The 115,343-nt window shown below is 62.0% G+C and carries 104 protein-coding genes, 1 tRNA gene, 1 other RNA gene and 2 pseudogenes (2 of these 108 running past the window's edge); 64 read left to right on the top strand and 44 right to left on the bottom strand.

Translation table 11 applies throughout. From position 1 onward, the window contains the following. Both BKX98_RS12120 and BKX98_RS12115 read right to left on the bottom strand, forming a co-directional pair. Positions 1–206: the beginning of an amidohydrolase family protein gene (locus tag BKX98_RS12120; protein WP_168201925.1), read on the bottom strand. 685 nt of this gene lie to the left of the window's left edge; 206 of the gene's 891 nt are visible here — the first part of the coding sequence; its start codon is at positions 204–206; its stop codon lies off the left edge, out of view. Between the two features lie 17 nt (positions 207–223). After that, positions 224–1,147 carry an SDR family NAD(P)-dependent oxidoreductase gene (locus tag BKX98_RS12115; RefSeq protein ID WP_073707417.1) on the bottom strand — a complete coding sequence of 308 codons (924 nt, stop codon included), beginning with the start codon at positions 1,145–1,147 and terminating at the stop codon, positions 224–226. A 133-nt stretch (positions 1,148–1,280) separates the two neighbouring features. On the opposite strand from BKX98_RS12115, the gene BKX98_RS12110 reads away from it, so the two are divergent. The 7 genes from BKX98_RS12110 (at position 1,281) to pcaC (ending at position 7,341) form a co-directional block, all read left to right on the top strand. Further along, positions 1,281–1,754: a MarR family winged helix-turn-helix transcriptional regulator gene (locus tag BKX98_RS12110; RefSeq protein ID WP_223308868.1), complete on the top strand. Its 474-nt coding sequence runs from the start codon at positions 1,281–1,283 to the stop codon at positions 1,752–1,754. A 165-nt stretch (positions 1,755–1,919) separates the two neighbouring features. Beyond that, a complete protein-coding gene (locus BKX98_RS12105; protein ID WP_073707416.1) occupies positions 1,920–3,116 on the top strand; it encodes a 4-hydroxybenzoate 3-monooxygenase in 1,197 nt (398 codons plus the stop codon). 40 nt (positions 3,117–3,156) lie between these two features. Next, on the top strand, positions 3,157–4,005 hold the full coding sequence (gene pcaH, locus BKX98_RS12100; RefSeq protein ID WP_038992451.1) for a protocatechuate 3,4-dioxygenase subunit beta: 849 nt from the start codon (positions 3,157–3,159) through the stop codon (positions 4,003–4,005). Next, complete coding sequence (gene pcaG / locus BKX98_RS12095; protein WP_038992453.1) at positions 4,006–4,584, top strand: protocatechuate 3,4-dioxygenase subunit alpha; 579 nt, start codon at positions 4,006–4,008, stop codon at positions 4,582–4,584. Positions 4,585–4,728: 144 nt separating this feature from the next. Continuing rightward, positions 4,729–6,135, top strand: coding sequence for a lyase family protein (locus BKX98_RS12090; protein WP_073707415.1), 1,407 nt, complete (start codon positions 4,729–4,731; stop codon positions 6,133–6,135). Next, on the top strand, positions 6,117–6,914 hold the full coding sequence (locus tag BKX98_RS12085; protein ID WP_073707414.1) for an alpha/beta fold hydrolase: 798 nt from the start codon (positions 6,117–6,119) through the stop codon (positions 6,912–6,914). The genes BKX98_RS12090 and BKX98_RS12085 overlap by 19 nt, the downstream gene beginning before the upstream one ends. A gap of 19 nt (positions 6,915–6,933) precedes the next feature. Next, positions 6,934–7,341 (top strand): 4-carboxymuconolactone decarboxylase, encoded by a 408-nt coding sequence (pcaC, locus tag BKX98_RS12080; protein ID WP_038992456.1) that lies wholly within the window; start codon positions 6,934–6,936, stop codon positions 7,339–7,341. Positions 7,342–7,344: 3 nt separating this feature from the next. On the opposite strand, the gene BKX98_RS12075 is transcribed toward pcaC, so the two are convergent. Both BKX98_RS12075 and BKX98_RS12070 read right to left on the bottom strand, forming a co-directional pair. Continuing rightward, positions 7,345–8,136: an aspartate dehydrogenase domain-containing protein gene (locus BKX98_RS12075; RefSeq protein ID WP_073707413.1), complete on the bottom strand. Its 792-nt coding sequence runs from the start codon at positions 8,134–8,136 to the stop codon at positions 7,345–7,347. A 104-nt stretch (positions 8,137–8,240) separates the two neighbouring features. Beyond that, on the bottom strand, positions 8,241–9,533 hold the full coding sequence (locus tag BKX98_RS12070; protein ID WP_198934376.1) for a benzoate/H(+) symporter BenE family transporter: 1,293 nt from the start codon (positions 9,531–9,533) through the stop codon (positions 8,241–8,243). A gap of 191 nt (positions 9,534–9,724) precedes the next feature. On the opposite strand from BKX98_RS12070, the gene BKX98_RS12065 reads away from it, so the two are divergent. Further along, complete coding sequence (locus tag BKX98_RS12065) at positions 9,725–10,576, top strand: helix-turn-helix transcriptional regulator (protein WP_073707412.1); 852 nt, start codon at positions 9,725–9,727, stop codon at positions 10,574–10,576. Here BKX98_RS12065 and BKX98_RS12060 read toward each other — a convergent pair. Then, positions 10,573–11,004 (bottom strand): thioesterase family protein, encoded by a 432-nt coding sequence (locus BKX98_RS12060; protein WP_052253900.1) that lies wholly within the window; start codon positions 11,002–11,004, stop codon positions 10,573–10,575. The genes BKX98_RS12065 and BKX98_RS12060 overlap by 4 nt on opposite strands. Before the next feature lie 49 nt (positions 11,005–11,053). Then, the gene (locus tag BKX98_RS12055) at positions 11,054–12,187 is read right to left on the bottom strand and encodes a hypothetical protein (protein WP_143181110.1); all 1,134 of its coding nucleotides are present in this window, start codon (positions 12,185–12,187) and stop codon (positions 11,054–11,056) included. A 173-nt stretch (positions 12,188–12,360) separates the two neighbouring features. Between BKX98_RS12055 and BKX98_RS12050 the strand changes: the two genes are divergently transcribed. Further along, on the top strand, positions 12,361–14,208 hold the full coding sequence (locus BKX98_RS12050; RefSeq protein WP_073707410.1) for a calcineurin-like phosphoesterase family protein: 1,848 nt from the start codon (positions 12,361–12,363) through the stop codon (positions 14,206–14,208). Between the two features lie 98 nt (positions 14,209–14,306). Continuing rightward, positions 14,307–15,278 (top strand): D-2-hydroxyacid dehydrogenase family protein, encoded by a 972-nt coding sequence (locus tag BKX98_RS12045; protein ID WP_073707409.1) that lies wholly within the window; start codon positions 14,307–14,309, stop codon positions 15,276–15,278. Here BKX98_RS12045 and BKX98_RS12040 read toward each other — a convergent pair. Beyond that, on the bottom strand, positions 15,247–15,960 hold the full coding sequence (locus BKX98_RS12040) for a phosphatase PAP2 family protein (RefSeq protein WP_073707408.1): 714 nt from the start codon (positions 15,958–15,960) through the stop codon (positions 15,247–15,249). The two genes, BKX98_RS12045 and BKX98_RS12040, sit on opposite strands and share 32 nt — an antisense overlap. Positions 15,961–16,023: 63 nt before the next feature. Between BKX98_RS12040 and BKX98_RS12035 the strand changes: the two genes are divergently transcribed. The 4 genes from BKX98_RS12035 to BKX98_RS12020 all read left to right on the top strand — a co-directional run bounded on the left by BKX98_RS12035 (position 16,024) and on the right by BKX98_RS12020 (position 22,193). Beyond that, positions 16,024–16,482, top strand: coding sequence for a 23S rRNA (pseudouridine(1915)-N(3))-methyltransferase RlmH (locus BKX98_RS12035; protein ID WP_198934375.1), 459 nt, complete (start codon positions 16,024–16,026; stop codon positions 16,480–16,482). Positions 16,483–16,545: 63 nt separating this feature from the next. Further along, complete coding sequence (locus BKX98_RS12030; protein ID WP_073707407.1) at positions 16,546–17,019, top strand: hypothetical protein; 474 nt, start codon at positions 16,546–16,548, stop codon at positions 17,017–17,019. Next, the gene (locus BKX98_RS12025) at positions 17,003–17,302 is read left to right on the top strand and encodes a transcriptional regulator (protein WP_073707406.1); all 300 of its coding nucleotides are present in this window, start codon (positions 17,003–17,005) and stop codon (positions 17,300–17,302) included. The genes BKX98_RS12030 and BKX98_RS12025 overlap by 17 nt, the downstream gene beginning before the upstream one ends. 223 nt (positions 17,303–17,525) lie before the next feature. Continuing rightward, positions 17,526–22,193 carry an ATP-dependent helicase gene (locus BKX98_RS12020; RefSeq protein WP_073707405.1) on the top strand — a complete coding sequence of 1,556 codons (4,668 nt, stop codon included), beginning with the start codon at positions 17,526–17,528 and terminating at the stop codon, positions 22,191–22,193. A 25-nt stretch (positions 22,194–22,218) separates the two neighbouring features. On the opposite strand, the gene BKX98_RS12015 is transcribed toward BKX98_RS12020, so the two are convergent. Beyond that, complete coding sequence (locus BKX98_RS12015; protein ID WP_255372332.1) at positions 22,219–22,638, bottom strand: MaoC/PaaZ C-terminal domain-containing protein; 420 nt, start codon at positions 22,636–22,638, stop codon at positions 22,219–22,221. Between the two features lie 149 nt (positions 22,639–22,787). On the opposite strand from BKX98_RS12015, the gene BKX98_RS12010 reads away from it, so the two are divergent. From BKX98_RS12010 to BKX98_RS12000, 3 genes are read left to right on the top strand one after another with little or no spacing between them, the layout of a single operon-like run. After that, positions 22,788–23,618: a DNA-formamidopyrimidine glycosylase family protein gene (locus BKX98_RS12010; RefSeq protein ID WP_073707403.1), complete on the top strand. Its 831-nt coding sequence runs from the start codon at positions 22,788–22,790 to the stop codon at positions 23,616–23,618. A 52-nt stretch (positions 23,619–23,670) separates the two neighbouring features. Beyond that, a complete protein-coding gene (locus tag BKX98_RS12005) occupies positions 23,671–24,687 on the top strand; it encodes a pseudouridine synthase (protein WP_073707402.1) in 1,017 nt (338 codons plus the stop codon). Positions 24,688–24,735: 48 nt separating this feature from the next. Continuing rightward, on the top strand, positions 24,736–25,659 hold the full coding sequence (locus BKX98_RS12000; protein ID WP_073707401.1) for a hypothetical protein: 924 nt from the start codon (positions 24,736–24,738) through the stop codon (positions 25,657–25,659). A gap of 25 nt (positions 25,660–25,684) precedes the next feature. Here BKX98_RS12000 and BKX98_RS11995 read toward each other — a convergent pair whose 3' ends face one another. Together BKX98_RS11995 and BKX98_RS11990 are read right to left on the bottom strand one after the other, a co-directional pair. After that, a complete protein-coding gene (locus tag BKX98_RS11995) occupies positions 25,685–26,461 on the bottom strand; it encodes an SDR family NAD(P)-dependent oxidoreductase (RefSeq protein ID WP_073707400.1) in 777 nt (258 codons plus the stop codon). A 138-nt stretch (positions 26,462–26,599) separates the two neighbouring features. Further along, a complete protein-coding gene (locus BKX98_RS11990; RefSeq protein WP_083586869.1) occupies positions 26,600–28,048 on the bottom strand; it encodes an MDR family MFS transporter in 1,449 nt (482 codons plus the stop codon). Between the two features lie 209 nt (positions 28,049–28,257). Between BKX98_RS11990 and BKX98_RS11985 the strand changes: the two genes are divergently transcribed. Continuing rightward, a complete protein-coding gene (locus BKX98_RS11985) occupies positions 28,258–28,797 on the top strand; it encodes an NUDIX hydrolase family protein (protein WP_073707398.1) in 540 nt (179 codons plus the stop codon). Here the strand turns inward: BKX98_RS11985 and BKX98_RS11980 are convergent. Next, positions 28,794–29,891, bottom strand: a complete 1,098-nt coding sequence (locus tag BKX98_RS11980) for an FUSC family protein (RefSeq protein WP_083586837.1) — start codon at positions 29,889–29,891, stop codon at positions 28,794–28,796. The genes BKX98_RS11985 and BKX98_RS11980 overlap by 4 nt on opposite strands. Positions 29,892–30,024: 133 nt before the next feature. Between BKX98_RS11980 and tgt the strand changes: the two genes are divergently transcribed. Next, positions 30,025–31,323: a tRNA guanosine(34) transglycosylase Tgt gene (gene tgt, locus BKX98_RS11975; protein WP_038992496.1), complete on the top strand. Its 1,299-nt coding sequence runs from the start codon at positions 30,025–30,027 to the stop codon at positions 31,321–31,323. Between the two features lie 79 nt (positions 31,324–31,402). Here the strand turns inward: tgt and BKX98_RS17280 are convergent, their stop codons facing one another. The 5 genes from BKX98_RS17280 to BKX98_RS11955 all read right to left on the bottom strand — a co-directional run bounded on the left by BKX98_RS17280 (position 31,403) and on the right by BKX98_RS11955 (position 34,933). Beyond that, the gene (locus BKX98_RS17280; RefSeq protein ID WP_233125372.1) at positions 31,403–31,591 is read right to left on the bottom strand and encodes a GNAT family N-acetyltransferase; all 189 of its coding nucleotides are present in this window, start codon (positions 31,589–31,591) and stop codon (positions 31,403–31,405) included. After that, on the bottom strand, positions 31,527–31,859 hold the full coding sequence (locus BKX98_RS11970) for a GNAT family N-acetyltransferase (protein ID WP_233125371.1): 333 nt from the start codon (positions 31,857–31,859) through the stop codon (positions 31,527–31,529). The genes BKX98_RS17280 and BKX98_RS11970 overlap by 65 nt, the downstream gene beginning before the upstream one ends. A 13-nt stretch (positions 31,860–31,872) precedes the next feature. Next, the gene (locus BKX98_RS11965) at positions 31,873–33,471 is read right to left on the bottom strand and encodes a DUF6297 family protein (RefSeq protein WP_073707397.1); all 1,599 of its coding nucleotides are present in this window, start codon (positions 33,469–33,471) and stop codon (positions 31,873–31,875) included. After that, positions 33,461–34,156: an ABC transporter ATP-binding protein gene (locus BKX98_RS11960; RefSeq protein WP_073707396.1), complete on the bottom strand. Its 696-nt coding sequence runs from the start codon at positions 34,154–34,156 to the stop codon at positions 33,461–33,463. The genes BKX98_RS11965 and BKX98_RS11960 overlap by 11 nt, the downstream gene beginning before the upstream one ends. Positions 34,157–34,222: 66 nt before the next feature. After that, the gene (locus tag BKX98_RS11955; protein WP_066143848.1) at positions 34,223–34,933 is read right to left on the bottom strand and encodes a queuosine precursor transporter; all 711 of its coding nucleotides are present in this window, start codon (positions 34,931–34,933) and stop codon (positions 34,223–34,225) included. Positions 34,934–35,289: 356 nt separating this feature from the next. On the opposite strand from BKX98_RS11955, the gene BKX98_RS11950 reads away from it, so the two are divergent. The 5 genes from BKX98_RS11950 to BKX98_RS11930 all read left to right on the top strand — a co-directional run bounded on the left by BKX98_RS11950 (position 35,290) and on the right by BKX98_RS11930 (position 42,083). Further along, entirely contained in the window at positions 35,290–35,997 is a 708-nt protein-coding gene (locus tag BKX98_RS11950) for a TetR/AcrR family transcriptional regulator (RefSeq protein WP_073707395.1), read from the top strand. Positions 35,998–36,121: 124 nt separating this feature from the next. Next, positions 36,122–36,736, top strand: a complete 615-nt coding sequence (locus tag BKX98_RS11945; RefSeq protein WP_038992501.1) for a hypothetical protein — start codon at positions 36,122–36,124, stop codon at positions 36,734–36,736. Between the two features lie 36 nt (positions 36,737–36,772). Then, positions 36,773–37,594: a hydroxymethylpyrimidine/phosphomethylpyrimidine kinase gene (locus BKX98_RS11940; protein ID WP_073707394.1), complete on the top strand. Its 822-nt coding sequence runs from the start codon at positions 36,773–36,775 to the stop codon at positions 37,592–37,594. A gap of 364 nt (positions 37,595–37,958) precedes the next feature. Further along, positions 37,959–38,447, top strand: a complete 489-nt coding sequence (locus BKX98_RS11935) for an FBP domain-containing protein (RefSeq protein WP_073707393.1) — start codon at positions 37,959–37,961, stop codon at positions 38,445–38,447. Positions 38,448–39,011: 564 nt separating this feature from the next. Beyond that, positions 39,012–42,083 (top strand): S8 family serine peptidase, encoded by a 3,072-nt coding sequence (locus BKX98_RS11930; protein ID WP_233125370.1) that lies wholly within the window; start codon positions 39,012–39,014, stop codon positions 42,081–42,083. A gap of 91 nt (positions 42,084–42,174) precedes the next feature. Here the strand turns inward: BKX98_RS11930 and BKX98_RS11925 are convergent, their stop codons facing one another. From BKX98_RS11925 to BKX98_RS11880, 9 genes and pseudogenes are all read right to left on the bottom strand, one after another. Beyond that, entirely contained in the window at positions 42,175–43,440 is a 1,266-nt protein-coding gene (locus BKX98_RS11925; RefSeq protein ID WP_158024694.1) for a glycoside hydrolase family 3 N-terminal domain-containing protein, read from the bottom strand. A gap of 67 nt (positions 43,441–43,507) precedes the next feature. Beyond that, on the bottom strand, positions 43,508–44,530 hold the full coding sequence (locus BKX98_RS11920) for a DUF4113 domain-containing protein (RefSeq protein WP_255372331.1): 1,023 nt from the start codon (positions 44,528–44,530) through the stop codon (positions 43,508–43,510). 177 nt (positions 44,531–44,707) lie between these two features. Further along, positions 44,708–46,117, bottom strand: a complete 1,410-nt coding sequence (locus BKX98_RS11915; protein ID WP_233125368.1) for an MFS transporter — start codon at positions 46,115–46,117, stop codon at positions 44,708–44,710. Positions 46,118–48,282: 2,165 nt separating this feature from the next. Continuing rightward, positions 48,283–48,612, bottom strand: coding sequence for a helix-turn-helix transcriptional regulator (locus BKX98_RS11905; RefSeq protein WP_047118356.1), 330 nt, complete (start codon positions 48,610–48,612; stop codon positions 48,283–48,285). A gap of 2 nt (positions 48,613–48,614) precedes the next feature. After that, positions 48,615–49,685 carry a tyrosine-type recombinase/integrase gene (locus tag BKX98_RS11900; RefSeq protein ID WP_233125367.1) on the bottom strand — a complete coding sequence of 357 codons (1,071 nt, stop codon included), beginning with the start codon at positions 49,683–49,685 and terminating at the stop codon, positions 48,615–48,617. A gap of 196 nt (positions 49,686–49,881) precedes the next feature. After that, a pseudogene (locus tag BKX98_RS11895) lies at positions 49,882–50,148 on the bottom strand (DNA polymerase V subunit UmuC); the annotation flags it as partial. After that, the gene (locus BKX98_RS11890; RefSeq protein ID WP_083586832.1) at positions 50,138–50,554 is read right to left on the bottom strand and encodes a LexA family transcriptional regulator; all 417 of its coding nucleotides are present in this window, start codon (positions 50,552–50,554) and stop codon (positions 50,138–50,140) included. The pseudogene BKX98_RS11895 and the gene BKX98_RS11890, both read right to left, overlap by 11 nt. A gap of 78 nt (positions 50,555–50,632) precedes the next feature. After that, entirely contained in the window at positions 50,633–50,995 is a 363-nt protein-coding gene (locus BKX98_RS11885; RefSeq protein WP_143181108.1) for an MFS transporter, read from the bottom strand. Positions 50,996–51,028: 33 nt separating this feature from the next. Continuing rightward, a complete protein-coding gene (locus BKX98_RS11880) occupies positions 51,029–51,820 on the bottom strand; it encodes an MFS transporter (RefSeq protein ID WP_143181107.1) in 792 nt (263 codons plus the stop codon). A gap of 132 nt (positions 51,821–51,952) precedes the next feature. On the opposite strand from BKX98_RS11880, the gene BKX98_RS11875 reads away from it, so the two are divergent. Next, on the top strand, positions 51,953–52,807 hold the full coding sequence (locus BKX98_RS11875) for an NAD-dependent epimerase/dehydratase family protein (RefSeq protein WP_073707387.1): 855 nt from the start codon (positions 51,953–51,955) through the stop codon (positions 52,805–52,807). Between the two features lie 103 nt (positions 52,808–52,910). On the opposite strand, the gene BKX98_RS11870 is transcribed toward BKX98_RS11875, so the two are convergent. Next, complete coding sequence (locus BKX98_RS11870) at positions 52,911–54,188, bottom strand: FAD-binding oxidoreductase (RefSeq protein ID WP_073707386.1); 1,278 nt, start codon at positions 54,186–54,188, stop codon at positions 52,911–52,913. Positions 54,189–54,511: 323 nt separating this feature from the next. Between BKX98_RS11870 and BKX98_RS11865 the strand changes: the two genes are divergently transcribed. Continuing rightward, positions 54,512–55,717 (top strand): hypothetical protein, encoded by a 1,206-nt coding sequence (locus tag BKX98_RS11865; RefSeq protein WP_073707385.1) that lies wholly within the window; start codon positions 54,512–54,514, stop codon positions 55,715–55,717. A 65-nt stretch (positions 55,718–55,782) separates the two neighbouring features. On the opposite strand, the gene BKX98_RS11860 is transcribed toward BKX98_RS11865, so the two are convergent. Both BKX98_RS11860 and BKX98_RS11855 read right to left on the bottom strand, forming a co-directional pair. After that, positions 55,783–56,403: a malonic semialdehyde reductase gene (locus tag BKX98_RS11860; protein WP_073707384.1), complete on the bottom strand. Its 621-nt coding sequence runs from the start codon at positions 56,401–56,403 to the stop codon at positions 55,783–55,785. A 350-nt stretch (positions 56,404–56,753) separates the two neighbouring features. After that, the gene (locus tag BKX98_RS11855; protein ID WP_073707383.1) at positions 56,754–57,938 is read right to left on the bottom strand and encodes a sensor histidine kinase; all 1,185 of its coding nucleotides are present in this window, start codon (positions 57,936–57,938) and stop codon (positions 56,754–56,756) included. A 312-nt stretch (positions 57,939–58,250) separates the two neighbouring features. Between BKX98_RS11855 and BKX98_RS11850 the strand changes: the two genes are divergently transcribed. The 7 genes from BKX98_RS11850 (at position 58,251) to BKX98_RS11820 (ending at position 64,841) form a co-directional block, all read left to right on the top strand. Beyond that, positions 58,251–58,925, top strand: coding sequence for a response regulator transcription factor (locus BKX98_RS11850; RefSeq protein WP_073707382.1), 675 nt, complete (start codon positions 58,251–58,253; stop codon positions 58,923–58,925). Positions 58,926–59,054: 129 nt separating this feature from the next. Then, positions 59,055–61,613, top strand: a complete 2,559-nt coding sequence (locus BKX98_RS11845) for an ATP-dependent Clp protease ATP-binding subunit (protein ID WP_073707381.1) — start codon at positions 59,055–59,057, stop codon at positions 61,611–61,613. Between the two features lie 149 nt (positions 61,614–61,762). Beyond that, positions 61,763–62,119, top strand: a complete 357-nt coding sequence (locus BKX98_RS11840; RefSeq protein ID WP_038992519.1) for a VOC family protein — start codon at positions 61,763–61,765, stop codon at positions 62,117–62,119. 4 nt (positions 62,120–62,123) lie between these two features. Then, the gene (locus BKX98_RS11835; RefSeq protein WP_143181104.1) at positions 62,124–62,711 is read left to right on the top strand and encodes a hypothetical protein; all 588 of its coding nucleotides are present in this window, start codon (positions 62,124–62,126) and stop codon (positions 62,709–62,711) included. A gap of 9 nt (positions 62,712–62,720) precedes the next feature. After that, positions 62,721–63,137 (top strand): GNAT family N-acetyltransferase, encoded by a 417-nt coding sequence (locus BKX98_RS11830; protein ID WP_073707379.1) that lies wholly within the window; start codon positions 62,721–62,723, stop codon positions 63,135–63,137. Positions 63,138–63,200: 63 nt separating this feature from the next. Then, complete coding sequence (locus BKX98_RS11825; protein ID WP_073707378.1) at positions 63,201–64,127, top strand: hypothetical protein; 927 nt, start codon at positions 63,201–63,203, stop codon at positions 64,125–64,127. Between the two features lie 51 nt (positions 64,128–64,178). After that, a complete protein-coding gene (locus BKX98_RS11820) occupies positions 64,179–64,841 on the top strand; it encodes an alpha/beta family hydrolase (protein ID WP_073707377.1) in 663 nt (220 codons plus the stop codon). Between the two features lie 10 nt (positions 64,842–64,851). Here the strand turns inward: BKX98_RS11820 and BKX98_RS11815 are convergent, their stop codons facing one another. Continuing rightward, positions 64,852–66,315, bottom strand: coding sequence for a helix-turn-helix transcriptional regulator (locus tag BKX98_RS11815; protein WP_198934374.1), 1,464 nt, complete (start codon positions 66,313–66,315; stop codon positions 64,852–64,854). A 235-nt stretch (positions 66,316–66,550) separates the two neighbouring features. Between BKX98_RS11815 and BKX98_RS11810 the strand changes: the two genes are divergently transcribed. The 5 genes from BKX98_RS11810 to BKX98_RS11790 all read left to right on the top strand — a co-directional run bounded on the left by BKX98_RS11810 (position 66,551) and on the right by BKX98_RS11790 (position 72,542). Further along, the gene (locus tag BKX98_RS11810) at positions 66,551–67,171 is read left to right on the top strand and encodes an AAA family ATPase (RefSeq protein WP_083586825.1); all 621 of its coding nucleotides are present in this window, start codon (positions 66,551–66,553) and stop codon (positions 67,169–67,171) included. Positions 67,172–67,180: 9 nt separating this feature from the next. Continuing rightward, positions 67,181–67,783, top strand: coding sequence for a HutD family protein (locus tag BKX98_RS11805; RefSeq protein WP_052254112.1), 603 nt, complete (start codon positions 67,181–67,183; stop codon positions 67,781–67,783). Positions 67,784–68,312: 529 nt separating this feature from the next. Further along, on the top strand, positions 68,313–69,626 hold the full coding sequence (aceA, locus tag BKX98_RS11800) for an isocitrate lyase (protein WP_038993781.1): 1,314 nt from the start codon (positions 68,313–68,315) through the stop codon (positions 69,624–69,626). Between the two features lie 80 nt (positions 69,627–69,706). Further along, positions 69,707–71,344 carry a malate synthase A gene (gene aceB, locus BKX98_RS11795; RefSeq protein WP_073707374.1) on the top strand — a complete coding sequence of 546 codons (1,638 nt, stop codon included), beginning with the start codon at positions 69,707–69,709 and terminating at the stop codon, positions 71,342–71,344. 133 nt (positions 71,345–71,477) lie between these two features. After that, positions 71,478–72,542 (top strand): alpha/beta hydrolase, encoded by a 1,065-nt coding sequence (locus BKX98_RS11790; protein WP_073707373.1) that lies wholly within the window; start codon positions 71,478–71,480, stop codon positions 72,540–72,542. A gap of 6 nt (positions 72,543–72,548) precedes the next feature. On the opposite strand, the gene BKX98_RS11785 is transcribed toward BKX98_RS11790, so the two are convergent. Then, positions 72,549–73,115 (bottom strand): histidine phosphatase family protein, encoded by a 567-nt coding sequence (locus BKX98_RS11785; protein WP_073707372.1) that lies wholly within the window; start codon positions 73,113–73,115, stop codon positions 72,549–72,551. Positions 73,116–73,301: 186 nt separating this feature from the next. Here BKX98_RS11785 and BKX98_RS11780 point away from each other — a divergent pair, with 186 nt between their 5' ends. Continuing rightward, entirely contained in the window at positions 73,302–74,708 is a 1,407-nt protein-coding gene (locus BKX98_RS11780) for an amino acid permease (protein ID WP_073707371.1), read from the top strand. Between the two features lie 61 nt (positions 74,709–74,769). On the opposite strand, the gene BKX98_RS11775 is transcribed toward BKX98_RS11780, so the two are convergent. Continuing rightward, positions 74,770–75,492, bottom strand: coding sequence for a YoaK family protein (locus tag BKX98_RS11775; protein ID WP_143181103.1), 723 nt, complete (start codon positions 75,490–75,492; stop codon positions 74,770–74,772). A 123-nt stretch (positions 75,493–75,615) separates the two neighbouring features. Here BKX98_RS11775 and BKX98_RS11770 point away from each other — a divergent pair, with 123 nt between their 5' ends. After that, complete coding sequence (locus BKX98_RS11770; protein ID WP_073707369.1) at positions 75,616–76,305, top strand: DsbA family protein; 690 nt, start codon at positions 75,616–75,618, stop codon at positions 76,303–76,305. 4 nt (positions 76,306–76,309) lie between these two features. Here BKX98_RS11770 and BKX98_RS11765 read toward each other — a convergent pair whose 3' ends face one another. Together BKX98_RS11765 and BKX98_RS11760 are read right to left on the bottom strand one after the other, a co-directional pair. After that, positions 76,310–76,930 carry a LytR C-terminal domain-containing protein gene (locus BKX98_RS11765; protein ID WP_073707368.1) on the bottom strand — a complete coding sequence of 207 codons (621 nt, stop codon included), beginning with the start codon at positions 76,928–76,930 and terminating at the stop codon, positions 76,310–76,312. Between the two features lie 81 nt (positions 76,931–77,011). Next, positions 77,012–77,314, bottom strand: coding sequence for a type II toxin-antitoxin system VapB family antitoxin (locus BKX98_RS11760; RefSeq protein ID WP_038993786.1), 303 nt, complete (start codon positions 77,312–77,314; stop codon positions 77,012–77,014). Between the two features lie 271 nt (positions 77,315–77,585). On the opposite strand from BKX98_RS11760, the gene BKX98_RS11755 reads away from it, so the two are divergent. Then, positions 77,586–78,626, top strand: coding sequence for an isopenicillin N synthase family oxygenase (locus tag BKX98_RS11755; protein WP_038993787.1), 1,041 nt, complete (start codon positions 77,586–77,588; stop codon positions 78,624–78,626). Between the two features lie 104 nt (positions 78,627–78,730). Here BKX98_RS11755 and BKX98_RS11750 read toward each other — a convergent pair whose 3' ends face one another. Then, the gene (locus BKX98_RS11750; RefSeq protein ID WP_066143760.1) at positions 78,731–79,096 is read right to left on the bottom strand and encodes a VOC family protein; all 366 of its coding nucleotides are present in this window, start codon (positions 79,094–79,096) and stop codon (positions 78,731–78,733) included. A 127-nt stretch (positions 79,097–79,223) separates the two neighbouring features. Further along, a tRNA-Ser gene (locus tag BKX98_RS11745) sits at positions 79,224–79,311 on the bottom strand. A gap of 188 nt (positions 79,312–79,499) precedes the next feature. Between BKX98_RS11745 and BKX98_RS11740 the strand changes: the two genes are divergently transcribed. From BKX98_RS11740 to BKX98_RS11695, 10 genes and pseudogenes are all read left to right on the top strand, one after another. Further along, a complete protein-coding gene (locus tag BKX98_RS11740; RefSeq protein WP_083586820.1) occupies positions 79,500–81,041 on the top strand; it encodes an HNH endonuclease signature motif containing protein in 1,542 nt (513 codons plus the stop codon). Between the two features lie 92 nt (positions 81,042–81,133). Then, an RNA gene (gene ffs / locus BKX98_RS11735) (signal recognition particle sRNA small type) lies at positions 81,134–81,230 on the top strand. A gap of 28 nt (positions 81,231–81,258) precedes the next feature. Beyond that, positions 81,259–82,176, top strand: a complete 918-nt coding sequence (gluQRS, locus tag BKX98_RS11730; protein WP_073707366.1) for a tRNA glutamyl-Q(34) synthetase GluQRS — start codon at positions 81,259–81,261, stop codon at positions 82,174–82,176. 12 nt (positions 82,177–82,188) lie between these two features. After that, positions 82,189–85,704 carry a DNA polymerase III subunit gamma and tau gene (locus BKX98_RS11725; RefSeq protein WP_073707365.1) on the top strand — a complete coding sequence of 1,172 codons (3,516 nt, stop codon included), beginning with the start codon at positions 82,189–82,191 and terminating at the stop codon, positions 85,702–85,704. 90 nt (positions 85,705–85,794) lie between these two features. Further along, positions 85,795–86,385, top strand: a pseudogene (gene recR, locus BKX98_RS11720) (recombination mediator RecR); the annotation flags it as partial. Positions 86,386–86,777: 392 nt separating this feature from the next. Next, positions 86,778–88,400, top strand: coding sequence for an MFS transporter (locus BKX98_RS11715; RefSeq protein WP_121866022.1), 1,623 nt, complete (start codon positions 86,778–86,780; stop codon positions 88,398–88,400). Between the two features lie 8 nt (positions 88,401–88,408). Continuing rightward, positions 88,409–88,885: a MarR family winged helix-turn-helix transcriptional regulator gene (locus tag BKX98_RS11710; RefSeq protein WP_073707364.1), complete on the top strand. Its 477-nt coding sequence runs from the start codon at positions 88,409–88,411 to the stop codon at positions 88,883–88,885. A 144-nt stretch (positions 88,886–89,029) separates the two neighbouring features. Beyond that, positions 89,030–89,239 (top strand): hypothetical protein, encoded by a 210-nt coding sequence (locus BKX98_RS11705; RefSeq protein WP_073707363.1) that lies wholly within the window; start codon positions 89,030–89,032, stop codon positions 89,237–89,239. A gap of 20 nt (positions 89,240–89,259) precedes the next feature. Then, a complete protein-coding gene (locus BKX98_RS11700; RefSeq protein ID WP_073707362.1) occupies positions 89,260–89,811 on the top strand; it encodes a hypothetical protein in 552 nt (183 codons plus the stop codon). A gap of 181 nt (positions 89,812–89,992) precedes the next feature. Next, complete coding sequence (locus BKX98_RS11695; RefSeq protein WP_073707361.1) at positions 89,993–91,279, top strand: aspartate kinase; 1,287 nt, start codon at positions 89,993–89,995, stop codon at positions 91,277–91,279. A 70-nt stretch (positions 91,280–91,349) separates the two neighbouring features. Here BKX98_RS11695 and BKX98_RS11690 read toward each other — a convergent pair whose 3' ends face one another. Further along, entirely contained in the window at positions 91,350–92,957 is a 1,608-nt protein-coding gene (locus BKX98_RS11690; protein WP_073707360.1) for an alkaline phosphatase, read from the bottom strand. A gap of 178 nt (positions 92,958–93,135) precedes the next feature. Here BKX98_RS11690 and BKX98_RS11685 point away from each other — a divergent pair, with 178 nt between their 5' ends. Next, positions 93,136–93,891, top strand: coding sequence for an aminoglycoside 3'-phosphotransferase (locus BKX98_RS11685; RefSeq protein ID WP_073707359.1), 756 nt, complete (start codon positions 93,136–93,138; stop codon positions 93,889–93,891). Between the two features lie 10 nt (positions 93,892–93,901). Here BKX98_RS11685 and BKX98_RS11680 read toward each other — a convergent pair whose 3' ends face one another. Continuing rightward, positions 93,902–94,573: a response regulator gene (locus BKX98_RS11680; protein WP_038991925.1), complete on the bottom strand. Its 672-nt coding sequence runs from the start codon at positions 94,571–94,573 to the stop codon at positions 93,902–93,904. Continuing rightward, complete coding sequence (locus BKX98_RS11675; RefSeq protein WP_073707504.1) at positions 94,570–96,264, bottom strand: sensor histidine kinase; 1,695 nt, start codon at positions 96,262–96,264, stop codon at positions 94,570–94,572. Before BKX98_RS11675 ends, BKX98_RS11680 begins: the two co-directional genes overlap by 4 nt. Before the next feature lie 186 nt (positions 96,265–96,450). Between BKX98_RS11675 and BKX98_RS11670 the strand changes: the two genes are divergently transcribed. The 4 genes from BKX98_RS11670 (at position 96,451) to BKX98_RS11655 (ending at position 101,032) form a co-directional block, all read left to right on the top strand. Next, entirely contained in the window at positions 96,451–97,875 is a 1,425-nt protein-coding gene (locus BKX98_RS11670) for a CitMHS family transporter (RefSeq protein ID WP_038992030.1), read from the top strand. Between the two features lie 254 nt (positions 97,876–98,129). Further along, positions 98,130–99,023 (top strand): LysR family transcriptional regulator, encoded by an 894-nt coding sequence (locus BKX98_RS11665; RefSeq protein WP_073707358.1) that lies wholly within the window; start codon positions 98,130–98,132, stop codon positions 99,021–99,023. Between the two features lie 167 nt (positions 99,024–99,190). Further along, on the top strand, positions 99,191–100,573 hold the full coding sequence (locus BKX98_RS11660) for an LCP family protein (RefSeq protein WP_083586814.1): 1,383 nt from the start codon (positions 99,191–99,193) through the stop codon (positions 100,571–100,573). A gap of 78 nt (positions 100,574–100,651) precedes the next feature. Continuing rightward, a complete protein-coding gene (locus tag BKX98_RS11655; RefSeq protein ID WP_128470715.1) occupies positions 100,652–101,032 on the top strand; it encodes a Sec-independent protein translocase TatB in 381 nt (126 codons plus the stop codon). Between the two features lie 228 nt (positions 101,033–101,260). On the opposite strand, the gene BKX98_RS11650 is transcribed toward BKX98_RS11655, so the two are convergent. The 3 genes from BKX98_RS11650 to BKX98_RS11640 all read right to left on the bottom strand — a co-directional run bounded on the left by BKX98_RS11650 (position 101,261) and on the right by BKX98_RS11640 (position 104,673). Next, complete coding sequence (locus BKX98_RS11650) at positions 101,261–102,391, bottom strand: ferrochelatase (RefSeq protein ID WP_073707503.1); 1,131 nt, start codon at positions 102,389–102,391, stop codon at positions 101,261–101,263. 223 nt (positions 102,392–102,614) lie between these two features. Further along, positions 102,615–103,964, bottom strand: coding sequence for a TIGR01777 family oxidoreductase (locus BKX98_RS11645; RefSeq protein ID WP_073707356.1), 1,350 nt, complete (start codon positions 103,962–103,964; stop codon positions 102,615–102,617). A gap of 151 nt (positions 103,965–104,115) precedes the next feature. Further along, a complete protein-coding gene (locus BKX98_RS11640; protein ID WP_073707355.1) occupies positions 104,116–104,673 on the bottom strand; it encodes a DinB family protein in 558 nt (185 codons plus the stop codon). Positions 104,674–104,751: 78 nt separating this feature from the next. Here BKX98_RS11640 and BKX98_RS11635 point away from each other — a divergent pair, with 78 nt between their 5' ends. The 3 genes from BKX98_RS11635 to BKX98_RS11625 are packed head-to-tail and all read left to right on the top strand — an operon-like array spanning position 104,752 to position 107,740. Then, complete coding sequence (locus BKX98_RS11635; protein WP_073707354.1) at positions 104,752–105,651, top strand: 3-methyladenine DNA glycosylase; 900 nt, start codon at positions 104,752–104,754, stop codon at positions 105,649–105,651. Positions 105,652–105,683: 32 nt separating this feature from the next. Then, complete coding sequence (locus tag BKX98_RS11630; RefSeq protein WP_073707353.1) at positions 105,684–106,115, top strand: hypothetical protein; 432 nt, start codon at positions 105,684–105,686, stop codon at positions 106,113–106,115. Between the two features lie 47 nt (positions 106,116–106,162). Continuing rightward, on the top strand, positions 106,163–107,740 hold the full coding sequence (locus tag BKX98_RS11625) for a sodium:proton antiporter (protein WP_073707352.1): 1,578 nt from the start codon (positions 106,163–106,165) through the stop codon (positions 107,738–107,740). Here the strand turns inward: BKX98_RS11625 and rlmD are convergent. Continuing rightward, on the bottom strand, positions 107,737–108,867 hold the full coding sequence (gene rlmD / locus BKX98_RS11620; RefSeq protein WP_073707351.1) for a 23S rRNA (uracil(1939)-C(5))-methyltransferase RlmD: 1,131 nt from the start codon (positions 108,865–108,867) through the stop codon (positions 107,737–107,739). The genes BKX98_RS11625 and rlmD overlap by 4 nt on opposite strands. Before the next feature lie 179 nt (positions 108,868–109,046). Here rlmD and BKX98_RS11615 point away from each other — a divergent pair, with 179 nt between their 5' ends. Continuing rightward, positions 109,047–110,036, top strand: a complete 990-nt coding sequence (locus BKX98_RS11615) for an ankyrin repeat domain-containing protein (protein WP_083586811.1) — start codon at positions 109,047–109,049, stop codon at positions 110,034–110,036. 17 nt (positions 110,037–110,053) lie between these two features. On the opposite strand, the gene BKX98_RS11610 is transcribed toward BKX98_RS11615, so the two are convergent. Further along, positions 110,054–110,464 carry a YchJ family protein gene (locus BKX98_RS11610; RefSeq protein WP_073707350.1) on the bottom strand — a complete coding sequence of 137 codons (411 nt, stop codon included), beginning with the start codon at positions 110,462–110,464 and terminating at the stop codon, positions 110,054–110,056. A 220-nt stretch (positions 110,465–110,684) separates the two neighbouring features. On the opposite strand from BKX98_RS11610, the gene purS reads away from it, so the two are divergent. From purS to purL, 3 genes are read left to right on the top strand one after another with little or no spacing between them, the layout of a single operon-like run. Further along, the gene (purS, locus tag BKX98_RS11605) at positions 110,685–110,936 is read left to right on the top strand and encodes a phosphoribosylformylglycinamidine synthase subunit PurS (protein WP_038991933.1); all 252 of its coding nucleotides are present in this window, start codon (positions 110,685–110,687) and stop codon (positions 110,934–110,936) included. Continuing rightward, entirely contained in the window at positions 110,936–111,688 is a 753-nt protein-coding gene (gene purQ / locus BKX98_RS11600) for a phosphoribosylformylglycinamidine synthase subunit PurQ (RefSeq protein ID WP_038991934.1), read from the top strand. Before purS ends, purQ begins: the two co-directional genes overlap by 1 nt. After that, positions 111,685–114,000, top strand: coding sequence for a phosphoribosylformylglycinamidine synthase subunit PurL (gene purL / locus BKX98_RS11595; protein ID WP_073707349.1), 2,316 nt, complete (start codon positions 111,685–111,687; stop codon positions 113,998–114,000). Before purQ ends, purL begins: the two co-directional genes overlap by 4 nt. Before the next feature lie 65 nt (positions 114,001–114,065). Here purL and BKX98_RS11590 read toward each other — a convergent pair whose 3' ends face one another. Next, complete coding sequence (locus BKX98_RS11590) at positions 114,066–114,653, bottom strand: GerMN domain-containing protein (protein WP_233125366.1); 588 nt, start codon at positions 114,651–114,653, stop codon at positions 114,066–114,068. A gap of 209 nt (positions 114,654–114,862) precedes the next feature. Between BKX98_RS11590 and BKX98_RS11585 the strand changes: the two genes are divergently transcribed. After that, a protein-coding gene (locus BKX98_RS11585; RefSeq protein ID WP_073707348.1) for an LLM class flavin-dependent oxidoreductase crosses the window boundary here: on the top strand, positions 114,863–115,343 show its start. Its footprint extends 563 nt past the window's final position; 481 of the gene's 1,044 nt are visible here — the first part of the coding sequence; it begins with the start codon at positions 114,863–114,865; its stop codon lies beyond the right edge, outside the window.

Genomic DNA, 115,343 nt, shown 5'->3' with positions numbered 1-115,343 from the left:
ACCGCTGCCATCTTCTGCTCGCGATAGAGCTGCGCAATGCTGTCGATGGACGGGGTCCGGTCCTCCGACTTGAAATAGGCCGCCGAGGCATCGAAGAGGTCTTCCGGCATGGCCTTGTGGCCGCATTCGTCGACTTCAAGATGCACGTGCATATCGATGGCGTCCAAAGCCGCGAAGTCGACTCCTAATTCATAGCGTGCAGTCACGGGTTTTCCTCCGGAGGTTACTTGGCTGGTTCTGGGCGGAGTTCTTCAGGAAGCTCCGGGAACTTCTCGCCAACGGACTGCTGGTTGCCCGCGAAGGGGAACCGTTCCTGAAGTGTTGCATAGTCCCAGCCGCCGTCGTTGAATTCCGAGGCGATGGCCTCTGGGTGGCTCCACAGCTGCAGGCGGTCGCCGCCGGCGCCAATAGCCTGGCCAGTGATGCCGCCTGCTTCCTCGGAAGCCAGGAATGCGATCAGTCCGGCCACATCGTCTGCGGTGCCGAAGCCCAGATCCTTGCGGAAGAAGTCAGGCATGGTTTCGCCGCGCTCATCAGCCTCGACGGCCTTGGCGAAATACGGAACGGTCTTGGTCATTTCGGTGGCAGCCACCGGGATGACAGCGTTGACGGCGATGCCGGCGCGCTTCATTTCCAGCGCCCAGGTGCGCACCATGCCCACGATGCCGGCCTTGGCTGCCGAGTAGTTGGTCTGCCCGAAGTTGCCGCGCTGCCCGGTCGGTGAACCGATGGCGATAATGCGGCCGCGGATATCGTTCTCCTTGAAGTAGGCGTAGGCCTCGCGGACGCAAGTGAAGGTGCCACGCAGGTGGACGTTGATGACCAGGTCGAAATCCTCATCGGTCATCTTCAGCAGCGACTTGTCGCGCAGCACCCCTGCATTGGTCACCAGGATGTCCAAGCGGCCGAAGTTCTCGACTGCGCCAGCCACCAGCGCCTTGGCGGCTTCGGTGGAGCCGACGGCCGCGACGATGCCGGCGGCTTTGCCGCCGGCTGCGGCAATGGAGGAAACTGCAGCTTCCACAGCAGCTGGGTCAACATCGTTGATGATGACCGCCGCGCCCTGGCGAGCCAATTCTTGCGCGTAGCTCAGACCCAGTCCGCGTCCGCTTCCGGTGACGATGGCAACTTTTCCTGCTAGCGACATGAGTTCTCCATTTCAATGGGTGTTTCGATTGCTCCCCCTTGGTAGAAAGTGGGAACCTTGACTACATACATAAGATCTTTAATCCTTGAGAAAGTCAATGGTTTATTTTTTCATGAAAAGTGGGGATAGTGGAGTGAGCAATAAAATCACCGCCAAATCAGCGAAGGAAGAACAGTTCATGAAATGCGATCTCGTGCAGGAGCTGAACTTCCTGGTGGCGCGCATGCGCTCCCTGGGATCAAGCCGGGCCAACCAAGCACTGAAGCCCCTGGGCTTGAAGGTGCGGTCCTACTCGGTGCTCTCGCTGGCCTGCAGCGACATCGTGCCAACCCAGCGCGATCTGGCAGAATTCCTGGCCCTGGATCCCAGCCAGATCGTCCCTCTGGTGGACGGCTTGGAATCCAGCGGGCTGGTCACGCGCATGCCGGATCCCAAGGATCGCCGCTCCAAGGTCATCGTGGCCACGGACGCCGGGCGCAAGCTCTACGCGCAGGCCAGGAAGGTTACCAAGGCGAACGAAAACGAAACCCTCGAGGCGCTCACCCCCGATGAACGCCTCCAGCTGCGCGACCTGCTATCCCGCGTGGCGTTGGCCGAAACGCAGTAGCCATTCCTTGATTATTCTCATTCATTGAGAACTTGGCTGTCGGCCAGGTCACCCGCATCGCATGCTTGTGGAAGTTCCCCAATACTTCCCTCGGCCATATGACCCCGCCCGGCAACGCAGCCGGCCGCACGGCTCACGGCCCAGACGACAGCAAGGCAAGGTCCCATGGTCCAGAATCCACGCATCCTCAAGACCAAGGTCGGCATCATCGGCGGCGGTCCGGCCGGGCTCATGCTTTCGCATCTGCTGGCCAAGACCGGCATCGATAACATCGTCGTGGAAATGCGCGACCACGAAACCATCCGCAACACCCACCGCGCCGGAATCCTCGAAGCCCAGGCGGTGCAGATGCTCACCGAGTCCGGCGTCGACGGCCGCGTGCTCACCGACGGCGACGAGCACGCAGGCATCGACCTGCGCTTCAACGGCGAATCCCACCCGCTGGACTTCCGCGACCTGGTGGACGCCACCGTCACCCTCTACGCGCAGAACGAGGTGTTCGTGGATCTGTCCGCGGCCCGCCACCGCGACCAGGGCGACGTGCGCTACTCCTGCGAGGTCACCGAGATCCTCGACATGGAGACCACCACCCCGAAGTTCCGCTTCACCGACGCCGAGGGCACCGAGTTCGAAGTGCACGCTGATGTGATCGTCGGTGCCGACGGCTCGCGCTCCTTCGCCCGCCGCCAGATGCCCGAGACCGTCAAGCAGGACTTCAAGGTCACCTACCCCTTCGCCTGGTTCGGCATCCTCACCGAAGCGCCGAAGTCCGCACCCGAGCTGATCTACGCCAACTCCCCGCATGGCTTCGCGCTGATCTCCCAGCGCAGCGAAACCGTGCAGCGCATGTACTTCCAGTGCGATCCGAACGAAGACGTGAACGCCTGGAGCGATGACCGCATCTGGGCCGAACTGCAAAAGCGCGTGGACGGGCCGGATGACTTCCAGCTGAAGACCGGGCCGATCTTCGACAAGACCGTGCTGGGCTTCCGCTCCTTCGTGCGCGAACCGCTCTCCCACGGGCGCCTGTTCCTGATCGGCGACGCCGGGCACACCGTCCCGCCCACCGGCGCCAAGGGCCTGAACCTGGCCTTCGCCGATGTGAAGGTGCTCTTCGAAGCGCTGGATTCCTACTTCTCCACCGGCAGCGACCAGCTGCTGGAAGGCTACTCCGACCTCGCGCTGAAGCGGGTGTGGAAGGCGCAGAACTTCTCCTACTGGATGACCTCCATGCTCCACACCCCGGTAGGCGGCGACCCGTTCATGGCCAAGCGCGCCCTGGGCGAGCTGGAAACCGTCACCTCCTCGCGGTTCGGCCAGCAGTACCTGGCCGAGTCCTACACCGGCTGGCCCCACGCCTGAACTCCCTGACTTACCACCGCATCCTTGAAAGGAGCCCGCATTGAGCACCGGCACCACGCACCAGGACGGCACCGAGGCCGAATCCTTCGCCAACTCGCATCTGCTGGACCCGGCGGCAACCACCGCCAGCCAGGATGAGATCAGCGGCGAAATCGCAGACATCCACGAGGCCTACCGCCAGGAAGTCCTGGCCGGCAAGAAGGCCGAAACCCAGCCGCGCATCGATTTCGCCCCCTACCGCTCCTCGCTGCTGCGCCACCCGACCAAGAACCTGCATCACGCGGATCCGGAAACCATCGAGCTGCACTCCCCGGCCTTCGGCCAGCGCGACGTGCACGCACTGGAATCGGATCTGACCATCCAGCACAACGGCGAGCCGATCGGCGAGCGCATTGTGGTGGCAGGCCGCGTGCTGGATGGCGACGGCCGCCCGGTGGCCGGGCAGCTGGTGGAAATCTGGCAGGCCAACGCCGCCGGCCGCTACATCCACAAGCGCGACCAGCATCCGGCCCCGATCGACCCGAACTTCACCGGCGTAGGCCGGGCGATCACCGGCCCGAACGGCGAATACTCGTTCACCACCATCAAGCCGGCGCCGTACCCGTGGAAGAACCACCACAACGCCTGGCGCCCGGCGCACATCCACTTCTCGCTGTTCGGCACCGATTTCACCCAGCGCATGATCACCCAGATGTACTTCCCCGGCGATCCGCTGTTCGCGCTGGATCCGATCTACCAGTCGATCACCGATGCGAAGGCCCGCGACCGCCTGGTCGCCACCTACGACCATTCGCTGACCAGCCACGAATGGGCCACCGGCTACAACTGGGACATCGTGCTCACCGGCAGCAACCGCACCTGGATGGAAGACGAAGAGGGAGAGCACTAAATGGCACAGGCACCTGAACTGAAACTCGTCCCGACCCCGGGACAGACCATCGGCCCGTTCTACGGCTATGCATTGCCCTTCGAGAAGGACAACGAGCTGGCCAGCCAGGCCAACCCGAACTCGGTGCGCCTGCACGGGGTCATCACCGATGGCAACGGCGAGGTCATCCCGGACGCGCTGCTGGAAATCTGGCAGGCCGACGAGCACGGCAAGGTCGTCTCGCGCGACGGTTCGCTGGTCCGCGACGGCTACACCTTCACCGGGTGGGGCCGCGTGGCCGTGGACAACGTCGGGCACTACACCTTCACCACGGTGAACCCTGGCCCCACCGAAGAAGGCAAGGCGCCGTTCATCATGCTCACGGTCTTCGCCCGCGGCCTGCTCAACCGGCTGTTCACCCGCATCTACCTGCCGGAGGACACGCAAGCGCTGGCCAATGACCCGCTGCTGGCATCGCTGAGCGAAGCAGAACGCTCCACGCTGATCGCCACCCGCGAACAGGACGGCTCGCTGCGCTTCGACATCCGGTTGCAGGGCGAGAACGAGACGGTGTTCCTGTCCTACCCGCGCGAAAGCTAGAACCCATCGCACCACCCCGCCAGGCTGCCCCGGCGCCCGTACTGTTACGGGCGTTGAAGCACCCGGCGGGGTTTCGCCCGTTGCCGGGCACTAGAGTTCTAGAAGAACGGCGTGCACGCTTACAGTTAAGAATCGAGGGACCGAATGGAAGGCGCAGACTACGGCGTACTGGCCCCTGCCTGGGCTGGTACCGCGGCCTCGGCGCTGGCCAGCGACGCGGCTTTCGTCCAGGGGATGCTGGATGCCGAAGCCGCCTGGGTGCAGGTCCAGGCGGACGCCGGCCTGTGCAGCATCGAGGATGCGCAGGCGGTGCGCGAGGTGGCCAGCGTGGACCGCTACGACCTGGCGCTGCTGGCGTCCAAGACACCGGACGGGGCCAATGCGCTGATCCCGCTGCTGGGCATGATGCGCGAGCTGCTCACACATGATGGCGCGGCGAAAACTGCCAGCACCGCCTTGCACCGCGGGGCGACCAGCCAGGACATCATCGACACCGCGCTGATGCTGGTGCTCTCCAAGACGATCACGCTCACGCTGGCCGATCTGCGCAGCACCGCTGACGGGTTGGCGGCCCTGGCGCGCGAGCACCGGTCCACCGTGTGCATTGCCCGCTCGCTGACCCAGCATGCTCTGCCTACAACCCTGGGGTGGAAGGCCGCCAGCTGGTTATCTGCCGTACTGGATGCCGAACGGCAGCTGGACGCCGCCACCGGGCAGCTGCGCCTGCAGTGGGGCGGAGCGGTGGGAACGCTCGCATCCTTGGAGCAGCTGCTCTCCAGCCATACGGAAACAACAGCCACGAGCAAGTCGCTGGCCTCGCAACTGGCGGATCTGCTGGGCCTGGCCGATCCGGGAACGCCTTGGCACACCAACCGCATGCCTATCCTCCAACTCGGCTCCGCGCTGGGTTCGGCCATTGCCGCGCTGGGGACCTTCGGCGCGGATGTGCTCACCGCCTCCCGCCCGGAAATCGGCGAGCTGTCCGAACCGCGCGAGGCTGGCAAGGGCGGTTCCTCGGCCATGCCGCAGAAGCAGAACCCGGTGCGCTCGGTGCTGCTGCGCAATGCGGCGTTCAGTGCCCCCGGCCTGCTCTCCACCCTGTTCACCGCCGCCGGCACCGCAGTGGATGAACGCCCGGATGGCGGCTGGCATGCCGAATGGAGCGCCCTGCGCGAACTGGCCCGGCTGGCCTCGGGTGCCGCCTTCCACGCCGCATTCCTGGCCAACGGCCTGACGGTGAATCACGCTGCCATCGAGCGGAACCTCGCCCTGGGCGGGGATGCGGTGCTCTCCGAGCGCCTCGCTGCCGTTCTGGCTCCACTGGTGGTTGGCGGAAAACCGGCCATCCAGGCGCTGGTGCGCCGCAGCCTGGACGAGGATGTTTCCCTGCGCGAACTGCTGCGCCTGGAAATCCCCACCCATGATCTAAGCGACCAGGACCTCGACGAATTACTTGATCCAGCCGGCTACCTCGGTGCCGCGGATCGCTTCACCGATACCGTACTCGCCGATTACTCGGCACGGAAGGAACTATGGCAGTCCCGCAACTAACCCCCTCCTTGCTGCATACCAGCAAGGAACTTCCCACCCTCATTGCCGGCCCCTCGCTGGGCACCGCCGCCCTGCCGCTATGGGCACCGGCCCTGCCCTACCTCAAAGAGCACTTCCAGGTCATTGCCTGGGACCTTCCGGGGCACGGCGAAAGCAAGCCATCCACGGAGGAATTCACGCTGGCCGAGCTGGCCACCGCTGTCACCGAAGTTGTTCAGGCGCTGCGTGCCGACGGCGTCATTGCCGAAGGCTCCAAGCTGTACTACGCGGGCGTCTCGGTGGGCGGGGCAACCGCACTGCAGCTTGCGGTAGACCACCCGGGCTTCTTCAACGGGCTATCCTCCATCTGCTCGGCCGCGAAAATCGGCACCCCGGAAGCGTGGACCGACCGTGCCGAGCTGGTCGCCAAGGCGGGTACCCCGACCATGGTCGCCGGTTCCGCCGAACGCTGGTTCGCACCGGGGTTCATCGAGAAGCAGCCGGTGATCAGCACCGAGCTGCTGCACAGCCTGCAGGACGCCGACCGATTCGCCTACGCCCACGTCTGCGGCGCCCTGGCAGGATTCGACGTGCGCGAGCAGCTGGCCTCCACCAGCGACCCGATTATTGCCATCAACGGCGCGCAGGACCAGGTCTGCCCTCCTGCAGACGCTGAATTCATTGCCGAAAATGCACCGCACGGAACCATGGCGGTCATTGATTCGGCAGCCCATCTGGCCCCGGCCGAGGCACCGGAAGAAACTGCGGCCTTGCTGGTCGACTTCTTCCTGGCCAACTAGCAGCGAGGATTTGCAGACAATGACTGAATCATCGCGCCTTCCTGGCGACACCTATGATGCCGGCATGGCGGTGCGCCGCCAGGTCCTGGGCAATGAGCACGTGGATCGTTCCACCAAGAACTCGAACGAGTTCACCGACGAATTCCAGGAGATGATCACCCGCTACGCCTGGGGCACCATCTGGACCCGCGAAGGCCTGCCACGCACCACCCGCAGCGCCATCACGCTGACTGCAATGATTGCCGGCGGATACTGGGAAGAGCTGGAAATGCATGTGCACGCCGCCCTCCGCAACGGCATGACCCCGGAAGAGATCAAGGAAGTCTTCTTGCAGTGCGCCATCTACTGCTCCGTTCCGGCAGCGAATGTGGCGTTCAAGATCGGCAAGAAGGTGCTGGACGAGTACGCGGCGGCCGAAGGCAACTAGCCGCTAGCGCCGCGCATCCGCGGCCTGCTGGATCGAGTGCAGCAAGGCCCACGGGACGATGCCGCTGGTGCGCGGGTTGCGCGGCGATGGGTAATTCTTGACCGAGAAGCTGTACTCGCCGGCTGGCCCGTGCGCTTCGATGAGGTGCTCGGTCAGCTCTGCCGCCGGATCGGCGAGCAGCCTGACCTGCACCGCGTCCCAATCCCCCACTGTTAAGGCCACTGCCGCGGCGACATTCAGCGACTTCTGGAAGTCGCGGGCCGCCACCGCAGCCGGACCGTTGAATACCTCTACCGGGCCGCTGGCCTGCTCCAGTTCGCGGCGCCGCCGCGCATCCATCCACGGCTGCACCAAGGTGGCCGGCAGCTTGCGCGTCGTAACCAGCACCTGCTCGATGCCGCCCATTCGTGCCGCCGCACCAAACAGGTCCAATCCGCCAATGGCCCCGGCGGTGCTGATCAGCCGGCCTGGCCCGGCAGCTTGCACTGATGCGGCAAGATCCGGGTCGGCCAGCGCTCCCATGGAACTGGCCAGCAGGTCGACCCCTGCCTCCAGGATGCGCACCGCATGCTCCCGCACAGCGTGCTGGCCCGCGCATTCGACCACCAGGTCGCAGCGCTCCAGCGCCTGCTGGAGATTCAACTGTTCATGTTCCAGCCCCGGCTGATGCCGGCGCAGGATCACCCCTTCAAGCTGGGCGCCCGCCACGCTCCCGGCAGCCAATTGATCCGCCACCACGGAGCCGATGGCGCCATAGCCCATTACTCCCACCCGATACATGCTGCCCGCGGCCATGACCGTCCTGTCCGAATCCTTTGATGCCAGCTATCGCCAGCTTAGCCAGCTGGCGCGACCATCACGAACCGGCGTGGTCCCGGAACGACAGGAGCTCCGCGCTATTACCCGGCCGCGGAGGCATGGTCGCCGCGCTCCATGAGCCGGGAGGCGGCATAGCCGAAGAGGATGCCCCAGAAGGCCGCGTGGATGTTGAACAGGTCCAGACCGGAAATTGTCACGACAAATGTCACCAGCGCGCCAAGGGAGAACTTCGTGGCGAAGGCCGTCACGAACGCCTGCTGCAGGGCCTTGAGCATGGCGATGCCTCCCAAGGCCAGCACGAATGCCTCAGGGGTGGCCAGCATGAAGCGGGTCAGCGTCGGAGCCAGCAGGGCGAAGACCAGGGACAGGAATCCATAGACCACCGCCGCTGTGTAGTGGCGGTGCTTTTCGCCCGATGAGGTGAGCAGCGCGTTGGTGGGTCCGGTGACGCAGGCGGATACCGCGCCGAAGCAGGCGTTGAGGATTGAGAAACCGCCGGAGGCCAGGGCGAAGGCATTGACCGGCGGCTGGTGCCCGGCGGCACGCAGCACCGCAACGCCCTGGCCGTTCTGCACGATCAGCACGGTGATGGCCAACGGTACCACCAGTTCAAGTTGCGCGGCCCAGGTGAATTCCGGAGCGGTGAACACCGGGGTGGCAAGTACCGGACCGCCCGCGGCATCCAATGCGAACTGCCCGCTGGCGGCCACGGCAATGATGCCGGCGATCAGCGTGCCCAGCACCGGTGGCAGTTTTCGGCCCAGCGCCGGCACCGCACTGAGCAGCACGAAGACCAGCACCATGGGAGCGGCCACCACCGGGTTGGCTTGGGTGGCTGAGACGATGTCGGTGCCAAAGCGCAGGAAGACCGCCGCCACCATGGCCATCACAATCGGCATCGGGATGGCCGCCATGATCCGGCGCACTACCCCGGTGGCTCCCAGCGCCAGGACCAGCACCCCCGAGAAGAAGAACGCCCCGACCACTTCGGCGAAAGACAGGTGCTGCAGCGAAGGACCCAGCAGCACCGTGCCGGGGATGGACCAGGCGAAGCCCAGCGGCTGGCGGTAGAGCAGGGACATCACGATGGTCGCCAACCCGGCGGAGAGGAAGATCCCGCAAACCCAGGAAGCCATCTCGGCCTGGGATAGCCCGCCTGCGGCACCCACGGCAAGGGTGACCGCGATGGGGCCAGAGGCTGAGAAGACCAGGCCGATCACCCCATTGCTGGCATAGACCGCGCCCAGATCGCGCAGCAGGGCGCGGATCCCGGCAGGCCTGCTCGCGGGCCGCTCCAGCAGCGGTTCGCGCGGTGACCGCGCGGGTGCTGGAGCCGATTCGTCGGTGGGCAAGAAATTGGCTGGCTTGGGCATGCGCTCTCCTGGATGACGGTGGCAGTGGCATTAATAGTCCATCACTAATGCACCGCTTAGGGGGCCGTGGGAAGTGGCACATTGATCCGGGGTATGCCAGTCCTAGGATAGTTCTGGCCTCGGACCAGCACCGCAGGCAGGGCTAGGATGAGACCGGGGCGATGCGGCCCGCGGATGAAAGGACTGCTCCGATGAATTCCAATACAGAGCTCGGCGAGTTCCTCAAGGCGCGCCGGGCGCTGGTCAGCCCGGCAGGCGATGGTGGTCCCCGGCGCCGCGTTCCTGGCCTGCGCCGCGAAGAGGTCGCGGTCCTGGCCGGAGTGAGCACCGACTACTACACCCGGCTGGAGCAAGGCCGTCACAAGCGCCCCTCCGAATCAGTGCTCGGCGCGTTGGCCAAGGCCTTGGAACTGGATGAGGCGGCGACCGGGCATTTGTTCAATCTGGCGCGCTCGCTCTCCGGCTCCGGGCGCGACAGCCCATCAAGCAGCGTCCAGCGGGTGCGCCCATCCCTGCACAAACTGCTGGATTCCTTCACCGCCCATCCGGCCTTCATCCGTGGTCGGCGCACCGAGGTGCTGGGCATGAATCCGCTGGCAGCCAGCCTGCTCACCGATTTCCTGGCCAAGCCGGTGCGCCACCGCAGCCTGATCCGCTGGGCATTCCTGGATCCCGAAGCCAGGCAGCGCTATGCCGACTGGGAGCAGGTCGCCGCGTCAATGGTCGGCACCTTGCGCCTGGATGCCGGGCGCCATCCGCATGATCCGTTGCTCGCGCAGCTGGTCGGAGAGCTATCGATGAACAGCGGAGAATTCCGCACCTGGTGGGCCGACCACCGGGTGGTCGAGCGGCGGGACGGAATCAAGCGGTTCAACCATCCCGACGTGGGTTATCTGGAGGTCAACTACGAGGCGCTGGACGTAACCGGGGCAACCGACCAGACCCTATTCATCTACACCACCGAGCCGGGCTCTGAGTCCGAAGCGAAGCTGCGCGATCTAGCAGCGCGGCTCAACAGCCCGGGTGCGGCGCCGAGAGGCTAGCCGCGTGCCGGGATCAGCGATTCGCTGAGCCAGCTGCGCTCCAGCTCGTTCAGCGGCCGGGACGAAACGCCATCGGCGGCCAGTGGCACCATGACCGTGGTCGAGTCGAATACCGGCTGCCCATCCTGGTAGCCGATGCCGCGCACGGTGAAGGATTTGTTGCCGAGCCGGCTGATGCCCATGCGGATGAGCATCTCGGGCTGGTAGTGTAGCGGGCGCAGGTAGTCGATCTGGATGGATGCGACCACTGTGCCGAATTCGAAACGGCCTGTGGTTCCGTCTTCGCGCGTCCAGCGGATGCGCGCTTCTTCCATCAAGGTCACGATGCGCGCATTGTTCACGTGGCCCAGGGCATCCTGATCCGACCAGCGCAATTGCAAGATGATCTCGGTTGCGGCGGCCAGTTCATCGTTTTTCGCTTCACTCATGAAACCCATTGCACCAGAAACCGGGGCAGGCCACTGCGCCCGTGACAGCTCATGAACTTGGAACCTTGCCAGCAGGCACCCACCGTGCTTCCTCGTTGCTGGCGTCCAGGCAAATCCATTCCTGCGCTGGCCCGTAGCACCGCAGCTCATCGGTGAACCAGAACGTCTGGTCCGGATCCCAGCCGGCAATCACGCTGGCGTACTTTTCATCGATCTCCAGGCATTGTCCGGCGAGCGCCAGATAAGCACCAATGCCCAGATGCACCCCGTCATAGTCGCGCGCCACTGCCAGCCAATCAGGGATCATCCATGCGCCGTCGCGCCCAGTAGCCAAATACCAGTCGTGGCGTTTCTGCGCGGACACCTCGAGGCCGTGTTCGCGGCAGAGACGGATCCAGTCCTCCGCCGTGGCGATCTTCAGCATGTTCGCTGCGGGAGGCACACTAGCGTGCCTGACGCTGGCCTGTTCCCACCCGAAACCGTCTTCCACGCAGCTCAGGCCCACAGGCTCGCCGCCAGGGAAGATACCGGTGCTGGCGGGCAGGCGGCTGCTGGGCTTGGACCACCATTCGCCACTGAAGCTGCCCAGCTGGCTGTTATGCAGTTCCGCGGCATCGCGGGCTTCCGTCGCCAGAACCGCGCCCCTCCAGTCCTGCAAAATGTCAAGAGCATCGTCATCGGGAGCTTGCGACTTACCCACGGGATCATGCTGGTCGAACTCCACCTTGAACTGGTTGCGCAGATCCACGGGATCCATCCACCAGTCCGCGAGCCCGCTGTCCGCCAGATGCCGGGCGACGCGCTCAAGAGGCGCGGCGAAAGCCGGCAACGCCAGCAGGGTGTCTTCCCCATCCGGTTCCTGCCAATAGCGCGCGTAGTCCACCGAACGAACTAGCGCGTGTTGCAGGAGCGCCGCAGTGGGCGTCACCAGGCTGGCGACATCAAGGAGCCGTGCAATCTCCTCGACACTGATATCGGGCACGCCTGGCTCGTCCATGCCAAACAGTCCAACGCTCTCGCCACGTTCGACCGCGACCCGATGCGCGGCATAGTACATCGCCGCCCGCAGTGGATGCTCCGCGAATTCCGGTTGCAGCTGCTCTTCGCTGGCAATTGCGAATTCCCACAGTAGCCTGCGTCCCCGCGCGCCTGCCATCAGGGCCTGCACCAGTTCCATCGCCACCACTTCATTTCATTAGCTGGAGATACCTAAATCCTGCCAAGACAGTCGATAACTATTTACGGGATCGATGAATCGACATTACCTGGGCATGGGTTGCAATTCACCTGTCCTTGGCACCGTGGGATACGGCTGGCCAACGGGCCGGCAGATTGCCCCCACCCGGAGGAACGTACGTGAAATTCTTCGCTCGACCCGGCAAAACCAATCATCTCACCCCACTGCATCTGACCGCCGGAAGCCTGGTTGCCATTGCCGCTTCCACCGCTTTGATCAGCGCCAGCCCAGAAGTCGAAGCGGCGCCTGCCGCCAAGACCACCGCGGATTGGAGCTCCTCGGCCTACCGCGGGTCCGTCGAGGTCATCCCTGCTAAAAATAGCGGCAACGCCGCCGATCAACAGACGCTGGACGGCGTGGTCTTCGAGGACCGCAACAAGAACTCCAAGCAGGATGCCGGTGAACCCGGCCTGCCGAACGTCACGGTGTCCAACGGCCGCGACGTTGTGTCCACCGACGGACAGGGCCGCTACGAACTGCCGGCCTACAACAACATGACCGCATTCGTCACCCAGCCGCGTGGCTTCCAGGTACCGGTTGACGAGGACAACGTCGCCCAGTTCTTCTACAATCACCTGCCCGGAGGCTCCCCGGAACTGAAGTACGACGGCATCGCCCCGACCGGCCCGCTGCCCGAGGCGGTCAACTTCCCGCTGGTGCGCAGCAGCGCCACCCAATCACCGGAGCAGAGCTGCGTCATCGGCGCGGACGTGCAGACCTACACCCAGCAGGAAGTCGAATACGCCAGGGACGGCGCCTTCGCCGATCTGGCGGCCCGCACCGACTACACCGGGTGCGGCGTCTTGTTCATCGGCGACCTCGTGGGCGATGACCTGACCTTCTTCCACCAGACCCGCGAGCTTTCTTCCATGCTCAACGGCCCGGCCCGCTTCCTGCCGGGCAACCACGACATCGACTACGATTCGCTGGACGGGCAGCATGAGTTCGATTCCTTCCGCGCCCAGTTCGGCCCGGAATACTACTCCTACGACACCGGCAAAACGCACGTCATTGCACTGAGCACCATCGATTACCCCACTGCGGTTCCAGCTAAGAAGAGCGACTACACCTATGATTTGGGGCAGCGCCAGCTGCAGTGGCTGCGCGAGGATCTGGCCAAGGTTCCCAAGAACAAGGCCATCGTGCTGGCCGGGCACAGCCCGATGCTCGAGTTCTTCTACAGCGACGAGCATTCCACCAAGCAGGTCAAGGAGATCTACGAGCTGCTTGAGGGACGCGAGGCCGTTTCTCTGGGCGGGCACACCCACATGTCGGAGAACCTGCGCGCCGGGGACCTGATGGACGGCTGGCGCGATGAGGTCGGCGAAGCAGGCTTGCCCTTCACCCATCTGACGGTCCCGGCAATTTCCGGGCAATGGTATGACGGCCGGGTCTCCGAGAACGGCTACCCGACCTCCATCCAGCGCGACGGCACCCCGCCGGGCGTGCTCACCTTGGACATCAAGAACACCGACATCGTGGAGCGCTTCACCGCCACCGGCCAGGATCCCAGCAAGCAGATGTCGCTAGGCCTGAATACCCCTCAGTACCGGCAGTGGTACGAAGAGAATCTGGACAAGGAACGCGGCACCGTCCAGCCCCTGGCCGACCCGCTGGCAGTGAGCCGGCAGGGATTGGCCCAGGACACCTGGCTGACCACGAACTTCTGGATGGGCAGCACCGGTTCCACCGTCGAGGTCTCCATCGATGGCCAGGATCCGGTGGCCGCGGAGCGGACCCAGCAGATGGCGGGCGAGCGCCCGCTGACCGGAGCCGAGTACTCGGACCCGTCCGCCATCGCAGAGCAGTTCGTCCACGGCGGCGGCCTCGCCGAGAAGACCAGCCACCTGTGGCGCCTGGAACTGCCTGATGACCTCCCGGTTGGTGAGCACACCGCGACGGCGACCGCCACCGACGTGCATGGTCGCTCCTACACCGAGCAGCTGGAATTCACCGTCGTCCAGTAGCATCGATGCTTTGAGCTGGTGCCTGCATGATGCAGGCGCCAGCTTTTTGTTACGCCAGCGACAGGACAGCAGCGGCCGCAGATGCCTAGGATGAAGCCATGCGCATTGCAATCCTTGATGATTACCACAACGTGGCCCGCTCGCTGGCCGATTTCGATGGCCTCGCCGCCGAGCTGGACGCCGAGATCACCGTCTTCACCGAGCACCTGGGCCATGAGGACCACACTGTCATCGAGGCATTGCTGCCCTTCGACGCCATTGTCGCCATGCGCGAGCGCACGCCCTTTCCGGCCGCCCGGCTGAATGCCTTGCCCAACCTGAAGCTGCTGGTCACCACCGGTCGCCGCAACGGATCCATTGACCTGCAGGCTGCACAGGCCCGGGGTATCGTGGTCAGCCACACCGGCTACGTGGCCACCGATGCCGCCGAGCACACCTGGGCGCTGATCCTTTCCGCCGCGCGCCGACTGGATGTGGAACTGTTTTCCGCGGACCGCCCGCTGGCGGCCGACTCGGGCTGGCAGACCACGTTGGGGATGGGCCTGTCCGGCAAGACCCTGGGCGTCTACGGCCTGGGAAATCTGGGGTCGAGGGTGGCGAAAGTTGGCCTGGCCTTCGGCATGCGGGTCATCGCCTACAGCCAGAACCTCACCAAGGAGCGCGCCGCCGAAGCGGGCGTGGAGCTGGTCTCGGAGGCCGAACTGTTTTCCACCAGCGCCATCGTGACCGTGCACCTGAAGCTCTCCGAACGCAGCACCGGGGTCATCGGCCCGAAGCAGCTGGCCTGGATGCGACCTGATTCCATCCTGGTCAACACCTCGCGCAGCCGGATCGTGCAGACCGGCGCGCTCATCGACGCGCTGGAAAGCCGGCGGCTGCACCTGGCTGCGGTGGATGTCTTCGATGTGGAACCGCTGCCGGCCCAGGACCGGCTGGCGAACACCAGGGGCGTGATTGCCACCCCGCATATCGGCTACGTGACCATCGAGCAGTTCGAGATGTTCTACCGCGATGCGGTGGAAGATCTCCGCGCATGGGCTAGCGGCGCGCCGATCCGCGTGCTGGCCTAGTAGCTGCGGGCCGCGGCACGAAGAAGTAGTGCAGGATTGCCACCACGGCGGCCCAGGCGGCCCCGATCAGCAGTCCCACCAGCACATCCGAAACCCAATGGTGCCCGATGTAGATGCGCGAGGCGCCCATCGCCAGCACGAATAGCGCCGCGATGATGGCGATCAGGTACGCGTAGCGGCGCAGCCCGTAGATGATCGCCAGGTAGCTGGCGATGCCGATCAGCGCCGCCGAGTTCAGCGTGTGCCCACTGGGGAATGAATAGGATTCAGGCGGCGCAGGTCCCCCGGGGATGCCCTGGGGACGCGGCACCTGGAGGTTGGCCTTGAGGATGACGGTCAGCAGCACCGAGACCAATGCCGTGAACGCGACGGCCGCCAGCGGCCACGCGCTGCGCGTTTTCCAGCACAGCAGCCCGGTGATCACCAGCATGATCATGGTCATTCCCGGGGTGGATCCCCAGAAGTACAGGAAGTCGGAGACCGCGAACAGGAACGGCGACTGGTGCTCCAGCGTCCATTGGTATGCCGGGGCGTCCAGGTCCTTGGCCCATCCGCCCGCATGAAGGGACACCAGCACCCTGCGGGTGAAGTAGAACATGGCGACGACCAGCCCGAAAATGATCCACAGCACCTGTGCGCCGCCAGGACGCTGGCCGTGCCGGAAATACCAAGAGGATCTCATGGTTTCCATCGTATCGGGGTGGAAGCGAAGCGCTGAACCCGACGGATGCGGAACAATGGAAGCATGACGATCAAGGTGCTGGCAGTTGGCAAGAAACACGAGTCCTGGGTGGACGAGGGAATTTCCCGCTATGAGAAGCGGCTGAAGAAGCCCTTCGACCTGTCCTGGCAGCTGCTGAGCCACTCCTCGCGCGAGAACGACGCGGCCCGCAGCGAGGAATCCGGACGCATCCTGGCCAAGATCGATGACCGCGATTTCGTGGTGCTGCTCGATGAACGAGGGAAGAACGTGGACTCCCCCGCGCTGGCCAACACCCTGCGCACACCGATCGATTCCTCGCGCAATGTGGTGATCATCATCGGCGGCGCCTACGGCGTGGACCCCACGGTGCATGCCCGCGCCAACTTCACCTGGTCGCTGTCCAAGCTGGTCTTCCCGCACCAGCTGGTGCGCTTGATCCTCACCGAGCAGCTCTACCGGGCGCAGGACATCCTGGCCGGCGGCAAGTACCACCACGTTTAAGCCAACCCCTTGACTTTCCAACATGGAAAGACGAGACTTTCCGTAACGGAAAGTGGTGTATTCATGGCTTCATCAGGGGATTTCATGGACAAGAAGCACGCGGCCAAGTTGCTGGCATCTGCTGAGCAGGACTCACAGCAGATGGTCCAGACTTCCGGGAGTCCCCGTGGCTTCACCACCACCTTGGTCGCAGTCTCGGCCGTAGTCCTCACGTTGTTCCAGGCTTACCCACCCCAGGCTTTTTGGACAGCACTGCTGTATATACCGTTGATCCTTTGGTACGTGCTGGCCCGGCGCCGTCGCGCAAAGCCACGGACATTGGCCGATACCCCGAGCCTGCTGGCGGGCGCCTATGCAGGATATTTCTTCCTCGGCATCCTGCTGGTCAATTGCCTGAGGTTTTGGGAAGCGGCACAGGCAGAGGAAGTTTTGGCGAAGATTCTTGTCACCTTCATATCCTGCATGTTCTTGGTGGCCAAGATGCAAGCTGCCTACAACGTGGCGCGCCTGGAGGACGGCAATGACCAAGTCGTCTAGCGACGCCCGGTTCGACGAATTAATCCACGCTCCATTGCGGCTGCGCATCTGTGCCAGCCTGGCTCCGGTTCAGTGGGCTGAATTCGCGCACCTTCGCGGTCTCCTCGATGTCGCCGACTCGGTTCTGAGCAAGCACCTCAAGCAGCTCGCCGATGCCGGTTATGTCGGCATCGAGCGATTCACCAAGCTGGGCCGCAGCCATGTGCGCGTTTCGCTGACGAAGACGGGCTGTCGCGCATATGTTGGCCACGTCACAGCCCTTCGTGAAATTACCGCAGGATAAGAATTCTCGCGCGCTGAGCATGTGAAACGGCACCACAGCACCCCGCAACATAGCTTTGGCTTCGCTAATCGATGGCAAGCATTACTCATGCCAACGCTTATTCCAACAACCATTGGCATGGCGGATTCATGTGAATGCCTGAGCAGGGTGCTACTTGGCCACCGCTTCAGTTTGGGCGGTTCCTGTTCCCGAACTGTCGAGTCCAGAACGTAGTATCGATTCCATGAGTGATGTGCTTTCCCGGTTTGGTGCGGCCACCCGCAAGTGGTTCACCGACGTCTTCTCGGCGCCCACGGTGGCGCAGAGCGGCGCCTGGGAATCCATCTCCGACGGGAAGCACACCCTGGTCATCGCCCCAACCGGCTCAGGCAAGACATTGGCAGCGTTCCTCTGGGCCCTGGACCGGCTGCATCATGCGGAACTCGACACACCGGCGCTGCCCGGCATGGAATCCGATGCGGACCACCCGGCAGGCACCGGAACCAAGGTCCTCTATATCTCCCCGCTGAAAGCCCTGGGCGTGGACGTGGAGCGCAACCTGCGCTCCCCGCTGGCCGGCATCCGCTCCACCGCCCACGAAATGGGGCTCTCCCAGCCATCGGTCACCGTGGGCGTGCGCTCCGGAGATACCCCGGCCAATGACCGGCGCAAGCTGCTCAAGGACCCACCCGACATCCTGATCACCACGCCCGAGTCGCTGTACCTGATGCTCACCAGCCAGGCCCGCAAGACCTTGGCCCAGGTGCATACGGTCATCATCGACGAGGTCCACGCCATCGCCAATACCAAGCGCGGCACACATCTGGCCCTGTCCCTGGAGCGGCTCGACGCGATGCTTGCCGCCCCGGCCCAGCGCATCGGTCTTTCGGCCACGGTGGAACCGCCCGAAGAAGTCGCGCGTTTCCTGGCAGGCTCGGCACCGGTGAATATCGTGCGCCCACCATCCACCAAGAAGTGGGAGCTCGCGGTGCGGGTCCCGGTCGAGGACATGACCGACTTGCCGTCGGCGGCCGGCGCCCACGATCTGGGACCCGGTTCCTCCCCGGCGGCCTCGGCCAGCATCTGGCCGCACGTGGAAAACCAGCTGGTGGATCTGGTGCTGGAGAACCGCTCCACGATCATCTTCGCCAACTCCCGGCGTTTGGCCGAACGCCTGACCGGGCGGCTGAACGAAATCTACGCCGAACGCGAGGGGTTCAGCGCCGAGGATACTTCCACGTCCACCCCGGCAGTGCTGATGGCCCAAGCCGGGTCCACCGCCGCTTCTAACCCAGAGGCGCCGCTGCTGGCCCGGGCCCACCACGGCTCGGTCTCCAAGGATGCCCGCGCCCAAATCGAAGAAGACCTGAAGCTGGGCAAGCTGCGCGCCGTGGTGGCCACCAGCTCGCTGGAACTGGGCATCGACATGGGCCTGGTGGATCTGGTGATCCAGGTCGAATCCCCCAATTCGGTCTCTTCCGGGCTGCAGCGCGTGGGCCGTGCCGGTCACCAGGTCGGCTCGGTCTCCCAGGGCATCTTCTTCCCCAAGCACCGCGCGGACCTGCTCTCCACCGCACTGGTGGTCACCCGCATGCGCGAGGGCAAGATCGAGAAGATGGTCATCCCGGCCAACCCGCTCGATGTCCTGGCCCAGCAGACCCTGGCCGCGGTGGCCATGGAGGACCTTGAGGTCGAAGCCTGGTACGACACCGTGCGCAGGGCCGCGCCCTACCAGCAGCTGCCGCGCAGCGTGTACCTGGCGACCTTGGACATGATGGCGGGCAAATACCCGTCGGACGAGTTCGCCACCCTCAAGCCGCGGCTGATCTGGGACCGTGACGCCGGAGTGCTCAGCGCCCGCCCCGGCGCCCAGCGCCTCGCGGTGATTTCCGGCGGCACCATCCCGGACCGCGGGCTGTTCGGCGTCTTCCTTGCGGGATCCGAGGATGACAAGGCCCCCAAGCGGGTGGGCGAGCTCGACGAGGAAATGGTCTACGAGTCCCGCGTGGGCGACGTGTTCGCGCTGGGTGCCACCAGCTGGCGCATCGAGGACATCACCCACGACAGGGTGCTGGTCACCCCGGCCTTCGGCCAGCCCGGCAAGCTGCCCTTCTGGCACGGCGACGGTCTGGGCCGCCCGGTGGAACTCGGAGCGGCGCTGGGCGAATTCACTACCGGGCTGCTGGCCGGCGAGCGCAGCGCCTCCGCCGCCGCGCTGCGCGAGCACGGGCTGGATCCCTTCGCGGCCGAGAACCTGCTGAACTACCTGGGCGAGCAGCGCCAGGCCACCGGGCAGGTGCCCAACCACCAGAACTTCGTAGTGGAACGCTTCCACGACGAGCTGGGCGACTGGCGGGTGATCCTGCATTCGCCCTTCGGCCTGGCGGTGCACGCCCCATGGGCGTTGGCCATCGGCGCCCGGGTGCGCGAACGCTGGGGCCTGGACGCCTCCGCGATGGCCGCGGATGACGGTATCGTGCTGCGCATCCCGGCCATGGATGATGAGCCGCCGGGTGCCGACCTCTTCGCCTTCGAGGCCGATGAGATCGTGGACGTGGTCACCTCGCAGGTGGCCAACTCGGCGCTGTTCGCCGCGCGATTCCGCGAATGCGCGGCCCGCGCCCTGCTGCTGCCGAGGATCAACCCGACCAAGCGCACCCCGCTGTGGCAGCAGCGCCAGCGGGCCAGCCAGCTGCTGGACGTGGCCCGCAACTATCCGGATTTCCCGATCATCCTGGAGACCGTACGCGAGTGCCTGAACGACGTCTACGACCTGCCGGCCCTGACCGAGATCCTGGGCCAGGTCTCCTCCCGCGCCATCCGGCTGGTGGAAGTCACCACCGAGCTTCCCTCGCCCTTCGCCCAATCGTTGCTCTTCGGCTACGTGGCCCAGTTCCTCTATGAGACCGACGCCCCGCTGGCCGAACGCCGCGCCGCCGCGCTGAGCCTGGACCCGGTCCTGCTCGGCGAGCTGCTGGGACGCAACGACGTGCGCGAAATCCTCGACCCGCAGGTCATCGCCGCCCTCGAACAGCAGCTGCAGCACCTGGCGCCCAACCGCCGGCTATCCGGGATGGAGGGCGCCGCGGACCTGTTGCGCCTGCTCGGCCCGCTGAGCGCAGAACAATTGGCGCAGCGCCTGCGCTCAACGGAGGATGAGCAGGAAGCCCTTGATGCCGAGACCGCCCGGGCCCATGCCGAATCCCTCGTGGCCACCCGCCGCGCCTTCACCCTGCGGGTCGCCGGGCAACTGGCCTATGCGGCCATCGAGGACGCGGGCAAGCTGCGCGATGCCCTGGGCACCCCGCTGCCCACCGGCATCCCCACCGCCTTCCTCGAACCGGCGGCCCAGCCAATTGAGGACCTGGTGTCCCGCTTCGCCCGCACCCACGCCCCGTTCACGCTCTCCGAGCTGTCCGCCGCGCTCGGCCTGGGCGTCGCGGTGCTGCGCCCGGTGCTCGACCAGCTGGTGGCGGCCGGCCGCCTGTCGCTGGGCGCGTTCCGTCCGGTGGAGCTGATCCCGCCTGGAATCAGCGGGGATGAATACTGCGATGTTTCGGTGCTGCGCACCATCCGCACCCGTTCGCTGGCCGCGTTGCGCGCCGAGGTGGAGCCGGTGGACCAGCCCGCCTTCGGACGGTTCCTGCCCGCCTGGCAGCAGGTGGGCTCCCGGCTGGAAGGCAGCGACGGGCTCTACGAGGTGCTGACCCAGCTGGCAGGGGTTGAAGTTCCTGCCTCGGCGCTGGAATCATTCATCCTGCCCGCCAGGTTGCACGGCTACCAGGCATCGTGGCTTGATGAGCTGACCAGCAGCGGGGACGTGCTGATCTGCGGGGCCGGGGCCGCCGGCGGCAAGGACGGCTGGCTCTCGCTGCACACCGCAGAGTTCGCTGCGCTCAGCCTGCCAGCCCCTGACATGTCCCAGCTGGATTCGCTGGCCCGCCGGGTGCTTGATTCCTTCGACGCTACCGGGGCCTACTTCGTGCAGGAACTCGCCGCCCGGCTGCACCCGGAAGAGGGGCTGCCGCCCACCGAGCAGGAGATCACCGAGGCCTGCTGGCAGCTGTTCTGGGCGGGGTTCATCTCCCCCGACACCCTCGCTCCGGTGCGCGGCTACCTGGCTGGCGGCACCACCGCGCACAAGATCGCCAAGCCGGCGCCGCGTGCCCGTGCCGCCCGGCTGAATCGGCTATCCGGGCTTACCCGGCTAGCCCGGGAACAGACGGCCGGACAGCTGGCACGCAACACCCGCGGCTCGGCCCGCTGGTCGCTGCTGCCCGCCCCTGCGCTGGACCAGACCATCGCAGCGCATGCAACCGCGGAAATCATGCTTGAACGCTACGGGGTGCTCACCCGCGGTTCGGTGGCCGCCGAATCCGTGCCCGGCGGCTTCGGCCAGCTCTACCGGGTGCTGTCCAAGCTGGAAGAGGCGGGCCATGCCCGCCGCGGCTACTTCATCGAGAAGCTCGGCGCCGCGCAGTTCTCCACCGCCAACACCATCGACCGGCTGCGCACCTTCACCCTGCCCGATGACCCGCAGCGCCAGCCGCAGGCTGTGGTGCTCGCCTCCACGGACCCGGCCAACCCCTACGGCGCGGCCCTGCCGTGGCCGGCCACGCAGACCGGGCACCGCCCGGGGCGCAAGGCCGGAGCGATCGTGGGTCTGCTGGACGGAGAACTGGCGCTCTATCTGGAACGCGGCGGGCGCACCGTGCTCGCTTTCGGCGAGCCAAGCGAAGAGCCATGGCGGCTGCTGGCAGGAAATCTGGTGGCAGTGCTGCGCACCGCGACGGTGGACAAGCTGGCCATCGCCACGGTCAACGGCGAGCCGGTCCTTGAGCATCCCCTCGCTCACGCGCTGCTGGCGGCCGGATTCTATTCCACCCCGCAGGGGATCCGCTTCCGGCGCTAAGCCGCAGCGCAGGCAAGCACCGGCGCTACTTGCGCGCCCTGCCCCAGATCCAGGCAGCATTGGTGACCTCGAAGAGAACCTGCCCATCGCAGCCGAGCGAGCCATGCAGAGTGACCAGGGCCCGGTCCTCGCGCTTGAACTGGATACCGGTGATTTCCAGTTGCCCGTGCAGTTCCATGCCGGGACGCACCGGAACATGGAACTGGATCTTCTCCATCACCCTTCCGGCCACTACCCACCAGTGCCGGTAGGCTCCCAACACGGCAAGGCGCTGGAAGATCGCCAACGAGCGGATGCCGCTGGCGATAATGCCGCCGAAGCGCCCCTGCTGCGCAAATTCCTCGTCGATGTGGAACCGCTGCGGATCCCACTGCACGCCGAATTCGTGCAGATCCTCCGCGGTCATCTTGTACGAGCTCAAATCGACTACATCCCCGACTGCCAGATTCTCGGCATAGACGGTCGGTTCGGTTGGATCGATCTGCTCTTTTGCTGCACTGTCATGCGCCCAGCGTAGGCCACGGCCGCGACGAACTGCGCCTCGTTACGGCTGCACCGTAGGATGGGTTCCTGGATTGATTCTAGGGAGGACGCATGCCAGAAGGAGATTCCGTCTACCGGGCCACCGCGCGGCTGCACCGCGCGCTGGCCGGAAAAACCATCGTTCGCTCGGACTTCCGGGTTCCGTCGCTGTCCACCGTGGACCTGGCCGGGTACATGGTGTCCGAAGTGGTCCCGCGCGGCAAGCACCTGCTGGTGCGCCTGCATCCGCCCACGGACCCAGACCCTGCCTTCAAGCATCCTCCCCTGACCCTGCATTCGCACCTGCTGATGGAGGGCCGCTGGGACCTCTACGGCTCCGGCGACCGTTTCAAGCGCCCCGCCCACACCGCCCGTGTGGTGCTGCAATTCACCGGGATCACCGCGGTCGGATTCGACATCGCCCAGGTCAAGCTCGTGCCCACCGCCGACGAGCAGGAACTTGTTGGCCATCTGGGCCCGGACCTGCTCGGCACGGATTGGGATGCGCAGCAGGCGGCCGCGAACTTCCGCGCCCAGCCGCAGCGCGGGATCGGCGAGGCGCTGCTGGACCAACGGCTGATGGCCGGGGTCGGCAACATCTACCGCAGCGAGGTCCTGTTCCTCACCCGGCTGCATCCGCTCACTCTGGTGGGGCAGGTGGTGGGCCTGGAGAAAGCCATCGAGATGTCCCGGCGCCTGCTGGAGGTCAACAAGGACCGGCCGCGCCGGGTCACCACCGGCCTGGCGCGCACCCGCGAACCCTATTGGGTGTATGGACGCGCCGGCAAGCCCTGCTTGCGCTGCGGCACCACCATCCAGGTCTTAAAGATCGCCGCCGAGGACTCGGGGCTGGAACGCGACTGCTACCTCTGCCCGTCCTGCCAGCCGGCACCGCGCAGCTGAGGCCGCGGATCAGCGTGCTCCCGGCAAAGATGGGAGAATATCCCATATGGCTATGGAATCCCCGCTTCCCGTTCGCAACGGCGTCAATGCAACTCGGCTTCGACTCCCGCGGACCGGTTCATGGGCAACTGTCGCCGATTATCTGCTCGAACGCTTTGGCCATGTCGACCCCGAGGGCATTCTGCGCCGCTTCGATGAGCAGCAGATCGTTGGCCTGGGCGGCACTCCGCTCACCCGCCAGACTCCCCTGGGCGAGCATGAATTCATTTGGTACTACCGCTCCTTGCCGGAAGAAACCCCGATCCCCTTCGAGGCCAGAATCCTGCACCAGGACGAGCACCTGCTGGTCGTGGACAAGCCGCACTTCCTCCCCACCACACCCGGTGGACGCTTCATCCAGGAATCCGCGCTGGTGCGCTTGCGCAACCAGACCGGCATCGACGACCTGGTGCCGATGCACCGGCTGGACCGCGCCACCGCCGGCGTCATTCTTTTCGCGGTGAATCCGCAGACCCGGGGTGCCTACCAGATGCTTTTCGAGCGCCGGGAGATTGCCAAGCGCTACAAGGCGGTCGTCGCCCTGCAACCCGGTGAAGGCCTGGAAACCGGACGGGTGCTGCAACCCAACGGCGGGCATTCGCAGGTCAAAACCGAAACAGAACTGCGTGGTCTGCTGCAGCGCATGCCGCTTGTCTTCGAGAACCGGATGTCCAAGGTCAAGGGCCAGCTGCGTTCAATTGTGGAAGAAGGCGAGCCGAACGCGCAGACACTGATCAACGTCGAGACCATTGGAACCAGCCATGGTTTCCATTCCGGGACCGAGGTTGCCTTGATGGATCTGGAACCGCATTCGGGCAAGACCCATCAGCTGCGGATCCACTTGGCTTCCCTGGGCCTGGGCATCATCAACGATGCGTTCTATCCACGGCTGTGGGATCTGGCTCCTGATGACTACCGGCGCCCGCTGCAGCTGCTGGCGCACACCATTTCCTTCACCGATCCGTTGACCGGCGCCGAACGCAGCTTCAGCAGTGAACAACGGCTGACGGAAGCCCCTTCAGCTCAATAACCCCTTCTCATGTGGGAGGAATTGGCCTAAGCTGGTGCCCAATATCCCGTGACCCATAAGGATGAAGGCAAGATGGCCGAACACGAGTCGACCCCGCAACTTGATTCCCTCGTGGCCTCGGCCCGTTCCGCCATGGCATCGGCCAGCGAACGGACCTCCTTCGAGTTGCCCTATGCACCGCCGGATCATCGTCCCAACCCTGTGGTGGAGCCCTTCGACAAGATCCGCGGATATCTGCTGGGCGCTTCGGGCCTGCTGCTGTTGCTGACCACGTTGGCGTTGTCTTCCGGTTTGCATGGACGAGCCCAATCCAGCTTGCTGGATACCAGCCTGGTGCACTCGGTGCTGTGGCCGGCAATTGCCATCGCGCTGGTCCTCAGCGCAGCGTTCTCGCTGCGCAGCGACCAGCTGTCGGCCCGGCGCCAGCGGATCATTTCCATCTACTCGATCCCGGCAATAGCGTTGATGGCGTGCGCCATCACCCTGGCGTCCGGCTTCATGCCCGTCGGCGCTGCCATCCTGGCGACCATCGCTTCGCTGCTCTCACTGTACGGCGTACTGCAGCTGAACAAGAATACTGCGCGCAACCGCTTGGAGCGTTGGGCCACCGACGCCCCGATCTGCTTCTTTGCAGGTGCGAGCATGGTTTACGCCCTGCAGCTGTGGTTTGCCGCGGCCGGCTGGCATGACGGCGAGCACGGAATCCAGGCCGCCCTGATAACGGCCGGAATCTCGGTGGCCGCCGGCGCTTTCGCCCATTCGGAGCGCGGCCGCCATGCGCTGTCCAGCGGCTACGGAATCTGCATGATTGCTGCCGCCATCCAGGGCTGGCTCAATGATTCAGCGCCGCTGTGGGTCTGCGCGGTCTGGATCTTCATGGCCCTGCTGGTGTTCCTGATGGCCGAGAACCGCCGGTTCCAAATCAGCCATGCCGAGCACCGTGCGCAGCGCGGCAAAACCGTCGAATTCTAGGTTCTGCCACGCCCGCCACAAATGCTTAACGCGGTGCCATGCGGATGGCGCCATCAAGGCGAATGGTTTCGCCGTTGAGCATCGGATTGGCCACGATATGCTCCACCAAGGCCGCGTATTCTTCCGGACGTCCCAGGCGCGATGGATGCGGCACCTGGGCACCGAGCGAGTCCTGGGCTGCCTGCGGCAATCCTGCCATCATCGGCGTGTGGAAAATGCCCGGGGCGATGGTCATGACGCGGATCTGGTGGCTTGCCAGCTCGCGAGCCAGGGGCAGGGTCATCGCGGCTACGGCTCCCTTGGATGCCGCGTAGGCGGGCTGTCCGATCTGCCCGTCAAACGCGGCCACCGACGCGGTGTTGATGATGACGCCGCGTTCGGTGGTTCCCTGTTCGTCGTTCAGCGCTTCGCTATGCGCCATGGCTTCTGCGGCCAGGCGGATCACGTTGAAGGTGCCGTTGACATTGATGTCCAGCACCTTGGCGAAGCGTTCCAGCGGCAGCACCCCGTCACGGCCCAGCACCTTTCCCGGGGTGGCAACACCGGCGCAATTGACCAGCACGCGCAGGGTGCCCAGTTCCTTGGCGCGTTCGATGCCGGCGGCCACCTGCTGCGCGTCGGTGACATCGGCAGGCACGAAGCGGACATTCGTCCCGATCTCAGCCGCGATTTCATCGCCGTCCTCGCGCGGCAGGTCGAGCACCACCACGTGCTTGGCCCGGCCGGCCAGCGTGTGCGCCGTGGCACGCCCCAATCCCGACAGGCCTCCGGTGACGAGTGCGACTGAATCCTGCAACTGCATGCTTGCTCCTTCGTAGACAGTGAACCTGTGATCTACATTACTGGCCAGTTGCGTCCAGGCGAAGAAGCTTGCCAGCAGGCATGGAAAAACCGCTGGATCCCTTGATGGGATCCAGCGGCTCTCGCACGCTTCTGATGCCTAGTGGCTCGGAACCTTTGCAGGTTCGGCTTCAGCGGCAACGGACTTGTTCTTCCCGCCGAGCAGGAAGCCGATGACCACGATGCCCACGCTGCAGGCGGCACCAACCAGGAAGCCAGGCTGGAAGCCTTCAACCGAAGCGGTTAGCGGGTCGACGCCGTCCGCGATCTTCGAGGCGGTGGCCGCGGCGACAACTCCAACGAGCAGCGCGGTGCCCATGGCGCCAGCCAACTGCTGCAAGGTGGACAGCAGGGCCGAACCATGCGAGTGCAGGCTGTGCGGCAACGGGTTCAGCGCAGTCGTGAACGCCGGGGTGAAGATGAAGGCCAGGCCCAAGCTCATCACCAGGTGCATGACAACCAGCAGCCAAATCGGGGTATCCGCGTTCAGGATCATGGCGTAGCCAAGCAGCGATACCAGCAGCACCAGGGCGCCGGGAACGATCAGCGGACGGGCGCCGACCTTGTCGTAGAGCTTGCCGACCATCGGTGCGAGGATGCCCATCAGCAGGCCGCCCGGAAGCATGATCAGGCCGGTGGTCAGGGTCTCAATGCCCAGCACGCTGGTGAAGAACATCGGCAGCAGGATAATCACGCCGAACAGCGAGATCATCGAGAACATCATCAGCACCAGCGAAAGGGTGAAATCCTTGTAATTCAGCGGACGCAAATCCAGCAGCGCCTTGTCCTCCTTCTGCAGGTTCAGCTGCAGGAAGACGAAGGCGACCAGGCACAGGACCGCGCCGACCAGGATGCCCAGGTTCAGCGGGGTGATTCCTGCCGAGAGGCCGCTCAGTCCGTAGACCAGGCCGCCGAATCCAGGGATCGCCAGGATCAAGGAAGGAATGGACAGCGGAGCCGAGGCGCCGTCGACGTCCTTGGACAGCCGCGGGGTACCGATCAGCAGGGCTGCTACCGCAATCGGGATGATCACGATGAACATGAAGCGCCACGAGAGGAACTGCAGGATCAGGCCGGAGAGCGTCGGGCCGATGGCCGGAGCTACGGAAATCACGATGGAGACGTTGCCCATCAGCACGCCGCGGCGCTCGGCCGGGACCAGATGCAAAATGGTGGTCATCAGCAGCGGCATCATGATGGCGGTGCCGCTGGCCTGGATGACACGGGCCAGCAGCAGGACACCCAGACCCGGCGCGAGTGCAGCCAGCAGGGTGCCGAGGGTGAATAGGCCCATCGCCAAGACGAAGACATTGCGTATGCTCAGCCGCTGCAGCAAGAAGCCGGTCATCGGAATGACCACGGCCATGGTCAGCATGAAGATGGTTGACAGCCACTGGATTGCGTCAGCGGTGACATTGAATTCAACCATCAGCACAGGCAGGGCCACGTTCATGATGGTTTCGTTCAGGATGACCACGAAGCTGGAAACAATCAGCACCGCAATCGTGGTGAAATTCTGTTTGCTCAGTCGTTCTGGAGCGTTCGTCACGGCAGGAATCTGCTTCCACGAGGATTCGGAAAAAGGAAATGCCATTTGATGCCTGCAGCTGTTCGCCGGACTAGAAATTCAAATAGCTCTACCGATTTTATCGCTAGGGAATGCGGCGCACTAGGGTTGCGGGAAATCCGCATCAGTGAGTTCGGCAACACAGATCCAGCTTCATGGAATGTCGGGGGTTTGTGTACCAAGATAGAACCATGAACGTGCGCACACCTGACCCATACCCTGGATGGCTCTCCGAGGAAGACCTCTACGAGGCACGCCAGCGCCTGCCGATGCTCTACGTCGAGGCGATTCCCGTGCGCCTGGATCCGCTGGGCTACGTCAACGAGGTGGGCCTGCTGCTGACCGGCGATGACGATGGCCGCATGCTGCGCACCTTCGTTTCGGGCCGGGTGATGTACCGCGAGACCATTCGCGCAGCGTTGATCCGCCACATCGAAAAGGATCTGGGCACCATGGTGCTGCCGCAGCTTCCGGCCTCACCGGTGCCATTCACCGTTGCCGAGTACTTCCCGGCGCCGAGCGAAACCGGCCTGACCGATGATCGCCAGCACGCAGTGTCCATGTGCTACATCGTGCCGGTCCGCGGCGAGACCAGCCCGCGCTCCGACGCCTTGGAACTGACCTGGCTTTCGCCACCCGAAGCGCTCAGCTCGGATATCCAGGGCGAGTTCGCAGGCGGCCGTGAAAATATTCTCCGTCAGGCATTAGCCCACGTCGGAGTGAATATCTAGTTCTGCTTTCCGCCCTTGGGGACGATTCCCTGACGACGCTTGACGATCGATCCGACCCAGCTTCCCAAGAGCACGCCGAGCATGCCCACGATGCAGCCGATCAGTGTTTCGACCACGCGGTCGTACATCACCGAGCCGCTCAGGCCTGTGGCCAGCGAGACGCCTACCAGTGCCATCGGGGTAATGAAGACCTGCGCCAAGAAGTAGTTGCGCATGACCAGCAGCTCGGCCATGAACTGGCAGAAGCCGATGAAGGCAAGCAGGATCCACACCTGCGGATTCAGGAAGATCAAGATCGCCATCAGGATCACCCCCACCAAGGTGCCGAGCATACGGTGCATGCCGCGCCGGATGCGCAGGCTAGTGGTGTGCCCAACCATGGGAACCACCGCGGCCACCATCGCCCAGTAGTTGTGCCCGGCTTCCAGGTTGTTGCCCAAGGTATTGGCCAGGGCACCGGCGACGCCGGCCGTCAGGATATAGAACAGCCCTTCCCACCAGATGGCTTTGCGGACGTTATCCGAAAGCGGCGGCAACGGGGTGCGCTTCCACAGGCTGGTCCACTGCCCGAGCGCCCCGGCAGCGCCGATGGCTATCGACAGCAAGATCGTCAAGCCCGCCACGAGCAGGGCCTCGCCAAAGGGCACGGGCCCAGGAATCGAGGCAATCGCCGCAAAGGCGAAGATGTGGAACAGCGAACCGCCAGGCCGCAACCGCATGAAACCGACCAGCACCGAACAGGCACCGGCAACGAGGGTCGTCGCGCCAACGACTTGCCACTGCTTGATCCCGGGGTCCGAATGGTCGATCCACCAGTGGGAAGCGGCCAGCGCCAAGGCAATCACCGCGAAGAACAAGGCACCGGAACGGACCTGCATCCGTAAGCGGTTCCAGTAGCCATCCACGCGCCCATACACGCCGGTGAAGGCACCGAAAACGGCAAAGACCACCAGGTCCAGCCGGTCAATCGCGAAAAGGGCAAGCAGTGGCGCAAAAACACCTATGCCAGTGCGCAAGCCGATCCAGTGGTCTTTGCGGGCAGGCCCCAGCGTCACCAGCGCCTTGGCGGACTCCTTCAGATTCTGCAGGGCCACATCTTCCTTCCGTCGCGTTGGACACAACACGTATGCCCCATTATTCGCGCTTTGCCTTGTGACACGTTAGGTTTTGGCGCACATTGACCCTGTCGTTTTCCTCACCGCGCGATTAATACGGCAAACTTGTTACGTGCCCGAAAAGAACTTTGACCCCAGTGCCCCGCATGCCCGCCAGAACGAATTCGGCTTTGAAGTCGGAACCCGGCTGACCGCTGAAGACGGTTCCCCGATGCTCGGGCGTACCGGCGTGATCCGTACCCCGCACGGCGAAATCAAGACGCCAGCGTTCATTGCCGTAGGCACCAAAGCCACCGTCAAGGCGGTCACCCCCGTTCAGGTCGAGGAGCTTGGCGCGCAGGCAGTGCTGTCCAATGCCTACCACCTGTACCTGCAGCCGGGGGCGGACATCCTCGATGAGGCCGGCGGCCTGGGCAAGTTCATGGGCTGGGAAGGTCCAACCTTCACCGATTCGGGCGGATTCCAGGTCATGAGCCTGGGTTCGGGCTTCAAGAAGGTCATCGACATGAAGTCCGTCGACCAGTCGGGTCCGGATGATGCTGTGGCTCCGGGCAAGGAACGCCTGGCCAATGTGGATGAGGACGGCGTCTGGTTCAAGTCCCACCTCGACGGCACCAAGCACCGATTCTCCCCTGAGATCTCCATGGGCGTGCAGCACCAGATCGGCGCGGACATCATGTTCGCCTTCGACGAGTTGACCACCCTGCAGAATTCCCGCGGCTACCAGGTCGAGTCCCTGGAGCGTACCCGGCGCTGGGCCGAGCGCTGCATTGCCGAGCACTTCGCCCTGACAGATTCCCGGGCGGGCAAGGATTACCAGGCGCTGTTCGGAGTCATCCAGGGCGCCCAGTACGAAGACCTGCGCCGCAAGGCCTGCCAGGATCTGGGAGCCATGGCCTTCGACGGCTTCGGCATCGGCGGCGCCTTGGAAAAGGAGAACCTGGGAACCATCGTCGGCTGGTGCGCCGAAGAACTGCCCGAGAACAAGCCACGCCATCTGCTGGGCATTTCCGAGCCGGATGACATCTTCACCGCCATTGAGAACGGCGCTGACACCTTTGACTGCGTCTCGCCCACCCGCGTGGCCCGCAACTCGGCGTTCTATACCCCCTGGGGCCGCTTCAACCTTTCAGGTGCACGCTACAAGCGCGACTTCACCCCACTGGTGGAAGGCTGCGAGTGCTATGCCTGCAGAAACTTCACCCGTGCCTACATCCACCACTTGTACAAGTCCAAGGAACTGCTCAGCCACACGTTGATTTCCATCCACAATGAGCAGTTCACTGTTTCGCTGGTCGAGTCCGCGCGCCAGGCCATCGAAGACGGAACCTTCTTCGAACTGAAGGACAAGGTGCTCTCCAGCTACTACGCTGGCAAGCCCGATCCGCAGGGCCAGCCAGTTACCCAGTAGACGAGGATTCCTAGAAAAGCCAAGGCATCGGTTCTGAACGCGCCAGCCAGCGTGTGGAGAACCGATGCCTCGGTCTTTTCTAGGCTGGAATGCCCTGCCCTGCCCGGATCATCGGCAAATGCATGATCCCGTCGTCATCACAGTCTTCCCCAGAACGCTGGAACCCGAACTTGCCATACCAGCCCTCCAGCTGGGTCTGGGCGCTAAGCTGGATCTGAGCATCCGGGGCGCACAGGTCCCCGGCACGTTGCGTGATTTCCCCCGGCAAGGCCGCGGCCGCGGGCCTCCGCTGCCGTCGCAACGCGCCCAATGCGCGGAGCGCAGCTGTCGATATCCATGATTCGAACCGTGCTCAGCACTTTTCCGTCCTCGGCAACAACCAGGTGCACCGTGCCGGCATCCAGATCGCGGCCGTCAATGTCCGGATAGCACGAGCGCTGCTCGGCGATGAAGACGTCGGCCCGCAATTTCAAGATTGAGTAGAGCAAATCCATGGACAGCTCATCGGGCTTATAGATGGAAATCATGTCGTTCATCGCACAAGACCATCTACGCCGCTCCTCCCAGTTTCCTGCCGGCAACGTGAATCAACGAATTTGCGCCGAAGAGCATCGCGGCAACCCACAGCAATGGGGGAATGGGAGTAGCCGGGCTGAGCACCAGGCAGAAGATTGGCGAGAATGTGGCGGCCGCCCGAATAAACGTAGCGGTTTCCATGAAGAGCTGTGTGGCCATGGCCGCGTCATTGGTCGCTCCCCCGAGTACTGCGGACCAATCGCGTTCTGCTCTCCTTGCATGCGCAATGCTGGCAGCAGCGCATCCCAACGCGGCAACCACGATTGCTGCGATCCAGAGCCAAATACGCTCCAGCTGGATCATGCCAACCAGTCCCAGCCCTCCGGTCAACAGCAGCAGGCTGATGGCCGAGAAGAGCATCGCGTACAGCGTTGCTTCCCGCACCAGAGCTGCTTCCGATATCCCAAGTGGCTGGGTCAACTGTTTCTCCGAGACCAACGGGGCAATGGTCGCGGAAATGCTGAAGGCCAGAATCAGGCAGAGCACCAGATAGAAAGCCGCTGCACTCAGCGGATTGGCAATCCGCTGGACCGTGGCGGCCAGCGAAAAAGCCAGGAGCAGGAACCCGGCCACCGGATGCCAGCCGCCTGACCGCAGCAAGCGCAGGCAGAGGATGCGCCAGGCCACGGGCAATGCGGCGGTGAGCTTGCTGCCCAGGGTCATCCTGCGGCTGATGGCGGACTGCGCCGGAGCTGCGATGCCCCGCGAGTCGCCCTGCATCAACGTCCCCATGGCCAGTTGCTGGTGCTCTCCTGCCAAGCGCAAGGCCGGGCCCGGAATCCGTTCGACATGGCGATACGCCCAATACGTACTCACCGTGCCCAATGCCAGGACGACAAGCAAGGCGAACAGCCACGCCGCCGGATCCAATGTGGCGGCAGCCACTGCGCCAACCAGATCCTGCGCCCAAGGAATCTGGTACAGCAAGAGCAACCACAACACCGACACTGCGGTGAGCAGTCCGAGGCCCACCCCATCGCAGATCCGTCGTGCAGCAGCTTGGCGGTTCATTGCTTGGATCGCCGTGGCCGCGTTGGCAAGCCCTGCCCCGGCCGCCGCAAAGCAGGCGAGCCCCAGGACAGCGACTGGAAGCGGGAGCGATCCGGCCAGCCCCAGCATCACGATCAGCCACAGCGCGCCTGCGAAGCTGCTTGCGAAGAGCCCAGTGAGCATCGCATTTCGCCACGCCGGTCGGCGGATTGCCCGGAGCGTGACCGGCAGCGGCAGCCACCAGTCGGCCTTGGCCGCGCTAAGCCCGCACGGTCCCAGATAAATCATGAGCCTGAAGATTGCCAAAGCTGACAGCATCAAAAGCACGAAGGACAGATCCTGCATCCGCCACACGGCGCTGGGCAGCTCTTGGTGGGCTACGCCTTCGCCCAGGAGCACGAACAGCATGCCGAAGAGCGCACTGAAGAGGTAGGCCAACGCAATCAACGCGGCCAGCACCCAGACATAGGCATCGGAAAAGCTGTCGAATTTCTCGGCGAAGTTCCTGCGCTTCCTGGCTCGATGAAGCAGTTCGCGCGGATCGAAGGCAACGCTTTGGCTGGTGGCTGGACTAGCGTTCAAGCCACTGCGCCCCTCGGTGCGGATCAAGCAACTCGCCCTCGTCGGCGTCCAGCAGCAGTACCCGGTCCATGCAGCTTCGCAGCATGAGCGGATCGTGGGTCACCGCCAGCAACGCTGTTCCGCCGCCGCGCAACCCGGCGAGCCGATGGTAGAGCTTGTGCCTGATGCGCAGATCCAGGCGCTGTTCCGGTTCGTCGAGAATCAGCAATTCTGCCGGGCGGATCAGGACCGCGGCCAGCAGCAGCTTGCGACGCTGGCCGGAAGACAGCTCGCCGGGCAGATGACCGGCAACGGCAGTGATTTCAAAGAAGTCGAGTTCCGCTTGGACAGCCTGGCCCCAGTCCTGAAGTCCGTGCCCGCGAGCGACCATTTCCAGATGCTCGCGCACCGTAAGTTCGTCGAAGAATGCGCCATCGGTGACCTGGACGGCGACGGTACGGCGAAAATGCGCCGCGCTTTCATCCACGGGAAGGCCTTGGAACGAGACGCTGCCTTCAAACGGAATGAGATGCCCCAGGATTGTGCGGATCAGTGTCGATTTCCCGCTGCCATTGGCACCGATAATTCCCACGCCAGCGCCCGGAGACAGCCTCAGGTTGATTGGCCCGCAGATTACCCGGCCGGGATAGCCGATAGCCAGGCCCCTGGTTTCCAGCTCGAACGTGTCGTCTTGACCTGTCTGCATATCCTCGACTCTAATGTCCGGATACAGCTGAGCGCATCGCCCTCACGGATGATGCCTACAGGATGATCAGCTTTCGACAGCCGTTTGGCTGTAGCCTGGCTCGCGCTTCTTGAACCATTTGATGACCATTGAGGTCACCGGAACGAACAGGATTTCCACTGCAGTCTTGTAGATGAAGCCCACCACCACATAATTGATGAAGCTCGGTACATCGGCGATGCCAATCACCGGCGCGGCAATGGCGCAGAAGATCAGCGTATCCAGGAATTCTCCAACACCGCTGGAACCGATAAGCCGGAGAATCAGTCCACGCTCGCCGGAACGTTCCTTGAGTTTGACCAGCACCCATGAATTGGCGAACTGGCCCACCAGGAAGCCGCAGGCTGAGGCGACGACGATCTGCCAGATCGGGCCCAGCGTGCGTTCAAGAGCTTCCTGCCCGTCGTAGAACTCGGCTGCCGGCAGCTGGATCATGATCCAGAAGCAGAACACCGCGAAGAATGCCAAGATGAACGTCACGAGGATCGAACGGCGGGCTGCCTTCAATCCATACACTTCCGAAATGACGTCGCCCAGGATATAGGCCAGAGGGAAGAGGAAGAAGCCGCCATCGGTGATGAGCGGTCCGAAGCTGACGCCTTTGGAGGCGCCGATGTTCGAAAGAATCACGACGGCACCCATCAACGTGAGCACCGTGGAGAAGTAAGGGGAACCCGAAGAAGCGAATACCGCGTTCTTGGTTCGAATCAAATTGTTGCCGGCGGTGGAATCGCCCATGAAATTTTCCTTGTCAAAGTGGTTCGCCAGAACACCGCTCACATGGCACAGCCCAACCCATGAATCAACAGGGTGGAGTTGCATGCCTACGCGCTGTCCCGCTGTATTAGCACTTACGCAACAAGTATCCCACGCATAGCTGGGGCCAAGTTCTCACCTGTTGCCGGCCAACCATGTTTCGAGAATAAGGATTTTCTGAAATTCATATCTCACTAGCCATTCTTCGGACTATGAATTCGAGGAAACAAATGGAGCAGTGACCGCTCTCCCGTACTTGAGCGTTAAATTTTTCCTTTTTTGAACGCGTTCAAATAATTGCTAGAATCGAATCCACCCGCTTTCCATTCAAAGGCCCCATGACAACGCAACCCCGCACCGAAAAAGGTCAGCAGACCCAAGCCAAGCTCTTGGCTACTGCTTTGGAGTGCTTTGCCAAGGATGGGTATAAGGCCTCGAGCATGCGTGTCATCGCCGCGAAGGCAGGGGTCTCCCTGTCGCATGCTTACTACTACTTCAAGTCCAAAGAGGACATCGTTGCCCAACTGCTGCTCAACCTGCGCAGGGAGCAATATGAGCAATGTTCGGGAATGCTCAATGAAGGCAACACGCTCGAAGCCAATATCCGCGCCGTGCTCGATTCGGGCGTCGAAGCGTTGGCCCGGTATCACGATTTCGGGCCGGCATTCCTGCGCTTGATGCTCTCGCGCGACATGGGCAACGACGAGATCTGGCGCATCGAGTTGGAGCTCTGGGAGGAGGTCGTTGCCGGATCCCGCCCATTGCCGCCAATGGGCATCCGACGGGATCTGCCGAAGTTCCTGCTGCTCGTCTCCCGCCAGATCTTCTCCGCATGGGCCTTCGACCAGTCGCCGCAGCAGCGCCGCTCCAGGCTGCTGATGAAGAATATGGCACCGGTTGCCGCCAAGTTTGCCGTGCTCTGCCGTTTGCCCGTGGTGCGCTCGCTCTTTGAAGATGTCCTCGCACTGATGGATCCCGGACCAGCAGAACTCGCCGATGCAGCCGAGTCGAAACCTGCCCAGCTAAGAAGACCCAAGGCCTCCTGAAATGCTGCGCATCGCGCTAGCTGGCAAACACCCAGACACAGAGTTCCGTATCACCGCGGGTTAAGGCGTAAAGTCAAAGATGCCGATAGGTGATCCCTAGCGAACCAAAGGAGAGCGCAGCACTATGAGCGCAACGGCACGAGCACTGCCAAGCTGGACCCACGACTACGCCACGCTGCGTGATCGCATTGCTTCTTTCCCGAACCAGCATGAGATTCGCTCGGTCAACCAGGACGGCGAGGACGTGGAAATCCTCCGCTACTGGCCTGATGCTTCCTGGACAGTGCCAAAGGATGCGCAGCGCTTGATCCTCTTGGGCCCGCCCAACGACAGCACCGCTGCAGAACTCGCCAAGGCAGGCTGGCAGCAAAGCACGACCATGCACCTGCTGGCCGGCAAGCCTGACGATGTCGAGCAGGTAGTCAAGCTCGCCGACACATCCGGGCTTTTCGAAGCTCCCATGGACAACTACGACGTTGTCGAGGTGACCGACTTCGACCGCCCGGTAGCCCGAGGACGCATGCGCTACGGTGAGAACTACGGCTTGCTCACCGACCCGGACCTTTTCTCTCCTGCAGATCCCGATACGGCCCGCCGTGCAGTGCTGGCAAACTTCGCTGGCGCCGCGTTCGGCCATGGACTGCCTTGGCTGCTGCTGGTGGCCACCGCAGAACATGCCCAGCAGCTTCCAGAAGGCTGGTCCAAGGCAACAACGCTCAGCTTCTGGCAGCACGACTAAACCCATTCCCTACCCGCACTACCTGCAATTGAGACTATGACTAATACAAACACCGCTTCTCCAGCAATGACCCTGACCATCGCCGGTTCCGAAGCCACTGGCGGCGCTGGCGCCCAGGCCGACCTGAAGACCTTCCAGGAACTGGGAACCTACGGCATCGTGGCCTTGACCTGCATCGTCTCCTTCGACCCGAAGGATTCCTGGAACCACCGCTTCGTTCCAGTTGACCAGCAGGTCATCGCCGATCAGCTCGAAGCCATCCAGGCGTGCTACGAGGGCAAGCTCGGCACGGTCAAGCTGGGCATGATGGGCTCGCCGGCAACCATCAACACCGTCGCCACTGCGCTGAAGTCCCAGGACTGGGAGAACGTGCTGCTGGATCCGGTGCTGATCTGCAAGGGCCAAGAACCAGGCCACGCGCTGGACACCGACGAAGCGCTCAAGTCCACCCTGCTGCCGCTGGCTACGTTTGTCACCCCGAACCACTTCGAGGCCGAGCAGCTCTCGGGAATCAAGATCACCACCGAAGATGACCTGGTCGAAGCCGCCAAGAAGATCCACGAGGCCTCCGGCGCAGCGGTCCTGGCCAAGGGCGGGGTCCGCATCGCCGGCGAAGACGCCGTGGACGTGTTCTACGACGGCAGCACCCTTGAGGTATTGCGCGAGAAGAAGATCGGCGAAGTCGCCGTCTCCGGCGCGGGCTGCTCGCTGGCCGCCGCCGTCACTGCAGAGCTGGCCAAGGGCGCGACCCCTCTGGAGGCTGCCCGCACCGCCAAGGCGTTTGTCACCGAAGGCATCCGCAACCGCGTGTCCGGCAAGACCCCGTTTGACGCACTGTGGCAGGGCGGCCGCCGCTAGGCCCCAGCCGCTGGACTTGTTGCTGGCCACCGCCGTTCACGGCGGTGGCCAGCAAATTGCTTTAAGCGTGATCGCAGTCATTGGCCTAAGCCAACCGCACTTGCTATCGTTATTTCGGAAGTGCTCGGAATCAATGCGTGGAGAACCACAGGAAGGGGCGGTCGGCTATGCAAGCCACTTTGACGCTCTGCCCGTTCGTCTGCGCATCGAACGGGGTTGTCAACGTATTTTCCGCTTAGGGCACCTGCCTTGGGCGTCGTTCTAGCGCCCCCCGAATTCTCGATGCCTCGCAGACCTCAAAACCTTTGACGATTAGAGACTCCGCGCGCCGGTAAAGTGCCCGCGGACCATTTGAGGATTTCCCATGCAGCCATTGACCGAAAAAACCATCCGCTCTTCCTTCATCAACGCCAGCCGCCAAGAAGCGAAGAAATTGACCCTGCCCGAAAACTTCGACTCCCTCGATTGGGATTCGCTGGATTACCTAGGCTGGCGCGACCCGAAAATGATGCAGCGCGGTTACCTGCTCCACACCGATGGAACGGGCCGGACCCGCGGCATCCTGCTGCGTCCCACCGACGGCGGTCGCAAGCCGAATAACGCCACTATGTGCGAGATGTGCCGCGATGTGAATATCCCCAGCGCGGTAGGCATGTGGACGACCAAGCGCGCTGGCCAGGCCGGGCGCGACGGCAACACCTTGGGGACCTTGATCTGCCTGAACTTCGAATGCTCCCGCAACGTGCGGATTCCGCCTCCGAAGAATCCGATCTATCCGGATCCGATGGTCGTCGTTGCCGAGCGAATCCAGCTGCTCGACGAACGCGTGCATAGCTTCCTGAACCGCCTCTAGAAGGCAGGAGGAGCCAAGCCGATCCCGGCGCAACCCGCCCAGCAAGTAGTGAACTGATGAGTAACAAAGCGTCTAAAATTTTCTCAAGGATTAGCGCGCTCATCAGGCCTCGCTGGGCGGGTTTGTCGCAGTGGTTCGCGGATTTAATTATGAAATTCCCAAGCCAGCTCGATATCCGGCCAAAGGTCACTATTCAATAACCCCTTGATATATGAGCTGGGTCACCTAAGATTCCAGCTAGGGGTATACGCACTAGCGGACGTTTACCCCGGACGATCATCAAGGCTCGCACTGCTTTAATGTCGCCCGCCCATGACGGGAGCAGTACCGCTATCCAGCCCAGCTAGGAGAATCATGGTCACTCGCCGCACGCAGAGAGTGCCGCGCCTGATTTTGGGATCAGCCACTGCACTTGCATTGGCCGTTACCCTCTCAGGACCGGCAAGCGCAGCAGGAATCCCCCAACCAGGCGACGGCGAAAACGCCGCTTCCCTGCCAATCACCAATTCATCAGCGCTCTCCAATTTGAAAGTCTCCGGACCGCTTGCCAAAGCTACTGGCGAGGTGTCGGTTTACGTTCAGCTCCAAGGCGATGGCGCCTTCGAGACGGTGAAGAAGTCCGGCAAGAAGAAGGATGCCGCCAAGGTCAAGAAGATGGACAAGGAGGTCAAGGCCAAGGGCAAGAAGCTGGCCGCCGAGTCCAACTCGAAGGTCATCTACACCACGCATAACGCACTGCAGGGTGTCGCCCTGACCGGCGATGCCGCAGACCTGCGCAAGCTGGCCGAGCGCAGCGACGTTGCCAAGATCAGCTCCATCGTTCCCAAGAAGCCGTCAAACCGCAGCTCGGTAGTTGACACCGGAGCCCTGGAATCCTGGAAGGCCCTGGACAAGACCGGCGAAGGCGTCAAGGTGGCCGTGCTGGACACCGGCGTGGACTACACCCACGCCAGCTTCGGCGGCCCGGGCACCCTGGAGGCCTACAAGGAAGCCCAGGGCTCTGAAGAGCTGCCCAGCGCAGACTCCGGCCTGATCGACCCCGACAAGTTCATTGGCGGTTGGGACCTGGTCGGCGACGACTACAACGCCAACTCCGACGACCCCACCTACCAGCCAATCCCCCATCCCGACCCGAACCCGCTTGACTGCCAGGCCGCCGGGCACGGCTCCCACGTTGCCGGCACCACCGCAGGCTACGGCGTCAACGCCGATGGCTCGACCTTCACCGGGGACTACTCCTCGCTGGACGCCGACGCACTGGCAGAGATGAAGGTCGGCCCTGGCTCGGCTCCTGACGCACAGCTCATCGGCATCCGCGTGTTCGGTTGCGGCGGCTCCTCCGCCGTCGTCGGCCAGGCGCTGGACTACGTCCTCGACCCGAATGGCGACGGCGACTTCTCCGACCGTGCCGACGTGGTCAACATGTCCCTCGGGTCGGATCATTCCCCGGCCAATGACCCTGAAAACGACATTGTCGACGCCCTGAGCGCAGCCGGCATCCTCTCGGTTGTCGCTTCCGGCAACGCCGGCGATGTCACCGACGTGGGCGGCTCCCCGGGCAACTCCCGTTCCTCGCTGACCGTCGCCAACTCCGTCGGCTCGCACGTCACCTTGGACAAGATCCAGGTGGACGCTCCAGAAGATGTTGCCGGCTCGGCCTCGGGCCAGTACTCGGCAAACTTCAACTACACCAATGCTGATCCGGCTGCCCTGTCCGGAGAAGCTGTGATGGCTCCGGCCGATAACGCATTCGGTTGCGAGGCGTTCGAAGAGGGTTCGCTGGAAGGCAAGTGGGTTTGGCTGCAGTGGAGCGAAGGCGGCGAGTTCCCTTGCGGTTCCGGCGTCCGCTTCAACAACGCTGAAGCCGCCGGTGCCACCGGCGTCCTCTTGGATGCAGAAAGCAACCTGTTCGATGCGGGCATCGCCGGCAACGCGACCATCCCGGGTGCGCAGTTCACCTTGGACGAGTCGAATCGGCTGCGCCCAGCAGCTGAAGCGGGCACGCTGAAGGTGACCCTGTCCCCTGAATTCGTTGGCGGTTCCTCCAGCGAGTCCGGCGTTGGCGACACGCTGAATTCCTCCTCCTCCCGCGGCGTCCATGGTTCCAACGGCGTGGTCAAGCCGGATGTGGCTGCCCCAGGCACCCAGATCGGCTCGGTTGGCGTCGGCACCGGTACCGGCACTGCCGTGATGACCGGTACCTCGATGGCGACCCCGCTGGTCGCTGGCATCGCCGCACTGGTGCTGGAAGGCACCGACTACACCCCTTACGAAGCCAAGAGCATCATCATGAACACCGCGGCCACCGACATCAAGGACGCCGACGGCGAAGCCTACGGTCCTAACCGTGTTGGTTCCGGTCGCGTCATGGCCGATGCGGCACTGCAGACTCCTGCCTTCGCCTACGATTCCGAAGCAGCGGACCTGACCAGCGTGGTCTTCGGCGTCATGGAACTGGACGGCAAGAAGCCGTTCACCGCGAAGCGGGAAATCACCATCGAGAACACCAGCGGCAAGGCGCAGACCTACGATGCCAACTACGTGGCAGCTACCGAGATCCCGGGTGCAACCTTCACCCTGGATCGCAGCAGCGTCACCGTGCCGGCCGGCGGCAGCGCCAAGCTGAATGTCACCCTGAAGGTCGACCCGAAGCAGTGGGCCAAGACCATCGATCCGACCATGGCTACCAGCCAGTCCGGATTGGCCCGTGCCTGGGTCGCCGATGCAACCGGCCGTGTCGAGCTGACTGCTAACGATGCTCCAACCCTGCGCATTCCAGTCCAGGCAGCACCAAAGCGGGCTGCTGACATGGAAGGCAAGCTCAAGAAGCTGAAGAAGGGCGCGGATACCACCAGCCTGAGCCTGAAGGGCAAGGACATCACCGCAGGCGAGGGCGCTACCTCGGTCACCTCGCTGCTCGGCGCTTTCGAGCTCGGCGCTTCGAGCGAACGCGGCGATGACTCGCTGGACAGCATCCCAGCTGCCCGCTCGATGGACCTGCAGCACGTTGGCGCTTCGAGCACCGCGGGCCGCACCGGCATCGCTGACGGACTGCTGAATATCGGCATCTCCACCTGGGAAAACTGGGCCCACCTGGCCGGCGGCACCGAGCTGGATGTCGAGATCGATACCAATGGCGACGGCAAAGCCGACTTCGTGACCTTCAATACGGCATTTGATGAAGTGGACCTGGACCTGGCGGCGACCTTCAATCTCGCCACCGGCGAGCAGGTTGACCTGCAGCCGGTGAACGGCGTGCTGGGCGATGTCGATACCAACACCTTCGACACCAACGCGGCGATCTTCCCGATCTCCCTGGCGGCACTGGGACTCGATGAGGATTCGGCAGAGATCTCCTACCGTGTTCTGGGCTACTCCTGGTACAACACCGATGAGAACGGTGCAATGATCCCGGTTGACCAGACCGACTGGATCGATTTCAACGTGGCGACGCCACAGGTTGATTTCGGTGCAGAAGGCACCCTGTTCACCGATCTGTCCGGAACCAGCATCCCGGTAACTGTCGCTGACAGCTCCAAGGCATCGAAGGCGCTGCTGCTGCACCTGCACAACGGCAGCGGCGACCGCGCCCAGGTACTGGACGTGACTGGCGGAAAGACGAAGGGCAAGAAGTAGGCCTAACGTCTCCCAAAACCAGGCCCGGGGCACTTCCTAGCGAGTAAGGAAGAGCCCCGGGCCTATCACTTTTAAAATCCAGCCCTGCGGCCTACTGGCCGCGCAGCTTCTCTTCCAGGACCAGCACCGCCGCTTCCCTGACCTTGCCCGCGAATTTGCTGTCGGATTTCGCCTCGGCAGCCAGCGCCTTCGCCATGGTGATGGCCGGAGCCGAATTCACGCATAACGGAACCGTTCCGCCAGCGGCAATGAATTTCACGGCACGCTCGCCCACCGGCACGTGGCCGACCTGCTTGGCTTCGCAGAGATCATCGGAAATCACGATTCCCTCGTACCCCATCTGCTCACGCAGCAACCCGCTGATGATCTTCGAGGAGAACGGAGCATCATTCTTCGCATCGAGACGGGCATAGCGGGCATTGGACACCATGACCCAGGACTTGCCCTGCTCGATAGCCTGCTCAAAAGGCTGCAGATCGCTGGAGCCGGCATCGATCTTCGTATCGGTCACCCCGGTATTGGTATCGGTGTTCTCTGCAACCCTGCCTAATCCTGGGAAGTGCTTGACCACCGGTTGCACTCCTTGGGCGTGCAGCGCTTCATTGACCGTTGCGACGGCTTTGGAAACACCGGCGGCGTCATGGGCGTACTCGCGGCCGAAGTAGCCGATGGGTGCATTGCTGGTGCCGATGCTGGATGGAACAACGTCAGCCACCGGAGCCAGATTCACGTTGATGCCGGCTTCAGCCAGCTGCTTTCCGGCGGTGCCCACTTCGCTTTCCAGCTTTGAGATGGACCACTGGCCCTGCTTCAACGCCGTGGGCAGTTCGGCAAAACCGTCGCCCTGGAGCACCCGGACAAAGCCTCCCTCCTGATCGGTGGCCACCCAGACCGGCAGCTGCCCGGGAATATTGGAGTCCAGGTCCTGGGTAATTTTTTGGACCTGGGCAGCAGTCTGCTTGACCGCCAGCTGGGAACGCCCGCGCAGGAAGACATTGGAAATCCCCTGCTTCTTCATCGCGGAAATTTCCGCGGCGGATGCGCCGGTTGCCGGAACACCCGCCATCACCAGGCTCGCTGCCTGTTCGCTGGCGCTCAACTCGTCAACCAATTCTTCGGCTTGCTGGCGCAGCGAAGGCTCCTTGCTCTGGCTAGGGGTTGAACTCTCATCGAGGCCAGCAGATCGGGACGGGCTTGGTGTGGACGATTGCGCGGGAGCACTCGTGCCGCTCGGGCTGCTGGCGCTGGGTGCGGACGTGCTTGGAGCTGGTTCTCCGGCATTCGGCGCACTGCAGCTGGCGAGCATTGCTGTCATCAGGATTCCGGCTGACATGATCTGCTTGGCACGGGTCATCATGAATTCATCTTCCCACCGGAAACTGCGAAGTTCCCGGAGAACCATCAACATTTGCCGTGGGCAGGCTTCAGGCGCGCACCACCAGCAACTCGTCCCAGTCGGTGGTGTAGCGCTGGGAAATATGCTCGCGTTTCATTGACCATTCGGGGCTCCTGGCCAGACCGGCATGGCCCAGGCCGATGGACTTGGCGCCGAATCGAAGCGAAATGTCCTGGACTACCGAGGAGACATTTTCTTGCTCCTGCGCAGCTGGGTCCACATTCTGGCCAAAGAGATCCAGTTGCTGCTCGCCTGGGGTGTCGCTGAGCCCGGAGAGGATCACTCCCCCGCGGACGTAGTCCATTCCCGGTTGCATCAGATCCCGCATCGCGGCGATGGCCAGCTTGCTGAGCAGGATCGGATCCCGGGTCGGCCGTGGCAGGCGCACCTGGGCACTGGGGAATGACGCCTCTCCGCGCGCGAAGCGGCTGGTGCCTGCGGTGACGGTGAGCAGTGAAGCGTAGCGGCCTTCGCTCGCCAATCGGCTGGCGGCCTTCTGCGCATAGATGGACATGACTTCCTCCATCGCCTCATAGGTGCGCACCGGCGTGGAGAAGGAGCGTGTGAACATGATTTGGCCGCGGTCCGCGCGTTCTTCCACCGGACCGATGCAGCGTTGCCCATTGAGCTCGAATACCGTGCGCTGCAGGACAACCGAAAATTTCTTGCGGATCGCCAATGGGTCAGCCGCTTGGAGGTCAGCGATGGTTTCAATGCCCATGGCCGCAAGCTTGGCACCGGTTTTGCGGCCTACGCCCCAGACATCGGTCACCGGGACCCGGTTCATGATGCTGCCCAAAACCTCGGGATCCATGAGCTGCTGGACGCAGACGCCGCCAAGTCCCGGATTGTGCTTGGCGATGTGGTTGGCCAGCTTCGCCAGGGTCTTGGTGGAAGATACGCCCACGCAGACCGGCACGCCAATCGTCTTGTCGATGGCGGCACGGATCTGGGCGGCGGTGCTGCGCACCTGCTCCAGGTTGCCTTCCAGCCCGACGAACGATTCATCGATGGAATACACCTCATGCCAGGTCCCGAAGCGCCCGAGCAGTTCTACTGGTAATGGCGAATATCGATTTGTTCACTATTGGCTTGTGCTGATTGCGCCCAGCAGGATATACCCTGCTGGGCGCGTCGTGGGCCTATCACTGCGCTGTGCCAAGACGGAGAAGACGGTTTCACGATGCGCCCAGCATTTTTCACGGGGCTGACTCGGATGGTTTCGTTGCTAGGCGTATTCCTCAGCACCATGACGCGGCATGGATATCCGCATGGCTATCAGTCCTGCCCCGATTAACCCGATGATGGCAAACGCACTACTGAGCAGAAATGGGTCTATTCCGAAAGAAGCTCCAGAAAAGCCGAGACCGATGTAGAGGGTGATGCCTGCTGACCCGCCGAGCTGATCTGCCGCCCGCTGGACTCCAGAAGCTGTACCGGCATCCGATTCGGTCACTCCAGTAACAGCCGCGTACTGAAGTCCGACTAGCCCAAAACCCATCCCTACGGCGATAAGAACCATAGCTGGAATCATCGCAATAGCCGCAGCCTCTACGTAGGTGACGATGGCGATAGCCACCATCCCGAGAGCCGTAAACCCGATGCCGGTCACGGCGCAAAATCGCGCGCCCCATCGTCCGAGGAATCGAGGTACCAAGGTTGCGGCAGCAATAAGCGAGATCGCTAGTGGCACCAGCGTCAGTCCTGTGGTCAACGGACTGAGCCCCAGCCGGTTCTGTAGGTAGAAAGTGAACAGCAAAAACGATGTGGACAAAGCACCGCTGAGCAGAGCAGTCGCAAGATTGGCCCCCACTCGCGTTCGGTTGCGGAAGAACTCCAGGGGTATCAGCGGATTCGTGGCCCGTCGTTCAACGACAACAAACATATAGGCTGCTATCACAGCTGCAACTAGCACGACCACGGCCGCCCAACGGGGGATTCCGTCAGTCTCTCCTGCTTCGACGATCCCGAATACCAACAGAAGTGGCGCAGCTGTCAACAGGACCGAACCAGGAAGGTCGAGTTTCATACGCCTTCTTGGCTGGTCTGCCGGGATGAGAATGCCCGAAGCGATGAGGACGAACACGATAAAGGGTACCGATACTAGGAAGATCCAGCGCCACCCTAAAAACTCAGTGATGACTCCGGAGAGAATGAAGCCAAGCACAAGCCCGCAGCTAGCAACTGCCGCCCACACGCTCAGCGCGCGTGATCGTCCACGACCTTCGGGGAACAAGAGAACAATCACAGCCATTGCGACTGGCAAAGCCATTGCTTCGCCTGCCCCTTGAAGCAGCCTCGCGGTTACAAGAATAGGATACGTAGGGGCAAGTCCCGCCAGCAGTGAAGCGAGGCCGAACACAGTTGTGCCGATCATTAACAACCGGCGCTGCCCGAGTAGGTCCCCGAGCCGGCCGCCAAGCATTAATAGACCGCCACCGGTGATCGTGTACCCGACGACAACCCATGTCAGTTGTCTAGCATTGGCACCGAACTCGGCACCGATGGACGGAAGGGCAACGTTCACTACGGTCACATCTACCGCGATCAAGAATTGCAACATGGAAAGACAGGCGAGCGTCACCCAAGCCCGCACCGCCGTGGTTTTAGATTGAGAAGAAAGATTAGTGGGAACCAAGTCGTGCTCCATCGTTCAGAAGAACTCCGGGCAGCACTAAGCGCCGCTCCGGACTGGCCGTAGAGCGGCGAAGCATCTAAAGATTAAAGGACTACGTGCTCCGCCGCTAGCGGAGCATCTTCGTCACGGCGGCTGCAGCCGCAGAGGAACCTGCCATACCCTGGATTGTATCAGTTCCGTGGCGGATATCTTGCCGGGCAAGCCTTCGTGCGTAGTGCAGGATATGTTGACCAGTCGCGGTTTGCTGCTGTTGCCCAGGCTGCAGCTGAGACGGTGGAGATACCGAGCAGATCCGATAAGAGTGGCACAGGTATTTCAGCGGCAAGTTCCAGGAGTGCGGCCGAACGAGAACGATTGACCGGAATACCCAATCGATTCAACCGGCTTCCTAAGGCCCCTGCGGTGAGGTGTCTACCTGGCCACCTTCCGGGGAATATCCATGTGTCATTTATATCCCGGTGAGTTCTGGGTGGGTTCTGGTACAACAGCGTGACAGCATGCCCGAGTTGTTCAGGCAGCTCAATAGGATCATCGGCGAGGGTGACGGAAACGCCTTGCTTGCTGAAATGCACCGCAGTACGTGGAATGGCGACAATACGAGTCAGTGGTTGTCCGTATAACAACACAAATAGTCCTGCGACACGGTCTTGCGGTTCTAGGGTTTGATCTCGGAGCAACCAGCGCGCTAGATCCCAGCGTTCATCCGGAGGCATCGAACTTACGGGTTCTCTTTTTGGACGATATGATGAGACAGCTGTAGCAAGTCCATTGTCTTTAAGCCATCGCGTGAAGTGGCTTATGTGATCATGCCGGTTCGCTGAGCCAGCAACGTAGGCGTCGAGCACGCGTTGGGGCAAGGTCAAGGTCGTATATCCCTGCTCCTCGACGAATTGAAGGTATTCAGCACAGGTCTGTAGTCGAGATCGGAGCCGGTGAAACCGGTTATTGGGATCGGTAGGTCGTATCGCGTACCCTGCCCAGGGTTTGGTCGAGAGCCCCCATTGCGCGTATCGGCGCAGCAACAACCGATGAGTCGAGTTGGTCTGTTCCGAGAGCCACGAGGTCAACCAGGGGTAGTATCGTTCCTCATTGACATCGATGTCTGGGAGCACGCCGGAGGTCACGAGCAGGCTCAGTAAGAACGTTGCCCCTTGTTTTCCTCCGCATCGGGTAAAGATTGCCTCGAATTCTAGGGGCAACTGCCCGGTGGCTAATTCTCGCAGCACCGCAGCACTGACACGGTTGGTGTATTGCCACCCCATGAGGGAGTCAGCTCGCGCAGGCCCTTCCAATAAATACTTTTCTAACGGTCGAAGCTCAGGCCGCACAGCCCCGTCGGCATCTGCCAGCATCGTTCGGATTGTTTCAGGGCGGTGGCATTCGATGCACAGGTGGAACTTGCGCACGTTCTTCACTGAACCGCATCCCGGACATGCTAAAACTTCGGGTTGACCTGCGCACGAAGCACAGCACAGTTGGTCGTTTACAATGTGGGTGAGGAATTTCTGTTCACCACAGCCTGGGCAAGGCCGAGGATAACGCATCCCGTAGTAGCAATTGGGACAGATCGTCTTCCCTTGCAGGTGTAGGGCTATGGGTTGAAGACGTTGACAGCCGAAACAATCAGCCTTGGGACGCTCATAGCAGCGATTGCAGACCAACGTTCCGTCTAAAGCATTCTTAACAGAGGTTGTCTCCTGACAGCGATGGCATGCGCCAAAGGAGCGTGGATCGAGCCTCCAACACGGTCTGCAAAAGTACTGTCCATCAAGGTTTTTATGGATGGGTCGCCGTTGCCCGCAGCCAACACATGGTCTCGCTCGATAATTTTTCTCGCATCGAGAACAGTGGCGACCTCCTTGAGGAGCTCGATGCGGCAACTGCATCTTTCGGCCACAACTCTCACATCCCGGCACCACAATCGCCACGGCCCCAGCCTCCCTGAGAGCAGCGGTCAAGGCTTGAACCGTCACGGGCACGTTCGGGTCCTCACCAGTCAGAATCCCGGGCCGTTTACTGATCGCGATGAACAGCCTCCGACGCGTCCGATGGACCGGCGCAATAGAATCGATCATGGCGGCCAGAACACTCGGCGCAATTTCTGGGACATAAGGCTCCAGAATCAAGACAATGTCTTGTGTCACTGTATCCATAAGGAGCTTTCGTTAGTACTTAGGCCGTCTGATCCTGGCCCGCACCGGACGCAGATCACCAATAGGCGCTTTACTACCTTCAGCCACAGCAGTCTTCGGCGCTTCGACTTCACGCCGCTCCGTCACGATCAACTCATCCTTAGAACACTCCAGCGCATCACACAGCGCAGACAACACCTCCAGACTAATGCGGCGAGGTGGCGTTGTGACCAACCGATACACTTGCTCCCGCGACAGCTCAACGCCTCGCTCGGCCAATAAAGGGCGAAGATCAGTCGTTTGGAATAGCCCTTTCGAAGCCATAATGGCTCGAAGGTTCCACGTAGTATGAAGCTCAATCATTCCTACCCCTCCTCCTCCTCGGTAATTTTTCGCAGCGCCTGGGCCAAAATTCTATTCTTGAAATCTCCACTCACGGAGGTATAAATCGAGGTGGTAGACGAGTGCTGGTGCCCCACTTGTTCCTGCACGAAGCGGTCAGCATACCCATGTTCAATCAAATGCGTGACATACGAATGCCTCAGACTGTGCAACGTCAGCTCTTCCGGCAACCCAGCTTCGGCACGAAGCTCGGCAAATCGGCGATCAAGATAACCCCCAGAGATGCGAGTCCGTCGCTCGGTAACCCAAATAGCATCGAGTTCTCCTGGATCAAACCGATCACGGCCTTGTTCAACCCACTGCCGCATACCCGGTACCCACCAATCGAATTCTGGCACGAGCAAAACAGTACGACGTCGAGGTGCACCGCCGCCGGCGGCCTTGCCCCATCGCACATGCAAAGCCGCATAACGTCCCCACTGTTTAGCTTCGGGATTGTAGTGCAGATCCGCAAGATCCAACTGGGCTAACTCATTTCGTCGTAGCCCAAAAGCATAAGCTGTTTTGAATATCTGAGAGTCTCGAAGCGCGGCCAGCGCGCCCTTCTTCCCTGACGCAGCGAGTTCTTCGACTTTGGCATCGGCCGTGTCAAATAGGGTTTCAACCTCGTCGAAGGACAGAGGACGACGTTTTCCAGACCCCTCATATTGAGCCTTATGTGCCACCGTATTCCAGGACAGACAAACCTGTACCGGGTGGCTACCAAACTGGTTTTCACAAATCTCCACCCAGTCATAATTCGGATCAATCAAATACGCACAGAACGTCTTAATAGCATTGTGATTGTGCCGCATAGTTGAAAGCGACTTGAGCCGTTGATCTGGCCCCGAAATAAACTCTTCGACATCTTGAGCATTCCACTCCCACGGCATCCTTCCAGAAAACTCCTGCAACCGCAGGATCAGACGCCGCCGAGTCGCAATAGTCGTGGAACGCAGCCCCCGACTGCGCTGTTGGCTTTCCCAACCACCAAGCATGGCCTCAAACACCGTCGCTTCCGGCGTCACAAACGCCACATTGGACGAGTCCGACACGGCGCGAAGAGTCCGCATTAAATCATCTGAATGTTGCACCACATACAACAATGTAAGGGCGCATGCATCAACGGTCAATAGCCGACCGAGAAGACTTGAACTACACTGGGTAAACTGCCCTCGCAAATGAGAATGATCGCTTATTGCCGAGTCAAAGAATGATTGCGAGTTGCATTTCGCACAACAGTCGACGGTTCATGACCCGGGCGGACATGTCCCCGTACAGCTCATAGTTGCTCGACCGCACCGCGAGGTTGTGAGAGTCCATGTAGCGCTGGACCTTGAAGAACGGCTCGCCGGTGGGAATGCCCAGGTCCTTGGCTTCCTGCGAGCGCGCCACCACGCAGCCGTCGTTGTTCGACAGCACCACTACCGGGCGATTACGCAGCGAGTAGTCGAAGGCCCGCTCGCAGGAGACGTAGAAATTATTGACGTCCACCAGGGAGACGTGATCAGCGGACATGATGCAAGCACCTGGTGATGACGCCGAAGACGCTGACTTCATCGCCTTCGGCCAGGATGACCGGCAGGGGCGATTCATCGCTGAGCAACCCGACCTGCTGGCCGTCGATCTGCCAGCGGCGCACCAGCATCTGGCCATTCAGGTTGACGATGACCACCGATCCGTGGCGCACGGAAAGGGACCGGTCCACAATCACCTCATCGCCATCGAAGATCCCCGCTGACTGCATGGCATGGCCCGAAACGCGCATGATGAAGGTGGATACACGGTCGCGGACCAGCAACCGGTTCAGGTCCAGTCCGCCGTCGAAGTAATCGCGCGCTGGCGAAGGGAAACCCATCGCCGAAACCGCTTGCACCGGCCCTTGGGATGCTCCCGGAGGCATCAGCTCATGCTCTTCAGCCACACCCCACCACTTTCTAGTACAAATATTCGAATACTAGAATTGTAGCGCGTTAATCAGCTTCACGGTTCCGGCGAGCGCTTACCCCTCGGACTCGGCCACGGCGCGCTGGCGGCGAACGCCGCCCCGCGCCGTGCGGCCCAGGAGCACCGCGGACAGGATGATCGCCAGCAGCGTCACGGCACCGGAGACTACGATGATCGTGCGGGCGGGGCCCACGAGCAGTCCCGGGGTGCCGATCAGGTAGCCCAGGGCAACCATGATGTTGATGAGCATCCGCAGCTGGGCCCAGGCAGCGCCATGGCGGCTTTCCGGCACATGCTCGTAGATGGCAGTGCGCACACCGGTGTTGTGCAGCCCGTTGCCCAGGCCGCCGGCCAGGAACACCATCGCCAAGCCGACCGCGTTGGCCCAGAGCCCTTCGATGAGGATCGCTGCACCCACCAGCCCGCCACCGAGCAAAATCGGCAGGGAGCTTCAGGCACCGAAGCGCCGATTGCCTCCCAACAGGGAACCGAGCACCGCGCCGACGGACCAGGCACCGAGCAACACCGCATATCCCGTGTCGCAATCGGTGATCTCGCGCAGGTAGAACACCCCCGCAACCCCTTCTGCTGCGGTAAACAGGACGATCGCCGCTACTGGCAGCAGCAGGATCCGCAGTCGTGGATGGCGTACAAGCGAGGCACCGCCACCAGTAATCCTGGCATTGGGAGCGGGCTCAGAACCTGTCTGAACCTCATGCCCTCTGGCTGCCAGCGAGCGCGACAGGACCACGGCCGCCATTGCCAATCCCAGGAATCCCGCCGTCGCACACCACAGCACCGCACCGATCCCTGCCCTCGCGAAGGCGATCGAAGCGATTGCCGGCGCAATAATCCCGGCCAGGGAGGTAGCCACGACAAGGAAGCTGCTGGCACGGGCAAGGGTGAAGCGTCCGCGGATGCGCGGAATGATCTTGAAGACCACCGCACCGTTGATCACCGCGCAAACGCTGGCCACGGACATCAGGGCAAGGCTCAGGAGAATATTGGCGAAAATAGCCATCACCGCAAAAATCCCGATATGCACGCAGAGGTTCAGGATCCACACCCGGAACAGGGCAGCGCCGTCAACCCACCGCCCGATGGCTGGAGCGGCAAGGATCGGCGGAACCAGGCCAATCAAAAATAATGCTGTCACGCCCCACGACCCCAGCTGGTCCGCGGATTCAAGGGTCAAGGCAAAGAGCGCCATCCCCTCACCGAGCATGGACAGCAGCGCAATCACGCAGAACAGGACGCAACGCACCGACGACCGCACCTGCACCCCGCCCCTTCGCACATGCCGCATGGACCTGAAGGTTCTATCCTATGGGTAGGAGGAACCTCCTCCAAGGACATCTCTCACCCAAGGAGTCTCGTGAAAATTTTACTGGTCAGTTGCGGAGATGTCGCCACCGAGGCAGGCCTGCGCTTCGAGCAGCAGGGCCATCGTGTCACCGCTTGGCGGCGCAACAGCAGCAAGCTGCCCGCCGGATTCGACGGGCACAGCGTGGATCTGCTCGATGCGTCCCAGTGGCCAAGCATTGATCCCGGCACCGAGATCGCCGTGCTCACCCCTGTACCGGCAACCCGCGATGCCGAGGGCTACACGCGCAGCTATCTGCAGGTCGCCCAGGAACTGGTTTCCCGGCTGGAAACGCAATGCCCCGCTCTTCGCCGGCTAATCTATGTCTCCTCCACCGCGGTCATGGGCGGCGGCAACGGAGAGCTCGTCGACGAATCAGCACCACTGGCACCATCCACCCCCACCGCGAAGGTCCTTGCGCAAACCGAGGAGGCGCTCGCCGGAAGCGGCCTGCCGGTCACCATCCTGCGGGCCTCCGGGATCTACGGTCCGGGCCGCACGCGGCTGATCGACCAAGTCCGCGCGGGCACCGCTCAACTGCCAACGCAGTCCCACTGGACCAACCGCATCCACCGCGATGATCTGGCAGCGGCGATTGTCCACGTCGCCGGGCTGGGCGAGCATGCTGCCGGCCTCTACCTTGCCAGCGACAGCACCCCCGCCCAGTTGGGCGAGGTCTACCAGTTCCTGGCCAAGGAACTTGGTCTTCCGGAGCCGGACATGGCGGGACAGGCCCCGGTTCGAAGGGCCGCCGACCGCAGGCTCGATAATGCCAGACTGCTCGCCAGCGGGCTTGAACTGCAGTATCCGGGATATGCAGAGGGCTACCGCGCGATCCTTGCCGGGACGTCAGTCCGACATCCGTAAAGGGCAATAAGGACAGCAATAAAAGCAAACCGGCTTGCGGCGCATCTGAACGATGCACCGCAAGCCGGTTCCCTTATTTCGTTCCGGGTGTGGACCGAAACGCCTAGAAACCCTTGCGCAATGGGTTGAAGTGCCGGGCAATGCCGGGAACCTGCTGGCAGGCAATCTGGGCGGCCAGGATCTTGCCAGTCAGCGGGCCGAGGGCAACGCCCCACATGCCGTGGCCGCCACCGACCGAAACCCGCGAAGATGCGGTCTGCCCGATCAACGGCAGGCCGTCGGCGGTGCATGGGCGTCCGCCCACCCATTCCTCCTTGCGGTTCTCCCAGTTGATGCCCTTGTAGACCGGGGTCGCCGCGGCAACGATGGCCTCGATGCGCTTCGGCTCCAGCTTGTGGTTGGCGTCGCGGAACTCCATGGTTCCGGCGATGCGGAAGCGATCGCCCAGCGGGGTGCAGGCAACGCGCTGGGTCGGGAAGTAGATCGGATGCGTTGGCATGTCCTCTGGCTCAACGGTGAACGAGTAGCCGCGGCCCGCCTGGACCACGACGTTCACGCCGAACTTGCTGGCCATGTCGGTCATCCACGCGCCGGTTGCCAGCACCACGTGATCCGCGGTGATTGCACGGCCTTCGGAACCGATGACGGTGACCGAACCGCCGTTGTCGCGCACATCAGTGACATTGAACGCGCCAATGATGTCGCCTCCGCGGGCAATCACGGACTCGGCCAGCGAATCCATGAACTTCGGCGGGTTGATGTAGCGCTGGTTCTTGATGGCCACACCGGCAGCGACCTTATTGGACAGGGTCGGTTCAATGCCGCGCAGCTCATCGCCGGTGAGCAATTCGTACTCGACATTGCCGCCAGTCTTCTCGATCATTTCGAATTCGTGCAGCAGCGCATCACGGTCGCTGAGCGAAGTGAAACCGGTCAAGAATGGTTCGGCGGGCTTGGTCAGCTCCTGCACGCCAGGTCCTGCTGTGGTCGACTGCGCGATTTCGTCAAAGGCATCCAGACCGGTTGCGCCGATTTCCGAGAAGACCCGCATGGCTTCTTCCCACTTCTTCGGGGTCGAGTGCCATGCGAAGCCGATGAGGAAGCGCAGCAGCTTGGCGTCGGCTTTCAGCGGAATGTAGAGCGGCGATGCAGGGTCAAGCATCATCTTCAGGCCGTTCTTGAAAATCGACGGCTCGGCGATAGGCAGGGTCAGGGCCGGGGTCAGCCAGCCGGCATTGCCCCAAGAGGATCCGGATGCGACGCCGCCACGGTCCACAACGGTGACTTTAATGCCCGCTTCCTGCAGATACCACGCGGTCGACAGTCCAACAAAGCCGGCGCCCACAACAACTACATGATCTGGCACGTTTCCTCCAGCCATGATCCACTCTCCTAGCATTTCGGCGGGCTCTCCACACGAGCCCGCATGTGTTCACTGTCGCGCGATCCCCAGGGAAAATCAACGCGTGCTGACGATTCGACGGTGAGCGCCACCACAGTGGCGCCAAGTTCGCTCTTTTTGCGGGAAATTATGGCTTACCCCGAATTTCCAACAAAGACTTGGCCGTGCATGACAACTTTCCCCATTGACTGCGTCACCATGGCGCATCGGGAACTTTTGCCGAATCGCGTCCTGCGTAGACTGGAGGCAAGCGATTTGCCAACCCTGCCGATCAGCCATTTCTAAGGAACCGCACCACACTTATGGCCTCACGTAAACCAGCCAAGAAGAAGCCTGCCCAGGGCCACCCAGCCCGCCGTACCGGCGCCAGCAACGTGCCTTTCGAGTCGGAAGTGCGCCAAGCTCTTCAGCCATTCAAGTCCTCGCTCTTCCGCCACTTCCATGAAGAGGGCCAATCAGCCAGCGAGACCCGTGCAGCGCTGGAAGGCCTGACCACCCTGCTGACCGTTCATGCCCAGCTGCGCAAGAGCGTTGACGTCAAAACCCTGGATCCGACGATTCTGGGCGAGCAGCTCGGCCACCTGACCTCGCTGGGCAAGGAAGTTTCGGAAGCCAGCGCTGCGATCCTCAAGCATTACCTGACTTTCCTGGGCACGACCGCTAATTTCGGCGGAAGCGTGGATGAGTTCAAGCAGACCTTCGAGTTCCTCTCCCGCATGGCCGGGGATTCGCCAATTGTGGCCCCTTACCTCGAAGATGACGAGGCCAACGGCAACCTCGAAGCGATGCCTTTCGTTTTCGCGGCTCGCGAATTGATCGACTGGGTTGGCGAAGGCAAGCCAACGACCCCTGCTGGAGTGCTCACCGGGGAGACGTTGCAGGATGCAGCCGGCGCACTTGGCTTATTCGTCAAGGTAGATGAGTCAGCCGGCATTCCAGAGGATTCCCAGTGGGAGCCGGAAGACGGCACGGTTGTTTCGTCGCTGGCCGACGTTCCACGCCTGTCGGCATATTGGGATGCATTGATCGGCACGGCCATGCTGCGCTACGAGGCACCGAACGCGACCCCCACGGAGTCGCTCAGCGATGCACTGCTGGCATCCAGCGGGCAAGGCGCACGCCTGGTCAAGGAGCTGATTGCCGAGGTTCTCTATTCGCATATCCTGATCAACACCTTGGAGGAGCCGGGCAAGGCGCAGATCGCCGAGATGGTAGCCGGCGTATTGAGCAATGCCGCATCATCAACCCCGCCGCGTGCCGAGTTTGCGTTGCAGGTTCCAACCGAAGAAGACCTGCCCGCCGAGCAGCATCACCTGATTGCCAGCCTCGAAGAGGTGGTCCCCCAGGTCGAGTCGCTGCTGCGGGTTTTCGAACGCGAAGGCCTTGTCGAGATCAACGACGAGATCACGGTTCCCGTTGTCTTGCGTTCTTCGCTGGAACGCGCTCTGGCCAAGGTTTCGGATCACGTCTTGAAGGGCGCCGAAGAAGCAGCAGATCCTCAGGCTTAGGGCTCCAAAAACGACGAAGGTGCGGGAACGATCAAGTTCCCGCACCTTCGTCGTTGAATCATCGATCAGATGCTGCGCGTCGCCAACTCGGCATCATGCCGTGGCAGGCGATCAAACCATGGGTTCTCGCCCGGCTTGCCAACATTGACGACCAGGAAGGACTTATGGTTGTTGTCTGCGTTAATCGCGGCATCTACCGCATCGCTGTCAAAGCCACCCATCGGGCCAGCCGCCAGACCAACTGCGCGGACAGCCATGATGAAGTAGCCAGCCTGCAGCCACGCATTATTGCTGCCCACTGCGGTGCGGACTCCAGCGTCCTGGAACATCTCCTTGCGTTCCGGAGCGTGGGGGAAGAAATTCGCGAATTCCTCGTGCCACTCGGTATCGAACGATAGAACAGCCAAGGCAGGTGCCGAAAGCGCCTTCGCGGCATTGCTTCCGGGCATGGTGCTCGCTACTGCCTGACGCGCTTCAGGACTCTTGATCCAGGTGATGCGCAACGGCTGGTTGTTCATCATCGTCGGCCCCATTTTCATGGCCTCATAGATTGCGTCCAGCACGTCGTCGGTCACCGGTTCATCGCTGAACGAATTGGCGCTGCGGGCTTCGAAGAACAGCTGATCTGCGGCTGCCTGGCCGATAGCCATCGATTCGTAAAGGTTGGTTTCTGCCTGGACGCTCATGCGGACTCGCTTTCAAGACGGGAAGTTCTCTCCCTAGGCACAACGCCACGTCCTTCAAGCCAATTCCAAGCTAAAATGTGAGTCAGAGCACAGAACTGTGGTCTGGAGTTAAGTTATAAAAGGTACGTTGCATTACTGACAGACAGCGGCGTGCGATGGGGGCACAGCGCCGATGAAAGATCAGTCCGTTTACGCAATGCAACGTACCTTTTAATCACCCTTGGATCCTCAGTGATGCCACTCGCAAAACACCACCGAGTACCTTCTCGGTGATCGGTCTTCACCGATACATGTCTAACTTATCGCGTCCTGCAAAATTCCGAAATCATACTTTAGTAGGAGGGCAGGAGTCAGAATGGGATACTTGCGCGCAGCGCCCAAACGCCGTTTTCGGAACTGGTTGCAAACCTTCCACCGAATGCCCGCATCCTGTCACCCATGCCAATCAGCCCTGTTCCACCCTCGGGCAAACCGTTCGACTTCTTTCCTGAATTCTCTATCTGATTAGTAATTTCCAGGACAGCTTCAGCTCCAACGACCGTGAGCCTGAAAGTGCACTCCCCACCTAAAGCCCCGTGCTTTATCACATTCGTTGTACCTTCTTGCATGACGCGATAAATCGCAGTTTGGGCAGAACGGGGCAATTCGGAAATTTCCTCATCCGTGGTGGAGATCACCTTGAAATTTGCATCTTTTAGCCTCTGGACAAAAAGTTCTGCACCCTGAAGCGCATAAACAGTTGTAGCAGCCGGCTTGTCATTGCTGCGTGACAATGAATCAGCCATGGTTCCGTCAGCCCTCAGGACATTGAGCATTAGGCGCAGGTCATGCAAGGTTTCAGTACTCAGCTTGGCGATGATATCGAGCGCTTCGAGAGCCTTCTGCCCATCGTTGGCGAATTTCGCAGCTTTCGACTGCATGGCCACTACCGTAATGTCATGGGCGACAATGTCGTGCAGGTCCCGTGCGATATTCTTTCGCTCCCGGTCGACAGCAAGACGAGTCTGTTCCTCGACGGTTTGCATTTGCCGAAGCGCAACAGCGTTCTTCTCGCGCAAAAGGTAGATGCTTCTGGTCACGACATAGGCCATCGCAGCCAAGGGAACCACCGCGATTAAAAGCACCGCATCGCCATGCGCCTGGAATGCAAATTGCACGGCCCATGCAGCACAGAGCGTCAGGTAGGCAGCGCGGATGCTGCGCGCCGATGATGTGGCAGCCAGCGCGGAGAATGCCATGAAGGCCACAATGGTCCAGAAGAACATCGCGCCATTGGCCAGGAAAAAGAAAGCCACGGCAATGAAGAGCCCCAGCGCCGCAGCTGTCCAGCGCAAACCCAGAGCGAGAATGATACACAGCCCGAGGCCAACCAAAGAACCCTGCACCGAAATCTCAGGTGAGCCCTCTAGGCCGTCTTGCAACAGCGTGATGACCTCGCTGCTGGACACTGCCAGCAGCACTACGATCCCTACCCAGACAATGACACCCCGGCCAGCGAATAGCTTGGCCAGGGTGCCTTTGAGTCGTTCATTCATATGCCGAATAATTCACGGCGACGTCAGTCAAGTCAAATGTCGATGCTCTAGGAGCAGGCCACCCCATAGTTCCTGCAGAACCAAGCGGCGAAGTCAGCTCCCCAACCAGCAGGCGTGGCAACCGAACCGCCGTTAATGGCCGATGCCGGAGCAGCGGAGGCCGGAGCAGCAACCACTGCTACAGGCGACAGTGCCAATGCGGCGATTGCCAGCATTTTAAGACCTTTCATAACAAACCCCCATCACGTCTACTTATATACTTTCAGGTGAGCAGGACGTCGCAGGGACTTCACCATCGATCAAAGGAATCAAGTGGAAAAGATCAAGGTTCTTATCGTCGATGATGAACCCCTTATTCGTCATGCGTTGGGCACAATCCTAGCAACAGATAGCGGAATTGTAACGGTTAATTCTGTTGAAAATGGGCAGGCCGCCGTCGATTATTGCAAAGACCATCAAGTAGACGTTGTGCTCATGGATTTGCAGATGCCAATTATGGATGGAGTTAGCGCTACTAAAGCCATCAAATCCGTCGAAGACAGCCCATCAGTGCTTGCTATTACCGCCTTTTCCTCCGATGAATATCTGGTTCCTGTTCTGAGCGCTGGGGCCAGTGGATACTTGGTCAAGGATTCTGAGCCGGATGAAATTATCCGCGCGGTTCATGCCGTTCATCAAGGAACGGCAGCCATTTCCCCGTCGGTTTCTTCCGATCTCGTTTCTGCCGTTCGCGAGGCTTACCGCGACAATTCCCAAGACATTCAAGATCTTGCCTATGATCTGGGAATCACCAATCGGGAATTCGAAATTCTAAAGCTGCTGGCCCGGGGGCTAAACAACACCGAGATTTCAAGAACTCTGGCTATTTCCGAGACAACGGTTAAAACCCACATGGCCAAGATTTTCGTTAAGCTGGATGTTCGCGACAGGGTCCAGGCGTTGGTTGCCGCCGCCCGCATGGGACTCATCGAAATCCCGAAGGACTAGCCGCTGGCTGCCTGCCATTTGTGTGAACTCAACCTCTTTGACACCTCTCCCGCTTGGTCCGGGAATATTTGCGCGCCGTATGCGTTGAACATGAGCATAGACCGCTCAAGTTTCTATTAGGAGGCTCACTTGCCAGCATTCTTCGGCGCACCGTCAGATGGCTCGTTTGAGGAATTCCTCTCTCGGTTCCTCTCGTCGCGAGCTCAAGCTGCGCGCCCCATCGACATCACGCGTCTGCTTTCTGCCCGTACCCACGAAGCGGTAGCCACCGCGGCGGCGATTTCCCAAGAGCACGGCCATGACGAGATCGATTCGCTGCATCTGCTGATGGCTTTGCTGCGCACCGAACCAGTTGGCGAGCACCTGACCGCCATGGGAATCGACATCGAGGCTTTGAGTGCCGACGCCATCGCACGCATGCCCAAGGCACAAGAGCGGGGCGAGAAGCCGTCCCGCCTCTCGTCGGCAGCCCAGCGCAGCCTCTTTGACGCCTACCAGGTTGCCCGCAACTACGGCTCGACCTACATCGACCCGGATCACCTTTTCCTGGCCTTCGTCTTCAACCCGGAATCGCCGGTCAGCCAGCTCTTGGCCCAGCACGGTGTCACCGGCCAGTCGCTGCAGCAAGCTGCCATGGAGCAGGCCCAGCGGGGCAGCAATGATGCCCAGAACCAGAACGATACCGAGTCCGACGTGTCCATGCTGGAACGCTACGGAACCGATCTGACCTTGCTGGCAGCAGACGGCCAGATCGATCCGGTGATCGGCCGCAAAGAGGAGCTGGACCAGGTGGTTGAGATCCTGGCCCGCCGCACCAAGAACAACCCAGTGCTGATCGGCGAGGCCGGCGTGGGCAAGACCGCCATTGCCGAGGGCCTGGCCCGCGCCATCATCGACGACGAGGTTCCAGCGCAGCTGCGCAATGCGGCCCTGATCTCGGTGGACCTTCCGGGCATGCTCGCCGGCACCCGCTACCGCGGCGATTTCGAACAACGGCTAACCGGCCTGCTCGACGAGGTAGCCGCCGCCGAAGGCCAGGTGCTGCTGTTCATCGATGAGATGCACCTGCTGGTCGGTGCTGGTTCCGGCGAGTCCGGAAACATGGATGCCGCGAATATCCTCAAGCCGCGCCTGGCGCGCGGCGAGCTGCACATGATCGGCGCCACCACGCTGGATGAATTCCGCAAGGTGGAGAAGGACAGCGCGCTGGCACGGCGCTTCGGCAAGGTCACTGTCGCCGAGCCATCGGAGGAAACCGCGTTGGCCATCTTGGAAGGGCTGCGCGAATCCTACGAGGAGCACCACCAGGTGCAGTACACCCCCGAAGCGCTCAAGGCCGCGGTCACGCTCTCTGCCCGCTACCTGAGCGACCGGCAGCTTCCGGACAAGGCCATCGACCTGATCGACATCGCCGGCGCCCGCCGCTCCATCGCCGCGGGAGATGCCGAAGACGTGCAGTCCTTGCGCGCCGAATTGGTGGATGCCGAACGCGAGAAGTCGCGCGCCATCGGCGAGGAGCGGTTCGAGGAAGCTGGCGCATGGCGCGACCACATCGCGGAAATGACCGCGCGGATCAAGGCCGCCGAGGAATCCGGCGATGCCGAAGTGACCCGCGTGGTGGACGAAATGCAGATTTCGCAAGTGATCTCCCGCTCCACCGGCATTCCGACCTCGCGCATCTCGGGCGACGACAAGGCGCGGCTGGCATCACTGGAAGATTCGCTGCATGCTTCGGTCATCGGCCAGCACGATGCCGTCGCCGCGGTGGCTCGCGCCGTTCGCCGCAACCGCACTGGAATGTCCCCGGCTGGCCGCCCGATCGGCTCGTTCCTGTTCCTGGGTCCAACCGGTGTCGGCAAGACCGAGCTGGCCAAGGCCCTGGCCGCAAACCTGTTCGGCTCCGCTGATTCGCTGGTGCGCATCGACATGAGCGAATACGGGGAGAAGCACACCGTGGCACGCCTGATCGGTGCGCCTCCGGGCTACGTTGGCCACGACGAGCCCGGCCAGCTCACCGAGAAGATCCGCCGCAACCCGTACTCGGTCGTCCTGCTCGATGAAATCGAGAAGGCCCACCCGGACGTGTTCAACGTGCTGCTGCAGGTGCTCGATGACGGCCGGTTGACCGATTCGGCCGGCCGCACCGTCGATTTCTCCAACACGCTGATCCTCATGACCAGCAACCTCGGCGGCGAGTACCTGGCCAACAAGGCCGGGAACTTCGGCTTCACTTCCGCGAATGCGGCCAGCGAAGCCGGCGAGATCCGCGCCAAGGTCATGGGCAAGGTGCGCGAGTTCATGCGTCCGGAGTTCCTGAACCGCCTGGACGAGGTGCTGCTGTTCTCCAAGCTCTCGCCATCGGAAATCGGCCAGATCGTCAAGCTGGTCATCGCCGAGACCGAGGCGCGGCTGGCAGACCAGGAGCTGAAGCTGGAGGTGAGCGACGCTGCCGTGCAGTGGCTGGCTGGCGAAGGCTACGATCCCGAGTTCGGCGCCCGCCCGTTGCGCCGGCTGGTGCAGCGCAAGGTGCAAGATGCCATTGCGGACCTGCTGATCAGCGATGCGCTTGCCGCTGGCGATACTGTGTCGGTGGACTATGTCGCGGACAAGCTGAAGGTGCAGAAGAAAGTCGACCTGCCGACGCCACCTGCCCACAGCGAGCATGCGCCAAGCTACTTCGATAGCTGAGTCGGCGTCGCCAGTTGAGGCGCTGGTTTGGCTGGGACTGGAATCCCAGCCAAACCAGCGTCTTTTGCTTTTCCGCATTTGGCCTCGTCGACCCGCGGATTGCAGGCGGCCTCTAGCTAAGCGGAGAGACTGGCGGTACCTTTGTCAGCATGGCGAATATTGGAATGATCACCCTCGATGCCCTTGATGAACGGTCAGCGTCTGCCTGGTGGAGGGCGGTCTTGGGCGGGCAATATCTGGGCCAGTACCCGGGATTCACGATGATCAGCGTCCCTGGCTTCAGCGCGCGACTGGGGTTCCAGAAAGTCGATGAGGTAACCGCAGGCAAGAATCGCGTCCATCTGGATTTGGAAGCCGGCTCGAGCCGTGAACAGGAAGTCGCCCGTTTCGTTGCCGCCGGCGCAACCCGCGTTGAGGACCACACCGACGATCCCTCTTTCGGCTGGACCATACTGCGTGATCCCTACGGCATCGTCTTTTGCGTTTCAGACCCGCACGAGGATTGACGCCATGTCGCTGTTCGCCAGGAAAACATCAGAAGCCTCAACGCACCGGGTGCACATCCATTTTGCCCAGCCAATGACCGAACGGCTGCGCAAAGACCATGAGGCGGGCCTGATCGATACGCTGCTGCCCGCATGCAATTCTTCCGGGTCCATCACCAACGCCAAGTCCACGCTGGACGCTGCCGAAGAACCGATCTCCAGCGACATTGAACTCGAAGTGACCACCTCCGATCCGAAGAAGGTGTTTGCCAAGCTGCTCTCTTCGCTCACCGAGAGCGGGCTGGGGCGGGGATCCTGGTTAGTCATCGATGACCAGCGCACCGACGTAGGCGACAGCGAGTACGTTTTGCTGAGAACCAGGCTCGCAGACGTATCGGATGCGCATCTGGAGCCAACCGTCAGGGCGCTGCAGCATGCCTTGGGCGACGGCAGCATCGGTTGGCACGAGGATGTCTACTACCGTCACGATGGCCCGGTATTCGTCTATAACGGCAACTCCGCCCAGGCCATTATCCATACCTTGGAAGCAGAACTGGTCAAGCATCCGTTGCTTAGCAAGGCCGAAATCGCTCCGGTTTCCCCTCAGGAGTAAAAGGACTCGATGGAACTCTCTACCACCAAGGTGCCTTCCGGAGAAGAAGTGCTCTCGCTCTACAACTCGGTCGGCTGGAGCGCTTACACAGACCAGCCAGAGGTGCTCTTCGAAGGCCTGAAGAACTCAGCCTGCGCGATCTATGCCTACGATGACGAACACCAGCTCATCGGTCTTGTGCGTGTGGTCTCAGATAACGCCACCATCTGCTATGTCCAGGACATCTTGGTGCGCCCGTCTGCGCATCGCTCCGGCGTAGGCCGCGCCTTGTTCTCCGCCGTTCAAGCGAAGTATGAGCATGTTCGCCAGCTGGTCCTCATCACCGATGACGAACCCGGGCAACGGGCTTTCTACGAATCCATGGGACTCACCGAGGGGTCGGACTTCCGTCCCGGCGTCATCCGGCTCTTCGCCAAATTCTCTTAACAGATCGCTCCTCGTGGCCTGGCCTATATAGACTGGCCGTTCATCACTTGTGAGGAGTTATTCATGCGCGCCAGGTCGGTTATTGCCCTATCATCGTTGGCTTTGCTTGCAGCAGGGTGCAGCGCCGCTCCTGAGCAAGCAGCGCCCGCTGATTCGACGGTATCTGCGGTCGCTGAATCCAGTCCAGCTGCGAAACCCACGGCAGCATTTCGTGAAACTGCTGAATCTGCTGAAACTAGTCCTGCTACCGTCACTGAAGCCGACGCCAACGTTAATTCAGGACAAGCCTGGGCAGATTCCAAGATTGAGATGTGGAAAGAAAACTCCGGTATCAAGTCCACAAAAGGGTTCTTGTATCCCTACAACCTCATGACCTCCTGGACCTCGCCCGAACCGGGCGTGATCGACATCAAGCTCCCCAACCACATGGTCTTCAACCGCGACGGCATGCAGGAGCCTTACCAAGGACCCGAGGACGAGTTGCGCACGATGGGACGAATCATGTTCGAGAGCATAGGCGAGGCCTCGCCGGAGTTGGAATCCGTCACTTTCGCGACTGAGAACGGCAAGCATTCCGGAACTTATACGCGTGCCCGAACCGGCGCCGACCCTACTGACCGCGAAGCCTGGGCGAACGAAAAATATGTCCAGTGGCTCAGCGGCATGAACGATATCTACGAGTCAATGTGCCACGCGACGATCACCAAGCTGGAGGTCTATCGCGACTGCATACCGTCGGACCCGCATGCCTATGTGAGCAAGGTCGAGTCCCCGGCGCCCGGCGAACTCGTAGTGACCTTGGCCGACGGGCCGTGGATCGACGGGGAATACGACTCCTCGCAGATTCCGGGCGTCGACTTCGTTGCGGGAAACATGATCCTCAAGATCAACCAGAAGGCCCATGGCGACGAACAAGTCAAGAAAATCACCGTTACCGCGAGGGACGGCAAGGAATCGGACACCGAGCTCCGCGAGAACTGGCAGCAGTAACAGTTCGCGCCATTTCGCCGGATGCCCGCCGACGGACCTACGCTAGGTCCCATGAGCACGCCCTACTCCATTCCGTACAACGACTCCGAACTCAGCGCCCTCTGGGACCGCGCAGAGAATGCGAAAGCTGTTGTGGTGCTCGCTCACGGTTCAGGTGCCGGCAAGGATCACGACTTCATGGCTGGCTTTGCGCTAGCCGTTGCGAATCTCGGTGCCAGCGTCCTGCGTTTCAACTTCCCCTACATGGATGCCGGAAAGAAGTTTCCCGACAAGTCTCCCGTAGCGGTTGCAGTTTGGCACCAAGTCCGCCATTGGGTGGAAGAAAACCTTGCTGAGGGCCTGCCCATCTTCACTGCAGGAAAGTCCTTCGGCGGACGCATCGCCTCGCTTGCAGTTGCCGAGGGCATGCCATCGGCAGGCTTGATCTTCCTGGGTTACCCGTTGCATGCGCCGAAGAAGGAAGAGAAGCTGCGCGATGAGCACCTTTACCCGCTTGAAGTGCCGATGCTCTTCCTCGAAGGCACCCGTGATCCGTTTGCCAACCCCGAAAAGATGGAGAACGTGGTCAGCAAGCTGAACTCGCACAGCGAACTTTCCTGGTTCGAAGGTGGCAACCATTCCTTCAAGGTCGCCCGTTCCGGCCGCACTGTGTCCCAGGACGGCGCATGGCTCGCGGATCCTGCTCTCGACTTCATCGCCAAGCACACCGCGTAGCCCAGCAGCCCTAGTCCACCTGCTTTTCCAGGAATCGATAGACCTCGGTTTCATCCACGCCGGGAAAGGCACCGGTCGGCATGGCCGCCAGCAGGTGCGTATTGGCACGCGTTGCAGGCCACGCATTGCCGAACCATTGGCTGGACAGGTCGGCAGGTGGTCGGCGGCAGCAATTCTCGTCTGGACAGGTGGACTGGCAGCGTTCCTTGGTATCGCGTCCCCGGAACCACTTCACGTGTTCAAAAGGCACGCCAATGGATAATGAATACAGCCCCGAAGAGTGGCGCTCGGTGCGTGCGGTGCACCAGAAGGTTCCATTGACGGTATCGGTGTACTGCTCGAAGGAGCGGAACTTGTCCATCTGCTCGAACACCACTCGGCTTGTCCAATAGCGGCAGATGGTCTGCCCCTCAATGGCACCGGTGTGGTCGGCCGGGAAATTCACCCGATCATTTTCATAGGCCTTGTGCAGAATGCCTGATTCGTGGACTTTCTGGAAGTGGCAGGTCATTCCCAGATGCTCGGTGGCAAGGTTGGTGAAGCGGTGGGCCGCGGACTCATAGGACACGGCGAAGGCATCGCGCAGATCCTCGACGGCCAATTCACGATTGTCTTTGGCGCGCCGCAGGTACTCCACCGTGGACTTCTCCGGCATCATCAATGCCGCTGCAAAATAATTGGTCGCCACGCGCTGCGAGAGGAAATCGAAATAATCGGTTGGCGGCTTATGCCCCAATACATGATGCCCTAGCGCCTGCAACAGCACCGAGCGGGGATCATGTTCCGAGCGGTTGGTCTGGGTCAGGTAGATGCGCTTGTTCTTCTGATCAGTCACCGAACGCGTGGAATGCGGAAGATTGCCCACGAAGCGCAGGCTGAATCCCAGATGCTCGGCAATATCCGCTGCTCGATGATGCGAGAGCGGGCCTGCATCGTGCCCAACAGCCGCGAGGACCTTGGCGGCTTCCTGCTCAATGTCCTTGTAGTAGTTATTCCGCTGGCGCATCTCATGGCGCAACGCGGTATTGGCCCGCCGCGCTTCCTCAGGGGTAGCGGCTTGCTCATTCAAACGGCGTTCCAATTCATTCTGCAAACCCACCAACGACTCGAGAACATCCATCGGCAGGCGTGCGCCAACGCGCACAGTCGGCAATCCCAAGGAAGCGTACAAGGGGCCGCGCTGGGCACGTTCCAATTCGATCTCCAAGGCAGCGCGTCGCGATGGCGGTTCGGTCCCCAGAAGATCATCGACGCCGACTTCCAAAGCGCCTGCCAAGGATTTGAGCAAAGAGAGCTTCGGTTCGCGCTTTCCGTTTTCAATCAACGACAGTTGGCTCGGCGCGGTATCGACCAGGGCCGAAACATCATCCAAGGTCAGTTGCTTGCTTTTGCGCAGAAAACGGATTCTCCGGCCTAGGGCGATGGAGTCGAGTTCCGTATCTTCGCTGCCAGCGTCGTTGCCCGCTGAGTTCACTGAGCGATTCCATGTGGTTGCAGTCACATATCAAGATTAGGCCAAAAACCAGGAAATTTACCAGATCTTCCTGCTTTGACGGTAATTCTTTGACCCATCCTGAGTTCGGCATCAAAACTTTCCAGTTCTTCTTTCATGCCGGGACGAGCTTCTCTCATCAAACACACAGCCGTTCTGCGGAATCATCGTTGCCGCACACACGTTGAAACTTCAAAGACGCTTTCCGAGGAGGAGCATGCACGCAATTTCTACCAGCCCGCTACCCGTCACGTGCCCTGCCCACGACCCACCCCAAACATTGGTCATCGTCGGAACCGATGGCGCAGGCAAGAGCAACAGCATCGATGCCCTGGTGCATCAGTTGCGCAACGAACGCATTCAAGCACGCAAACTCGCAAACGTCGCCGCCCGAAGCTGGCTGACCAAATTCTCCCGCGCGGCGGGAATCGCCTTCCCGACCTTCACCCAGGATTTCCTCGAAACGTCCATCCGCTGCTTCAACGTTGCACGCAACACGTTCATTGCCGCGCATTCCCCCGGGCTCAGCGTGATGGACCGCCACCTTTATTGCCAGCTGGTGCTGCGGCGCCTGCGTGGACATCCTGACGGATTGCTCCTGCCCTGGCTTGCCCGGAAAAGTACCGAGGAGGCGAGAATTGTCCTGCTCGATGTGGATCCCCACCTTGCCTTAAAGCGAATCAATACCCGCGGCACAGACGAAGAAAGCTTGGAGTACCTTGAAGCGAGCCGAGCTGAATACCTCCGCCTGGCGCAACATCATGGCTGGATCATCCTTGATGCCTCGATGCCCACACCCCAGTTGGTTGAACAGCTTCGCATGATCGCCGGCAAGTAGACTCGTCCTATGAGCGAAGCACAGGCATCTCTAGCACCAGGTTCCATCCTCGAATTGGCGCAGAGCACCAAGAAGCAGTGGGAGCTGGGCCAGGTCCGGCTCATTGCCAGCGGCACCCTGGCGCAGGACGGGACTTTGCAGCCCAGCAGCCCGCGCGAAGGCACCTGGCAGCTGTCGATTCGCTCCATAGAGAAAGCCGCAAGCTTCACGCCGGCGCCCTCGGCTCAAGTGTTCACCTTGATCGCCGGCGACTTCGCGCAATTGGAAGTTGATGGGCACCAGCACGGACTGGAACCTCTGCGCCCCCTGAAGTTCGACACCGGCAAGCCCGTAGAGGCGAGCCAGCCCACCGAGGAATTGCTCATCGTCCACGTGGCTGCCGAACCGGCGCAGGTGCGGGCCACCGTTCGCATTGTGGAACTGTCCAAGAAGCGCGAGCAGTACCTCTTTGACGGGCAGCTGGGCATCATGGTTCAAGGTTCTGCCAAGCTCTTGCTCGGCGACAGCGAACAGCAGCTGAATCTGCGCGACACCGTCGTAGGCTCCGATGCCGCTGAACCACGCATCTCGGGCCGCGGCTTCATGGCCGTAGTCTCTTTCGACCAGCCTTAACCCGTTCCAGCGCTCCTACCCATTTTCGCAAGATCCGCGGATCTTCGCGCCCGCCTCTTGCGGCTCCGGCCAGCCATCCCGAGGTATGAGTGCAATCCCCATCGCTCATCCGAAAGCGTCCGCGACCCGTCCGAAACTCGGACATTTCACGTTTCCTGGCTCGTTCCACGGCGAACTAATGGGCGAGCCAGCACCTGCGGATTACCGGAATTGCCAGCTCACCGGCGATTCGTGGGCTTCTGCGAAGGTCCGTTTTGAGAGGCCCTTCCCCCTTCAGCTGCCCGAGGTTTGAGTTAAATTTCATTCTTCTTCGCAGCCGAATCGGTCACTTTCACTAATTTTCCATGTTTTGGCTCACAATCACCGCAAGAACCCGAAAATTTTCATTTTCGCGAAGAACCGCAAATCTTAATTCAAAAAACCTCTGGTGAACCCCTTGCCCCTGCGGAAAAGTAGTTGTCACGAAGAAGTTCACAAGATCACCTTCCGATCAACATGAACCCGCAGCTTGTGCGAAGGAGCCAAGGCAATGACTACCGAGAACACCAACGAAACCTCGATCGACAACCGCATCGCAGCCATCGAAACCGACTGGGAAAACAACCCCCGCTGGGCCGGCGTCACCCGCGATTACAGCGCCGCAGACGTTGTGAAGCTCCAGGGCCGGGTCCAGGAAGAGCACACCCTGGCCAAGCGCGGATCCGAGAAGCTGTGGAAGCAGCTCACCGAGGAAACCCCTACCGGCGGCTACACCAACGCATTGGGCGCACTGACCGGCAACCAGGCAGTGCAGCAGGTCAAAGCCGGCCTGCGAGCCATCTATCTTTCGGGCTGGCAGGTGGCAGCAGATGCCAACCTCTCGGGCCAGACCTACCCGGACCAGTCGCTGTACCCGGCGAACTCGGTGCCGCAGGTTGTCCGCCGCATCAACAACGCCTTGCAGCGTGCCGACCAGATCGAATTCTCCGAAGGCATCCAGACCGTCGAGGACTGGATGGTCCCGATCGTCGCCGACGCGGAAGCCGGCTTCGGCGGCCCGCTGAACGCCTACGAGCTGATGAAATCCATGATCACCGCGGGCGCCTCGGGCGTCCACTGGGAAGACCAGCTGGCATCCGAAAAGAAGTGCGGCCACCTCGGCGGCAAGGTGCTGATCCCGACCCAGCAGCACATCCGCACCCTGAACGCGGCCCGCCTGGCTGCCGATGTGGCTGGCACCCCTTCGGTGGTCATCGCCCGCACCGACGCCGAAGCGGCAACGCTGATCACCTCGGATGTCGACGAGCGCGACCAGGAATTCATCACCGGCGAGCGCACCCCCGAAGGCTTCTACAAGGTCCGCAACGGCATCGAGCCATGCATCGCCCGCGCCAAGGCCTACGCACCGTATTCGGATCTGATCTGGATGGAAACCGGCACCCCTGACCTGGAGCTGGCCCGCAAGTTCGCCGAAGCAGTCAAGAAGGACTTCCCGGACCAGATGCTTTCCTACAACTGCTCGCCATCGTTCAACTGGAAGAAGCACCTGGACGACGCAACCATCGCCAAGTTCCAGCGCGAACTCGGTGCCATGGGCTTCAGCTTCCAGTTCATCACCCTGGCCGGCTTCCACGCCTTGAACCACTCGATGTTCGATCTGGCCCAGGGCTACGCGAAGGACGGCATGAGCGCCTACGTCGAGCTGCAGGAACGCGAATTCGCATCCGAGGCTGCCGGCTACACCGCCACCAAGCACCAGCGCGAAGTCGGCACCGGCTACTTCGACGCGATCTCCACGGCGCTGAATCCCAACGCCTCCACCCTGGCCCTGGTGGGATCCACCGAAGAAGGCCAATTCCATTAGACCCTGATGGGTCGATGGTGCTAGCCGGCAAAGGCGCCGGCTAGCACCAACACCATTTACAAGTTTTTAAGGACGCTGCCATGAACTCCCCCATCACCCTGAACAACATCACCATTACCGCTACCCCCGTTCGCTACCAGGAGCAGATCCTTACCAGCGAAGCCCTGGACTTCCTTTCGGCCCTGCACACCGCATTCGAACCGCGCCGTGCCGAACTGATGCAGCGCCGCCAGGTCAACCGGGCCCGCATTGCCAACGGCCGCGATCCGAAATTCCTGGACGAGACCCGCGCAATCCGCGACGATGATTCATGGCAGGTGGCCCCGATTGCACCGGGGCTGGAAGACCGCCGGGTGGAAATCACCGGCCCGATCGAACGCAAGATGGCCATCAACGCGCTGAACTCCGGCGCCAAGGTCTGGCTGGCCGACATGGAGGACGCATCCTCGCCGACCTGGCAAAACGTCATCAAGAACCAGGTCAACCTGATCCGCGTGCTGGATCAGGAACTGGACTTCACCGCACCTGATGGCCGCGAGTACAAGCTGAACACCTACGACTTGAAGCAGCTGCCGACCATCGTGGTCCGCCCTCGCGGCTGGCACCTGCCGGAGAAGCACCTGCTGGTTGCCGGCACGCCGATGTCCGGTGCGCTGGTGGACTTCGGACTGCACTTCTTCCACAACGCCAAGCGTCTGCTGGCCGCCGGACGCGGTCCGTACTACTACCTGCCGAAGCTGGAAAACCACCTGGAGGCGCGGTTGTGGAACGACGTGTTCAACCTGGCCCAGGACCTGATGGATATCGATCGCGGCACCATCCGTGCCACCGTGCTGATCGAGACCATCACCGCAGCCTTCGAGATGGAGGAAATCCTCTACGAGCTGCGCGAGCACTCCTCGGGGCTGAATGCAGGACGCTGGGACTACATCTTCTCGATCATCAAGAACTTCCGTTCCCGCGGACCGCGCTTCGTCTTCCCGGATCGCGACACCGTCACCATGACCGCACCGTTCATGCGGGCCTACACCGAGCAGCTGGTGCGTGCATGCCACCGCCGCGGCGCTTCGGCCATTGGCGGGATGAGCGCTTTCGTTCCGAACCGCAAGGACGCCTCGATCAACGAGATGGCCTTCGGCAAGGTCCGCGAGGACAAGGCCCGCGAAGCCGCTGACGGCTTCGACGGCTCCTGGGTGGCCCATCCGGACCTGGTGCCGGTGGCCCGCGAGGTGTACGACGAGGTGCTGGGCGAGAACCCCAACCAGTTGCAGCGCACCCGCGAAGATGTGGAGGTGTCGGGTGCTGCCCTGCTGAACGTGGAAAGCGTGACCGGCAAGATCACCGAACGCGGCATCCGCGACAACATCGAGATCGGCATCCGCTACATCGAGTCCTGGCTGCGCGGCAATGGCGCGGTGGCCCTGCGCAACCTGATGGAAGATGCCGCCACCGCGGAGATCTCCCGTTCGCAGCTGTGGCAGTGGATCCACCAGTCGGCAATCACCGACGAGGGCGAGATCATCACCCGCCGCTGGGTACAGGAACTGACGGAGGAAACCATGGATTCCCTGGAGCGCTTCGAAGGCGATCGCTTCGAGGAAGCCGTGGAGATCTTCGAGGCTTGCGCACTGCGCGACGACTTCCCGACCTTCCTGACCAAGAACGCCTACCTGCGCTACCTGGACGCACCAGCGCGCACCTTGGAAATGGCAGGCTAGGCAACCGCCAGACCTGGCCGGCAAGAAACAGTCGTCCCTGAACACCGGCCGCGGGAAACGGCATTCACCAGTTGGCAACCGATCCAACGGGTGAGTGCCGTTTTTCGTGCGCAAAAGTGGATACGCTTTACCCATGGCCTTCCAGTTCAAGAACCCGGCCGAGGACCTGTGGCAGCCAGACCTGCTTGGCGAGGATTTCTCGCAACGGCCGCTGCCGATGTCCGATGGTTCCACCGCGACTCTGGTCAGGCACCGTCCGCGCAGATCGCTGCGCTGGCCGCCTCCGTTGCGCGGAATCGCGGTGCTCTATGTGCATGGCTGGTCCGACTACTTCTTCCAGTCCGAGCTGGCCGAGTTCCTTTCCGAGGCCGGCGCGGATTTCTACGCCCTGGACCTGCGCCACTATGGGCGGAACCTGCCCTTGGACCGGGCCACGGGCATCGCCGAGCACAGCAGCCCCGGCTTCACCACCGATCTGGAAGAGTACTTCGAGGAGTTCGACGCGGCCCATCGGATCATTTCCAGCGCGCATCCGGGAACCCGCTTCGTGCTGCTCGCCCATTCCACCGGCGGGCTCAGCGCGTCACTGTATGCGGCAGCCAACCCGCAGAAGGTCGATGCGCTGGCGTTGAACAGCCCGTGGCTGGAATTCCAGGCCAGCGAGATCGGGCGCACCGCGTTGGCCCGGATCGTCCAGGCTGCCAGCAACCGGAACCCGCACCGCCTGTTGCCCACCGTGGACCCCGGGTTCTACACCCGCACGGTCTCCAGCCAGTTCTCCGGGGAATGGGACTACGACCTGGGCTGGCGTCCAGCCAACGGCTTCAAGCTCACCGCAGGTTTCATTTCTGCGGTCTTCGCAGCGCAAGCCAAGGTGAAGAAGGGGTTGGACCTGCAAATGCCAACGCTGGTGATGCTCTCGGCGGAAGACTACCTGCTGCCCCGCTGGCATGACACCGCTACCCGCGCCGATGTGGCGCTGAATGTGCAGGTCGTTGCCCAGCGCAGCATTGATCTGGGCCGGGAACTGCATCTGGTGCGCCTGCCCGGCGCGCTGCACGATGTGTTCCTCTCGTCGCCGAAGATCTGCTCCAAGGCCTACATGGCGCTGGGTTCATGGCTGGCGGTGGTCAAGAACCGCCAACGGGATTCGCAGCTGGCCTCCGCAATCCGCCGGATCCTTCCTTCCGGCAGCTAGCATGGCCTAGCCCGCTACCCGGTTGGGCACCTGGTCGTTGACCAGTTCCAGCTGCCAGGACCCGGACTCATTGCCAATGATTGCTACCGAGCCATTGCGGATGGTGTCCAGCTTGTAGCCGGCGAAGTGCGAGAGCGTGTAGCGGATAATGGTGCCGTGGCAGATCACCGCGACGTTCTTGCCAGGGTAGTCGGCGGCAATCTGCTCGATGGCGCGCAATCCGCGCTCGACCACCGAATCCAGCGGCTCGATTCCGCCGCCGTGCTTATCCGGCCACAGAGCCAGCGCCTCGGTTTCCACCATGCCCTCGCCCTGCGCGTAGTCGCGCTCGATCAGCAAGTCATAGCTCGGGCCCAATTCAAGACCAAGCCCGTCGGCGATGATCTGCGCGGTCTCGCGCGCACGGGACAGCGGCGAGGAGACGATGGCATCCCACTGGCCGGGCTCCAGCACGGAGACGGCCTCGCGGGCCTGGGCGCGCCCCGTGTCGTTCAAGGGGATGTCGCTTGAACCCTGCAAGCGGCCTTCGAGATTCCATTGCGTCTGTCCGTGGCGGACGAATCCAAGTTTCATGAGCCCCATTCTTCCACCCTGTCCAGTGGCCCGTGTACTGGCTGGTGGCAAAGCTCACGATAGATCTGCAACACTTAAGTGCGTCAAAAATCCTGGGAACACATAAGATTTTCACGGCTGCGTCCTGCCATTTGCACGGGCCCGCCCCATCGAACGCACCCCTTACAGGATCCGAGCATTACTATCGTGAACGAAATAAAGGCGTCTCTCGCCCGCGGGCTGACTGCCCGCCACATCCGCTTCATGGCCCTCGGCTCAGCTATCGGAACGGGCCTTTTCTACGGCTCCTCTTCTGCCATCCAGGCTGCTGGCCCTGCCGTTCTCTTCGCGTACATGATTGGCGGCGCTGCCGTTTTCATCGTGATGCGCGCCATGGGCGAGATGGCTGTCAAGCATCCGGTGTCCGGATCCTTCGCTCACTACGCTTCGCGCTACCTTGGCCGCTTCGCAGGCTTTGTCACCGGGTGGACCTTCGCCTTCGAGATGGCCATTGTCGCGATTGCTGATGTCACCGCGTTCGGCATCTACATGGGATTCTGGTTCCCGCAGGTCGCGCAGTGGATCTGGGTCCTGGCCATTGTCTTGCTGATCGCCGCGATCAACCTGATGAAGGTGAAGGTCTTCGGCGAAACCGAATTCTGGCTGGCCATCGTCAAGGTGACCGCGATTATCGCGATGATCGTTGGCGGCGCGGCGCTGATCATCTTCGGCTTCAATTCCCCTGAGACCGAAACCGCTACCGGCTTCGCCACCCTGATGAGCGCCGGCACCCTGTTCCCCAATGGCTTCGTGGGCCTGCTGCTGTCCTTCTCCGTGGTGATGTTCGCCTTCGGCGGCATTGAAACCATCGGCATCACCGCAGGCGAAGCTGACGATCCGGCCAAGTCGGTTCCGGCTGCCATCAACACCGTGCCGTGGCGCATCCTGCTCTTCTACGTAGCTTCGCTGGCAGTGGTCATGATGCTTTTCGACTGGCGCCAGATCGACGGCTCGGCGTCGCCGTTCGTGCAGATTTTCGACGGACTGGGCATCCCGGCCGCGGCCCACGTGCTCAATGCCGTGGTGATCACCGCGGCCGTCTCGGCGATCAACGCCGATACCTTTGGCGCTGGACGCATGCTCTTCGCCATGTCCGAAATCGGCCATGCCCCGAAATCGTTCGGCCGGATCTCCCGCAACGGCGTGCCATGGATGACCGTGGTCGTCATGGCCATCGTGCTGCTGGTCGGCGTGGTGCTCAACGCCCTGCTGCCCGAAGCGCTCTTCACCATCATCGCTTCCATCGCCACCTTCGCCACCGTCTGGGTGTGGATCATGATCCTGACCTCGTACCTGTCGATGCGGCGCAAGGAAGCCGCGGCGGGCCGTGGACCGGGTGTTGCCCGCGAGTATGCGGTGCCCGGCGGTACCGTAGCCGCGTGGATCGCGTTGGTCTTCATGGTCTTCGTCGTTGTGCTCCTGGCCCTGAGCCCGGCTACACGCGTAGCCCTGTACACCGGCATCGCCTGGCTCGTACTCCTGGCCGTGCTCTTCAAGCTGCTGGTTCGCCCTGCGGCTCCGGTCAAGCAGGACAGCGACTCGCTGCTGGGCTAACCACCGAGAAATAAAATATGCTTGGCTTCGCATATAGCAAAGCCAAGCATATTTTTTCTTCTTACTCGATCTCGGTCAGGGATCCGTTCCGCGGTCCCGGGGAAGCATCCGGGCCCTTGGATGCGCGCTGCTCCTGGATTAGCGCCAAGCTCGCCCAAGCAAGCATGCCGGCAGCAACTATCCACAGGCTGCCCAAACCCAGCCGCAGATAGGCCAGGACGCCACCCAGCGATCCGATGGTGATCATCAGCCACAGCAGTGCGTAGCGTGTCCATAGCATTCGGTAGCCGCCACGATCCGAGCCGGTGGCCAGCCCGATGATTGCTCCGCCCAACGCCTGGCCGAGCTTGACCAATGTGCCGGTCATATACGTCAGGCCCAAGGCAACCTCGCCCGAACGGGTGTAGGAAACATTCACCGCTCCCATGGCGGCGGCCAGCAGCAGCGCCGTCAGCTGCGGCAGGGCCTGCCCTGAAATGGCCGCAGCGAGCAGCAGTGCCGCACTGAAGTACATGGCCACTGGCCGGCGCAGCTTCTCCAGCCGGAGAGTCAGCAGGGTTGCGAGGATGACGCCGCCAACGAAGCAGCCGACCAGTGACATGGCCAGGGCCCATCCGGCAAAATCTCCTGTCATCAGAGCTGCGGAGGAACGGGTGGAGTTGCCTGACATGAACGACAGGAAGTAGCCGCCGAAGTGCACGAATCCGACACCATCGACGAACCCTGCCATCGCCGTAATCGTCCCGGCGAAAAGGATCCCCCGCCATCGAAGATTCTTTGCCACCTGTCTCGCTTTCTCTCGCCATCGCCGTTGTCCCCATTCCGCAGGAACCCTCCCATTATCTCTAGCCGGAGTCGGCAACCACGGATGCGGAATGCCCGGGGAGCAAAAGTTGTTACCTCAAGCATGAGTGAAAATACTGCTGCCCCATCCCTGGAAGAAAAGCGCATCCGCGTCGATATCTTCTCCGACATTGCCTGCCCATGGTGCTTCATCGGCAAGCGCCGCTTCGAGCGGGGTGTCGAAGCGTTCGAATACTCCCAGAACGTGGACGTCTACTGGCATTCGTACCAGCTGGATCCAAGCCTGCCAGAGAACTACGACGGCAGCGAAGCCGAATACCTCTCCAAGATGAAGGGCTTGGGCCAGGAACAGGTGTCCCAGATGCTTGATCATGTCACCGCCCAGGCAGCTGGCGAAGGCCTGGATTACGACTTCGCCAATCTGAAGGTCGCTAATTCCTTCACCGCGCTTCGAGTTCTGGAATATGCCAAGCAGCATGGCGCTGGAAGCGAAATGAAGGAAGCGCTGCTTTCTGCGCACTTCGAAAAAGGCCTGGATACCGGGGATGAAGAAACCCTGCTACAGCTGGCCGGATCGCTAGGCTTGGATACTGGCGAACTCCGCGCAGATCTGGCTTCCGGCGCCTATGCCGAAGAAGTCAACGCAGATATCGCCCAGGCCCGTGAGCTGGGAATCAGCGGAGTCCCCTTCTTCATCATCGATGGGAAGTACGGCATTTCCGGCGCGCAGCCAGCCGAGGTCTTTGCCAACGCCCTGACCCAGGTCCACTCCGGAAACGTGCAGACCCGGTAGCGGGCTATTTAGCGCAGACGAGCTTGCCATCCGAAGTATCGAGCTTGCGTTCTTTTACGAGGCCTTCGAACTTCTCCCCCAGCGCCAGGTCCACCCGGCTTCCCCACTTCGTCTCGTCGTAGATGAAGACGATGCCGGGGATCTGGCGCTGCACGGTGAATGCCTGGGCATAGCCATCAGGTCCGGCAATGACTGCACCGGCTGTATCGGAGAGCGATTTCCACCCGGAAGTCAGCGAAGAAATCTTGAAGCCGCGCTTTTCCAGTGCCTTGGCGGTGTCACCGGCAAGCCCTGGAATGCTGGTCGTATTCAGCACGCGTATTTCTACTTCTGCAGGCGTCTGGTACTTGAAGTCGATGGCCGGGCAGTTTGGATTCTCGATTTCTGCTTCGCTTGGCTCCGGGCTCTCAACTGCGGCGGGTTCGGCACCCAATTTGATCGTTCCATTGAAAACCAGCACGGCGCCGACCAGTACCGCGATCACCAGCAGGGCCATCACGGAGAAAACAATATTCTGGCGTCTGCGGGCACGCTTCTTTGCTTGTCCATCCGAGCTGAAACTCAATTCCTGCTCGTCGACAATATGCGCACCGTGCCATTGCCCCGGATCATCGCGATCACGCATCATTCCACCTTGCTCTGGTCAGCCTTCGGCAGCCGCTGGCCTGAAGGAGACCTCATCGTCATCCTCGTGGCGCTAGCTTATCTAACTGGCGTCCAGATCCAATACGCGCGCGTGTATTACGGAGCGATGATGAAGCGCCGAACGCAGCGCACGGTGCATCCCGTCTTCCAGATACAACACGCCCCGATAGCGCACCACGTGCGGGAACAAGTCGCCGTAGAAGGTGGAATCCTCGGAGAGCAATGTTTCAAGATCCAGGGTCGCTTTGGTGGTGACCAGGTCGGCCAACTTCACCTGCTGAGGGGGAAGGCCGCTCCAATCACGCGTCGACGAATAGCCGTGGTCTGGGTATGGCCGGCCCTCACCGACCGCTCGAAAAATCACTATTCAAGCATACGGACAAACTCTTGCGAGCCCCATATTTCCAGATCAGTGAGGGGTTCGCGGTTGCCGGAGACACCGGTTCCGAAGACGGTGCGGGCTGGCCGCCAGCACCCGGGCTCGGCCCCCGAACGCCGGGAACATAATACAAGTGAATGCGAATAATCGGGCACGCAATGGGAAAATGCAAGGATTGTTACGCTGCGGGAAACGTGGGGGAACCGGGCGTAACTTTAGCTAGTAACAATCGCGTCATAAGGTGCACTCTAGGTTTATGAATAACGTAGTCACCGAGATCCCACTGCTCGATATTTCTACCGCGCGCAATGCTGACGGCTCCTTCAACGAGGAATTCGTAACCGCGCTTCGCGATGCCGCACACCGCGTCGGGTTCTTCCAGATCGTCGGCTACGGCGCGTACGCCGGCCAGGACCAGGAGCTGCTCGACACCATCGCGGAGTTCTTCCGCAAGCCGGTCGAGCAGAAGGTCAAGCTCGATAACCGCAACAGCGCCCAGTTCCGCGGCTACACCCGCATGGGCACGGAAATCACCCGCGGCCGCGCCGACGCCCGCGAGCAGATTGACTACGGACCGGAACGCGAGACCCTGAGCGTCGTTCCCGAGGACAAGCCGTATTTGAACCTGCAGGGCCCTAACCAGTTCCCTGCAGACTTCCCCCAGCTCGAAGAGCGCGCCATGGCGTGGGCCGAACTGATGAACAAGACCGGCCACGAGCTGCTTTCGGCCATCGCCGTAGGCCTGGGCCTGCCCGAAGACCACTTCGATGAGCCATTCGCCGATACCCCGTCATGGATGGGCAAGCTGGTGCACTACGTTTCGGGCGACGTTGTCCCGGAGTCGGGCAACCAGGGCGTTGGCCTGCACGCGGACTACGGCTTCGTCACCCTGCTGCTGCAGGACCAGGTTGGAGGCCTGCAGGTGCAGCCCTACGGCCAGGAAGAGTGGATCGAGGTGCCGCCTACCCCAGGTGCACTGGTAGTGAACCTCGGGGAAATGCTTGAAGTGGCCACCAATGGCTACCTGATGGCCACCATCCACCGCGTCATTGCTCCTCCAGCCGGTGTAGACCGCTACTCGGTGCCGTTCTTCTACTCCCCTCGCCTGGATGCAGTGATCGACAAAGTCGAGCTGCCAGCCGACCTGGCTGCCGACGCCCGTGGCGTTTCCGATGATCCAGAGAATCCAATGCTGGCTTCCTATGGCGCAAACGTGCTCAAGGGCTGGCTGCGAGCCCACCCGCAGACCGCGGCCATCCACTACCCGGAGCTGGCCAAAGGGCGCAAGAGCGCCTAGGCATTGAGCTCCTGCGGGGATCAGGAGCCCAACCGCGAATCCTGTTGGCGTCGAGCCGGTGAGAAATTGCCGACCCGGCGCCACAGGTCATTAAAGCGGCTTGCTCATTCAAGGCTTGAAAGCACGCAGAATTCATTTCCCTCAGGATCAGCCATCACGATCCAGCTCTCGTCCTCTTGCTGGCCCACTTCGGCATAGCTGGCCCCCAAGGCAAGGAGACGGTCGACTTCTTCTTGCTGGCTGGAGCCTTGAGGACGCAGATCCAGATGGAGGCGATTCTTGACGCTCTTGGCTTCAGGCACTTGAGCGAACGTCAGCTTCAACCCGTGCTCGCCTTGGGCTTCGGATCCAATGCTGACCAATCCGGCTTCTTCTTCCAGCACCTCGAAGTCCAGTGCTTCGCACCAGAACCTGGCCACCAGCATCGGGGTGGCGCAATCGACAGCGATTTCGCTCAATACACTTGCCATAGTCTTACCTTGTCGAAAGATTGCTGAACAGTTGCCACGGATACTACCCCTCAGATTCGGGCAATGCCGGCAAGCAAAAAAATAATGTCTCGGGACATCGTTCGTACGATGTCCCGAGACATTACATTGGCGGAGGATAGGGGATTTGAACCCCTGAGGGCGTTAACCCAACACGCGTTCCAGGCGTGCGCCATAGGCCGCTAGGCGAATCCTCCTCAGTTTGCTCCGAGGAGCAGGATCCAGCATATCTAAATTCTCGCTCAATCACGAATCGAGCACTCGCCCGACGATCCCCGGAGCATCTCCAAGGTGCCAAACCCCTGAAATTCGGCGGTATTTCACCTTTTCACCACCTCGATTCTTTCTTTGAGAACCGCAGTTTGAACAGATCGATACTGTAAGCATGAGTAAAAGAGAGGCATTTCACAGCCAAGATGATCCTCGGCGGCTGCCCATTAGCCCTCCGGGGACAAGGCGCATCCCCGGAATTGACGGGCTTTGGGCAGCGAACCTGGATAAGGACAATCTCTTTACCCAGATTGCCGCCACCGCCACACACCTCTACGAGCAGCCACCGGTCTCAAGTTCCGCCCAAGGGCTGGAACGGCTGAAGGCCATTGCACGGTTGCACAGCATGCTCGATGCTGCCGAGGCAGCAGTATTGGCCGATAGCTACGAATATTTGGTTGCCGAGACAGTCAGCCAGGGATCCCAAGAACCTCTGCTGGATGACCTTGGGGAATTTGAAGAGCCCGTTGAAGATCAATCCGCATATTTCTACGGCGTCAATCGTTCCGATGAATCGCTGATCCGTTCATCTTTTGTCGCCGAAGCAGCGGTGGCCCTGCGATCCTCAGAAAGGAAAGTCCAGGACAAGTTATTCTTTGCCGAAGGGCTGCGCCATCTTTGCCCAGATATCTTGGACGCGCTGAGCGTCGGCGAGATCACGACGAGATCCGCGCAAGAGATCGTCAAGCACTCCCAGGATCTAGCACCCGAGGATGTGCAGCTGATGCAGCAAACCTTGCTGCCGTTAGCTCGGCAGGCCACCGACTCCGCAGTTGCCCAACGCGCTCGGAAAATGCATGAACGCCTGCACCCCAAGCCGATCGAGGAACGCCACAAGAAAAGTGCAGAGGACCGCAAGGTCATCTATTGGCACGAGGCCAATGGCATGAGCGTCATCCAACTCCACCTGCCAGCAGAAAAAGCATTGGCCATCATCAATACGGTCAATTGGCATGCAGTACGCAATGCTGATCCAGATGATCACCGGACCGAACAGCAACGACGGCTGGATATTATCTGCGATGCCTTGCTCGATGGCTGGCCGGCAACCGAAGGGACCCCGCTGAAAGCCCGTGTCGCTGTCACGATTCCTGCCCTGGAAATGCTCGCTGATCCTAAACGCGCATTGGCGGATCTCGAAGGCTACGGACCCATCCCCGTAGGGACGGCACTGCTGATTGCCAAGGATGCCCCGTCTTTCATCAAGGTGCTCACCGACCCCTGGTCCGGGGCGGCCATAGACGTCGGCCGCGAAAAGTACCGTCCGTCGAAGGCACTGCGTGATCTGCTGCCGAGCCGGGATGTGGTTTGCAGATTCCCAGGATGCAATCGGCCAGCCGAATCAGCTGAGATAGACCATATCGATGCATGGGCCAAGGGCGGGCATACCACCCGGAGCAACACTCATCTATTGTGCAAGCGGCATCAGATGTTCAAGCATGTGCTGGGGTGGCAGGCGACATACCTTCCGGACGGTTCGGTGAACTGGCGCTCCCCCAACGGCATGATCTGCGTTGAGCTTCCCGGCAGCGTCACCAGCGTGCAGAACTTCGATTTCGAGAAAGAGCAAACGCCCATGCTGCCGACCATCGAACTCAATGACCGTGTTCGCCGCGTGCTTGGCTGGTTAGAACCGCCTGAAGAAAGCACCGCCTGAGAACTAACAGCAACCCTGCTCAGGATTGGCCAGTTGAGATCAAGCGCACGCCTGCCGATTTTATCCAAGCGCCAACCTCAGGTAGTATTTTGGGTGACCCCTCGTGTGGTGTCATCCTGTTGAACTCCCCCAGGACCGGAAGGTAGCAAGGGTAGATGGGCTCTGGCAGGTGCATGAGGGGTCTTTTACTTTCTTACGCAAGCCGAATGGAGTCCACGTGGGCGCTGGCCGTTTCGCCCCTAGCCCTTCGGGGCCGCTCCATCTTGGCAATTTGCGCACGGCAATTCTCGCCTGGCTTTTCGCCCGCTCCACGCAACGCGAATTCCTGTTGCGCATTGAGGACCTGGACCGTGTTCGTTCCGGCGCCGAAGCCACCCAGATTGCCGAGCTAGCGTCCTTGGGCATTGACTTCGACGGTGACATGCTCCGCCAGTCCGACCGCCTTCCGATATATCTTGAAGCCGTTGAGCGGCTCAAAGCGCGCGGTCTGGTCTACGAATGCTACTGCTCGCGCAAGGATATTGCCGAAGCCGGAAGCGCTCCGCATGCTGCGCCCGGTGCCTACCCGGGAACCTGCCGCAATCTGAGCGCCAGCGAGCGCTCGGCCAAAGCGCAGAACCGCCCGGCCGCCTTGCGCCTGCGTTCAGAAGTGAACGAATTTTCTGTTCACGATGAACTATTCGGCGACTACACCGGCGCGGTTGATGATTTTGTCCTGGTGCGCAACGACGGCGCACCAGCCTACAATCTTGCGGTGGTCGTCGATGATGCTTTCTCAAGCATCGACCAGGTCGTACGCGGAGATGATTTGCTCTCTTCCGCGCCACGTCAGGCCTATCTGGCAACGCTTCTGGGCCACCCAATCCCCTCCTATGCACACGTCCAGCTTGCACTGAATGCCAAAGGCCAGCGCCTGGCCAAGCGCGATGGCGCGGTAACACTCGAAGAGATCACCGAACAAGGTGTGCATCCAGCCAACGTTGTGGCGGTTTTGCTAGAGTCATTGGGCTTGCCCAGCACAAGTTTGCAGGCAGCCTTGGAAGCTTTCGATCCGGCGAATCTGCCACGCGAGCCGTGGATCGTCGAACCAGAGAATATTGTCCAACAGCTGATGCCCAGGGCATCAGGAAACTGATAGGGAACCGGTGTGAGTACAGCGCTTTATCGCAGATATCGTCCCGATACGTTTGGCGACGTCATCGGGCAGGAGCACGTTACTGCGCCCTTGATGACGGCTCTGGAGAAGAACCGCGTCAACCATGCGTACTTGTTCTCCGGCCCGCGCGGTTGCGGCAAGACGACTTCTGCCCGCATCCTGGCCCGCTGCTTGAACTGCGAGCAAGGTCCTACTCCGGTTCCTTGTGGCACCTGCCCAAGCTGCGTGGATCTGGCCAATGGCGGACCAGGTTCGCTGGATGTCATCGAGATCGACGCGGCCAGCCACGGTGGCGTCGATGACGCCCGCGACCTGCGCGAGCGCGCAACGTTCGCGCCTACCCGCGACCGCTACAAGATCTTCATCATCGATGAGGCCCATATGGTCACCGCGGCAGGCTTCAACGCCCTGCTGAAGATCGTTGAAGAGCCACCGGCGCACATCAAGTTCATCTTCGCGACAACCGAGCCGGAAAAGGTCATTGGCACCATCCGCTCGCGTACCCACCACTACCCATTCCGCCTGGTTCCGCCCGAGGCGCTGCTGGCGTACCTGCAAGTGCTCTGCGAACGGGAAAGCGTCGCAGTAGCCGAAGGCGTGCTGCCGCTGGTGATCCGTGCTGGCGGCGGTTCGGTCCGCGATACCCTCTCGGTGCTGGACCAGCTGATCGCTGGCGCCCGCGATGGCAGCCTTGATTACGAGACCGCGGTTGCGCTGCTGGGCTACACCCACTCGACGCTGCTCGACGAGGTCACCTTGTCGCTGCACGAATCCGATGGCGCCGGGCTGTTCGGCGCGATCGACCGCATCATCCAGACCGGTCTGGATCCTCGGCGCTTCGTTGAAGATGTGCTGGAGCGCTTCCGCGATCTGATCATCGCCAAGGCGATGCCCGAAGGCCTTGAGAAGATCTTGCGCGGCGTGCCAGAAGACCAGCTCGAAGCCCTGCGCTTGCAGGCGGGACTGGTCGGCGCAGGCGAACTGTCGCGATGGGCAGACGTCACCAACAAGGCCCTGAGCGAGATGACCGGCGCTACCTCGCCTCGGCTGCACTTGGAATTGCTGGCGGCGCGCTTGATGCTGCCGGGTTCGCAGAACTCCGACAGCTCCTTCGCTGCCCGTCTAGATCGCCTGGAGCGCCATGCGATGACCGGTGGAGCGCTGCCTGCGCTTAATGAAGACGACGCCGAGGGTGCTGCACCCTCAACGAATGCTGCCCCGAATCCTGGCGCCGCGCGTCAGGGTGCTGCCGCTGTGCGCGAGGCCTTGGCCGCTGCCAAGTCCCGTCGAGGAGGCGCCCCGGAACCGGCTGAAGAGCAGGAACCACAGGTCCAGTCGGCTCAGGCTCAGCCGCAGCAGGATGAGCAGGCTCCCGCACCGGCACAGCAGCCTGCGCAGCACGCAGAATCAGCGCAGGCACAGCGCACCGAGCAGCCGCAGCAGTCCATGCCGCCACAGCCACAGCCGCAGCCGCAGCCGGCTGATGATGACCCAAATGCACCGCTGGATCCTGGCGCGGCAGCTTCCCTGAACACCGGCGAAGCCGCTGACTGGGGCGCCACTTGGGGGCCAAAGGGCGAAAACTACTCGGTGACCACCGAGGTGCAGCCTGGTCCGAGCATTCCGGCAGCCCGTCCGGAAGGCGTGGCACCATTCAGCTTGGTTCCTGATCCATCCAGCGGTGAAGATCTGTCGTTCGGCACCGGTGTCTCCATCGATGACGTGAAGCAGAATCCTGCCATGGCCGAATTCGCACGTCGCGCGGCAGCCAACCGCGCAGCACAAGCACCGCAGCCTGCCCAGCCGCAGCAGTCGCAACAGGCGCCGGAGGCCAGCCAGCCTGGCATGAATGCCCAGCGCAACGCTGCCCATCCGGCGCAGGAACATGCCCAGCGCGAGCAAGCAGAACGCGAAGCACAACAGCGCGCCGCACAAGAACAAGCACAACGCGAGCAAGCAGAACGCGAAGCACAACAGCGCGCCGCACAAGAACAAGCACAACGCGAGCAAGCAGAACGCGAAGCACAACAGCGCGCCGCACAAGAACAAGCACAACGCGAGCAAGCACAACAGCAACAACGGCCGCAGTCTCCCCAGCAGCCGCAGCACGGCGCGCCTGGCGGAACCCCGCAGGGCCAGCAGCCAGCACCACAGGGCGCCGGCTCGCCGGTGGCGATGTTCCAGCAGGCGTGGCCTACGATCCTGCAGCAGTTGCAGGGCAGTTCGCGTGTCCTGCATTCCATGGTCGCCACCTATGGCTCCGTGGCAGGCTTCGATGGCCGTACACTTACCTTGGCGTTCAGTAACACCGGCCCCATTGTGAATCTGCGCAACCGGCCGGATTTGATGAATACATTGACCGGAGTCCTCTCCCAGGTCGCAGGTTCGCCAATCGAAGTGGTCCTGACCGAAGGCGGATCCAACCCCAACGGTGGTGGTTCCCCAAAAGGTGAGCGCCGGCCAATCCCGGCGCCAACCCCAGCACCAACTAAGTTCACCAAGGCTGTAAGTTCTGCTGGGGCTGCTGCGCGCGCCGCAGCGCGGGCCCAAGCTGCCGCTCCGGCACCGCAGCAGCGTCCTGCCTCTGCAGTGCAGACCTCGGCACCAGCCGCACCTGCGCCACGCGCCCATGAGGGGTACGCCAGCTCCTACGATGACGTCCCGCCACCCGCGGAAGAGCCGTATTTCGACGAGCCGCCGTTCCCGGATGACCCGTACTATTCGCCGGCTGGCCCCGTCCCGGTGGCACCGCAGGTTCAGCCGCAGCAGCAGTCTCCGGCTCCGGCTACCCAGCCAGAGCCGGTGGCGCCCGCCCCGGCAACCAGTGCGCCACGCAGTTTCGACGGGCCTCCGGTGGCCCCCAAGCCCCGGATGACTGCCGGCATGGCAGCGCGCCAGGCCGAAGGCGGAGTTCCGAATATTGCGCGCCCGGTGTCTTCGACTCCGTTGCACCCGGACAGCACCACCGATTCCTTCGAGAATCTGGCGGTTGATGCACCAGAACAGCCGGCTCCGCAAACTCCAGAGCGATCGGTTCCGGAGCCTGCGCCCGCCCCTGCACAGCCTCCTCAGGTTCGCCCACGCGAGCAGGAGCAGCCCCGCCCGGAGCCGGTTGCACCGGCGCCTTCGCCAGCAGCCCCGGCACCCGCTCCGGAGGCGGCACCGCGCTGGGGTGCTCCGCAGCCTGAGCCTGAACCAGCCCCCGCTGCACCGGCACCGGCAAGCACGGGCCGCATGAGCCGGTACCAGCAGCTGATGAACCAGGCGAAGAACGCACCAAGCGCGCCAGCGCCTGCCCAGTCGGCCCGCGGCTGGGGCGGCCCGGCATCGGCTCCCGACCCTGCCCCGGCGCAGGAGCCGGAGGAGTTCGTCCCCAGCGACGATGACATCGAGGTCGAGGATTCGGCACTGATCGGCGTTCCAGCCGTGGAGCGCCTGCTTGGCGGGATGGTCATCGAGCAGCGCGACGTGAACGGGAATGTAGTGGAAATCAAACGCAGCTTGTAGCCGGCACCACGGCGAGCTGTCGGAGTGAGACACTAGGGTGTACCACGGAACAATTTCAAGGTAGTGAAGCAAACTAGAAAGTAGGCGCACGTGTACGAAGGTGCTGTACAGGAATTGATCGACGAGCTCGGTCGCTTGCCTGGCATCGGCCCGAAGTCGGCTCAGCGCATTGCTTTCCACATTCTCGATGCCGATGCCGAGGACATGACCCGGCTCGCCGCCTCGATCCAGCTGGTCAAGGAAAAGGTGAAATTCTGCGAGATCTGCTTCAACATCTCGGAGCAGGATACCTGCGCCATTTGCCGCGATGAGCGCCGCGATGGAACAAAGATCTGCATCGTGGAGGAGTCCAAGGACGTCCTGGCCATTGAACGCACCCGGGCGTTCTCCGGCAAGTACCACGTGCTCGGCGGTTCCATCAATCCGCTGGCAGGCATTGGCCCGGAACAGCTGCACATCCGCGAGCTGGTCACCCGCTTGGCCGATGACTCGATCACCGAGCTGATCCTTGCCACCGACCCGAATCTCGAGGGCGAAGCCACCGCCGTGTACCTGGTGCGCGCGCTGGCTCCCTTGGGCATCCGCATTACCCGCCTGGCTTCCGGCCTGCCGGTGGGCGGCGATTTGGAATACGCCGATGAAGTGACCTTGGCCCGCGCCTTCGAAGGACGCCGGTCCGCCGGCCGCACCGCACCCGGCCCGGCCCGGCTCAAGGCAGAGAAGCAGGAATCCGAGCAGGAAGCACCGCAGGCAGAAGCCGGGGATGCCGCAGAAAAGCCGAAAGCGCAGCTTTCCGAGCCACGCCTGCTGCGCGTTGCCGGCGACACTGGCGAAGCGTCGTCGCATCCAGTTGTTCCCGAGATGGACAGCCGCCGCAGCCACTAATTCCCGCAGTTCTTGAACGCCCTGCACTCGACCGCTTCACCGGCATGAGTGCAGGGCGTTTTTCCATTCCTGCAGCGCGATGTGCGGTGAAACACGCTTAGTTGATAAAGGTCAACTATCGTCGTATAGTTGACATCAATCAACCATTCAGGCTTTCTACGCCTGACCCTATTTTTTTTGGAGCTTTAATGACCGCAACCGCACCGGTCGCCAAGCCCAAGATGACTCACCGCGAAATCCTCACTGCCCTCACGGGCATTTTGATGGGCATGTTCGTCTCCATCTTGGCCAACACCGTTGTTTCCAGCTCGCTGCCGCTGATCGTCTCGGATCTCAACGGCAGCCAGACCTCCTACACCTGGGTGGTCACCGCCACGCTGCTGGCGACCACCATCGCCACCCCGATCTGGGGCAAGCTCGCCGACCTGGGCAACCGCAAGCTGCTGCTGCAGATCTCGCTTTCCATCTTCGTCCTGGCCTCGGCCGCGGCAGGCTTCTCGCAGGACACCAGCTTCCTGATCGCCATGCGCGTGGTCCAGGGCCTGGCTGGCGGTGGCGTTGGCGCCTTGGCACAGATTGTCATGGCCGATTTCCTCTCCCCTCGTGAACGCGGCAAGTACATGGGCCTGTTCGGCGCTGTCATGGCCGTTGGCACCGTGGGCGGCCCGTTGATCGGCGGCTTCGTTACCGATGCCATCAACTGGCGCTGGAACTTCTTCATCGCCTTGCCGTTCGCCATCGCCGCGGTCATCCTGATCCAGCGCACCTTGCACCTGCCGGCCATTGCCAAGCGCAAAGTCAAGATCGACTACTGGGGCATCGTCCTGCTGTCCGCCGGCGTCTCGCTGCTGCTGATCTGGATGTCGCTGGGCGGCTCCCAGTTCGAGTGGGCCTCGGCGACCAGTTACCTGATGATTGCCGGCGCGGTAGTCCTGCTGGCACTGTTCATCCTGGTTGAGACCAAGGCTACGGAGCCGCTGCTGAGCCTGGGCCTGTTCAAGAACCGCACCTTCACCTTCGCGGTCATCGCCTCGCTGGCCATTGGTGTTTCGATGTTCGGCACCTCGGTGTTCCTCAGCCAGTACATGATCATGGCCCGTGGCGCATCAGCCACCATGGCCGGCCTGATGACCTTCCCGCTGATGGGCGGCTTGCTGGTCATCTCCACCATCGGCGGTGCGCTGATCTCGCGCACCGGCAAGTGGAAGGCGCTGGTCGTCACCGGTTCTGTGCTGGTTGTCATCGGCTTGTTCCTGCTGGGAACCATCCACTACGACACCAACTATGCGCTGGTCGCTACCTACATGTTCATTCTCGGCGCCGGCATGGGCCTGGTCATGCAGAACATGGTGCTGGTGGTGCAGAACTCGGTCCACGTCAAGGAACTGGGCGTAGCTTCCTCGGCCGTGAACTTCTTCCGCACCCTCGGCGGCACTGCAGGTACCGCGGGACTGGGCGCCGTACTGGCGACTACCGTGCCGAGCATGATCGCCGACCGCCAGTCCGATTTGGCCGCAGCCCTGGCCTCCCTGGGCGACCAGGCCAAGGAACTGACCGCGGCTCTGGGATCCGGAAACCTGCCTTCGGTGGCCGCGATGCCTGAACCGGTCCGCGTGATCTTCGAGTCCATCTACGGCGATGCAGTGCCTTCGCTGTTCGCCATTGCCGCTCCGCTGTCGCTGATTGTCGTCGTGGCTGTCTGCCTGATCCCCAACCAGTCGCTGAAGACCCAGACCGCAAGCGAACGCATGCAGGATCTGGACGCGGAGGACAAGGGCGCAACCAAGGCAGAAAAGCCAGCTGGCAACTAGGAGATCCAGTGCAGGTTCCAAGCAAAGCCGATGAGGCCCCGGTGGCGGAACGTCCCGATTTGTACGCCAGTGCCGAACAGGAGCTGTTCTCGCTGATCGCGCTGACGGCGCGCGCCAAGCGGGAACTGGCCACCCGACTCGACAGCAGGCTCACCCCAGGCTATCTACCGGTGCTGGGCATGATCCTGCGCAGCCAGCGCATCACCCAGTCCGAAATCTGCGAAAGGCTGCTGGTCGACAAGGCCTCGCTGTCGCGAATGATCACGAAACTGGAACAGCTGGAACTGGTCAAGCGAGAAGTCGACCCGGACGACCGTCGGGTATTCCACCTCCTGCCTGCCGAATTTGCGGCAGAAAGGTGGCATGAAACCTTCCACGGGTGGCGCACGGAACTGCGCTCGCGGATGACCGATTGGGACGATGAGGATCTGTCGAAACTCATCGATCTGCTCAGTCGATTGAACTTGGAAATCCAGTCACTCTAGTTCGCTTCACCCTCTGGCCGGTCTTCTCGGAAATACCGAGAAGACCGGCCAGAGAAGCTTAAATTCCCTTGCTTGCAGGGGCATTCCTCCGCGCTGAAATGTGCAGCAGCCATCCTGTCGGTTCGGGTTGCTACGTTCATGCACATGAGCGAATCCTTGAGCAAAGCAGAGAAAATCGAAGACCACACCGGTTCAAGCATGGGCGAATGGGTAGGCACAATGGACGCCGCCGGCCTGCGCGACTTGAAGCAGAGCGAACAGGTGCAGATGCTGCTTCCACTGATGAAGGACCGTGATGAAAGCCAGAGGCTTCTCTGGGCCCGGCGCATTGCCTCCGAGTACCGGCAGCTCTAAGCGGGTCGTAGACTGAGCTCATGGCAATCAAAAGCAGCAACACGTCAGCCATCGCCAATGCCACCGGCATCGAGTGGGACCAGTGGTGCGCCAAACTGCGTGCCGGCGGAGCCGACGAGATGACGCATAAGGAGATGGCCGAACTGGCCATCACCGGCATTCCCGCAGCAGTCGAAAATCCAGAATGGTGGGCCCAATCCGTCGCGGTGGCCTATGAGCAGCACATCGGAAGGCGCGTACCTGGCCAAGCCCAGGACGGCACCTTCCAGGGCTCGGTCAGCAGCACCATCGATGCCGATTTGGATACGGCACTGGAGCGCTGGGTCGCCTGCGTGAAAGACCGCAAGGAATTCAACGGGAACGAACTATCCGAACCTGCACGCACCAGCGGTTCCGAGCGCTGGCGGTACTGGCGGGCGGACTTCAGCGATGGCACCAAGGCACAGGTAGACATTGGGCTCAAGGGCGAAAAATCCTCGGTAGCCATAAACATCACTAAGGCTGAATCGCCTGAGCAGGTGTCTGAATGGAAGAGCTTTTGGCGACAAATTTTGGCTGAATTCAAGGGATAGCCAGTGCTTTTCGACAACTCACACTGGGGTTTCTAGGCAATATGACCAATGGTTACCGCGCCAACTAGGACATGGCACCTCGTAGCTGTCACAATATTTATCTGGTAGATGCCTCACGCCAAAGTTCTATCAGCAACCACCGGCGGCGAGGCACAGCTTTCAACAGGTGGAGTGAGTGCCCATGGGCCTAATTGTTCAAAAATTTGGCGGTTCTTCCGTTTCAGATGCCGAAGGCATCAAGCGTGTAGCGCGCCGAATTATTGATACCAAGTCCAAGGGCCATGACGTCGTCGTCGTTGTTTCCGCAATGGGCGACACCACCGATGACCTGCTGGATCTGGCAGGCCAGCTCACCGACAATGCACCTGCCCGCGAAATGGACATGCTGCTCTCCGCCGGTGAACGCATCTCGATGTCGCTGCTGGCAATGGCCATCAACCAGTTCGGCGAGCAGGCCGCATCATTCACCGGCTCGCAGGCAGGCCTGATCACCGATTCGACCCACGGCAAGGCCCGCATCATGGAGGTCTCCCCGCAGCGGGTGCGCCGGGCCATCGACCGCGGATTCGTTGCCATCGTCGCTGGATTCCAGGGCATGAGCAAGGAATCCAAGAACATCACCACCATGGGCCGTGGCGGCTCGGACACCACTGCCGTGGCACTGGCCGCGGCTCTGGGCGCCGATGTCTGCGAGATCTACACCGATGTGGACGGCGTCTACACCGCCGACCCACGCGTGGTCGCCTCGGCAAAGAAGATCGAGAAGATCACCAGCGAGGAAATGCTGGAAATGGCCGCCAGCGGCTCGAAGATCTTGCACCTGCGCTGCGTTGAATACGCCCGCCGCTTCGGCGTGCCGCTGCACGTGCGCTCCTCATTCAGCACCAACGAGGGCACCTGGGTGCTCCCGGATCCCGAAGACAAAATCAAAATTCAAGAGGGAGAACCCTTGGAACAGCCAATCATCTCAGGTGTCGCCCACGACCACTCCGAAGCCAAGGTCACCATCATTGGCGTACCTGACATTCCGGGCAAGGCCGCACAGATTTTCGGTGTGATCGCCGCTGCGCAAGCCAATATCGACATGATTGTGCAGAACATCTCGACCCGCGGCTCTGGTGCCACCGATATTTCCTTCACCCTGCCGATGACCGAAACCAAGCACGTGCTGGAAGCGCTGAATACCGCAAAGCCTGAGATTGGCTTCGAGGATATCGAGCACAATGACGAGGTTGGCAAGCTTTCGCTGATCGGCGCAGGCATGCGCTCGAACCCAGGCGTATCCTTCACCTTCTTCGAAGCACTGCACCGTGCAGGGGTGAACGTGGACATGATCTCGACGTCCGAAATCCGCATCTCCGTGGTCACCGATGCCCACAAGCTCAATGACGCAGTACGCGCAATCCACACCGCGTTCGATCTGGACACCGACGTGGAAGCCACCGTCTACGGCGGCACCGGACGCTAAGCGCTGATTAGCCAAGCGAAGAACGCCTGCGAAACAATTTCTGTTTCGCAGGCGTTTTTCATTTTGGTTTCTACTTGGCCGGTTCCAGCGTCTTGGTGTAGACGATGTCGCCCAGCCCATTGCGCAGCGTGACGGTGAACAAGTCCTGCTCGTCAAGATCGACGTGGCCGAAGAACTGGCCCTTGCCATCGCGCGGCGACTGGTTCGTGGTGCCTGCGAGCGAGAAGTCCACACGCGGCCCGAAAGTACCGTCCATCTGGTTCGGCCCGAAGGAACCGGCATTCACTGGCCCGGCCACGAATTCCCAGAACTCATTGAACTCGCGGAATGCCGCGCGTTCGGGCGAGTAGTGGTGGGCTGCGCAGTAGTGGACATCGGCAGTCAGGAAAACGACGTTCTTGATGCCGCAGTCCTTGACCGCCTTGAGCAGCCGGGCCAATTCCAGCTCGCGGCCCAGCGGTGCCCCGTGGTCAGCGTTGGAAATTGATTCCTGGGCTTTGCCATCTGGAACGATGATGCCCAGCGGAAGGTCATTGAGAATGACCTTCCAAGTGGCCTTGGACTTGGCTAGGGAATCCACCAGCCAATTCAGCTGATCTTCGCCGAGAATGGATGTGGACTTCCCTTCCATTCCAGCGGTGTTCTCCGACTTGTAGCTGCGCATGTCCAACGCGAACAGGTCAAGCGCAGGGCCGCGGGAGATCTTGCGGTAAATTCGAGCCGCCTCGAAACCGGTGCCTGGGCGCAGGGCGCGCGGGTCGGCGATGGGCTGGTATTCCTGCCAGGCCTGGCGTCCGCGAGCTGCCAAGGTGTTGATATCGCGAACGGTGTAGCGCTCATCTTCGATGATCTCGCCCGGCCACCAGTTGTTGTGGGTCTCGTGGTCATCCCACTGGGCAATCACCGGAACTTCGGAATACATGGCCCGCACGTTGCGGTCCATCAGGTTGTAGCGGTGCCGGCCGCGGTACTCGTCCAGGGTTTCGGCCACCTTGGAGACTTCTTCGGTGACCAGGTTGCGCCAGATCTGGCCATCAGGCTCCACGACCTCTGCGGCGATCGGGCCATCGGCGTAGATGGTGTCGCCGCTGTGCACGAAGAAATCCGGCTTGGTCGCATGCATGGCCGCGTAGGCGCGCATGCCGCCGATCTCTTCATTGATGCCCCAGCCCTGGCCAGCGGTGTCGCCGGACCAGACAAAGCTCTGGGCTCGGGAGGCGTCATGATTGCGGCGACCGGTCAGTGCAGGTGCGGTGCTGAACCAGCCATCCTGCGTCTCGCCAAGGGTTCCGTTGTCGTCCTCAAAACCGATGGTGACTGCGAAGCGGGTTCCGGCAGGCAGGTGCTGGGCATTGATCTTTGCGGTGAAGTCGGTGGCCTCGCGGGCGTAGGCGCCGTGCAATGTCCTGGCGAATGATCCACGGCCGCGGATGATTTCCCCGGTCTCATCTACCGCGCGCAGTTGAGCACGCAAGCGGCCTTCGCCGGAGCTGCGTGCCCAGAGCACGGCATTGCTCGTGGAGACATCACCCATGGAAAACCCGCTGGTCAGGCCAAGTCGGGAACGCACGAGGCGGGGGCTGCTGGAAGCCAGCGCTGCTCCCGTCGGCCCGACCAAGGTCAGGGCGCTGGCACCGAGAGCACCGGTGAGCAATTTGCGACGCGAAATATCAGTCATGCGCCTCAGTGTTCACGACTCGATCAGCCGTTTCATTGAGCCAAGATGAACACAAGAAGAAATTAATTCCTGGCAATCCAGTGGCTGTGCACGAGCGAGCGCACCTGCGCGAATTTGCAAGCCGCTTGGCGTTCCTCCAGCCTGCCGCCGGAACTCCGAATGCTGGCAGACTTGGACAATGAGTTCAACGCGAGTGATTTCTGGCCCGCCCTCGGCGGATCATCCTGTTCCCCCGGCGGTGCGCGCAGCAGCTGGTCCGGCAGAAATCGAGGGTATCTGGCAAAACGCGCTTGGCGGAGTCACCTACCGCATCGGCTCGGGCGAACAAATACGCTTCGCCAAGTGGTCACCGGGATGCCCTCCGGAAGCGGAAGGCGATCTGAAAACTGAAGCCCAGCGCATGACATGGGCAGGAAAATTCATTCGGGTCCCGGAAGTGCTCTCCTGCGAAGAACAGGCTGACGGCCAGCTGCTCATCACCGCCGCATTGCACGGGCACAGCGCAGCCAGCAGCCTGGGCAAAAGCGACCCTGCGCGTTCAGCCCACGCTGTCGGCCACGGACTGCGGCAAATGCACGATGCCTTGCCCATTGGAGCATGTCCCTTCGACTGGGATCTGGAATCCCGTATTCAGCATCTGCCAGCCGATCAGCAGGCCGAGTTTCTCGACAACGCCCCGGAACTGGATCTTGTGGTGTGCCATGGCGATGCGTGCCTGCCAAACACGATCATCACCGACGACCATGAATTCAGCGCGCATGTGGATTTGGGCATGCTGGGACTCGCAGACCGCTGGGCAGATCTGGCCATTGCCGCGTGGAGCACCGAGTGGAACTACGGGCCTGGTTTCGAACAGTACGTCTACGCGGGCTACGGCATCGAACCGGATGAGCGGAAGATCTCTTTCTATCGCCGGGTCTGGGACGCCGCCTAGGGTGCCTTCGCTAACGTGCCACGTATCGGTGTTCAGGTCGGCCACGGGTTCCGTATCCAAGCTGGAGCTCCAGGGATTCATTGGCCACCAGCGCCGCCAAATAGCGTTGCGCTGTCGCACGGGCAACCCCCACCGCTTCTGCAACCTCGGCAACGCTCATCGGTTCGGCCGCTTCTTTCACGCAGGAAAGCACTGCGTGCTCGGTCGGGGCGGCGCCCACTGACGCACTGGATTCCTCGCCGCCTTGGAGCGACCGGTACAACCGGTCCACGCCCTGCTGGTTGAACTCCGTGGTCCCGGCCAATTGGCGGCGGTAGCGCGCCCAGCCTTTGAGCTTGGAAGCCAGGGTCTTGGCATCGAAAGGCTTGATGATGAAGGCCAGCGCGCCTGAGCGCAGCGCCTTGTCGATGTTCTTCGGCTCAATCGCCGCGGAGATCATGATCGCATCGACATCGAGTTCTCTGAGCAGCTCGATTCCGCTCACATGCGGCAGGTAGAGGTCCAGCAGGACCAAATCGGGTTTCAGGCTCTGCACCAATTTGGGGACCACGCGCGGATCCTGCACAGGTTCCAAAGCCTGGAACCCGGGGATGGCATTGACCATCTCCGCATGCAGCTCGCCAACCCGGAAATCGTCATCAACGATCAGCACCCGATAATTTCCGCTGCTGTTCTCGTTCAAAGTTGCACTCCTTCACTGTGGTCATTTTCTGAACTGGATGGTTCAGCCAGCACCGCCGGCAAGCGTGCTGCAAACACTGCACCTGAACCATCGGTGCCGCGATCCGCGATCCAGACATCCCCGCTGCGGGCCTGGGCGAGCCGCTTGATCAGCGGCAGTCCTACGCCACGCCCATGCTCGTTGCCCAGATGGGATCCGGTGCTGACGTCCCGCGCGAAGACATCCTCGTCGGTGGTGATGCCAGGTCCCGAATCGGCCACGGCAATGTGCAGGGTGTTCCCCTCGGACAGCAGATCGATTTCCACCCAGGGTTCAGCCTCCGCACTAAGCGCCGCGGTGAAGGCGTTATCCAGCAGATTTCCCAGGACCGCGGTGGCATCCTGGGCATCATGGGCCGAGGCGATCTGCCCGAAAAGCATGGATTGCGGGGACACCCGCAGTTCGATACCCAATTCGTGGGCACGCACCGCCTTCGCCGAAATGAACGCCGCGAGGTAGGCATCCTGGATGGCCTCCAGCCCGGGAACCTGGGCGATCTTCGGCCCTGCTTCCATCACCTCGCGCAGGTAGTCTTCGGCCTGTTCAATCTTCCCCAGATTGATCAACCCGAGGACCGCATGCATGCGATTGGCGAATTCATGGCGTTGGGCGCGCAGCGCGTCGGCCATGTCCTGCACCGCGTCGAGCTTGGTGCCCAGCGCTTCGAGCGTGGTGACGTCATGCAGCAGCACGACCAGCCCGAGATCCACCCCGTCACGGACCACCTTGTTCACGCGGGCGATAAGCGAATTCCCATTCGCCCCGATGCGCACCGGCGCGGGGTCGCATTCCTTGATCGCCTTGACCAGCCGGGGATCCAGGCCAGCGGATTCGAAGTGGCGGCCCACCACGTCTTCCAATTCCGTGCGGTGCGGCAGGCCCAGCAGCTGCCGGGCAGCCTTGTTGCGCACGGTGATCCGCTTGTCTGCGCCAATGCCCATGACGCCTTCGGTGACACCGTAGAGCACAGCCTGCTGGTCCCTGACCAGCTGGGCGATTTCGGCCGGTTCCAGCCCCAGGGTCTGGCGCTTCAAGCGGCGGACGGTCACCCGTCCGGCGAACACTGCCACGGCCGCGGCGAGCACCGCGAACAAGACGATCCAGGCGAAGGATTCAAGCAGCGCCCCGGTCAGGGAATCAGTGGTCACGCCCACGGAAACCTCGCCGACAACGGCACCCGAGGCGGCATAGATCGGGACCTTGGCGCGCACCGATTCCCCGAGGGTTCCGTGTTCCCGGGAAACCGCTTCAATGCCCTCCAAAGCGACCGGGTCGGTGGAAACCATCTGGCCCAGTTCTTCGGGGTTCGGATGGCTCAGGCGCAGTCCGCGGTCTTCGGTGATCACCACGAAATAGGCTTGCTCCTGCTCGATGACGGCGTCAGCAAGACGTTGCAGCTCTCCTTCGGCGAGCGCCTGCGGATCCAGCTTGTCCTGCTGGGCGTAGCGTGAAACCTGCTCGACGACTTCCGGCAGCACCGCCACGGTGCGGGCGATGGTCAGCGAAGTGTCCTCCGCTTTCGAATACACCCGGTCATAGCTGGCGAAAAGCGTTCCTGCGGTAACCAGGACAATCAAGACACCTACGACCAGGAATTGCAGTCGCATGATGCGGGAGGCGAAATGCCGGGTGCCGGCGCCAGAACGGAACATGCCACCCAGCATAAACCCATCCTCCCACGCTCGTGATTTTAATGAGCAAAAAGATGGCAAAGAACTTAACCGTTCAACAATAAGCACAAGACGCGCAAAGTGAGCACCGCCACGTACCTTGGATTAGTGCCTCGCCCGGCTTGCGGGGCCAAAGGATTCACTCACACTGAAATGGAGGTCGGGTCAATGCTTGTTGCACTCGGATTCCTCATGGTCGCCACCTTCATGGTGCTGATCATGACAAAGCGCATGACGCCCTTGCTGGCATTGATTCTGGTACCGACCATCTTCGGCTTATTCACCGGTGCCGGATTCGGCCTGGGCGACATGGTCATGGACGCAGTCAAGGACATGTCCGGAACCGCAGCCCTGCTGATGTTCGCGATCATGTACTTCGGCATCATGATCGACGTCGGATTGTTCGACCGCCTGGTCTCCGGCATCCAGAAGCTGGTTGGCAACGACCCGGCCAAGGTCGTCATGGGCACCGCGCTGCTCACCGCAGTCATCTCGCTGGATGGCGATGGATCGACCACCTTCATCGTGGTCACCGCCGCCATGCTGCCGATCTACCAGCGCCTGGGCATGAGCCCAGTGGTCCTGACCTGTGTCGCCGGCCTGACCAACGGCACCCTGAACATCGTTCCGTGGGGCGGCCCAACGGCCCGCGCCGCCGCGGCACTGGGTGTGGACGCTTCGGAAATCTTCGTGCCGATGCTGCCTTCGCTGGGCATTGCCCTCATTGTCATTGCCCTGTTCGCCTGGCAGATGGGTGTTTCCGAGCGCCGCCGCCTGCAGCGCGAGCGTCCGGAAATCTGGGGCACCGAGCTCGGCGGCGGCAACGTTGCCACCCCAACCGAAGGCAAGACCCCGGGTGGCACCTCCCCTGCCGGTGGCAACCTGGCAGTTCTGGAATCCGTGGCCCGCAAGGGCGATGGCACCGAATTCTCCACCATGGACGGCACCGTGCTGGATCCGGACCGCGAGACCCTGCGTCCCAAGGTGTTCTACTTCAACCTTGCGTTGACCGTCGCCATCATGGTGCTGCTGGTGGTCGATGTCATGCCGCTGCCATATCTGTTCATGGTGGGTACCGCGATCGCGCTGATTGCCAACTTCCCGAAGGTCTCCGACCAGGTGAAGATGATCGCCGCTCACTCCAGCGAAATCATTGCAGTGGTCTCCATGGTGCTCGCAGCGGCAGTGCTCACCGGCGTGCTCTCCGGCACCGGCATGGTTGACGCCATGAGCCAGTGGCTGGTGGATGTCATTCCTGCCTCCATGGGCCCCTACATGGCGGTGCTGACCGGCTTGATCTCGATTCCTGCCACCTTCCTGATGAGCAACGACGCCTTCTACTTCGGTGTCTTGCCGGTTCTCGCCGAAGCTGGCGCGCACTTCGGTGTTCCAGCGGTGGATATGGCTCGCGCCTCCATCACCGGTCAGCCGGTGCACATGCAGTCTCCGCTCGTTCCAGCCATCCTGCTGCTGGTGTCGCTCTCTCGTGTGGACTTGGGCGATCACCACAAGAAGGTGCTGTGGCGCGCGTTGGTGGTCTCCCTGGTCATGCTTGCTTCAGGCATGCTCCTCGGTGTCATCCACATGGGCTAATGCCCCAAGGACCGATGGTCCGTCGTCAGCCTGGCTCCGCGCCACCCGGATTACTCGATTCGGGCAGCGCGGAGCCCGGTGTTTAAGCTGGGCCCAGCACTTTGAGCCGGACACCCATAGCGGCTCTCCGCAAACCGCCACTTCGCATCCGCTCGGCAAGCTCGGCCTCTCGTGGAATGCTGGAGTCAGGCCCAACCCTCCGGGATTCGAGGAATTCACCCACCCCGTCCCCAAGCGAAGGAAGCATCCAGCGCATGGAAAGAGAACCTCTCGAGAACAGCATTTCCCTGGCCCAGCTCGAAGCCGTGGTCATGATCGTGGACTACGGCTCATTCACGGCCGCTGCGGATATCCTCGGCATTTCCCAGCCCTCCTTGTCCCGCCGCATCAGCGCCCTGGAACGCACCTTGGGCCTGCCCGTCTTCCGGGCCTCCGGCAGGGACATGGTCCTGACTGAGATCGGCCGGAGCATCATTCCCGCCGGACGCCGCGCATTGCGCGAAGTCGCCGCGATCGGAAGCATCGCTTCCTCCACCCGTGCGCTGGCCACCGGGTCCCTGCGCATCGCAGGCCTGCCCTCGCTGGTTGGCGGAATCATGCCCGAGTTCATCGGCCCATTCCATCGCCGCCATCCCGGCGTCCGGATCGAGATCCTGAGCGTGGAGGATGGCGAGCAGCTTGCCGACTCGCTTCGCTTGAATCGCGCCGATCTGGCCTTCGGCGTGAACGAGCGCATCCCTGCAGATCTCATCGGAAAATCATTGCGCGATCAGCAGTTCTCGGCGGTCGTATCCGAGGAGACCGAGGTGGACCCCGATACCGGGCTGAGCGCTGAACTGCTCAATTCCCTCACCCTTGCCACGCTCCCGCAGGGCACCTCGATCCGCAAGATCACCGACGAGGTGTACCGCAGCTTCAAGGCCACCGCTCCACGGCTCATCACCACAACGCAACGTGACGCGCTGGTGCATCTGAGTGTCGCGACCGGCGGGATCACATTGGTTCCGCGAATCATGGCCAGCACCGCCGTGATCTTCGGCGGCAAGCAGGTTCCACTGCTCTTGCCGGCCAGCAGGCCGCTGGGCGTGATCTATCGACGCGACGAGTACCGCAATCCGGCAGTGGACGAGTTCCTCAAGTTCCTCTGAGACCGAAGTCTCGGTGCGGCTGCAGTGCCCTTGGGCTTCTGCGGGAAATTGGCGTTTCATGCGCTGAATGCATGGATCGTCCCAGCCTTGCTATTGGTTCCTTCCGCGTTTGACGTGGTCAGCTGGAGGGATAATCCAGCCAAGGCTTGACCAAGGAGTGCAGAATCGTGAATTCCCTGCGGACGGCATCCGCTGCCATGCGAAATTCCAAGCGGACGCGGCGCAGGATGTTCGCCATCATGGCTGCTGCCCTGGTTCTGGCTCTCCTCGTGACTGCGGGCTTCGCGTTCCTGCGGCTGCAGGGGAACATTTCGGTGTCTGCGCTCAGGGCATCCGACTCGGAAATCCCCGATTCCAGCGAAGGGCTGAATGTGCTGGTGCTCGGTTCGGATAGCCGGGATTTCAGTTCCACCGGCTTCGGCTCCGACACCGGTTCCCGGCGCAGCGATTCGATGCTTCTGGTCCATGTGTCCCCCGGGAATGAGCGCATCGAAGCGATCCAGATTCCCCGCGATACCGTTATGCAGCGTCCCGCCTGCGCGGATACCGGATCTGGTGCCTATGCCGGTGGCTACGGCATGATCAACTCCGCGCTGAATTACGGGCCCGCGTGCTCCGTCGCAGCGGTGGAAGCCCTCACGGCAGTTCGCCTCGACCATTTCATCGAAGTGGACTTCGAAGGATTCATTTCGATCATCGACGCGCTGGGAGGTGTCAAGGTGTGCCTTGCCCAGCCGATGTCGGATCCGAAAGCGAATCTGGATCTTCCCGCCGGGCGGCAGGAACTGGACGGAACCGACGCGCTGGCCTTGGCCAGGACGCGCCATGCAGTTGGCGATGGCAGCGACCTGGCCCGGCTGGGAAACCAGCAGAAGGTCATGTCCGCCATCGTCCAGCGTGCCACGAGCAAGGAAGTCCTCGCACGCCCTGACCGGCTCTATTCCTTCCTCGACGCCACCACCTCTTCGATGACCGTCGACCCGCAGCTCAGTTCGCTGCAGGACCTTGCGTCACTGGCTGCAAGGATCAAGGAGGTCCCCACTGACAAGATCGTCTTCATGACCATGCCGAACCAGCCTGCGCCATCAAACGCCAACCGGGTGGTCCCGGCCCCTGACGCAACCCTCATCTTCGAACGCATCAAGCAAGGCATCCCAGTTAATCCCGATTCCGATTCCGCGACCGGAGCATCTGCTGCTGAGCAATCCGCCAACCGGAAGTTGCCTCTCAGCATCGTCAACGGCGCGCACGTAAGCGGTCTTGCCGGACAGTTCGCGAACGACGCCACGAAGCAGGGCTACACGGTCATCTCGATCGCTACCGCCGCGACTTTGCAGGCGCAGTCCAAGCTGCTGATTCCGGACACCGATGATGCCAGGAGAACGGCCGCTGCTTTCGCAAAAGTAATGAATCTCGATATCAAGGCCTCGGTCGCCGAGGTCGAAAGCATCGAATTAATCCTGGGCCAGGACTACCAGGATCTGGAGCGGCCCGAGAAGAAGCCCGTCCAGATGGACAGCCGCAACGCCGACCAGGATCTTTGCGGCTAGCCCGGCGCCAAGGCGGGCAAGACCGGGAATCCCGGCTGCTTTCGTCTGTCCAAGCTCTACATTGCGAGGTGGTTCCCCGTGAGCATTGCAGGCATCAACGGCAATGAATTCATCGTCCTGGCCATTCTGGCGGCCGTTCTGCTCGGGCCCGAGAAACTGCCGGACTATGCGCGGAAAACTGCCACGCTGATTCGGCAGTTGCGCCGTCTCGCCGCTGATGCCGAGGAACAGCTCCGCGAGGATCTCGGTGATGAATTCGAGGATCTGGATCTGAAAAGGCTCGACCCTCGGCAATATGATCCTCGCAGGATCATCAGCGACGCGCTACGCGAGAATCTCGATGAACTGACAGGCCAGGCGCTGTCGGATTCCGCTACTGCGAGGAAGCCGGCTCCGCCTCGCTCACCGCCACCGCCAGCGCCTTCCGGCCCGGCTCCCTTTGACGACGAAAGCACCTAGTTGGCTTCGCTCTCAGGTGCCCGGGCGGCCGCGGGCCACGCAGGGTCGGCAAAGCCAGGCTTGATCCAGCAGAAACCAATCATCGATGATTCGGAAAGCCGGCCCTGTTTCGCAGCCCGCGGCACTCGGGATCATCATCGCGAGCACACGAATTCCGGACCCAACGGGGACCGTTGCAGTTCCGGTGGCTTGCCAGCCAACAGTGATGGCCAGCAAGCAACTGCCTGCCTAGCTTGCGGACTTATCGAGGTTCCAATTCGGAACAGTATTTTTTCCCCTGGTGCCTTCGCAGCAATTCCGGGAGCAGGCACCGCTGCCCGGGCCCAGCGCCTTGCTGCCGGAGATGGTTCTTTGCTCCGGGTGCTCTCCACGCACTTGAGCTGCGCGTTCCAGGACCAAATCGACCAAGCCGCTGACAAAGGCGGGCAAAATGCCGACGCTATCGGCACGGAGAAACGCCATCCCCAACTCACGCGCTGTCTGCGCCGCTTCGGTATCCAAATCGAATTTCACCTCCATGTGGTCGGAGACGAAACCTAGCGGAACCACCAGTACCGCTTCAATTCCAGATTCCGAAAGCTCGCGCATGCGGTCATTGATGTCCGGTTCCAGCCAAGGGGTGTGCGCAGATCCGGATCGGGAGCAGAACACCAGCTCGGCATCCAATTGTTCATCTCCATGCAATTCCCCGCTAAGCCACGCCATGAGCTCTTCATGCTGCCCCTGGTAGCCAGCGGTGAATTTCTCCGATGATTTCTGCATCGCCGTCGGAATTGAATGGGTTACGAAGAGGATCTTGTGGCGACCGCGATCCAGGCTGCCGACAAGCCGCTTGAGATCTGCCAGCCCTCGCCGGAGGCATTCGAGCTGGGCCTGGGCGAATCCCGGGTGGTTATAGTACTGGCGGACTTTGTCAATCATCACCTCGATGCCTTCTGCTTCCAGTGCGGCCACGGCACCTGCAAAATCCTCCCGGTATTGCCGGCAAGAGGAATACGAGGAGTATGCCGAAGTGTCAATAGCCAGGAACCTGCGCGAGCCGTGCATGCGCGCATGGTTACCGACCACTTCAGCGAGATACGGTTCCCAGTTCCGGTTGCCCCAGAGCAGCGGCGCATCAATGCCGCGGCTCGCGAATTCATCTTGGAGCGCCCGCAGCAAAGCCTGGTTCTGCTCGTTGATCGGTGATTTTCCACCGAACATGTAGTAATGCTCGCCCACCTCTTCGAGGCGTTCATCTGGAATCCCTCGTCCCCGAGTGACGTTCTGCAGGAAGGGAAGGACATCAGCTGGCTTCTCCGGTCCGCCAAACGACATCAACAGGATTGCATCGAACGGGGCTACCGACATGTTTCCCATCAGGATCTTCCACACTTTCTCCTGGAACAACTGCCGGCATGGGCAAGCTCCTCCCGCCGCCGGCAGATGCAAAAATTTATCTAGATTGGCTATTATCTAGCTAAGCTAATGATAATCCGTTGGCTGGCATATCTCCAATTCGCCTGCACCCGGCTGGGCGAGCCCGGTTCCCTGCAGCGACCTAGCGCTGGAGCATTCGAAGCGTGGCAGGGGGTTCCAGCACCTAGCTCGCGCCGAGGCTATGGGCCAGTTCGAGCTCTATCCGCTCGTTGCGGAATTGATGCCCGGAATCAAGCAGCTTGCGCGGGACGATCCGCTGATCGGCCATGGCCAGCAGTTGCGACCCTTCGGCGCCAAGCACCAATTTCGGGGCAGCACCGGGGACCGGTATTACTGCGGGCCGGTGCACCGCGCGCGCCAGGGCCCGGGTGAATTCGGCGTTGCTGACCGGCTGCGGCGCTACCGCATTGACGGGGCCAGCCAATTGTGAATCCCAGAGCGCGCGATGGTAGATGTCCAGCAGGTCATCAAGGCCGATCCACGACAGCATCTGCTGTCCACCGCCCAAGGGTCCGCCCAGGCCTGCGGAGAATATCGGGCGCAGAACAGCGAGCATCCCGCCCTTGGGGCTGAGCACGACACCGGTGCGGATCTGCACCCGGCGCATTGAACCGCCGCCTTCTTCGGCAGCTTGCTCCCATCGCTGCACGACGCCTGAGAGGAAGTCCGGGGTGCCGGCCGGCGGGGAATCGAACTCGTCCAGCGGGTCCGCTCCGGCTGAAGCGCCATAGAACCCGATGGCCGAGGCGCTGATGAAGGTACGGACATCTGAACGTGCCGCCAGCAGGGCGAGGGAGCGGGTGGGCTCGATCCGGCTGGAGGCGATCGCCTGGCGATGACCCTGGCTGAATCGTCCGAAGATGCTCGCCCCAGCCAGATGGATGACCGCATCGCACCCTTCGAGCAGGCTTTCGTCGGGGTCCGCCGGGTCCCAGCGCCGTTCGCTAGCCGTGTTCGGCGCGTGCCGCACGAGCTTGATGACCCGGTGCCCTCCGGTGGACAAGAAGGCGCAGAGGGCCTGGCCGACCAGTCCGCTTGAACCTGTCACCGCGATCACCAGGGGTTGCAGCCCGGCCTGCGCCGCACGGTGGTGGGCGGCAAAGTCGCCCGCCAACTGGCGGTGCCGGTAGGCGAGCATCGATTCGATCTGCCGCCCGGGCATATTCGACTCGATGCAGTCGCGCACGATGGTGGACTGCTGGCCAGAGGGCTCGAAGTAATGCTCATGCCGCCACCTCACGGCACGTGCAGGAAGGCCGCGCAGCCCAACGGGTTCGAGCTGGTCGACGAAGCTGCGGTTCTGAGCGAAGCCTTCGGGCTGGTGCTTGGCGTTCCACAGCAATCCGCCGGGAAGACCCAAGACGGCTGTTCCGTCTTTCAGCGAGCCCGCTTCCTCGATGACCTTCAGCGGAAGCCACGGTGGCAGGAGCCGGTGGATGGCCCCGGGTCGCGAGAACCAGTCGAAGACGACAGGGGCAGATACCGGCAGCTGGCTGGAGCGCTCAATGTTCATGGCCCCATCGTAGGGGCGGGGACATGTTTTCCCCATGGGCTTTCAGGTTTCTTCCATAAGTCGCGCTGAACCGGCACCGGCTCAAAGGCCCACCAAGGTTCCAGGCCTCTGGAAACTGCAGCGGAGGAAGGGAAGTTCCGCCTTCCAGGCGCTACTCCCGGTACCACGCGGGCAGATAATCCCACGGAGCATCTTCGCCCACTCGCCCGTCAACTGCTTCCCGCAGGAGATCTGCATGCCCTGCATGCCGGCCGTACTCTTCGATCAGATCGCAGATGATTCTGCGTATCGACGCATGCTTGCCTTCGAATTCCAATCCCGAGTCCGCATCCAGCGTCCCTTCCTCGATGATCGACTGCTGGATTTTCCGGCTCTTGGCCACCGCATGGTCGTAGCGTTGGTAAAGGACCTCCGGATCTTCGTCCAGATCCACAACGAACTGCTCACGCCCGTCGGCTGTGAGCTCAAGGAGCACCTCGGGGCGTTGCCCGGCGATGAAGTAGGTGAATTTCTCATCCTCGACCAAAGCAAGGTGCTGCAGCAATCCGCCCAGGCTCAGCTGGCTACTGGGCAGCTTCGTGGCCAGCTGGCGGATGTCCAGCCCGTCGGCCTTGTACCGGAAAGTGGTGCGCAGCCTGTCGAGCATCCCGAACAGATGCTGCTGCTCGGTACCGCCCATGGGCGGTTCCCAGACAGGAAAGTCTTGCATCGCGTCCCCCTTTTCCAGGAAGTGTGAGTTGGCGTACCAAACTGGTTTCATCGGCCCATGAATTGAATAATTAGAAGTATGCCTCTGACCGCCACCATTTTGGAACCCTCGCAGTGGATGCCTGATGCCGCCGAGCATGAAGCACGGGCGCGGGCCTTTGGCGAACCTTTCGTGGATCGGCGCATGAAAGGCAAGAAGCACCCTATCGAGGATTTCCTGTTCACCTACTACACGCAAAAGCCTGGCCAGCTCTACCGATGGCATCCCGGAATGGACGTGGTTCTCACCGGAGAGGCCGCCCAAGAACGCCGCGACTGGAAGTTCTACCGCGTTGTCCAGGGCAGCCACGGCACGGGCTACCAATTTGATGCGCCGGCGTTCGGCAAGGCGCGCGCACGCGCCATCGAGTTCGCCCGAATCATCCTGGCCGGCGCCTCTCAGCGTTCAGGCAATTTCTCCTGCTTCGGCCTCCACGAGTGGGCGATGGCCTACAAGTCGGAGGAAAACGGCATCCGCCATGAATACCTTCCGCTGCGCCTGGGCGCGCAGGGAACCGATGAAGTGGTGGAAACCCACAAGATCCGTTGCACCCACTTCGATGCCTTCCGCTTCTACGCACCCCAGGCCATCGAGCTCAACGAGCTGCAGCCAACCAGGGAAACCCAGCGCGATCTGGAACAGCCCGGTTGCTTGCACGCCAACATGGACCTGTACAAGTGGGCCTACAAGCTCTCCCCGGCGGTACCCAGCGAACTGGTCATGGACTGCTTCGAGCTCGCTTGGGACATCCGCACCATGGACATGCAGGCGTCCCCCTATGATTTGGGCGATTGGGGCCACGAACCCATCCGGATTGAAACTCCCGAGGGCAAGGCCGAGTATGTGCGGTTGCAAAAGGAATTTGCGCAGCGCGCCGATGCGCTGCGCAAGCAATTGCTGGACGTCGCCAACAACCTGCCAATCTCCCGGGAAGACTAGAACTCTGGTTAGGGCCGGGGCATCATGGATGCATGGGCGCAGCACGCGGAAACCACCTGCTGCTGGCCAGCATCGCGGCCAGCGCCGTGGGCCTCTTGCTGGCTTCTTGCGCCGCCGGCAGCGGCCATGAAACTCGCACCCGACTGGAAATCACCATCCGCGATGACGGCACCGAAATCTCGCAGCAGTACACCTTGGAATGCTCTGGCGAGCAAGCCACTGATTCCAGCACCCTTCCCGACGCGTCCAAGGCCTGCTTGCAGCTCGAGCTTGAACCCGGCGTCATCACCGGAAAGCCCGGTCCGGACGAGATCTGCACCGAAATCTATGGCGGGCCGCAGCGGGCCGAAGTCAGTGGAACGCTGCGAGGCGATCCGGTCGATGCGAGTTTCTCGCGGCATAACGGCTGCGCTATCGAGCGCTGGGACACCGCGGCATTTCTCCTCGGTCCAGTGAAACGATAAGTCAATAATCCCGATTAGGGACGTGGAGAAACTAGAATAGTTAGACTATGGAGTTTTTCCTGCTGATCATCGCACTGCTATTCGCCACGATTCTGATTGTCGGCGTCGGGGAACGCATTAAATTGCCCTACCCGATCTTGATGCTGATTTTCGCGACGTTGGCGGGCTTCTTGCCGTTCATGCCCGAAATGCACATCGAGCCAGAACTGATCCTTCCGATCTTCTTGCCCCCTTTGCTTTTCGCTACGGCCCAGCGCAGCAGCTGGTCAGTATTCCGCTTCCGATGGAAGGCCTTGATCAGGCTGGCTGTGGTGCTGATCGTAGTGACAGCAGGCACAGTGGCCGCCACCGCGCTGGCGTTCTCCCCGATCGTTTCCATTCCGCTGGCCCTGGCGCTGGGAGCCGTTGTCGCCCCGCCCGACCCGGTGGCCGTGGATGCCATTGCCACCAAGGTGAAGATGCCGCGGCGCCTGACCTCCCTGCTGGAAACCGAGGGCCTGTTCAACGACGCCATGGCCATCGTGATCTTCCAGCTGGCAGTGCAGGCAACCCTGAATGGCTCGGAGGTCGGGCTCGAGATCATTCCGCAATTCCTGCTTGGCGCCGCAGGCGCCGTAGTCCTGGGCCTGGCCATGGGCTGGGCCATCGGCGCACTGAACCGCTTCGTTCCCAACCTGGCGGCACGTTGCGCAGCCACCTTGGTGGCACCCTATGCGGTCTATATGATTGCCGAGGAGCTGCATATTTCCGGCGTCATCGCGGTCGTGGTCACGGCCCTTGAAATGGTGCGCCGCGACCGTCCCCAGGACTCGGCCGAACGCCTGACCCGGCAGTCCTTCTGGGAAGTGCTCGAGCTGCTGGCCACCGGTTTGGCCTTCGGCTTGATGGGCATCGAGATGAACCAGGTGATCCAGGAGGAAGGCAGCAACCTGATCGGTTTCATCCCGGGCATTGCCGCGATCTGCTTCGTGGTCATCGCCGTGCGTGCGCTGTGGATGCTGGGGACCTACTACCTGCCCAACCGCGCCAAGCCCGCGATTCCTGCACGCAAGGACGCGCTGGTGCTCACCTGGTGCGGCATGCGCGGCCTGGCGACACTGGCCCTGGCGCTGGCGCTGCCAAAGGTCACGGCCGATGGAACTGCCATCGAGGGCCGCAATTTCGTGGTGGTGGCCGCCTGCTCGGTCTTGCTGTGCACCCTGGTGCTGCCGGGCCTGACCCTGCCGGCGCTGATGCGCGTGCTGAAGCTGCGCAATAACGAACAGGACACCAAGCGCGCCCGCCGCGCCCTGGCCCGCCGTGCCGAAGCCGTCGCCTTGTCGGCGCTGCGCAAGAACGTCGAGCTGGAAGAGCTGCCGGAGAACTACCAGCAGGCGGTGCGCCGGCGCATGAACTCGCTGCACACCATCCTGGCCAAGGACCCGGATCCGCATGATGCGATCTCGGACGAGAAGTACACGCAGATCCGTGCGGTGATCGCCAAGGCGGATTCGATCCAGGCCATCGCGCTGGAAGCCGCCCGCGACGAGCTGCTCAAGGCCCGCCGCGAACCGAATATCGACCCGCACCTTGTTGATGAGATTGTCGGGCGCCTCGACCGGCGCACCGCAACCCTGGATCGCTAGGCGGCCTTGCGCTCCAGCTTCACGATGACCTCGTAGTGGCTGGTCTGCGGGAACATGTCCATCACGCGGGCCAGCTGCGGGGTGTAGTTATCCAGCCACTCCAGGTCCCTAGCCAGCGACTTCGCATTGCAGCTGGAGTAGATGACGTGCTGGACATCCGACTCGTTCAGCCACGCCGCCAGCTGCGCGGAAATGCCGCGGCGCGGCGGATTCACGATCACCGCGTCCGGTGCCCAGCCGGCATTCAGCGCGAATTCGGTAGCGTCCTGGGCCTTGAAGTGGACGTCTTCCAATTCCATGGCTTTCGCGCTGGTCTTGGCCGCTTCGACAGCTTCCGTGCTGGTCTCGATCCCGTACACGGTGCGGTCCTCGGCGGCGCAGTGCAGCGCGAAACCGCCCACCCCGCTGTACAAATCCCACACGCTTTCCGGGTTGGCATCGTTGATCCATTGGCGGGCCTGGCGGTACAACGCGGCGGCGATCTCGCTATTGGTCTGGAAGAAGCCTTGGGGACGCAGGTGCATCGGGACGCCGTTCAGCCCGAATTCCAAGGTGCTGCGGCGGGTCAGGATGATTTCCTCTTCGCCTTCAAGCGCCGCCTTGTGCTCGGGCAGGAAGTTCACCGACACCACGCTGTGGCGCGGAAGCTGCTCGAGGAACTGCGGCAGCGAATCGCGCAGCGCGACAAAATGCTTCTTGGTGCGCAGCACCCAGCGGACCATCACCGCCCCGGTATCCGACAGGGTGAGAATCACATGCTTCAGTTCGCCCTTGCGCTTGGGAACATCGTAGGGAATGAGCTTCAAATCATGGATGAACTGCTCGATGACCGGGAACACTGCCCGCAGCGGTGCCGCGATGACGCCGCAGTTGCGCAGATCGACACCGTGGCCGTCGGCATCCAGGATGCCGATGGTCGGTTGCTCGGTGGTCCCGGAAATGACCATCTTGGCCTTGTTGCGGAAGCCCTGCTCGTTGCTGGCTTGGGGCGGAAGGAATTCCAGCGACTGGAAGCCGGAGAGCAGCTGCTGGCAATCCTCGACTTTTGATTGCAGTTGCCGGGCGTAGGGCACCGTCATCAAGGTGCACGAGCGGCAACGGGAGGCAGAAAAGTAAAGGCATTCCATGGTGTTAATGATTTTAGCGAAGATCGGCAGGGGCCGGGCACAGAGCAATCTCGGCGCCGATTGACCGCAAATTTTCAGCTTTGGCCGCTAAGCTCGCAAGTGATCAAAAGTTACTGAGCAGAGTCCCTGGATGGTGCGAAAACCATTCCGGGATGGGTTGTTGAACCGCGAAAGGACAGATGGCACTTCATACCGGTCCCACCACGAACCGCCGTGGATTGGCATTGCTGGCGCTACCGCTGGCCGCGATCATGGGCGCATGCGCCAGCTGTTCCGCTTCCTCGCCCCAGGCCCAAGAAGTTGCTTCCAACCCGGCTCCCACCCCTGCCTCCACCGCTTCAGCCCAGGCATCCATGCCTACCCCGGGCAAGGCCGCATCTGGCTCCAGCCTCCCGGCTCCGGCTTCCTCCCAAAGCGGCACCACCGCACCGACCACGACGCCGGGCAATACGGCCCAGCAGACCAGCAGCCCTGCCGCCCCGGAAAGCTCCGAGACAACTCTCTCGCCACTGGCTTCGGGCGCCAACACCGGCGCTTCCATCAAGGCCCTTCCCAGCGCATCGGCTGGCATGCCCAAGTCCACTACCCAGCTCTTCGCTGCGGTGAACGAGGGCAAGCTGAAGGACGTCAAGGCGGCATTGAAGAAGGGCGCCGACGTTGATGCGCAAGACCAGTCCGGCCGCACCGCGTTGATGCGTGCTGTCATCAACAAGAACCATGCCATTGCCAAGGAACTGTTCAAGGCCGGTTCGGATCCCAATAAGAAGGACGACTTCTACGAGACCCCGTTCCTGCGTGCCAGCGCCAACGGCCAAGTTGAAACGCTCAAGATGCTCATTGACGGCGGAGCGGACCTCGCCTCGGTCAATCGCATGGGCGGCACCGCGCTGGCAGTCGCAAGCGAGAATGGCCAGGTCCAGGCCGTACGCCACCTGCTGCGCACCGGCATCCCTGTCGACCAGGTCAATGACCTGGGCTGGACTGCCCTGCACGAAACCATTGTCCTGGGCCAAGGCACCAGCAACGCCATCACCATTGCGCGCTTGCTGATTACCCACGGGGCCAACCCGCACCTGGAGGACCATTCCGGTTCCGATGCGTTCAAGCTGGCCCGTGAACGCCAGCAGACCCAGATGCTGACCATGCTGCAGGCCGCGGCCAAGCGCTGAGCGGCTGAACCCCAGCCCTAGAGCGCGTCGAGGTAGTACCAGGCGCCGTCCTGCTTCACGAAGGTGCTCACCTCATGCTGCTGCGCCTCATGCCGTCCATCGCGGTAGTGCGCGGCGAATTCCACCACCCCGCGGGAGGCTGTTGCACCGCCGGCGCGGGTTGAAATGATCTCCAAACCCCTCCAGCGCAGCTGCGCATCCAATCCCAGCTCCTTGGGCCTGGTGCTCTCATGCCAGGTCGCCAGCAAATACCGTTCCAAGCCGAGCACGAAGGCGCTGTAGCGCGAGCGCATCAGCTGCTCTGCGGTCTCAGGCAGCACCGAACCATCTTCCCGTCCGTCATGCAACGGTTTGCAGCAGTTTTCGTAGGACAGTTTTGCGGCGTCCAGAACACGGCAGGCGCAGACGGCTTGACTAGCATTTTTCACAGTTTCAGCATACGCGCCAAGCGCTGCCCGGAATCCCGTGAGCCAAAGATCACATGACTTAAACCGCGAGATATCGGTGCTATCGCACACAGGCACGTTTTCCCTGTCACATTCACGGGTAGACTATGAGGGCAAGCTCGCGGAGCGCCAAATCCCCCTGGTGTGAGACGGCATCTCCGTGTGGCATTTAACTTAACCTCGCCAACAGGAGATATGCCGGATGCCCCGCATCGTTGTAGATGTCATGCTCAAGCCAGAAATCCTTGACCCACAGGGCAAGGCCATTGCGGGAGCGCTTCCCCGCCTAGGCTTCACCTCCTTCGAAGCTGTCCGCCAGGGCAAGCGCTTTGAACTGTCAGTGGACGGCGAGGTGACCGAAGAAATCCTCGCACAGGCTCGCGAGGCAGCAGAAACCCTGCTGTCCAACCCGGTGATCGAAGATGTCGTCAACGTCGAGGTAGTCGAAGACTAATGAGCGCCGAACTTCCCCTGATTGGCGACTATTCAACGCCAAGCACCGAAATTTCCGGAGCGCGCATCGGCGTGGTGACCTTCCCGGGCACCCTCGATGACCGCGACGCCGCGCGCGCAGTGCGCGCCGCCGGTGCCGAGGCCGTGTCCCTGTGGCACGCCGACACCGACCTGCAAGACGTCGACGCCGTGGTGATCCCCGGCGGCTTCTCCTACGGCGACTACCTGCGTGCCGGCGCGATCTCCCGCTTCGCACCGATGATGGCGAAGATCGCCGATGCCGCGAACTCCGATGCCAAGCTGCCCGTGCTGGGCATCTGCAACGGTTTCCAGATCCTCACCGAGTCGCACCTGCTGCCCGGTTCGATGATCAAGAACGATCACCTGAAGTTCATCTGCCGCGACCAGCTGCTGCGCGTGGAGAACAACCAGACCGCGTGGACCAACGGGTTCGAAGCCGGCCAGGAGATCACCATCGTGCTGAAGAACCAGGACGGCCAGTACGTCGCTGACGAGAAGGTGCTGGACGAGCTCGAAGCCGAGAACCGCATCGCGTTCTCCTACGTGGGCTGGAACCCGAACGGCTCGCGCCGCTCGATCGCCGGCGTGAGCAACAAGGCGGGCAACGTTGTCGGCCTGATGCCGCACCCGGAGCATGCCATTGAAGCCGGCTTCGGCCCGGATCACCGCGGCACCGACGGCCTGGCATTCTTCACCAGTGTTCTGACCCACCTTGTTGGAGGCAAAAAGTGAGCCAGGAAGCCACTAAGGAATTCAATATCGACACCGTCGATAACGCAGCGGGCACCCCGGACGTGGAACTGCCCTGGGCAGAGCTGGGCCTGAAGGACAACGAGTTCGCCGAGATCGTCAAGATCCTCGGCCGCCGTCCGACCGCCGCTGAATTGGCCATGTACTCGGTCATGTGGTCCGAGCACTGCTCCTACAAGTCCACCAAGAACCACCTGCGCCAGTTCGGGCAGAAGGTCACCGAGGAGATGAAGAAGGACCTGATGGTCGGCATGGGCGAAAACGCCGGTGTCACCGACCTGGGCGACGGCTGGGCCGTGACCTTCAAGATCGAATCGCACAACTCCCCGTCCTACGTGGAGCCCTACCAGGGGGCTGCCACCGGCATCGGCGGCATCGTGCGCGACATCATCTCCATGGGCGCCCGCCCGATCGCCGTGATGGATCCGCTGCGCTTCGGCGCGATCGACCACGAGGATTCGCAGCGCGTGGTGCACGGCGTGGTCTCCGGCATCGGCGGCTACGGCAACTCGCTGGGCCTGCCGAACATCGGCGGCGAAACCGTGTTCGACCCGATCTACCAGGGCAACCCGCTGGTCAACGCGCTGGCAGTCGGCGCGCTGCGCCACGAGGACCTGCGCCTGGCCAACGCCTCGGGCGTGGGCAACAAGGTGGTGCTCTTCGGTGCGCGCACCGGCGGCGACGGCATCGGCGGCGCCTCGGTGCTGGCCTCCGAGTCCTTCGACGACACCAAGCCATCCAAGCGGCCGGCCGTGCAGGTCGGCGACCCGTTCGCCGAGAAGGTGCTCATCGAGTGCTGCCTGGAGCTGTTCAAGGCCTCGCTGGTCGAGGGCATCCAGGACCTGGGCGCCGCGGGCATCTCCTGCGCCACCAGCGAGCTTGCCTCCAACGGCGAGGGCGGCATGCAGGTCGAGCTGACCAACGTGCTGCTGCGCGACTCCACCCTGACCCCGGGCGAAATCCTGATGTCGGAGTCCCAGGAACGCATGATGGCCGTGGTGACCCCCGAGAACGTCGAGGCATTCGAGGCGGTCATGGCCAAGTGGAACGTGGAGTACTCCTGGCTGGGCGAGGTGACCGACACCGACCGGCTGATCATCACCTGGGACGGCGAGGTCATCGTCGACGTGGATCCGAAGACCGTCGCCCACGACGGCCCGGTCTACGACCGCCCTTACGCCCGCCCCCATTGGCAGGACGCGCTGCAGGCAGACACCTTCAAGTCCTCGGCAGCCGGCGCCAACCTGCCGGCCACCGGCGAAGAGCTGAAGGCCGCCACCCTGGAGCTGATCGCCAGCCCGAACCTGTGCGACAAGTCCTGGATCACCAGCCAGTACGACCGCTACGTCGGCGGCAACACCGCGCTGGCCGCCCCGGATGATGCCGGAGTGGTCCGCATCGACGAGTCCACCGGCCTCGGCGTGGCCATCGCCACCGATGCCAACGGCCGCTACACCTACCTGGATCCGTACGCCGGCGCGCAGCTGGCTCTGGCCGAGTCCTACCGCAACGTCGCCACTTCCGGCGCCGTTCCTGCTGCCGTCTCCGACTGCCTGAACTACGGCTCCCCCGAGGACCCGGATGTCATGTGGCAGCTGGCCGAGGGCATCCGCGGCCTGTCGGACGCCTGCATGGAGCTGGGTGTCCCGGTCACCGGCGGCAACGTCTCGCTGTACAACCAGACCGGCGACAAGGCCATCCACCCGACCCCGGTGGTTGCGACCCTGGGCAAGCTGGATGACGTCGCCCGCCGCACCCCGTCGGGCTGGCGCGAAGAGGCCGACGGCCAGGCCATCTACCTGATCGGCACCACCGCCGATGAGCTGGACGGCTCGGAGTACGCGAACCTGCGCGGCCACCTCGGCGGCCTGCCGCCGAAGGTCGATCTGGCAGCCGAGAAGGAACTGGGCGAGATCCTGATCAACGCCAGCCGCGACGGCATGATCGACGCGGCGCACGACCTGTCCGAGGGCGGCCTGGTTGCCGCGCTGTCCGAGATGGTCCTGCGCTACGGCGTCGGCGCCCGCGTGGCCCTGGACGAGATCAAGCAGCGTGACGGGCTTGATTCCTTCACCGCCCTGTTCTCTGAGTCCCAGGCCCGCGCCCTGGTTGCGGTTCCACGCAGCGAAGAGGTCCGCTTCAACGACATGACTGGCGCCCGCGGCGTCACCGTGGCCCGCCTCGGCATTGTCGATGCGCAGTCCGGCGCCCTGGAAATCCAGGGCGAGTTCACCGTATCGGTGGACGAGCTGCGCGAAGCATCCGAAGGCACCATGAAGAAGTACTTCGGCTAGGCTCCAGCCAACCTGTCAACGGCGGCTCTCCTCATTGAGGAGGGCCGCCGTTTTGCCTAGGCTGGTTATTTGGCGCTGAGCACTTCTTCGAGCTTTTTTCCGCCAACAAGGATCCGGGCCTCGCCGGTACCGGCCGCGGTCATCGCGGTGTACTGGAGCTGTCCGATAATGCGCGGATCATCGCAAGTGCCGCCGGAGCTCACGGTTCCGCTCAATTCGACGGTCACCACATCGCCATCCACTGCCGATGAAACGTAGTCGAGGTCAGAACCGGCCAAGGCGTTGCGCAGCCCGGATTCTCCGAGCATTTCCTCCTCATCATCGAGCAGCGCGTCAATCGAGGCCTCAATTTGGTTGGTGAATTCCTCTGGCCCCGTTTCGGTCGCGACCAGCGAGTCGCCGCAGCCGATCTCCGGCCCTGCTTTCCCTTCATCGCCCACGGCAACATAGAACAGCGTCAGGGCCGCTGTAGTTGGCTCCGCGACGCTTGCCGCCGGCTCCGTGCTCTGCGCCGGTGTAGAGCCGCCAGGGCTAGTTGGCGACGCCGAGGTTTCGGGCACTTCGCCACCGGGGCCTTGGCTGCAGCCGGCAGCGAGCATGAGCACCGCAAGAACGAGCGCCAGTGGCGCTGGGGAGGTTCGTTGAGTTCGCATGGTGATTCCTCCTCGCCAGACTCGAACGAATGGTTTTCCTACCTTAGCCATGCGCGGTGAACCCAATCCAGCACGAATCCGTTGCAGTTTGGCTCCTTTGCAGCCCCCAATGAATCAGCTCAAGAAGGCCAAATTAAAGTGGTTGACACGTCAATGACATTGAGTGATAATTGATGCATCAACCAAGTATTTGAAACGGGGAACAGGCAATGACCGCCAGCGAGACTATCGAATTCGGCCTTGACACCTTCGGCGACGTGCCCAGCGACAAGACGGGCAAGCTGGCAACCCACGCGCAGGGGATCCGCGCCACCGTCCAGGAGGCCATCGCGGCCGACCAGGCAGGCGTCGACGTGATCGCCGTCGGCGAGCACCATCGTCCGGAGTACGCCATCTCCAGCCCCGAAACGGTACTGGCCGGCATTGCCACGGCGACCGAGCGGATCCGCCTCGGATCCGGCGTGACCGTGCTGTCCTCAGATGATCCGGTGCGCGTCTTCCAGCGCTTCGCTACCGTGGATGCGCTGTCCAACGGCCGCGCCGAGGTCATGCTGGGCCGCGGCTCGTTCACCGAATCCTTCCCGCTGTTCGGCTACGACATGGCCGACTACGATCTGCTCTTCGACGAGAAGATCGACCTGTTCCACAAGCTGCTCGACGAGAAGCCGGTCACCTGGCAGGGCACCAAGC

This window comes from Glutamicibacter sp. 0426 (assembly GCF_001906485.1).
Taxonomy (GTDB): domain Bacteria; phylum Actinomycetota; class Actinomycetes; order Actinomycetales; family Micrococcaceae; genus Glutamicibacter; species Glutamicibacter nicotianae.
This window is presented reverse-complemented; position numbering and strand designations above follow the sequence as displayed.

Bases quoted from the DNA above. Each gene is read 5' to 3' on its own strand.
- BKX98_RS12115 (WP_073707417.1), bottom strand. From the start codon at position 1,147: ATGTCGCTAGCAGGAAAAGTTGCCATCGTCACCGGAAGCGGACGCGGA.
- BKX98_RS12105 (WP_073707416.1), top strand. From the start codon at position 1,920: ATGGTCCAGAATCCACGCATCCTCAAGACCAAGGTCGGCATCATCGGC.
- pcaG (WP_038992453.1), top strand. From the start codon at position 4,006: ATGGCACAGGCACCTGAACTGAAACTCGTCCCGACCCCGGGACAGACC.
- BKX98_RS12090 (WP_073707415.1), top strand. From the start codon at position 4,729: ATGGAAGGCGCAGACTACGGCGTACTGGCCCCTGCCTGGGCTGGTACC.
- BKX98_RS12085 (WP_073707414.1), top strand. From the start codon at position 6,117: ATGGCAGTCCCGCAACTAACCCCCTCCTTGCTGCATACCAGCAAGGAA.
- pcaC (WP_038992456.1), top strand. From the start codon at position 6,934: ATGACTGAATCATCGCGCCTTCCTGGCGACACCTATGATGCCGGCATG.
- BKX98_RS12075 (WP_073707413.1), bottom strand. From the start codon at position 8,136: ATGGCCGCGGGCAGCATGTATCGGGTGGGAGTAATGGGCTATGGCGCC.
- BKX98_RS12070 (WP_198934376.1), bottom strand. From the start codon at position 9,533: ATGCCCAAGCCAGCCAATTTCTTGCCCACCGACGAATCGGCTCCAGCA.
- BKX98_RS12065 (WP_073707412.1), top strand. From the start codon at position 9,725: ATGAATTCCAATACAGAGCTCGGCGAGTTCCTCAAGGCGCGCCGGGCG.
- BKX98_RS12060 (WP_052253900.1), bottom strand. From the start codon at position 11,004: ATGAGTGAAGCGAAAAACGATGAACTGGCCGCCGCAACCGAGATCATC.
- BKX98_RS12045 (WP_073707409.1), top strand. From the start codon at position 14,307: ATGCGCATTGCAATCCTTGATGATTACCACAACGTGGCCCGCTCGCTG.
- BKX98_RS12040 (WP_073707408.1), bottom strand. From the start codon at position 15,960: ATGAGATCCTCTTGGTATTTCCGGCACGGCCAGCGTCCTGGCGGCGCA.
- BKX98_RS12035 (WP_198934375.1), top strand. From the start codon at position 16,024: ATGACGATCAAGGTGCTGGCAGTTGGCAAGAAACACGAGTCCTGGGTG.
- BKX98_RS12030 (WP_073707407.1), top strand. From the start codon at position 16,546: ATGGCTTCATCAGGGGATTTCATGGACAAGAAGCACGCGGCCAAGTTG.
- BKX98_RS12025 (WP_073707406.1), top strand. From the start codon at position 17,003: ATGACCAAGTCGTCTAGCGACGCCCGGTTCGACGAATTAATCCACGCT.
- BKX98_RS12020 (WP_073707405.1), top strand. From the start codon at position 17,526: ATGAGTGATGTGCTTTCCCGGTTTGGTGCGGCCACCCGCAAGTGGTTC.
- BKX98_RS12010 (WP_073707403.1), top strand. From the start codon at position 22,788: ATGCCAGAAGGAGATTCCGTCTACCGGGCCACCGCGCGGCTGCACCGC.
- BKX98_RS12005 (WP_073707402.1), top strand. From the start codon at position 23,671: ATGGAATCCCCGCTTCCCGTTCGCAACGGCGTCAATGCAACTCGGCTT.
- BKX98_RS11995 (WP_073707400.1), bottom strand. From the start codon at position 26,461: ATGCAGTTGCAGGATTCAGTCGCACTCGTCACCGGAGGCCTGTCGGGA.
- BKX98_RS11985 (WP_073707398.1), top strand. From the start codon at position 28,258: ATGAACGTGCGCACACCTGACCCATACCCTGGATGGCTCTCCGAGGAA.
- BKX98_RS11970 (WP_233125371.1), bottom strand. From the start codon at position 31,859: ATGAACGACATGATTTCCATCTATAAGCCCGATGAGCTGTCCATGGAT.
- BKX98_RS11960 (WP_073707396.1), bottom strand. From the start codon at position 34,156: ATGCAGACAGGTCAAGACGACACGTTCGAGCTGGAAACCAGGGGCCTG.
- BKX98_RS11955 (WP_066143848.1), bottom strand. From the start codon at position 34,933: ATGGGCGATTCCACCGCCGGCAACAATTTGATTCGAACCAAGAACGCG.
- BKX98_RS11950 (WP_073707395.1), top strand. From the start codon at position 35,290: ATGACAACGCAACCCCGCACCGAAAAAGGTCAGCAGACCCAAGCCAAG.
- BKX98_RS11945 (WP_038992501.1), top strand. From the start codon at position 36,122: ATGAGCGCAACGGCACGAGCACTGCCAAGCTGGACCCACGACTACGCC.
- BKX98_RS11940 (WP_073707394.1), top strand. From the start codon at position 36,773: ATGACTAATACAAACACCGCTTCTCCAGCAATGACCCTGACCATCGCC.
- BKX98_RS11935 (WP_073707393.1), top strand. From the start codon at position 37,959: ATGCAGCCATTGACCGAAAAAACCATCCGCTCTTCCTTCATCAACGCC.
- BKX98_RS11925 (WP_158024694.1), bottom strand. From the start codon at position 43,440: ATGATGACCCGTGCCAAGCAGATCATGTCAGCCGGAATCCTGATGACA.
- BKX98_RS11905 (WP_047118356.1), bottom strand. From the start codon at position 48,612: ATGATTGAGCTTCATACTACGTGGAACCTTCGAGCCATTATGGCTTCG.
- BKX98_RS11870 (WP_073707386.1), bottom strand. From the start codon at position 54,188: ATGGCTGGAGGAAACGTGCCAGATCATGTAGTTGTTGTGGGCGCCGGC.
- BKX98_RS11865 (WP_073707385.1), top strand. From the start codon at position 54,512: ATGGCCTCACGTAAACCAGCCAAGAAGAAGCCTGCCCAGGGCCACCCA.
- BKX98_RS11860 (WP_073707384.1), bottom strand. From the start codon at position 56,403: ATGAGCGTCCAGGCAGAAACCAACCTTTACGAATCGATGGCTATCGGC.
- BKX98_RS11855 (WP_073707383.1), bottom strand. From the start codon at position 57,938: ATGAATGAACGACTCAAAGGCACCCTGGCCAAGCTATTCGCTGGCCGG.
- BKX98_RS11840 (WP_038992519.1), top strand. From the start codon at position 61,763: ATGGCGAATATTGGAATGATCACCCTCGATGCCCTTGATGAACGGTCA.
- BKX98_RS11835 (WP_143181104.1), top strand. From the start codon at position 62,124: ATGTCGCTGTTCGCCAGGAAAACATCAGAAGCCTCAACGCACCGGGTG.
- BKX98_RS11830 (WP_073707379.1), top strand. From the start codon at position 62,721: ATGGAACTCTCTACCACCAAGGTGCCTTCCGGAGAAGAAGTGCTCTCG.
- BKX98_RS11825 (WP_073707378.1), top strand. From the start codon at position 63,201: ATGCGCGCCAGGTCGGTTATTGCCCTATCATCGTTGGCTTTGCTTGCA.
- BKX98_RS11820 (WP_073707377.1), top strand. From the start codon at position 64,179: ATGAGCACGCCCTACTCCATTCCGTACAACGACTCCGAACTCAGCGCC.
- BKX98_RS11810 (WP_083586825.1), top strand. From the start codon at position 66,551: ATGCACGCAATTTCTACCAGCCCGCTACCCGTCACGTGCCCTGCCCAC.
- BKX98_RS11805 (WP_052254112.1), top strand. From the start codon at position 67,181: ATGAGCGAAGCACAGGCATCTCTAGCACCAGGTTCCATCCTCGAATTG.
- aceA (WP_038993781.1), top strand. From the start codon at position 68,313: ATGACTACCGAGAACACCAACGAAACCTCGATCGACAACCGCATCGCA.
- aceB (WP_073707374.1), top strand. From the start codon at position 69,707: ATGAACTCCCCCATCACCCTGAACAACATCACCATTACCGCTACCCCC.
- BKX98_RS11790 (WP_073707373.1), top strand. From the start codon at position 71,478: ATGGCCTTCCAGTTCAAGAACCCGGCCGAGGACCTGTGGCAGCCAGAC.
- BKX98_RS11785 (WP_073707372.1), bottom strand. From the start codon at position 73,115: ATGAAACTTGGATTCGTCCGCCACGGACAGACGCAATGGAATCTCGAA.
- BKX98_RS11770 (WP_073707369.1), top strand. From the start codon at position 75,616: ATGAGTGAAAATACTGCTGCCCCATCCCTGGAAGAAAAGCGCATCCGC.
- BKX98_RS11765 (WP_073707368.1), bottom strand. From the start codon at position 76,930: ATGCGTGATCGCGATGATCCGGGGCAATGGCACGGTGCGCATATTGTC.
- BKX98_RS11755 (WP_038993787.1), top strand. From the start codon at position 77,586: ATGAATAACGTAGTCACCGAGATCCCACTGCTCGATATTTCTACCGCG.
- BKX98_RS11750 (WP_066143760.1), bottom strand. From the start codon at position 79,096: ATGGCAAGTGTATTGAGCGAAATCGCTGTCGATTGCGCCACCCCGATG.
- BKX98_RS11740 (WP_083586820.1), top strand. From the start codon at position 79,500: ATGAGTAAAAGAGAGGCATTTCACAGCCAAGATGATCCTCGGCGGCTG.
- BKX98_RS11715 (WP_121866022.1), top strand. From the start codon at position 86,778: ATGACCGCAACCGCACCGGTCGCCAAGCCCAAGATGACTCACCGCGAA.
- BKX98_RS11705 (WP_073707363.1), top strand. From the start codon at position 89,030: ATGAGCGAATCCTTGAGCAAAGCAGAGAAAATCGAAGACCACACCGGT.
- BKX98_RS11700 (WP_073707362.1), top strand. From the start codon at position 89,260: ATGGCAATCAAAAGCAGCAACACGTCAGCCATCGCCAATGCCACCGGC.
- BKX98_RS11695 (WP_073707361.1), top strand. From the start codon at position 89,993: ATGGGCCTAATTGTTCAAAAATTTGGCGGTTCTTCCGTTTCAGATGCC.
- BKX98_RS11690 (WP_073707360.1), bottom strand. From the start codon at position 92,957: ATGACTGATATTTCGCGTCGCAAATTGCTCACCGGTGCTCTCGGTGCC.
- BKX98_RS11685 (WP_073707359.1), top strand. From the start codon at position 93,136: ATGAGTTCAACGCGAGTGATTTCTGGCCCGCCCTCGGCGGATCATCCT.
- BKX98_RS11675 (WP_073707504.1), bottom strand. From the start codon at position 96,264: ATGTTCCGTTCTGGCGCCGGCACCCGGCATTTCGCCTCCCGCATCATG.
- BKX98_RS11670 (WP_038992030.1), top strand. From the start codon at position 96,451: ATGCTTGTTGCACTCGGATTCCTCATGGTCGCCACCTTCATGGTGCTG.
- BKX98_RS11665 (WP_073707358.1), top strand. From the start codon at position 98,130: ATGGAAAGAGAACCTCTCGAGAACAGCATTTCCCTGGCCCAGCTCGAA.
- BKX98_RS11650 (WP_073707503.1), bottom strand. From the start codon at position 102,391: ATGGGAAACATGTCGGTAGCCCCGTTCGATGCAATCCTGTTGATGTCG.
- BKX98_RS11645 (WP_073707356.1), bottom strand. From the start codon at position 103,964: ATGAACATTGAGCGCTCCAGCCAGCTGCCGGTATCTGCCCCTGTCGTC.
- BKX98_RS11640 (WP_073707355.1), bottom strand. From the start codon at position 104,673: ATGCAAGACTTTCCTGTCTGGGAACCGCCCATGGGCGGTACCGAGCAG.
- BKX98_RS11635 (WP_073707354.1), top strand. From the start codon at position 104,752: ATGCCTCTGACCGCCACCATTTTGGAACCCTCGCAGTGGATGCCTGAT.
- BKX98_RS11630 (WP_073707353.1), top strand. From the start codon at position 105,684: ATGGGCGCAGCACGCGGAAACCACCTGCTGCTGGCCAGCATCGCGGCC.
- BKX98_RS11625 (WP_073707352.1), top strand. From the start codon at position 106,163: ATGGAGTTTTTCCTGCTGATCATCGCACTGCTATTCGCCACGATTCTG.
- rlmD (WP_073707351.1), bottom strand. From the start codon at position 108,867: ATGGAATGCCTTTACTTTTCTGCCTCCCGTTGCCGCTCGTGCACCTTG.
- BKX98_RS11615 (WP_083586811.1), top strand. From the start codon at position 109,047: ATGGCACTTCATACCGGTCCCACCACGAACCGCCGTGGATTGGCATTG.
- purS (WP_038991933.1), top strand. From the start codon at position 110,685: ATGCCCCGCATCGTTGTAGATGTCATGCTCAAGCCAGAAATCCTTGAC.
- purQ (WP_038991934.1), top strand. From the start codon at position 110,936: ATGAGCGCCGAACTTCCCCTGATTGGCGACTATTCAACGCCAAGCACC.
- BKX98_RS11590 (WP_233125366.1), bottom strand. From the start codon at position 114,653: ATGCGAACTCAACGAACCTCCCCAGCGCCACTGGCGCTCGTTCTTGCG.